Source organism: Enterococcus sp. RIT-PI-f, assembly GCF_001297065.1.
Lineage (GTDB): Bacteria > Bacillota > Bacilli > Lactobacillales > Enterococcaceae > Enterococcus_D.
Window position 1 is genome coordinate 1 of record NZ_LHOX01000005.1, and the last position, 115,343, is coordinate 115,343.

Consider the following 115,343-nt stretch of genomic DNA (forward strand, 5'->3'; position numbering starts at 1 on the left):
AAGAAAAAAATAAAAGGCAATATGCCCTAATTGTCGGTTTTCGAGCTACCAACGGTAACCATCATACCGAACGGCATTCATCACCCACCTATAGAGGATGGGCGACTTCTGCCTGTGTTGAGTTAAAAGACTTTCAAAAGACTGAATGTATAGATAAAAGAAACCACCAACTAGCAGCATCTCTGACGATAGTTGGCAGTTTTTATTGCTATCTTCCAGCGACGATCCTAGGCCGGTTCAATATGCACATCCGTATCAAATACTTGGAATCGTTCGGCTAGCATGCATTCTATTTCATCCGCCACTCGATGGCTTTCTTCGACGGTCAAGGTTTTCTCCATCGCGATCACCACATCTACAAAGACATTGGCGCCATACATCCGTCCACGAATCGATTTGACCGACAAGACCTCCGGTAATCTCGCAATGGCTTGCTCATACTGCAGGACCAAAGCGTCATCGAATCCATCAGATAATGAAAAAGCACTTTCGCGAAAAATATCGATGGCTGTTTTTAAGATCAAAATTGCCACCACGATTGCTGTCAGACTATCTAGCCAACCTAACCCAAATGAAGCAGCGAAAATAGCGATTGCCGTGCCTATACTGGTCCAAGCATCACTGCGATTGTCCTTGGCAGCTGCTAAAAGTGCCGAGCTTTTGACTGCAGCAGCCAAATTTTTATTATAAAAGTAGACACCATACATCAGGATTGCCGAGACGATTCCGACGACCGCCGCCACCATATCTGGACTTTCTGTTTCACCAGCAATGATCGTTTGAATCGATGAAATCAAGACTTGTGCACCCACGGCGAGCATAATCAAAGATGTCACAAGACTAGCAACATTTTCAGCTTTCCAATGGCCGTATTTGTGTTCTTTATCCGCTGGCTTCTGTGCGACCCGTAAGCCAATCAACACAGCGATGGACGCGATAATGTCTGTTGCATTATTCAATCCATCCGCCCAGAGTGCTTCAGAATTGGCAAAACGTCCTATCAGCAATTTAGCAGCTGATACCACTATATAAGCGGCTATGCTGATCAAGGCGCCTTTTTCAGCCTTCTTTAATTCTTCATACCTTGCTTGATTCATCTTATCCCTCCATTAGTCAATTTGAAAATAATAACTGAAAATTTCAACCGTTGCATCATTTATTTGAGAGAATTAATCATTTAGGAATGGCAAACATTCACTTCTCGTTGCACGAATTTACAGCATCGCTACTACCAAAAAAAGTGATATGGCAGGGCTGCCTTTGTTTTCCTGTAAAAACAAGGCGCTGTCATATCACTTTTTTTACCTAATAAATACGATTCAATTGACCTATTCGTTGACCAGCAATTGGTGGTTCATCTCGCTGAATTTCTCATTATGAGAAGAGACCATCGCTTGCGGTACACTTGCTGGATCAAGATAATGTTTGATTTGATTAATTGCTTGTGCGGCATCTTGAAACGCACCTGCCAACAAATTGACTTTACCAGCAAAATAATGGATATCCCCTGCTGCAAAGACACCTGGATGACTGGTTTTCGTCGGAATGTCACAGTTTAAATAAAAATCTTCATGTTTTGCCAGATCAAAGGATACTCGATCAAGCAATGCACTGTCGCGATCATAACCATGCTGGATCAACAGATGATCACAAAGATAATCAATGCGTTCTTGCGTTTGACTATTTTTCAGAGTCAAGATCATATTGAAAGTATCGGCCTGATTGACACCATCGATGGTATGATTCATGATCACATGGATACCTTCCGTGTTTAACTTCTTGACCTGTGCTTCATGGGCTTTCAGGTGTTCACCACGATAACATAAAGTAACCTTCGCACCATAAGAAGCAGCTTCGATCGCGTAATCGACAGCCGCATCGCCACCACCAGAAATCACCAAATGTTTGCCATTGATGGCTTGCTGATCAGGAAATTGATAATGAATAAAATCATCGACATTATTATGGATGAAACAAGGTAATTTTTGTGGGGAAACCACACCACCGCCAATACAGACCAGTACGGTGCGGCCGACATGTGTTCTGCCTAAATCATCTTCTGCATAGAACAAATCATTTTCTTTCGTTAAGGCAACGATTTTGGTTTTCGTATAGACAGTTGGATTGAATAATTTCGCTTGTTCAATCAACTGTTCTTTGACTTTCTTCCCTTTGGTTGGGGGCAGAGCACCCACATCCCAGACCATCTTCTCAGGGTAAAAATTGATTTTACCGCCTAATTCTGCTTGTGCTTCAAAGATCGCAACAGATAGGTCGCGTAACCCTGCATAAAAACTAGCATATAAGCCAGTCGGTCCACCGCCGATAATTAAGACATCCATGATTGTTGACATCGCTGTTTACCTCCCTAAATGAAAATCATTCTCAATTGATTACTTGAAATTATAGACAACTTACTTACATTTGTAAAGAATTTTCTGAATATATTTTCAAATAATGATGGTTTGTTTAACGTTGTGCTGATTGAAAAAAACCAGATATTTTTCTAAGAATATGCTGATATTCATTTGTGATAGCGACTGGATTCAAGGTATACTCATATAAAGTAGGTGAAATAATGGAAGTAGAAAAATGCTATGCTTCTTTGCAAGACGGCTCTGTTCTTTATTATGAAAAAATTGGTCATGGAGACCCACTCTTTTTGTTGCACGGCAACGGTGGCAGCAGTGCCTATTTCTCACATCAGATTGCTGCACTCAGTGCCCAACATCAATTATTTTTGATCGATAGCCGCGGACACGGCAAGTCCACCAATCACCAAAAGAAAATGGACTTCTTTATCATGGCAGATGACTTGATGGCCATTATAAAACAAGAAAAATTGACGAAAATCTCTCTACTAGGCTTTAGTGATGGTGCCAATTTAGCGATGGTCTTTTGTCATCGCTATCCTGAATTTGTCCACTGCTTGATTTTGAATTCAGGCAATACCGAACCACAAGGGGTTCGGCTGCTTTCACGAATTGGCAGTTTGATCCAATATCTAATCGTTTGGTTATGTGCGCCATTTTCTAAAGGGATGAAAGGTTTTTTGCCGATCTTAGGCTTGCTCTTTCGGCCAATTGGTTTGACGACGACAGATTTGAATCACATCACTGTACCAACATTGATCTTAGTTGGCAAGCGTGATTCAATCAAATTATCCCATTCATTCTATATCGCCAATAGTATATCGAGCGCAAATTTCATGGTCGTCAAGGGCCAAGGTCATAGCTTTGCCCGAAAAAATCCGCAAGTATTCAATACAAAAGTATTGTCTTTTCTGGAAAAAGTTGGAGGTTGACATGAACGTCTTACAATGGATCAAAAAGAAACAAAAAATAGTAAAAACATTATTCTTGATCACAGTTGGTGTGATCGTCCTATTTGAAATCCTTTCTTTAAGTAAAACAATCTCTATCGATCAACTGCAATCGATTTTTGCTACCTTATCGATCGGTCAGTTATTCCTGATGGCTGTGATTGGATTGCTCTGTGTGCTGCCAATGATTGGTTATGATATCGTCCTCAATCGTATATTAGAACAGCATCTGCCAAAACCGTATCTATTAGAAACCAGCTGGATGATCAATTCTTTGAATAACCTTGCTGGGTTTGGTGGGTTGATCAGTGTTGGGTTGCGTTCGCAATTTTACGGAAAAGAAAAAAAAGGCGCCGATGTGGCAAAAGCACTCTCGAAAATTTTCATATACTTGATGTTCGGTTTATCAATGCTCTCATTGATTGGCTTGCTTCTCCTGCTTTTTTATCCGGTATCTCCTTTTATTCATCAATACTGGATTTGGCTTTTGGGGGGCAGTCTATACTTCCCAATCGTTTATCTTCTTAGTTTGTCGCAAAAAAACAGCTACTTAGGTAAAATGAAGCAACAGGATCGCTTGCTGTTAATTGCTACCTCTTTATTTGAGTGGACTGGTGTTTTTGTTTCATTTATTGCGATTGGCTGGTTGATGGGCATACATGTTGATGTCTGGCAATTATTGCCTTTATTTATCGCTGCCTCGCTGATTGGGATCGTTTCAATGATTCCCGGGGAATTAGGTAGCTTTGATATCATGATGATCATGGGGATGAGCACCTTTCAAATTCCTAAAGAAACTGTCATCGCATGGCTGTTGTTATTCCGCTTGTTCTACTATGTGATTCCATTCTTGATCGGTATCGTTTTTTTCACAAAAACACTTGGTACATCTTTTAATACCCGATTTGCTGGATTACCCAAAGAGTTAGGTTTGGAGATTGTCCACAAAATTGATGTATTTCTGTTGTATCTAACAGGAACGATGTTGGTTTTATCTGCCACGATTCCTGATGCCTTTGAGCACATCAAATGGCTGGCACATCTCAACCCAATACGACTCAACTTTATTTTGCAATATCCGAGCATCATACTAGGATATCTGTTCATTGTGGCTGGCAGAGGCATCTCTGCTCGAGTTAAAAGAGCTTACTTCCCGACACTTACGTTGATAGGTGCAACGATCATTTACGCATTTATCGGCGGCTTTCGCTTGTCGACTATGCTGTATTTGATCCTTCTATTGGCCATGATCATTCTATCTAAAACGGAATTATTCCGTCAGCAAATCGTTTACTCATGGGAAGCATTAACGATCGACGGTTTGCTGATGGGCTCATTGACGATCATGTATGTCGTGATAGGGATCTATAACATGCCTCGCCTTTATGGTCATCCCCATCATCACAACATTGATTTTCTCTTGTTCCCCTCGGAAAAACTGTGGCTGCAAGGCTTCGTTGCGATCCTGATCGTTGCGCTCGCCGTGATGTTTTTCGCACGCTACCTGATGGGACGCAAACATCAAATTGGCGTTGCACCGCAAACAGAAACCATTCACTCAGTATTAGAGACCTATGGCGGAAACAGTGATAGTCATCTCGTCTTTTTGCAAGATAAACAAGTTTTTTACTATCCAAACGAAACAGAACCAGAAGTCTTTTTCCAATTTGCGACGTGCAACAATAAGTGTTTGGTCATGGGTGATCCTTCAGGCAACAGGGCACATTTTCCTGAAGCCATTCAAGCATTTATTGAAGAAATGGATCAATGGCACTATCTCCCCGTTTTTTATGAAACAAGCGAAGAGATCGTCCTACTGCTGCATGAATTTGGCTATGACTTTATCAAGTTTGGTGAGAAAGCATTGGTCGATCTTTCAACCTTCACTTTATCGGGCAAGCGAATGAAGGGGCAGCGTGCCCTCAACAATAAAATTACCAAAGAAGGCTTCTCCTTCGATATCTTGCAGCCGCCTTTTTCGCAAGAAGTCTTTGGCGAATTAGAAGCTGTGTCCGATAAATGGTTAGATGGACGCAAAGAAAAAGGCTTTTCCTTAGGTTTTTATTCAGAGTCATACCTCAATCAGGCGCCTGTAGCTGTTGCCCGTAATCAAGCAGGGAAAGTGGTCGCATTTGCTTCTTTCATGCCAACGTATCAAGAATCAACTGCCTCCATTGATTTGATGCGCTATGATCCGGAGCTGGCGCCAAGCGGCACCATGGATTACTTATTTATCCAACTCTTCGGCTATTTCCAAGAAGCTGGAAAACAGACCTTTGATTTGGGTATGGCGCCCCTTGCCAATGTGGGTACTTTCCGGTCGAGTTTTATTCAAGAGCGCATCGCCTATTTGATTTATAACTTTGGCTCACGCTTCTATTCATTTGAAGGCTTGCGTGAGTACAAGCAAAAATATGCCGCTGTATGGCAACCGCGCTACACACTTTATTCTAGAGATAGTTGGCTAGGATATGTCATGATCGCTCTCTTGATTGTGGATAATAAACCGATCAACCGTCCATAGTTCCATCTTGACTGATGAATCGAACAAGAAAGGATCTTAGCTCGCTAAGGTTCTTTTTTTGTTATAGTCTTTTCACGCATCACCTGAGCACTTCATTTGCAAGAAGGAATTAAATTGCGTACAATTAAATTGTAAAAAATAAACTTTTGGAGTGATTATCTGATGAAAAAAATGTATTCTACAAAAATGATCAATACTGGTGGCCGTTCTGGTGAAGTGCATAGCCCTGATCACTCACTTGAATTAAATATCGCAGCACCCGGCAAACGTGTTGAAAATGCCACAAACCCTGAACAATTATTTGCTGCTGGTTTCGCTGCATGCTTTAACAGTGCCTTAGACTTAGTCAAATCAAGCAAAGGCATCAAAGGTGCTTCAACTGTGGCTGCACAAGTTTCTCTTTATGCAGAAAGTGAATCAAGTTTTGTTTTAGGTGTTGAACTTGAAGGTTCGATTGAAGGATTGTCTTTAGAAGAAACACAAGAATTGTTAGAAGTTGCCCACACAGTCTGTCCCTATTCAAAAGCAACTGCTGGCAATATCGATGTGACAGTGAAAGCTGTCGAAGCGTAGTCTCTCATGTCTGAAGACAGACACACGGCATTGAATGACACAACACCCTTCAATGCACTCGCATTAGAAAATCAGCTCTGCTTCTCGCTTTATGCTGCATCTAAGGAAATCATCAAGCAGTATAAACCCTTATTGGCCCCATTACACATCACCTATACTCAATATCTTGTGATGTTGGTTTTATGGGAACATGACGACTTGTCTGTCAAAGAACTAGGCAGCCATTTATGCTTAGATTCAGGGACATTGACACCCGTACTCAAAAAATTGCAAGATAAACAATTGCTTGATCGCATACGGGATCAACGAGATGAACGCAGTGTCGTCATCTCATTGACAGATGAAGGGCGTGCACTACAGAGTAAAGCTGCAGACATTCCCAAAAAATTACTTGCCCTCTTTCCATTGACCGCAACGGAAGCAGCCACATTACAGATGTTGGCAGGCAAACTAGTTCAGGGCAGCAGTGATATATAACGAAAAACTATACCTTTCGATTCTCTATCAGAGAAAAGAAAGGTATAGTTTTTTTATGATTTAACCAAACACGCCACTGTACGATAGATCATAGAAAATAGGTTTATGAAGCTTTGTCACATTTGGCCTCATCAATCATGACTAAAAGTTTCTGACAAATTTCAGGAGAATCGATTGACTGAATAACATTTTTAATCAAAGCCTGATGCTGATCGCCAGTCAGCAATTGTTGAAAGACATCATGTTCAGTCACCGCGGGTTGGAACCTTCTAGCCAAAACTGATCCGCTCATCTTGATGCTTTCAATCTCTAAAATGCCATGATTCAATAATTTCCGGATGACCGCCAGGACAGTATTGCGATTCATCCCAAATCGTTCACTAAATTCCGCACAACATAGTGGTTCAGAGGTTGACCAAAAGCGAACCAGAACCTCCCACTCTTTCTTTGAAAAATCTAAATAATCCATAAAATCCTCCTCCAAATTCCCTTCTTCCTCATTCAAGAATAAATGACCATCTTTATGATAGACATTCTAAGTACCGTTTTAGGCACATCTTTTTTAACTACACTTATAATAACTTATTTTTAACCTATATTCAAAAGTATTTTTCATCATTTTGAATAATATTAAAGTTATTTTAAGTATTGACGTTTGATTACGCTTAAATAATCGTAAAAATCAAGCTTTCATGGGGTGTTTCATTCATCGCATACCCACAAAGTTCTTTGTTGATGGTGAGATAGTCTTTTTCAACCATTTGGATGAGTTCTTCTTCAGCCAAATCTAGATCAGCGATTGACAATAAAGAGTCCAACAAAACAAAGCGCGCATCCAATCCCATTAATATTGGATACACAGACCAAAAATTTTTTCCATTGATTTCCGATAAGGTTTGTTCGAACTTTTTCTTCAACTCTACGATGTATTGTCCTATTAGGGAGTCAACTTGCAGCTCATTCACATGCAATTGTCGTGAGATCATCTGTTCAAAATAGTGATTTGTATTCATAAATAACTTCATTTTATCCATCAATTTTTACATCCTTTGGCTTATATCGACAGCAATCTCGATATATTTTTTTCGTATTGATCAATAAACGGCATTTTCCGTTAATCATTAGGAATAGATCGTTCTTCATTATTTATATCATGTTGCTGGCCGTTTTTTTTATCAATTAATGCGTAAGTTCAATAAAAAAATGAGAATATTGTTTTGTTCATGCGAAGCAAATTGGCTCCTTCAGCATATTTTCAGACATTCTGACAGTTTGCCGGTATAATAAATTTATAGACAAAAAGAAGGAGCGGATAAAAAATGGGACATTTAACAAAACATACTACGACTGTTGGCACGACAAAAAAAGCACAAAAAGCACAGCGGATCGCTTCACTTGAAAAATTCGTCAAATATAGCGGCTTTGCGCTAGCAGCCTTCTCTTTGATTCTCAAAATCGCCAAAGAACGCCAAAATTGATTAAGGATTTCCTTTACTATTATGCCCTCTCATGCGAGAGGGCTTTTTTACGCTACGGAAACAATACCTTCAAAAGAATAGTTTTGGCCACCAAAGAGGCACTTTAATACTTCCATGTAAGTGGCAGCATGCGTCATTGGCCAACTGAATCACTTTTCTCTTGTTGGTCATCATCAAAAAAGGCGGTGATTGCTTCTTTATTTTTCTCTTTATCAATCGTCAATACACTCCCAACTGGTGTATCGTCAGCAAAATCCCATGAATGATCAACTGGAATCGACAATGCATCAATGTCCCCAGTATCCCCTTTTAGATAATCCATTAAGACATCGATCACCACTGAAACTGGCAAATTGGTATCGATTTGTCCGAAAATATTGCCTACAGCTTTAGGGATTCTGGTCACTACAGAAAGGCTTTTGGCTTGTTCAGCAATTGCTTCCATGACTTGATGCTGTCTGCGGACACGTCCAAAATCCCCTTCTTCATCTTTGCGAAAACGGGCATATTGCAAAACTTGATGACCATTCAGCTTCTGTTCACCTTTGGTTAGATGAATTTTGTCTACAGTCAAGTCTTTCTCCACATCGATGGTCAACCCTTTAGGAAAAAGCGTATCGATCGCTTCTTCAAATTCCTCAAACGTCAATACCATATAATAATCGGGGGTAAGATCAAATGTATCTTTCAGCGTTTGCGCAAGTAACTGTTCACCCCCAAAAGAATATGCTGCATTGATTTTTTCTTCACCATAACCTGGGATCGTGACATAGCAATCTCTCATGATCGACAACAGTTTCGCTTGTTTCTCCTTGGTGTCGTACTGTGCCACCATTAATGTATCCGAACGGCCATTTTCATCTGCACTGCGGGCATCGGAACCAATCAGAGTGACTTGGATCACATCCGGGATATCTTTTGCTGTTTCTTTAGTTGAAGCTGTTGTTTGCTGTGGTGTAGTGGTTTTGGTCGATGCTTTGCGATAAGCCAAACTGAATTCCGTAGTCACAAAGGTGACCAATACCAAAATAAAAGATAATACAATTAAAACAAAACTTTTAAAAAAACGACGTTTCATCTTCAGTTCCCCCTGCTTTTTACCAATCATCTTGAGTGGCTAGTATAAAGAGATCGTTGCTTATACTCTTTGCAGGCGAAACCCAACGCACGTTATTTTAAACAGGAAATAAAAACCAACTGATAAAAAAAGACAAACTTCTATTGTGAGTAAGAAGTTTGTCTCTATTTCCCCTCATCGTCCGAGTTTTGACACTATACAACGTAAAGACAAGTCTTAGCTATCTTATGAAAAGCCTTAATCCGACAATTCCTGTTTTACACATTGGCGTCTTTCGACGTTTCTGCGCAATAGCTTATGTTTGTATAGGAGCCTCACCTAACAAGTATTTAGTTATTTAATCTCTCGATGAAAGGATACATTTTTCACAGGTCAATGGCAATGAAAATATCTATATTGACAATAATTTAATCTTTTCTTTACTTTTTTTAGCGCATTTAAATATATAAGGATTAAAAATGAAGCCCTTTGTTGAAAAAACATTTCCAAACAAAGGACATAGATAGTTGATACTATTATGCAAAGAATGATCCGCCAGTAATACTATAAACTTGACCAGTCACATAACTTGCCTCATCAGAAGCTAAGAAAACGTAGACTGAAGCCAACTCGACAGGTTGACCAGCACGTTTCAATAATTCATTTTGACCAAATTCAGGAATGGCTGATTGTGGTTGTCCTCCTGAAATTTGTAATGGGGTCCAAATCGGTCCTGGTGCAACTGTATTGACCCGAATCCCTTTTTCACTTAATTGTGCTGCTAAGCCTTTACTAAACGACGTGATTGCGCCCTTCGTTGCTGCATAATCTAACAGTTGCGCACTAGGTTCTGCACTTTGGATCGATGTCGTAGTCAGTATACTCCCGCCGGCCGGTAAATAATCCAGTGCTTCTTGGACAGTCCAATACATCGAAATGATATTGATCGTAAAGGTATCGTTGATTTGCTCTGTGGTCAAATCTTTGATGTCTTGCACGGCTTGTTGTTTCCCTGCATTTAATACCAATATATCTAAACCGCCTAAAGCAGCTGCCGCATCATGCACGAGTTTGCGGGTAAAGGCTTCATCTCTTAAATCACCTGGTAAAAGCACAGCTTTTTGTCCGGCTGCTTCAATCACAGCTTTGACTTCCTGGGCATCATCTTCTTCAAAAGGCAGATAGTTGATCGCAACATCGGCACCTTCTTTGGCATAAGCAATCGCTGCTGCCCGTCCAATTCCGGAATCACCACCGGTAACTAAGGCTTTTCTGCCGGTTAATTTTCCTGAGCCAGTATAACTTTCTTCACCACAATCGGGAACTGGTTGCATTTTCCCTTGAATCGCGGGTGCTTCTTGGGGTTGTTTCTCAAACTTACCATTGTAATACTTGGTTAATGGGTTGCTGATTTTTTCTGACATTGTCCATTTCCTCCTAATGTTTTGTGTGTAGCAAGTAATTTTTATCCTTCTAATAAAAAGTGTAGAGGAAAAAAATAGAAAAAGGAAATAAAACGCACCTCTTCTCAAAGAATGCACAAAAAAAGCCGAATCAGATCGTTCGGCTTCGTCATCATTTAGACTCACAAAAGGGGTTCGGCAGAAATTGCGCCGATCGTATCATCTTCTGTCGAGATGGCCAATCCAAGATGGACCGCCAGCAAATGGAGCTCACTTTCTGGGATGACATCTAACACCGTGCCGATTTCTTTGGCTAAAGCCATGGCTTGTTCTGACACCGGCGGAAATTGGTCAATCAATGTTGCGATATCCCATTGATCATGGATCACCCGTTCAGCCAATTCCTTTAAATGAACCAAAAAAAATTGCCAATGCTGTGGATGAATCGTCAACTCATATTGATTCAAGACATCGATACACGTTTCTACTATTTTTTGAAATAACGGATCATTAGAGATCATGAGCATTTTACGCTCAACAACAGTCGGGATTCCCACGAATACGCCTCCATTCTTATCAAAACAGAAAAAGTCGATGACTGAGCATCTACTACAGGAGATCGACTTATACTCTCATAATAATGAAAGCGCTCTTTTATTTCAAGAGGAACGAGATAAAAATTGTAGGTATTCTTTTGACGAAAAACAACGAAATGATCAATTTGGATTGATCCCTAAGGTAATCCGTCCTATGCGGCTAATTCTGGTCAATTGCCATACGGGTGACCAAACAACCTGCACGTTGACCGCCTCGATGAATGGCAGTTCACCCAAACGAGCTTGCATTTCTGCTGGAACGGAATCAATACAACCGCAACCTGCACCTGTAAATGTCATCTCAATCGTGCAGATACCACGATCACTGACATCTATGCGGTAAATCAATCCTAAATTGTAGACATCTAATCCAATCTCTGGATCCATTACCAACTCCAATTTCTCAATGATCGCTGATTGATTTGCTTCAGCTAATGGGTTCATGATGATTTCATTTGACATGGCGAAGTCCTCTTTTCTCAAATAATTATCTTCTATTTGACCATGAACAAAGGGAAATAACAAGGATTTTTTTAGAATTTTCGCAATCTTTCGAAAATGATTGCGCTTTTCGCGAAAGTAAGGTTAAATAGAAGGAAAACACTTGAAGGGTCTTATCGAGAGGAGTGCTGTACGATGACAGAAGAAACAAGTAAAGATATCCGCATTCGCAGTCATGTCTATGACAATATGGTCAAATCACCGAACAGAGCGATGTTACGTGCCACAGGTATGGACGACGAAGAATTCAAAAAACCTATCATAGGCGTGATCAGTACTTGGGCTGAAAATACCCCCTGCAATATTCATCTCCACGACTTAGGAAGACTAGCCAAACAAGGTGTTGTGACCGCCGGTGGCTGGCCAGTTCAATTTGGGACAATCACAGTTGCCGACGGCATTGCCATGGGCACCCCGGGAATGCGTTATTCATTGCCTTCCCGCGATATCATTGCTGATTCCGTCGAAACTGCCGTCAGTGGTCACAACTGCGACGCATTTGTTGCTATTGGCGGGTGTGATAAAAACATGCCCGGTTGTATGATTGCGATCGCCAACACGGAAGTACCAGCTATCTTCGTATATGGCGGGACGATCGCCCCAGGAAACCTAGATGGGAAAGATATTGATTTGGTTTCTGTTTTTGAAGCGATTGGCCAATGGAACAATCAAGATATCACGGAAGAAGAAGTACGGCGTATTGAATGTAATGCCTGCCCTGGCCCTGGCGGTTGTGGTGGGATGTATACAGCGAATACAATGGCAGCCGCCATCGAAGCCATGGGCATGAGTTTGCCCGGATCCTCTTCCCACCCAGCTATCACTGAAGAAAAATTAAAAGATGTTGAAGCAGCCGGTGAAGCGGTCTTGCAACTGTTGAAAAAACAAATCTTCCCTAAGGATATTATGACCCGCAAAGCCTTTGAAAATGCAATCACTGTGGTCATGGCTTTGGGTGGCTCAACAAATGCCATCTTGCATTTGATGGCGATGGCCCATGCAGCGAATGTTGATTTGACGTTGGATGATTTCAACGATTTCCAAGCGAAAGTTCCACATTTGGCGGATCTCAAGCCTAGCGGCCAATATGTTTTCCAAGACCTTTATGAAGTCGGTGGCGTGTCGGCGGTCATGAAATATCTTTACGAAAATGGCTTTATCCATGGTGACTGTTTGACCGTAACGGGCAAAACGATTGCTGAAAATCTAGCAGAAGTCCCTTCCCTAAAAGCTGGTCAAAAGGTCATCATGCCATTAGAACATCCAAAACGCAAAGATGGGCCTTTGATTGTTTTACATGGCAACTTAGCACCAGACGGCGCAGTAGCCAAAGTCTCTGGCGTGAAAGTCCGACGACATGTCGGACCTGCCAAAGTCTTTAATACAGAAGAAGAAGCCATCGATGCGGTGCTGACAGATGAGATCGTTGATGGAGATGTGGTCGTTGTCCGTTATGTCGGACCTAAAGGTGGACCTGGTATGCCGGAAATGCTTTCCCTATCCAGTATGATCGTTGGGAAAGGTCAAGGTGAAACTGTGGCATTACTGACTGACGGTCGTTTTTCCGGTGGTACGTATGGTCTGGTCGTGGGGCATATCGCGCCTGAGGCCCAAGATGGCGGACCTATCGCACTCCTCAAGACAGGGGATACCGTGATCGTCGATCAAGATACCAAGGAATTGACTATGGATGTATCGGCAGAAGAATTGGCTCGCCGTCAAAGCGAATTAGTGATTCCGCCCCTGCATTCTCGTGGTGCATTAGGCAAGTATGCCCATATTGTGTCGAGTGCTGCCAAAGGCGCAATCACGGATTTTTGGCAAGGAAATAATTGACCCCCACATAAAAAGGTGCTGCATCCTCAATGGAAAGGATGCAGCACCTTTTTGATTGTTTCACGCATTAGCTTTTTCGTTTCTTATTGAAGTAGAAACCTGCGGTACTTGTTAATACCACGATACTTCCCCCAATCAACGCAAACCAACGATTGCTGGTATCATTTGTTTTGGGTAATTTCCCTGATGGTTTCTCAGGCGTATTTGGTGTATTCGGTGTATTTGGCATCAGATGATTGATCAGTTGACCTGCATCCACTTCAGTTGGTTGACCCGCTGCATGTGAAGCTATCACAAATTTGATTGCTTCATCTGAGATTTGATAACCCTTCGGTGCTTGGGTTTCCACAAATGAATACTGCCCTGGCGCTAAGCCATCCACTGTAACAATTCCCTCTTCACTCGAGGCCAGATTTTCTGCTACAGTTGCGCCTGTTTCATCTACCACTTTGAAGATGGTGCCTGCTAAAGGTGTATCGTCTTCATCGGTTTTCAATAATGTGGCACTGCCTTGATAATCGATCATTGTTCCGGCATCCACGACTGCTGGTGCTCCAATTGCGGATGTGGCGATCTCAAAGGAGATGGCTTGGTCATTGATCAGATACCCCGTCGGTGCTTGGGTTTCTACAAATGAATACTGTCCTGGTGCTAAGCCATCAACTGCAACAATTCCCTCTTCGTTCGATGCCAGATTTTCTGCTACAGTTGCACCTGTTTCATCTATGACTTTGAAGATGGCCCCTGCTAGTGGCGTTTTATCTTCATCGGTTTTCAATAATGTGGCACTGCCTTGATAATCGATCATTGTGCCTGTGAATACCGCTTCTGGTTCGCCAGACGCACTTTCATTAATGGTAAATGGCACTGCTTGTTCATTGACTAAATGACCGCTTGGCGCAGAAATTTCAACAAATGTATAATCCCCCGGTGCTAGCTGCCCAATAGAGATCAGACCATCCGTATCTGTGATCAAATCATCGACATTGATTCTTTTTCCATCTGCATCGAATACCGCAAAGGCAGCACCTTGTAATGGTTGTCCTTCTTCATTTGTCTTTTTCAGTACCGCGCTGCCTTGATAGTTAATGAACGTGCCAGCAAATAACACAGGTTTTCTAGCCGCATGGTTTGGAATCGTAAAGGCGATTGAGTCAGTATTTAGAATATAACCTTGCACTGTGTCATGCTCAACAAATCGATAGTTCCCCGGCGCCAAGTCATCCACTTCAATTTCCCCCTGGGCGTTTGTGCTTAAAGGTTCGTTATTGATTTGGTTGTCTTGGTCATCTAACACATCAAACGTGACATTGGCCAGCGGGGTTCCATCTTCTGCTGTTTTGACCAATTTCTCTGAACCTTTGAAATTGACAAAGTTTCCTAAATGCAGTATTTCTGGTGCGCCAGTTGATACTGGATCAATCGTAAAGGAGACGCGTTGGTCATTGATCACATAGCTTTCCGGTGCTTTGGTTTCTTTAAACTGATAGTTACCTGGTGCCAATCCAGCTATTTGTACATGACCGTCTTTACCCGATGCGGTTGTTGCGACTTCATTTCCGTCTTGGTCGAGTACCGCAAACGTTGCACCTTGCAGACCGTTTCCTGCTTCATCGGTTTTGATCCATTCAGCACGTCCTTGATAATTGACCAAGGTACCTGCTTCTATGGTCTGAGGTTGGCCTTCGGCTGCATCATCGATCGTAAATGTCACCGGCGTATCATTCAAAATGTACCCTGCTGGTGCTTGGGTTTCGACAAAGCGATAATCCCCTGGTGCAAGGTCTTCCATTTGTACACGACCATTTTGATTGGTGATCAAAGGCTCCGTGTTCACCACGTTGTCTTGACTGTCAAGGACATCAAAGACTGCCCCCGCCAATCCATTGCCCCGGCTATCGGTTTTTATCAATGAAGCTGAGCCTTGATAATCAATAAAGTCTGCAAGTGCAATTTGAGCTGGTTTGCCAGGTTGACTTGCTTCGATAGTAAAAGTTGTAGAAGCTGTGTTGATGAGATAGCCATCTGGTGCTTGGGTTTCTTTAAAATGATACGTACCAGGCGCCAATCCATCAACAGAAATCAGGCCTGATTCATCCGTGATCAGCGCTGATTCATTTACCACTTGGTCATTGTCATCCAATAGATCAAATGATCCCCAAGACAACGGGCTGTGATCTGCATTTGTTTTTCTTAGTTGAACACTTCCCTGGTAATTGACTAAATCACCTAGATCAACTGGTGTTGGTTTTCCCAATTGGTCTTTGATTGTAAATGGATGCTGTGTTTCATCTAATATATAACCTGAAGGCGCGTTGGTTTCCACCAATACATAGCTGCCAGCCTCAAGTCCTTTGGCATAGATTTCTCCTGCTTGATTGGTCACGATCGTATCCGTATCCGTTGCATCTTTCGTGGCAAAGTGGACTGGCGTGCCTGTCACTTGTACATCTTTGTCGGTTTTATAGATTTGATAGCTGGCATTTGCAAGACCTTCACCAGCTTGATTGACTTTATGACCAATCAGTTCACTTTGATAATTTGAGAAATCTAGATTATCGATGACTTCATTTTCATCATCTTGTGAATCTATCGCAAAATAGATGGGTTGTGTATTGATCACATAACCAGAAGCAGCATCAACTTCAACTAATTTATACGAACCTACGCCCAAATCAGCTAGGTCCAACACACCATCTTCTCCAACGGTGATTTTCCTCGCCAGTGTTTGCTCACCATTTGTGATTCGATAAAGGTCAAAGGTCGCGCCGGCGATCGAACCGCCATCCCCTTTTTTGGTCACTTCGGTTTTGCCGCGGAAATTTTGAAAATCGCCTTGATCAAATACGCCAGGATCACCTTGATACTCGGTTGGAATATCTACACGGATCAACGCAGGATTAATAATATAATCCGTACCATCTTCAGCGGATGGTGCTTTGATTTCTTGGTAATAATAGGTGCCTGGTGCTAAATCAGAAAAGACAATTCGTCCATCTTTGTCGGTTGTCATTGTGACATCCATTTTTTCTTTGTCGCTATTATAAAGAGTAAAATCAGCGCCTGCTAATCCGGTGCCAGCAGTATCCGTTTTACGGATCGAGAAGCTAGCTTGATAATTTTTCAGAGATCCAGCATCAACACTGGCAGGCGCACCTTTAGCTTCATTTCCTATCGTGAAAGCAACTGCCTCTGTATTAAGCAAATAGCCATCTGGTGCTTTGGTTTCAACAAATCGATAATTTCCTGGCGCCAAATGATCGATAGTTACTGTACCATCTTCTTTGGCGATAATCGGGCTGCTATTGACGACTTGATCCGCTTCGTTTATCACATTAAAAGCAGCACCTGCTAATGGGTTCCCTGCTTCATCCGTCTTCTTGAGGCTTGCTGATCCTTGATAATCAACCAAGGCGATTGGGGTGGTACCATCCGGTTGGACAGTCACTACGTCTGGCTCTCCTGCTTGACTGTCTGTGATGTCAAATGGAATCAACGTTGTATTGATCAAGTAACCCGTTGGTGCCTTGGTTTCTTTGAAAGAATACGATCCTGGTGCTAAATCTGTTGCACGAACGAGGCCATCTTCATCTGACACTAGTGGTTGATCATTTACGGGATTCCCTTTTTGATCAAGCACATCAAACGTTGCTCCAGCTAATGGTTCTCCAGTATCCGAGGTTTTGGTCAACGCAGCAGTCCCTTGGGCATTCGTCACTGTCACTTCGACAGTAGGTATTTGCTGCTTGTCTGTTTTAGCTACGATAAAACTGTGTGGTGTCGGATCGAGAATATACCCTGTCGGCGCTGCGATTTCTGTTGCCCGATAGATGCCGACTGGCAAGCTTTCGATGACCAGATCTCCATTTTGATCGGTGGTGTTAGGATCGATTGCCACTTCATCCCAATTATTTCCAGAGACAGAAAGACGGTTGAGACGCTCGATTTTGAACTGTGCCCCCGTTTGATTGCTTTGCCCACTAGTAATTGGATTCCCTGCCGTATCTACTTTATGCAAGATCACTTTGCTGCGTTCATTCTCTAACACAAGAGGTGCCACTTGATCGCCTGTATTCGCGGCAGTAATGGTGACACGCTTTCCTTTGGCCAAATCATTAGATACTGTATACCCATCAGGCGCAGTGGTTTCAAACAATAAATAGTCGCCGAATGGCAATGCACCAAAGGTGATTTGTCCTAATTTACTGACATCCCCTTCTCGCAATAGTTGCGATTTGGTTGTATCCCACAATTCGAAATGCGCACCAGTCAATGGCGTCGTCCCATCACTGTCCGTTTTTTGTAAAATCAAACGACCCTTTTCTCCAGACGCATTTCCTGAACTATGATCGATTTGCACGGTCACATCATGGGCATTGTCGCCTGACACTTCTTCTGTGTTGTCCCCGGTGACCTTCACATTGTTGCTGACTTTATCTGTATTGCCTGCCGCAGAAGAAGTGATAAAACTACGATAGGTCATATAATAAGCCGTCGTGATTTTGTTTGCTAATGTGACGATCATTTCTTGTTGGCCAGTGGCATTATTTGTCGTAACAACTACTGTAAAGTCTTTATCAACTGTTAATGGTGCCTCCATATTGGGTGTGATAGTTCCATCTGCAGCAACTTCTGTTTGAAACAATTGAACGGAAGACTGATCGATCACTTGGTTTGTCGATGGCGTATCTGTGATCTTCACATTGCTCAAAGTAGACTGGGAAGGATTGACCAACATTTGCCAGTTGACGTAGTCTGGATTTGCTGCATCTTGTGCGCCAGTTTTTTCAACAAGTTCGCCACCATATTTAACAGAAACTTCTCCAGTGACTTTCCGAACTTCCCCATTGTTTGCATATTTGGCAACATTGGTATAATCGCCTTGTTTGCCTATCACTTTAGCGGCAACGGATGTTTGAAATTCAATCAGATAGGTTTGTGCAATATCATTGGGAAAATCAACTTCGATGGTCTGTTCATTCAGCACATTCGGTTCTGTTACTTTACGCATCTGCGCATTGACAGCTTGTTCAAATCGCTTCGTGACGGAGCCATCTGGATTGGTCTGAGCATTGAAGACTTTCAAGCTACCTGAGAGATAGGATTGATTGTTTAATACCGGGTCGATCAATGTGGCATTTTCTAACTGATTGCCACTGAGATTGACAGCAACCGTCCATGTGATCGTTTTTGTCACAGCATTGTAGACGCCACTTTTTTGGGCATTCAATGCATAGGGATAATTGGGTTTAAAATCTTTATGATCATTTGAATGATGTTCGTCTCCATTTTGATCATACCAATTAGCATTGATCCCGTTGGTGAAGTGATTTAAGCTCGATTGATCTGGATCTAAGTTGGATACATCAAAATTTGTTCGATAATTGATCGTCAATTCATGATCGGTCGACGCATAATCACCAATCAAATGAACAACAAATCCTGTTTGATAACCGTCATTATCTGTTGTCAAAACTATCGTGTAGTCTTTATTTGGCTGCAATGTCACGTTCGCTGTTTTGTCGCGAATATCCAGATTATATTGCGCACCTTGTCTCAAAGCCATGCTCAATCCACGAGCAGGGGCATAGGTGTCTGTCAGAACCAGATTTGTCATAGCATAGTGGTTCTTGTTGACACTGATCGACCAATCGACTGTACGATTGGCATAATCGATTGTGCCAATATTTTTGATCACGTTTTGTTGTTGTGCTTGTCCATTAGAAGAAGCATGTTCTTCATCATTCACAGAAACTTGATTGCTGACATCAGTCGTTCCATCTACGATCTGATTGACGTCAGTTTTATAATCAATTTGATAGGCTTGATCCACATCTTTTAGAAATTGTAAGGTGAAGCCATGGCCATCGCTTGCCGGCACAACTTGATAGTCTTTGCCAGCTTCTAACGATTGACCTACAGTTTCCTTGCCATTTGTGTCAAAGCTTATGGGTCGAACAACAATAGACGAAGACACAAATTCAAGATTATTACTAGTAGTATCTGTCAAATGTGCTTGAGATTGCTCTATTTTCTTCTCGCCATAATTGTACTTGATACGCCATGAGAATTGTTGCTTGCCAGAATCGTATCCTATGTTTTGTTTTGTTAACAGTTTGCCATAATTCGCAGTGACCGTTGCTTTGGCATCAATACCGTCCGGGTCATTGTCATCGGTCAACATCGCCTGATTGACAAAAGGCACTTGTCCACCTTTATCCGGTATGATCGACTGATTGATGGCTGTTTGGTAAATCAAGCGATAGGCATTTTGCGTGCTGCCGTTGACAGTTACGTTGCCTTTTTGATTCACAGTGTATTCGGATGGATCGAGCAAACGGCCTTGCGCTTTGATCGTTCCATCTAAGTTCATAACCAATTCATAGACTTTCACCGATTGATAATCGATACCCTTCGGCCAACTTTCAGTGATCGTCGGGTTGGTCAATGCATGCATAGCATGGTTAAAATCAATGGTCCATGTCACTGCCGAAGGATTCGGTGTCCGATCAAAATGGCCCTGTTTGTCGATTTCTTTTTCGGTATCTGGACGTATAAAGACATCGACTGGTGGCAGTTGATCTTCTGCAGGGAAAGTAATCGTTGTATTCCCCGGTCCATCTAAATGGGCCGTATCGAAATGGGTGTCAAATGTATAGTCCCCTTTGATATCCGATTCTGTCGTTACATTCTCAGTAAATGTAAAAACAACATGGCCATCGGTATCAACGGTATAGGTGGCATAGACCTCATCACTACCATCTGTTTTCAACTCCCCAGATAATGTACGATTCGGTTTTAATTGATCAGGTAATTGAAAGTCAAAATAATCCCCAGCGACTATTTGTTTTCTGACGTCTTCCGGAATTTGCCACATATAATAGAGCAAGACACTCATTTTATCGGTCAGCGGTGGTTGGACTTCTTCACCAGCTTCGTTTTTGTAGCTGATTTTGGTGTCCGTCAAAATCGTACCGGTGCCATTTGGGAAATACGTACGAATATCGGTTGCTTCATGGCTGACCTACTCGGAAGAATCCGTTGTTTGATCATCCCCAGAAGTAGAATCTGAGGAGACAGCTGCTCTATCTGACCGATTGGACTCTTCACTAGAAGGCGTTGTCGTTTCGGATTCAGAGGTAGTGGTACTTGTTGAACCTGTCGCTTCACTGCTCGTTGTGGTTGTCTGATCTGCGGCCACATACTGATCAGGCAATTGATAAGAGATTGTCTGATCTTGGTATGTAAAATCGACTGTGCCATTCTTCAGAGAAGTGCCGTCTTTGATCGTCAATAAGATTGTTTTACTTACGCTCTCTTCTGCTGGCTGTACGGATAATTGAATGTTGTCTTGTGTGTCATGAAGAGAAACTGTATCTGTCATCGACGTATCAGCAAAAGCCACACTGGAGAAAATCTTTTCTGAGGATTGAATCTCCAGACTTTCTTCTGTTTCCCCAGCTTCTAGGTCGACAGACAAGGCAATTTGATTGTCTGCTTCCCCTTTCTTTGCTTCGACAAGTGTCATTTGTGCATTTTTTTGCATCAGCACTTGCGCCACTGCTGCCACAGGTGCTACGTATTGAAACAAAAGCAAACCCAGCATCATCAAGAAAATTGGTTTACGTGCTTTATATAAACGCCCCACATTTTTCCACTCCTTCAATAGATTCATACGTGCCAATCATACTCTTTTCTATCCATTAATCGAGGAAAAAAATCATTTTTTCACATTCTTCTCACTTGAAAGCGGATCATGTGAAAAAGATTCACATGATTCTATTACTTAAGTTATTAAACAAGCGACAGTTGCATTACACGATTCAACATCAATCTGTTTAATCTGTCACAATTGAAAGTAAAAACCAATTTATCTGCACAAAAAAAGCCGAATCTAAGATTCGGCTTTCTCATCAATTATTCATCAAATAAGCTGCTGCCATTTGAGGCAATCACATCTTTATACCAGAAGAAACTATCTTTACGGGAACGGTCGAATGAACCATTGCCTTCGTCATCGGCATCGACATATACAAACCCATACCGTTTAGACATTTCTGAAGTGGACGCGGATACTAAATCTGTACAACCCCATGGTGTATACCCCATTAATTCGACTCCATCTTCGATTGCTTCATACATTTGTTCAATATGGGCTTTTAGGTATTCGATCCGATAAGAATCATGGATCGAGCCATCTTCCTCAACTGTGTCTAATGCCCCTAAGCCGTTTTCCACAATAAACAAAGGCACTTCGTAACGATCGTATAAGTTGTTCAACGTCACCCGCAAGCCGATTGGATCGATTTGCCAACCCCAGTCTGATGCATCCAAATACGGATTGGATTCACCTAATGAGAAGTTTCCGGCTGCTGAATCACCGCCTGCTTCCGGATTATGGCGTGCGATCGAACTCATGTAATATGAGAAGGACATGAAGTCAACTGGATGTTGTGCCAAGATATCTAGATCGCCGTCTTCAAATGTCACTTCGATGTTGTTTTCTTTGAAGAACCGTTTGGTATAAGCTGGATATTTCCCACGTACTTGTACGTCCGAGAAGAATAAGTTCTCATGGTCTTTTTTGATTTCTTCCATAACATCCGCTGGATTTGGTGTCGCTGGGTAAGATTGCATCCGCGCCAACATCATCCCTACTTTGATTTCAGGATTGATCTCATGGGCAAATTTTGTTGCTAAACTTGAGGCAACAAATTGGTGATGCACTGCTTGATACATATCCGATAGGTTTTGAGTGCCATCTTCAGACACCAAGGCACCGCCAACATAGCCGGAAATCCCCATGATATTGATTTCGTTAAATGTCAGCCAGTATTTGACTTTGTCTTTATAACGCGTCAAGACAGTTTCTGCGTATTTCACGAACAAGTCAATGACTTTACGATTTTTCCAGCCACCGTAGTTCAGCGCGATGCCGATTGGTGTTTCGTAATGGGACAAAGTCACCAATGGTTCGATCCCATATTTTGCACACTCATCAAAGACATTGTCATAAAATTTCAGGCCTTCTTCATTTGGTTGTGCATCATCGCCATTTGGAAAAATTCGTGACCAAGCGATCGATAAACGGAAGGTTTTGAAACCCATTTCCGCATATAGCGCAATGTCTTCTTTATAACGGTGATAAAAATCTGAGCCCCAGCGCTTAGGATATAAGCCATCTTGATCGTTCAAGGCAAATTCGATTTTTTCTTTCGTCATCGGCGCCGCAAAGTCTTCGATATTTTTGCGGTCTTCGGGTTTCACAGCTACGGCTGTATCAGATGTTGCCGGTCCACGGCCGCCTTCATTCCATGCCCCTTCGAATTGATTGGCTGCTGTTGCCCCACCCCATAGAAATCCTTTTGGAAACTGTTTGTCTGTCATTACATGGCCTCTTTTCTATTAATCGGTCGTGGGCCATCCTGTCATAGAACTTTGTCTGAAAAGGGATGGCCTCGTACCGTTGTTCATTTATTTTACAACTTCGATCAAATTGTCATTGGCTGAAACATCTGCGGCATCAGTCGCTAGTACGTTTGAATAATCATTTGAATTGGTCACGATCACTGGTGTTAAAAGAGAATACCCTGCAGAACGAATCGCCTCTGCATCAAATGAAATCAATTTTTGTCCAGCTTTGACCTTATCCCCTTGATTGATGTAAGACGTGAAATGATTGCCTTCCAATTCAACGGTATTCATGCCAATATGGATCAACAATTCCGTCCCGTCTTCTGTCACTAAACCAATCGCATGTTTCGTTGGAAACAAGATTTTTACTTCTGCATCTGCAGGCGCCGTGATTTCGCCAGTAGCTGGCTCAACTGCAACGCCTTTGCCCATTGCACCAGATGAAAATACTTTGTCTTCAACATCTGCTAAAGCGACAACATGGCCTGAAACTGGGCTTTTGATGGTTTCGTCTTTGACGATAGCTGATACAGTGCGTGTAGGTGCAGCTGGTGTCACTGGTACATCAACAGGTGCATCAAGATCTGCATATAATGTAGGAACTTTCAACAACATCATGATGACAAATGAAGCGACAATCGCTAAGACTGTACCGATGGCTAAGTGGATCACACTGTGGAAGCTGCCTGTTGCAGGATCGATATATGCAGGGTACAAGAAGATACCCATACCACCCATTGCATACCCAGTTACATTGAAAATTGATAAGTAGACGCCGACAAAACCAGATACAAGACAAGATACGATAAATGGTGTTTTCATTGGTAGCGTATAGCCATAAATAGCAGGTTCAGTCACACCGAAGATCGAAGAGATCAAGGCTGGCATTGCCCCTTGTTTGACTTTAGGTTCTTTGGTTTTCAACCAAATAGCAGCTAACACACCTGTTTGTGTGAAACATGGCAATACTGCGGCTGTCAAGATGATTGAATGGCCATTTTGCGCCATATCCATGATTGCCAAAGGTACAAGCCCCCAGTGCAAACCGAACATTACCAATACTTGCCACAACGCACCTAAAGCAAAACCATAGACGATTGGACTAAAGTCATAGACTGCTTGGAACGCAATACCGATCCAGCTAGACGCTGTGTTGGCTACTGGTCCAACAACGAAGAAAGTCAATGGAACGGTGATCAAAATCGTTACGAAAGGTACAACAAACATTTTCACCACATCTGGTGTGATTTTACGCATATACTGTTCGATTTTAGAAGCAACAAAAATAGCTAAGATTACTGGCAAGACGCTATTGTAGTAGCCGCCTGCTGGTAAGGTCAAAGTCAAACCAAAGACTTTGCTGGCTGCTGCAACACTGTCTGACAACCCTGGATAAACCATCGCGCCAGCGATCGCCAATGCTGTATAGACATTCATCTTGAATTTACGCGCCGCTGTCACTGCAAGGATCATTGGCAAGTATTGGAACAAGCCATCGCCTAATGTGTTCATCACGACATAAATGCCGTTGCTTGCGTCCATGCCTGTTGCAGCGAGTAACGCAGTGATCCCTTTTAAGATACCGGCTGCTGCCAAAGGACCTAAGAAAGGTTGGAATAAACTTGAGATGACATCAATAAAGCGATCGAACAAGCTGCCTTTCGGCCCATCTCCTTCATCTACATCAACTGTACCACCGTCCGCTAACCCGCCGACTTTCAAAACTTCTTCATAGACATCTGGCACATGGTTCCCAATAACCACTTGATATTGGCCGCCAGCTTTGACCACAGTCACGACACCATCGCGTTTTTGCAAATAGTTGGTGTCTGCTTTGCTTTCATCTTTCAAGTGAAAACGCAGTCTTGTCACACAATGTTTAACAGATGAAACATTTTCTTTGCCACCGACGTGGTCTAAGATATCTTGTGCTAACTCAGTATATTTTGCCATTTTAATTGCTCCTTTTGTGTGTTATTTCGATAATAAAAAGACCAGCAGCAAATTACAATCTAGCCTTGGTGCCAGACGCTCCAAAAAAGAGTCTGCCCCTAGACGTATTGTAAGAAAGTGCAGGTCTTGCCAGCCGAACTGTAACGAATCCATTTATTTTCTTATGATATTTTTGAATGGGCTGCTAGATTGCCGATATGAAGAATCAAATACATCAATTCCATATCGTTGACTAGCCAACCTTTTTGTTCATATAAATAGTCTTTGATTGAATCTGCGGTTTCTTTTTCTTTAGGATAACTGCTGAAAGCCAATGCAATCATTGGATTGGTCATCACTGGTTCTTCCGTCCCCTGACTTTGGCGAATCAAATAATAGCGTATGTGGGTCACAAATCGTTGGAAGTAAGATGAATTTTCATCATATTCGATATTCATGCTGTACTTCACGATCCTTAAAATATTGTTTGTCAGTTCTGTGTGCTCAAAGGCACTCTGATTGGCACTTTTTTCTATTTCTGCATTCACAAAATGCAGCGTAATAAAAGCAGCTTCCTCTTGTGAAAAATCAGGATACAGTTCCCGGCGAATCAAGTCCACCGCTTGCACACTGACCGCGTATTCTTTGGCATAGATTTTTTTGATTTCCCAATGCATGGGATTGGTCAAGACAATGTCTTGCTTTTGTCTGCTGATGGCAAACAAGATATGATCCATCAATGTGAAATACACGTTAGGATTGAAATCGGTTTCAATACTATCCCGAAAGATACGAACGATTTCATAAATCACGGCCATTTGTTTTTCATTGGCTTTTGTCATGACTTTCGACATATGCTCTACAGTCAAGTCATCTTCAGGATAATACTTTTTTTCAATTGATTCTGGCGGGATCAAATCACCGGGTTTTGTTTGAAAACCGATACCTTTCCCCATGAGGATCACTTCGACTTCCTCTTCTTTCGAGAGTACAACATTGTTGTTGATCCTTTTGACTATTTTCACGAACAATCCTCCTTAATCAGCAATTCTCGCAGGATAAACACATTCATTCATAGCAGGCGAGTTGTTTATGCCGAAGGTTCCTGTCCTATGCCGTTCATGATGCACTTTGGCATCTATTTGACAACAGTGTAACCAGCATTGTTGCCTGGGTGATCTCTATTTGAATCTGTCTAAGCAATTTTTAACGTTGTACAGATGATTCAAAAGATCGACGAACGGGTCCAACCTTTTATTGAAAACACTCCCTTTTTGTCTTCTCCCCTTTCAAGCTGCACAGCTGCAGCGACGACTAAGATCCATTGACTTTGGAACCGGTCCTTTTTATATTCAACAAAAAAATTGAGTAAAAAAAGAAGACCAAAGCAAAAAAGTGTACAACCCCGAGAAAGATTCTCATGGGTAATCAACGCACTTTTTTCCTCTGGTCTTGCCTGCCGAACAGTAACGAATCCAGTTATCAGAACACTCTCGCGCTCTGTTGTGATTATCTTACTCAATCTGCAAAGGAATGTCAACAGTTTTTTGCAAACGTTTTTAAATTTATTTTTCAAGGTAGACCAATTCCATGTATTCCCTATCAAAGTGTGATTGCCGATTCAAATTTAACAAGCGTAAGCTCAAAAACTTACGCTTGTTCGTCATGTCTATCTTGTTTCTGCTGTCACAGCGATGGTTCCCCATGGATTATGATCCACTTCATATGCCCAAGTAAAGTTTGTCACCCGATTCGAAATTGGTAATACTTCATTTCTATAAAGAGTCGGAATGGCAAATGCTTCTTCAGCTGCATAAACTTGCCATGCATCAAATGCCTCTTTACGTTTTTCTTCATTAAACGAATCGTTTGAATCGATAGCAGCCAATAAACGGGTATTTTCTTCTGATGCATAACGTGTGTAGTTAAAGGCAGAATTCGGTCCCCACAAACTAGTAGGTGATGGATCATTTCCTGTAGACCACGCCGCTTGGAACACATCAATATCTGGATCATCATTTTTCAACTTGTCATAAAATGCTTGAAAGTCGATTAAACGTCCTGTTGAATATTCAACATTTAGCCCAATTTCCTGCCATTGCTGGATGTAATAATCAGCTAATGGTTGTGCGGTTTCGCCCCCTGACATGGATGCAAAGTTGATCACAAGTGGATTTCCATCTGGATCTTCTCTATATCCATCGCCATCCACATCAATAAATCCTGCATCATCTAGAAGTTGATTTGCTTTTTCCATATTGTAGTCATAGCCAGCGATGCTTGGATCATGCAAGGTACCGTATACTGGTGAAATCAATGTAGTGGCACGCGTTCGTAACCCATAATAGAAGCGCTCACCGATCGCATTGTTATCCATTGCATAGCCCATCGCTTGACGCAAGCTTTTATTGGCCATTTTGGCATTTGGATCATATTCTACTGATCCGTCCTCTCCTAAGACGCCTAAATTGAAACCGATATAGGTGTATGCTCTTTGCATCCGACCGAGCATCTCATACCCTTCAGTATCACTATAAGAGTCATACGTATCTGTTGGCATCTGATAAACTAAGTCAAACTGTCTGGCATTCAAAGCTTCATTGATCGATGCTGAAGGAACAGCACGAAAGACAACTTTTTCCAATGATGGTTTGCCGCCATAGTAATGTTCATTTGGCAAATACTCGACACTCTCACCTGCAACAATATTACTCATCACATACGGGCCAAAGCCAATCGGATTTTTCCGAACTGGATCACTACTTTGCATATCTGCGACTTCAATGCCTTCAAAGGTATGTTTTGGCAAGGCTGATCCGTACACACCCCCACCAGATTGCATCATCCCTGGATGCATTTCTTTGTATTCGATTTCGATTACTTTCTCACTGATTGCTGTGATTCCAGAAATCGTTTCTGCTTCACCAGCATGATATTCTTCCATGCCAATGATATTGGTAAAGTTATTGTCATAGCGAATACCAGTATAATCTTGATGCCCAATCACTTCATATGAAAAAATAAGGTCCTCTGCGGTAACATCTTCACCATCAGCCCACTTCAATTCATCTCTAAGGGTAATCGTTGCTTTGTTGTTATCAAGATCTAATACTAAATCAGCTGGACCGCCATCAACGATTTTAAAATCGCTGTCATAATAGAATAATGGTTCATGGGTAGGTGACATAAAGTGATCATCATACGCATCTTGATAAAATTCGGTATGGAACAACCCTTGGAATTGGGTATCCATTACAACTGCGACTTCAAGAACACCGCCGTCAATTGGTTCATCATCATTAGATGTACTGATCGGAAACACGAGTCCTTCGCTTTCCTCAGCTGCGTTGCTTGTACTTGTCGAATCTGTTCCAGCCTCATTCCCTGACCCGCAAGCACCTAAAATCAATGTTGCGCATAATGTAACGACACCAAAAATTTTTTTCTTCATTGCGTTCCTCCTTATTTGATCCCCTCAGCATTCCCCAATCCTGCACAAAACCGAAACAATGATGATATGATTAGAAAAAGCTAGAGATACTTAATGAATTATAACAATTATCTGCAAATGCCTTTATTCAATATTTTCAGCGAAGGGTGAAATTATTGACAAAAAAGCCTATTACAGTTCATCTATCCGTATCGGAAGCTGAACCATAATAGACTATTTTCTTAAGAAATTTCTTTTTGTGCGGCAAATGCTTTGATTGCTTGGTTGGTTCGGTCTCGGCGGATTTGACGGATTTGCGCCTTCAAACTAGCCCAATCTGACTGCTTAGGTGATGTCGACCAATGCATTACGACTGGACAGTTCGTATCTTTGTTCAAGATATCTGAAAGAATGATCTCAGTATCCACACACACACTTCGTTGCAGTTGAACAGGGGTATCGATCGCGTGCCTCATATGCTGTGCAATGATGCGGTTATATTTCTCCCCGTATGAAAAATCAAGACAGATTTTGATCGGTGCAACGATTTCTTCAAGTGTCACAACTGAAACAAGCAGTGACAAGTAATGATGAAATAAGTACTGGCTGCTGGGACAAACCATATCGAGATGCAGATTCAATGTGATGTAAGCTTTGCAAAAAGCATCGAATTCCGGATAATCCTCAATCAAATAATCAATCGCGGCTTCACTGTAATGCCAATGTGCTGAAGGTTGAAAACTGATAAATATATAATGGATGTGGTACAATTCTTGCTCGATTTTGGCTAAGTCTTCCGTGCCAATCGAAAAACAATCAAGCAAATGATCAAAAAAATGTTGATTCATTTCTGCGATTTCCGGACGTCCAGCAGCAGCAAAGTATGCCCCGTCGATCAATCCTTCTGCTATCATGAACTGGGCGATACCTTCTGCTTCGATTTGACATAGATGGATTTCTTGCAGCGGATTGATCGAATGGACCCACTGCGTGATTTTGTTGAGCAAAGCGGGAGATACTGGAACCATGCGTCCCTTTGGTCGTGCACTGGCTAAATGATGCCCGTTTTTAAATCGTGTCGTAATGATATGCAAGATCAGCGACAACTTGACCGTCATTCGTGCATCTGGTGCACAGTGTACAGCAGGATCATCAAAGAGGGAGCCAAAGCTTTTGACTTTCTCTCGAGTAGCTGCAGGAAAAAGGGTAGGTATTTTCTCCTTACTGCTCAAAAAGAAGATAAACAGAAATTCTCTAATGGCCCATTCATCGCCAACCAATTGAAAATCTTTGGTGATTTTGATGCCATATTGTAATAAAATTTTCTTCAGCAGTTTAAACTCTTTGTATACTGGATTGTGGCTGAAATAATGCCGCTCCGCAAAATCATAAATAGACACCAACTGTTCAAAAAAGCATTCCTTGAAGATACAATACTTTAATGATTGTTCAAAGTAGTATGTAAAAAGTATTTCAGCATGTGTCATCCCTTTGTATATCAATTGAACGATTGGACCCTCTACTTGGATTTCCATATCCTCTTGCAGACCAAATGCGATAAAATCGGCATTCAGTTCGTCAATGGTTTTGTAAAAGAGGAAACTCGACAAGCCTAGAGTGTGCATCATTGCTTCTTTATCATCATTCAATAAAGGTTGGTTTTCTAAATGTTGGACAAATAGAAATTTACGCTTTTCAGGTTTGTTTAGAAAATCGGGAAACATCGTATATTCTCCTTTATAGTTGCAAGTTTTCTGATTACGCTCATTCTTCTTTTATGTCGGATTGTTACTGACACTAAAAAGTATAATGTTTTCAGGAACCCATTTTGTAATCTTTATTTTGCTTTTCACTAAAGATTTGTGAAAAATCAATTTTTATTGAATGGTGAAATTTCTAAGATCGTTGCTATCATTCTCTATCACCAAATCCGTATTATAACATTATATCGATTTTATTTTGGCTTTCATAACAAAAATCACGTTATTTAATCGCAAAAGAAATATAGATATTTTTGTTCTATCGGCTATTCTCGTTTCCGCTAGTGTGATACCATGAATTGAAGGAGGTATTTATGGCAGAAAAAAAAGTGATTCTTCAAACGACTTCGAAAGCTTTTGCACCACGCAGCCAATTACTGACACAGCGTATTTTATTGGTTTACAGCGGTATTCTGATTCTCCTTGGCTGTCTATCCTCACCGCGGGACCTTTTGATCGGTTCCTTCAATATTTTGACGTCGCCAAGCAATCTGATCTCTGATTATTTTGCAGTTGGCAATCTCGGCAGTGCCTTCTTGAACAGCGGTCTCTTGCTGCTTTTGACCGTATTGATCGCGAAGAAGCAAGGAACTGTTATCACCGGCCCGATGATTGCGGCGTTTTTGACACTTTCCGGATTTTCCTTTTTTGGCAAAAATCTCTTTAATTCGATTCCCATCCCTCTAGGGGTTTACTTATATGCATATATTCATCGGAAACCTGTCAATCAGTTTTCTTTGGTTGCTTTATTCGGTAGTGCAGCCTCCCCAGTAATTAGTTATCTCGCTTTTGGCTTAGGACTGCCGGCGCCAGTAGGTATACTGCTAGGCTATGTAACAGGAATCGGCTTAGGCTTGATCTTACCTCCTTTGGCGGCACAGTTCTTGCAATTTCATCAAGGTTTTTCTTTGTATAACATTGGCTTTGCGACCGGGATCGTCACGATGTTTTTTACTAGTTTTTTGCGCCTCTTCGGCCAAGAAGTCCATCCACAAAGCGCGTTGACCACCGAGTATCACCTCTTTTTAGCTATTTTTATTGCAGTGATATGCTGCTTGCTGTTTGTCACTGGGTACGTCTTGAACGAAAGATCACTGACAGGTTTTCCAGACTTACTGCACACCTCAGGCAAATTGATGACTGACTTTGTCACGATATACGGGCTTGGGTTGACCCTGATCAATATGGCCAGTATGGGGTTTTTGATGCTTGCTTTTGTCTTTCTCATGCAAGGCCAACTATCTGGGCCGTTGCTTGGTGCTGTATTGACGGTCATCGGCTTTGGTGCCTTCGGGAATCATCTGAAAAACAGCATCCCTATCTTGATTGGCGTGGTGCTGGCTTCTAAGTTTGGTTTAACAGCAGAAGTGTCGACCTTCAATCTGCTTTTGACTGCTATTTTCGGCACCAGCTTAGCCCCTATCAGCGGCTATTACGGGCCAATCGCGGGCATCATTGCAGGCATCACGCATGCTGCATTGGTCACCAATATCACCTATCTTCACGGTGGCTTGAATCTGTACAATAATGGTTTTTCTAGTGGATTTGTGGCAGCGGCTATGGTACCTTTACTAGATGATATCAAACAACTAAAAAGGCGGAAAAAAAATGATTGAAAAAGAACGCGCACGGCGCATCGCAGATGAGGTCGTCACGTATTTCCTCTCTCATGACTGTACGGACATCACCAGTCAAATGACCTTCAAAGAAGTCGGTTTTACAGCGAAAGTTTGCGGACCGTGTCCTGAAAGGCCAGCAGATCTGGAACACTTTATCGATATGCTGAACACCCCGCGAGATATTACTTTGGAAAACTATTATGTAGAATTACTGGGTGGCCATCAAACGATCCACGAAGAAAAAGATTACTATTTGTTAGGCTTGATGATCGATGAAGCCACGATCGTCTTCGAAGATGATTTCTTGACTGTTCACCTGTTTCGCAAAACATACGGTCAAGGCAATTGATTTCACCTACACACGAACTGATAGGACATGCGCGACTCGCAACGAGGATCACGCATGTCCTATCAGTTTCTTTCATTTATCTGCTAATGTGCAGATTCAGCTGATAGCGTTTCTGCTATCCACTGATTGCGCCTTGTGACAAAAGTGAAAGTTGTTTGATAGATTTTTCCCACTCTTTTTCTGAAAAACAGCGTTATACTTTCACCATAATCTAAATAGAGGTGTATAAATCATGAAAAAAGTATTGATTGGCTTAGCAGTTGTCGTCCTTGTTGTATTCGGCGGCTTACAACTTGCACAAAAAATCGTGATGGGTGGAGATAGTTACTATGTCCAAGTCACCACCAATGGAGAAAAAAGCACATCACAAGATAGCAATGGCACGATCGTGAATGAATATGCCTATGCGTTGACCGGCTATGATGAAGACGGCCAAAGCAAGGCATTGTCATTTACAGCCTATCAAGATCGCCCCTTGCGCAAAGAAGCTTATCTGAAAATCACTTGGAACGAAAAAAAGGGTGTCACTAGCTATGAAGAAGTGCAAGCATCAGACATCCCATCAAAAGCATTGGATCAATTAAAAGGAGCGTAATCAGCACATGGACACAATCATTCAAGCACATGAATTAACCAAGACATACGGCAAAAGCAATGAAAAACAGACCCAAGCCTTAAAAGGGATCACATTCGAAGTTGAAAAAGGCGAATTTATCGGCATCATGGGGGCTTCAGGTTCAGGAAAATCGACCCTATTGAACATCCTTTCGACACTAGATCGTCCCAGCACTGGCTCAATCGAAATCAATCATAGTGACATCACAACATTAAAAGGCAATGCCCTTGCCGATTTTCGCAGCCGCGAGATTGGGTTTATCTTCCAAGATTTCAACCTTCTGGAAAACTTGACCGCGTCAGAAAACATCGCAGTCCCCTTATCATTACAAGGGGTCAAACCTAAAGTGATCAAACAACGCATCGCACAAGTTGCGCAACGACTATCCATCAGCCAAATTCTCGATAAATACCCTTCAGAGATTTCTGGCGGTCAGAAACAACGGGTCGCAGCTGCACGCGCCTTGATCACAGAACCAACGATTTTATTCGCTGATGAACCAACAGGTGCCTTGGACTCTAAAAGCGCCAAAGACTTGCTGGATATGATGGATGATCTGAATACCAACGATCAAGTATCGATTTTATTGGTGACCCATGATCCTCTTTCCGCAAGTTATTGCCAGAAAATCCTGTTTATCAAAGATGGCATGATCCATCAAGAAGTCAAACGACATGACCAAAGCCGAGAAGATTTTTACCGACAAATCCTTGTCATCCTTGGCAACTTGGAACAGTAAGGAGGAAACACTATGCTTTGGAAATTATCACTTACTGGTATCAAAGGTCGTTTGAAAGATTATATCGTGTTGTTCTCGGGATTGGTCATGGCTTCTGCGATTTTTTATATGTTTGAATCAATGGCCAGCAATGAAGCATTTTTGACTAGCAACTCGATTTTAGGTACGATTGTTTTCATTTTTCGCTTTGGTTCCGTGTTGCTTGGCATTATCACCTTTGCCTATATTCTCTACGCCAATTCGTTTCTGATGGCGATGCGCCAAAGAGATTATGCCATGTTTATGATGCTCGGCGCCAAAGGACGCAAAATCGCCCAAATGATTTTTATCGAAACCTTTCTGGTAGGCTTCGCAGCCACACTCCTTGGTTCGATCGTAGGCATGGGCCTTGCCCATGGCGTCAATGCGCTGCTTGTCAGCCGTCTGAATCTGCAGATTACTCATTATGCAGCTTTTAGCAGCAAAGCCTTGTTGGTGACATTGATTTTCTTCGCCTTGCTATTCTTTGTGGCAGCTATTTTCAATGCTGCTGCGATCACCAAAAAAGCGATTTTAGACTTATTGCGAGAAACGAGTACGCCAGCGCGGTTGAAACAACGGCCCATTTGGCTTTTCTTACAAGCGATTCTTGGTATCGGTTCATTGGCGTTTGGTTATTACATGATGAGTGATTTGATGAAATTTCAATTGATTGGCATTGGTGCCGCCTTAGTGACGATCGTTCTAGGCACGTACTTGGTCTTCAAATCGGTCTTGATCGCGGTCTTGTCGGCCCTGAAAGCATCAGATACGATCGCCATGAAAAAATTGAACAACTTTACCTTTTCCCAATTGAGTTTCCGTATCCGCGATTATACACAAATGCTTTCCATGGCAGCCATGTTGTTTGCTTTGGCCTTAGGGGCATTGACTGTTGGCTTAGGATTCAAAAATGAAATTCCTTTGATGGCCAAATCCGTTGCGCCTTACGATCTGATTTTGAACAATGCCCAAAAAGCGGATGCCCAATCCGTCACGGACTTACACCCTACCCTTGATACTATCTATAGTCAAAAAGAAACAGACGATGCGGTCTATTACGTCAAAGAACAGTTCAACGAACACCCATTGCTGGCACCAAAATATGACGAAAATGGTGTGGATAGTCAATATAGACAATTATCTGGTGACGTGATCGCCAAAGATTTAACTGCACAAGATGCCTTGCGGGAATATGAAGTTGCGGAACAACGAAGCAAAGAAATCCGCCTTGTATCCCTCAGTGATTTTGCAGCAATTGAAGCAACAGAAACCAGTTTGCGCTTGATTCAAGTCGCCGATTTTGAAACGAGTTATGCTGCGCTGCACACCTTAGCAGAAGCCAATCAATCAGAAAATACAGCTGAACCCATCGAAGCCAACTTCAGCCAACGGGTCTTTGTATATGACACTTACAACGGCATGTTCTCTGGTTTCGAATTCATGGGCTTTTTCTTAGGCATCGCCTTCTTGACGATGTTAGCCAGCTGTCTAATGTTCAAAATCTTATCTGGTGCCAACAACGACATCATTCGCTACAATATGCTGCGCAAAATCGGTACGCGAACTTCTTTATTGAAACAATCGATCAGAAAAGAAATCGGCGTGTTGTTTTTAGTCCCTGGTATCTTGGGAATGATCCATGTCTTGTTTGGACTGAAGATGTTCACCACATTGATGCGGGATCCTTATGACAAATTATGGGTGCCATTCAGTATCTTTATTGCGTTGTATGCTATTTACTATAGCTTAACTGTCTGGTTGTATACCAATATCGTCTTGAGAGAAGACAAATAAACAAAGAACCGTATGCCTGCAAAACGAAGCCGTCTTGCTGGTCATACGGTTTTTGATTTCTCTAGTCAGGTCCAGTCATGCCAATCATTCGGGCATGTCGAAGCAGAGAAACCCGCGAATTGACGACGCAGTCCTTTAATGCTATTCTATTCTGAATACGTTCTGAAAATAATAAAACATACTATCACCAAATAAATATTATTTAGATAGCAAGAAAGGTGGCTTTGTTTGACAAATATCCTAGGTTTTATTTCATATATCATCGTGGCCAGCTTCTCCCCAGGCCCCAATGCACTCTTATCGATGGCCCATGGCGGTAAATATGGCCTGCGCAAAAGTCTTTTGTTTAATTGGGGGATCTTTGTCGGTGTCTTGATCGTGATGAATATCTGTGCTTTTTTCAGCCGTTTGCTGCTGACCGTCTTTCCCGGCTTTCAATCCGTCATGGTTTGGATCGGCGCTGTCTATATTCTTTTTCTAGCGTGGCAGACCATCAAAAGTAAGGCCGAATCAGAAACCACTACTGATGAAGAGGAACATATCTTTTTTCAAGGCATGCTGCTGCAATTTGTCAGCCCAAATACATTGCTCTATGGAATCACCGTGTACGCATCCTTCATCTTGCCAAATTACGAAACACCGACAGCACTCCTTTCATTTTCGCTGCTGTTGGCGCTGGTTGCATTCATTTTCACAGCCTGCTGGACTATTTTCGGGGCATTATTCCAACATATCTTACGAAAATATACCTACTGGGTCAACTTAGTATTGGCATTGCTTTTGGTATACAGCGCATTGGCACTGATATGGCGCAGTCTATAAAATAAAAAAACAGCATGGATGATCCAGGCAGCTTTACACGCCTGATACATCCATGCTTATTTTTTTAGTCATGTGTTTTTTCCTCGGGTTTCCAAAAGAGCAAGAAGGCGATCCTGACTGCGATCAAGCCCAAAACCACTGCAAAGATCAGCGGATTTTGCATCCAAATCATCAAATGCCCTAAATAAGGGATATGCAAGGCCAAACGACCAACATATTTGTCCTCAGTCACCTGTTTCATATCATTGACTGTATTGTGGTCGCCTCTCGTTTGGATGCCTTCATCAGTGATGGAAATAATCCGATGGGTCACCATCGTGCCCTCATTCTCGAAAGTAATGATTTCGCCTACTTCCAGCTGGTCAAAATCTTCCGCCTGCACAACGACATAATCTCCCACCCGCAAGGTGGGTTCCATACTGCCGCTGATCACGGTATACCCTTTATACCCAAACAACCCATCGCCTTCTGGTTTTGAAAGAAAGTTCAGCACCGCCAGCAACAAGACCGCTGCTACTACAAGCGTACCGCAAAGGGACCAAAGGATACGCAACACCATGTTTATTCTATTCAAGATATCTCCTCAACTTTGATCAATTGATTTTGTTTGGTTGAATTATACAAATAACGCCCCCATTTGCTAGTCACAAAAACCCGACTTTCATAGGTTTCCAAACCATTCTCCAGTTGAACTTTTTCAACGAAAGCCGGCAATGAAGACAAAAACTCTTCAGGACGCTGATCATTGAGAACTGTCATGTCATAACGAATGGTTTTTGAAGCTAACCCCACCTGCCCTGTGCCATCGATTTGAAAGACATCAGAAGCAGTGTCCGGCTGCAGTACTAACAAAAGATATTGCTCCTTTAACAGCAAATACATTCTTTTTTTGATGATGGCGATCGATACACTCTCTAACTCAGCCTGCGCATTTTGATCCTTAGTTTCAAAAGCCGTCAGATTGGTCAATTGCAGCATTTGCGGCGAACGCGTTGTCTTTGCGACACTCTTTGCCTCATCCACAAAATCCTCTTTGGTCATCGGTTCGGTATATGTAGACCTTTCAAAAAAATCGGTCCGAAAAATATCCTCTTTGATTTCATCGTTCAACACAGCGGTAGACAACAAATGTTGATTATCGGCATTTCTTTCGTTCATTTGCACTTTAAGCAAATAAAAGAAACCTGTAACAGCAGCAAATAACAAGATACTCACAACGATTTTATACTCTCTTTTCACCCAACACTTCGCTACTTTCTACAAGTCGTGTCAATCTCGTTTAAAAAATGACCAAACAAAGAATAGCGCAATTAGACCACAGAGTAAAGCAAAAATTAAGGGATTTTGCATTTTCATCATAAATGTGCCTAAAAAAGGGATGACCATGATTTTTTTGCCAATATAATTGCTTTTCGTGACCGCTTCTTGATCAGGGGTCTCATTTTGGTCTCCTTGGACTGTCGCAGATTCTGCTGTTTTTTCAATGACACGATGGGTCACGATCGTTTGGTCTTCTGCCTGATAGGAGATGATGTCCCCTTCTTGGATACTGTCAAAATCATCCATCCGATCAATCACATAATCCCCCGCGCGAAATGTCGGTGTCATGCTGTTGCTCAAGACAGTGTAGCCTTTAAAGCCCAAAAGCCCCTTGCCTTGCGGCGCAGATAAGACATTTAATAGAACAAATAATAAAACGATGACGGTTAAGATAGTCAGTAGACTATTGGTGATTGTTCTCAGTTTCATTCTGGCTCCTGACTTGGTTCGGTTTGGTTGGTGGTTGATTCGGTTGATTCGGTTGATTCAGTTATTGAAGCATCTGGTTGATCTTCAGTCATCCTATCGGACACGCCTAAATCCGTATCATTTTCTGAATCGACTTTCTTCTCATCGCTTTCTTGCGTAGAGTTCTGTTGAGATTCATTTGTATTCTCTATATCTTCGGAGAAACCAGAAGCGGATTTTGCATGACTATTTTGTTGCATTTGAGTAGAATCAGTTGAATAGCTAGCAGAAGAACTTGCGTAATCTGTCCGCTTATATAATGTATAACTTTTCTCTGAAGTTGTAGAGCCAAATCCAAATTGATAACCTAGAAATACAATCATCTGTTCGATGGTATCGGGTTGATTCGAAAAAGAATAATCAAAAGAAATTTTCACATAATCCATTTTTTGGCTATATGAAACGCTAAATCCACTCATAGAACTGTTGCTGAATGGTTGCAAATAATAATGGCTTAGAAAATTCTCAGGGATTTTCATATAAAAATCTGTCGATACTTTAAATGAATTTGCTTGTCGTTTCGCAGTCTTGTTAACAACAGTCGTTTGAAAATCAGAGATCAAGTTGGACAGATCAATGTCAGAAAATTCTTCTTGATCCACTGAAATAACTTCCCTTGAAAAAACTATCTGTTTAGTCATCTTATCCTTAAATATCAGCTGGGCCTTCTTACCACCTTCTGTATCTAATTGTTTCAGATGGATTATACTATTTTTCAAAAAAGATACTTCAAATTCCTTAGCATCAGTACCTGTAAATTCAACATCGAAATTTTCCCTCACATAGTTGCCAATCTCAGCAGAGGTCAAGCCATAAGAAAATGTATTCGTCTGTTCGTTACTAAACATTTGGTAGTTTGTCCCTATAGTACTTGAATAAAGAGGATTATTCGTATAAGTATTCGTCCGATTCACGTCTGATTCTAATATTAAAGGTTTACAAAAATCATTAAATTGATTGTAAGTTAAATGATTATCGATATAATCGAATTTAATACCTGCGACCGTAAACTTAGCATCAACCACACTATTTTCTATACCCAATTGAAGTTTAAACCCTTCTTGGGCAACATATTCAATGGATTTGAGAACATAGTTGAAATTTCCCGACTGTACTGAGTGTATAGCATGTTTGAGTTTAGTTTCTGTATCATCTTGTTCTTTCAAACTGATCATCTGATTGTTCTTATATTTAATAAAAATGATTCCTGGAACAACTGTTGTATACTTATTATCAAGGGTACTATAATACAACTGCTGACCTACAGCATATCCCGCTTGGTTAAATGTCAGACTTTCAGGCCATGCCGAAATTGGGACTGCTTCACTTGCACTTTTGAATGAAAATTGTAGGCTATCCGAATCAAAAAAGCCTATCGTGTCTGAATCAGTATTGGCTTGACTGATCGTCACTTTGACCTCAACAATCAAAGCTTGGGTGCTGTCCCATTGTTTCATTTGTTTAATGGAAAATTGGAGGGTCCTTTCCTCTCCCGATTCGATTGATTCCTTTTGGGTTGGAGAATTGATTGCTAAATATTGCCCAATTTGCGCCTCACTTAAGACTTGATCCCCGAGTTTTGCAGAGACGATCGAATACGTCAATTTTCCATCTAAAGTTCCGGTGTTCTTCACCTTTACATTGTGAACCTGATTCTCTCCTATATGCGCAAAAGATTGGCTCGTTGTAGATTGATTTTCAAGCGTCATCGACAACGTCCCTAGTTGCAACGACAAATCAGCAGAAAAAATTTTCTCATCCATAAAGACAGCCTGTACTTCTTTTGGAAACGTACATAGAATACAAAAGAAAGCGGCCAAAATGACCGCTGACAAATGAAATTGCCTCCGCATATTTTGCCCGCCTTTTAAAATTAATTATTTGTGTTTTGTTCCACAGTTATATTAATGGCTTCAGAAGCTTTAGATAAATCAAAAGTTTGGGAATCCTTATTTCTACCTGTCGAATCATTATATTTTTCAGCGTCCTTAGGATCGATTGTAATGATTATTTTTACAAAGATTTTATCATTCGGAGAAATATCAAATTTATTTCCAGATATATCTTGTGCTGTAGATCGATCATCTCCACTTAATACTACAATGTTCAATCTCATTCCACTTGAATCTAATTGGTCTTCAAAACCCTTGCTAACTGTATAAAAGACTTTTGCATCTAAGCTACCTGTATATTGTACAGTTTTGGTTAACGTAAACGTATCACCGGGTTGAGCATTGGCAAAAGAATTTCCAACTTTATTAGAAATTTTTGCATTTTCACTGTAATTGTCCATATAACCATATTGCCACTCGTCATTTGAAGTATCATTAGCCAAACTAACTGTACCAGTGGATAATTTGATTTCAGAACCCACACTCGTACTATCTGTAAAATAAGCATATGTGCCGTAAGTAGCAAACCCGATAAAAATAAGTGCCAGCATCAGAATTGAATAACGGTTGCTCTTGCGCTTTGTATTTCCTTCGCCCTTTTGTTGTTTGTGATTAAACATTTTTACTCTCCTTATTATGTGTCTTCTAAGCTCAACGTTCTAAAGTATAGCAAAGGAAAAACCTTATGACAACAAGGAAAAACAGCATTTTTAATTTTATAACGCTAGACAAAATATTCACAATAAAGGTTTTATACAAGACGAAGATTTTACCGGGATATATAATTATTAAAATTCAATCATTTAGAAAAATACTTTATAACTATTTTGCGATCGATATGTTTTTTAAAATTTATTTCGCTGTCAAATAAACTGTGCATAGACCTTTAAATTCAACAAGTGAGAACGGAATCATAAAAATACACTGTTTTCTCGAAAATATTGCTGTGATTTATTCGGTTAAAATAACGTTAAATAAAAACGAAATTCAGTGATGGATTCATTCCGGAAAAATATACAATAAAGCATTAAATATTCATCTTTTATAACATTAGAATTTGATTAAAAAACTTACGTTTATTTAGTAAACTAGTTTAAATTTTAACCGTTTTCGAAATAAATGTGTAAAAATCTAGGACTTAGGATCATCTTTATGCTTGACGATCTGCAATTACTGAATAACAACCAATAGCTATCCAACCTATCTAACTACTGATATAAAAGCATTTATCTATCTTTGACACAATGACCCATCATTCGAAATATCTTACCAATTAAAAACCAAACGACACAAATAAGCTATCGGCTAAAAAAAAAGACATTTAAGTCTAAATGAAGATTATTTTTTTCTCATATAATCATTTGGGTGCACAATGTATTTTTACTTTGTATAGTGTCAAAATTCGACAATCAAAATATTCATTTTTGAACATTTTTTCGTTGTCTTTATATGCAAATAGCAGGAGTTATAATAACTCCAAAAAATAGAGCAGTTAAAAAGGCGTCTTTTTAACTGCTCTATATTATAGCCATGAACAACATTACTGATTATCTGGTACGCCTTCAATCGTCAATGATTCGATACTTGCCGCGGTCATATCGGCTGTCACATTGGCTTGGAATGTCACTTGATCGCCGACTTGCAAGAATTGTGCGTAGGGTGAATTATTGATATTGACACTATAGATGGTGGGATCATCTTCTAATAGGAAGGAGATCACTGTTTGGCTGGTGCCAGTCAATAATTGGACCCGTTGTACGATGCCCTGTTTTTCAGCCATGTTGGCTGGATCACTGCTTTGATTATTGCTGCCGCTAGTGGCTAGCTCAATGCGATAGGCGTCGAGGGCAGTCTGCGCCGTATCCGCATCAATGACGATATCATTGTCAACAGCGTTGATGTAGACGTATTTCTTGAAGATTCCTTTTGAATCCATCAATGAAACGATCCAGGTCTGGACACCGTCGATATTATACAGAACAGGCATTTCCGCTTTCCATTTTTTCTCAGGGTATATTTTAGACGCGATCGAGATGGCGCCATCACTATCCATGATGCCTACATCAGTATCGCGATAATAGGTCAGTTGTCCTGTGCGTGCATTGATCAAAGAGTAGCCTAATGCAGAATCTTGGTTGCTGTCATCACTGGTGAAATCAGTGAAATACATCAATTCACTGTCTTTGTTCAACATCGGGGTGATTTGACCAGACGCATAAATGCCATTTTCTGTTGGAATTTTGACATCTTTCTTCGCACCGAAAATAAATTGGTTCCACCAGCCTTGGCTATACCGGCCATAATACTCATTCAAGCGATTGGCTGCCGCAGAAGTAATCGGCGCATCAATAAAGCTTGGGGCTTTTTCACTATCATAAAGGTTGACCTCACCGGTTTCAGCATTTAAGACCGCTGTTTTGAAATGATCAAAATGCATCAAACCTGTGACCCCATATTCCTTGTACAATGTTTGTACATAAAATGGATTCCCTGCTTCATCGATTTCCAAATTAATCGTGCCTAATGCGCCATAACCTGGAAACGCGGCATAGATTTTTCGTCCAGCATCTTCATTGAAATAAGCTGAAGGTGTATAATGCAACGGTTTGTTAACGAACTCAGGCTGGGCATTGATATCTGTGGCACTGATTTTAAAATAGCCGGGAATTTCTTTGAGTTTGAACCATTTCCAAAACCCATTGTATTCCAGCGTGGCCACATAGACATACTCGCCATTGATGGTTTGTGCTGTGATTCCGTCCAACGTGAACATATTGGAGTTGGGGATCACTGAAAATTTTTGCAGCATTTTTCGTTTTGCGGTATCAGGCGCGATCGCTATCGGCGTTTCTTTCGTCGACGTCAGCGTTTCTGCCTGCTCTTCGGTTTTTGCTGGAATCGTAGCATAGATTGAATCCGTAGATACAATGCGTGTGATTCCACTGATTCCCCCTAATAACAATGCTGCAACAATAGCCAGCCAAAATAATTGCGGTGCCAAAGTCATTGATTTTTTCGGCGGATTGACTACTTTCTTTTGTTTGGCATTTTTGATTTCAGTTGCAAGCTGACCGGATTGAATGTATCCCAACAACCATAAAAGCATGCTTGCCATTAAGACACCGATCAAATTGATCCATAAGATCGAAGACAGTGTTTTGCTAGGCAGCACTACGTAAATAATCCCCGCTAAAATCAGCAGCTCGCCAATCGTCAAGATCATGATGGGTTTCTTCTTGCCTTTTTGCAGGATCGCCAACAATACGTTGGTGCCCAAGATCCCTAATCCAAATAAGATGGTTAATTGCATAAAGTCAATAAACATCACTTTTCTCCTTTCATTTCCCTATAGTTCATTATTGAGCAAAACAACTATTTTGTCTATCCATCTTTAGAAGGATAAATAAAAACCACCGAAGCCCGCGCGCAGCGACTTCAATGGTTGATTGATGGTTATCCTTTGGAATTTCACTTGGTACCCATATGCATAGCAGTGACGCCTCCTGCATAGCTTTTGATGCGCACATCCCGAAAACCCGCCGCCTCAAAATCAGCCCGCAACTGCTCTTTGGCGGGAAATGATTGGGCAGATTCTTGCAGCCAAGCATACTCTTGAAAGCTCTTTGCGAAAATCTTGCCAAAGAAAGGCATAATATAATGAAAGTAAAAACGAAACAGTTGTTTCCACCCCATCATTTCAGGCTGTGATGTTTCCAGACAAACCACTTTACCGCCAGGCTTCACCACGCGGTAAAGTTCCTGTAAGACTTGCTGATGATCTGCGACATTCCGTAAACCAAATCCGATCGTCACATAATCAAATTGATCAGCGAGAAAAGACAGCTGCATTGCATTGCCTAATTGCCAGTCGATGGCAGCCGCATCCTCTGCGCTAGTTTTTTCTTTTGCAATCAGCAGCATTTGTTCACTAAAGTCGACCCCCGTCACGTGACCAGAAGGCCCCACAGCATTTGCCAAGGCCAAACTCCAATCTCCAGTGCCGCAGCAAACATCCAAGACATCGCTGCCTTTCTTTACAGACATACGCTTCATCACATCTTTTCGCCAATGCTTATGCAGACGAAAAGAAATCAGGCTATTCATTGGATCATATTGCGGTGCAATTCGTTCGAACACTTGATGCACTTTAAGTTCCTTGCTGGGAAGTGCCATTGTAGTTCCTCCTCGCTTCAATAAAGGCGTTTTCATGATTTTTTAAGTCTATCATGAACAAGAGGAATGAACAAAGATTCGAACTTTGCTGCTTAAGCAAGGTTCATTTGACTATTTTTTTGTGCATATACAGTGTGGCCAACCGATAGTCGTAGTAGATTTTTGAGAATGCCAGCAATTCTCCATTTTTGAGGTAACTATCATCCCGCACGATCAATGTGGGCATACCCGCTTCTAAGTGAAAGAATGCTGCTTGTGGTGCAGTTAGTGCGCCACTTTCGATAAATTTATCAATGAAACCGACTTCCAACTGTTTCTCTTTGGTCAGTGCTTCAAAGATCGACCCTTGTACCATCTCATCTGACATCTGCCCGACCCTGTCAGCAAGATAATAAGAATGATCGATCAAGTAAGGTTGACCATCCAATGTGCGGTAGCGTTGCACTTCAATAAAACGCTGATCATGGGCAAATTGTATTTGGCTTGGCAAGAACAGCGCTTCTGAACTGGTGACCTCGCGCTTAAGAAACTGAACAGTCTGGATGTTCTTCTCCCCTCGAGTCAAATCTTCATTGGAGCCTAGCTCACCTTGTTTCAAAGCAGCAGGATCCGTTTGCGCTCTGACAAATGAACCCCGTCCTTGCATTTGATAGATCCGGCCCATTTTGCTCAATTTATTCAGCGCTTGTCGCAATGTATACCGGGAAACCGCATAGCGCGCCAACAATTCACGCTCACTGGGCAACTTCCCTGCATCATTTGCTAGATCATGACTATCTATTCCTCGAATCAATTCTGCCACCAATTGATCGATCGTTGGTTTTTCCATTTTCCTCGCTCCCTTATTTCTACTACTCAATATGTACACGATTTCCAGATAAAAAGCCAGCTATTTTTTTGATAGCCGGCTTTCGGATGGAATTGTTCAAATTAGACATTTGTCGCTTTGCTTTGTTCTTCGTTGTATAATTTGCCATCATACATTTTGATGAATGGGAACCAAATCAAGAAGGCCACCGCTGCACAGATCAAAGCTAATACGAAAGCTCGCCAGTCACCACCAGAACCGATAAAACCGGAAATCCCAACCGGAATGGGCCATGCCACTTGCGCCAGCGGTGGATTGACAAATCCCCACGAAATAGCAAAATAAGCTATTGTCATAGAAGCCATCGGTGCTAAGAAGAATGGAATTGCAGTAAATGGATTGTACACCACAGGCATACCAAACAGAATTGGTTCATTTATATTGAAGATTGAAGGCACAATAGCTGCTTTTCCTAATGCACTTAGTTGTGCTGATTTGGCAAAAAAGGCAATGAATATAACCATGCCAAGTGTTGCACCTGATCCGCCGATCGTTACAAAACTATTGTTGAATTCACCCGCAAAAGCAATATTGGCACCGTTTTGATTTTCTACCATATTCGACAACACGATTGGTGTTAAAAATGAGGTAACAATTGTTGCACCGTGTATCCCAACGATCCATAGTGCATGCATGAAGAAATAGATAACTAGCAAACCAATCCAGCTACTACTGATTTGTGAAACAAAGCTAAATGGAATAGCAATCACTTTAAAAATATCTGTACCTAAAGCAACTAATGAACCGTTGATCACAATAACAACCAAAACAATCAATGCTGTTGGTATCAACGCAGTAAATGAGTTAGATACCCCAGTTGGTACTGTATCAGGCATTTTGATCACAATATTGCGTTTTACACAAAAAGCATAAATTTTAACAGCAATGATCGACATAATTATTGCTGTAAAAATACCTGTAGTGCCAAGTCGCGTCACACCGCCAGCCATTTCCCAACCATCGATGATTTTTTGATCGTCCGTAATAACATTGACTAAAGTAGCCATGCCTCCTTCGAATACCAATTGCGGCAAACAAATGAAGTAAGCCATCATCGACAACAATGCTCCATTTAATGGATTCAAAAGAATCTTTTCCTCTTGTGCTTGGATTTTCGTATATTCGTAACCAAACACTAAACAGAAATATAATGCTAAAATCCCCATTGTAGCAGTATTACCAAGCATATAAAGACTTTGTACTTTGTCAAAAGACGCACTCCAAATTCCTTGTAGAGCAGGAAAACTTTGCGGCAAGACACTAATAACTAAGAACATTGATCCCACAATCGTAAAAGGGATCGATGCCATACCAGCAGCCATCACGCCTCGTACAATTCTCAATTGCGAGATTTTACCCATTGGTCCCATTAAGTAGCGATCTAAAAAACTAAAAACTTTACTATTTTCTGTATCCATCTTATTTTCCTCCCGTTCCTTCAAACGCTTTCAAATATGCTAAATATTTATCTTGATCATGCTCGATCAACCAGATCTTGCGTTGTGCATATAAACAAATCAGCAGACCTAGCGTAAACAGACCAAGCAAGAGCCAACGCCCTGTCTGATTCATAAATGGGACAATATACTGTGTTTGTCCTATCAATGCGAAAATAATCCCTATGAGATTAATCGCCATTTGTATCCATAGACCACATTTGGTCACCTTCAAACGATTCGATTGCTGCCAATATTTTTGTGTTTGCTCCACCAAAATACAGCCGTCCATGACCATTAGCAGGATTGGAATCATACCAGCAACTGTCCAATGGGCGATACTCAAGATTGTCCAATAAAGATTAACGAAGAAAAAAAGTGCGGTTACATAACGTAAGAACATAAATCGATTAAAGCGCATACTATTTTGGGCAACTTGTTGTTTGCTCAGACTATAAACAGGTTTGCTGTTTTTCATTTCATTTCCTCCTTTCAATTTGTTTGCAGATGTTCGCCCAACAACTTGTTCGAACAAGTTCTATTTTAGCATATTATTTTTCAATTGCAACCGATTACTTTAAACTGTTTTCATTGTTTATCTGGATGAGATTGATTATTTGGTAGATTTTGCTATGCTAATAATAAGGGAACGAAATTCTGATCTATTCACCAAATAGACTGTAGAAAGAAGGTTTATTAAATGGCTGAGCCATTTGCATTTGTCAATGATCAACACAAATTAGTCGAGTGTTACACAGCGGACATAGATGCGATCGAAGATCCTTATTTTTCAGTCGGCTTTATCATTCAACCACTTGACCAAGGCTATTTTATCTTCAATTCCATCAATTTGACCGGTTCTTTAGAAAGTATCCAGCTGCGAAAAGTCGAGGACATTACCTTGCTAAAGGACAATACTGCCTATCTTGACGCGTTTACCTACTATATTAACTATAATAAGCAGCATCAATTATTCGATCCTTATCAGCTTGAGGCCCAATTGAATGAGCAACGCTTTGACACGATTTTTGCGCTGTTCAATCAACTATTACAAAAAAAACAGATCATCAACATCCTCACCTATGAAGATCAAGTATTCACAGGGACAATCGCACTCTTAGACCAAGAAAATATTGTTTTGAATTTGTTGGACTTTGAAGACTACACGTTCCATACAAAACAAACGATTCCTTTCAAACACATTCAAACCATTGATCTCTATCATCGTGAAAACTTCTTGATCAAAGTCTATCTTGCCAGCAAAAGCTGACAAATCCCTTGCAATCAATCGATAACATGCGTTCTAATTGCCTTTTGATCGCTCACCACTTACACTTCAACTAAAAGGATAGTTAATCGAAGGAGTGTATACAATGGATGATTTAGAAGCATTTCTTGCTAAAATCACAGATCATGATAAACAAGATAAACTGCGGACTTTATTTTCAGATATTTTGGATGAATTTCCTGATCTGCAGCCTGTTATCAAATGGGGACAACCAATGTTTACAAGTCATCAAACATTTATATTAGGCATCAGTGTATCAAAACCACATTTTTCAGTGTCTCCAGAAACGGCTTGTTTGAATCAATTCATCCCTGAAATCGAGGCAGCGGGATATAGTCATACCGACAATATTTTTCGTATCAAATGGACACAACCAATTGATGAAGCGTTGATTTTTAAGATGATTGCCTTTAATTTGGAAGAAAAAGCAGACATGACGACTTTTTGGCGATAATCGAATAACTCTGAACGATCAATATTTTATTGGTCGTTTTTTATTGTCTTGATAAATAATACATGATATTATGCAAGTAAAACTATTTGTAGGAAGTGAACCCATGTTAGGAAATCTTCGATTGATTCCCCAAAACTATCGCCTTGCGTATAGTGCATACCTTTGTGCACTGATTGGCAATGTCATTTACATCATCTGGCAACAGCCTTCTTTGACATACGCTTTACCCACTTTGATCTTACTATTTGCAATTGACTGTTTTCTTTTTTCAAAATCGACTGAGAAAGTCCTATGGCCATTTCTCGGAGATTGCCTCATCTACCTATTGATATTGCTGTTCATTTTTACATAGCCTGCTGACAACAGATATGAATCAACTATAATCTATTGGCCCAGCCTTGATTTTGGCTTTTTTCGTGTACAATACGCAAACAAAAAAAACGCTCCTGCAAGAATAGGGGCGTTTTTTTCTATATGCTAAAGACCTAATTCACTCGCCGGATCAAAGAAACCTGACCATAGCCCAGTCGCCATACCTAAGTGCAAATGAACACCAGTCGAATTGCCTGTTGTCCCCATGCCACCAATATACTGGCGCGCTGACACGCTTTGACCGACAGAAACTGCAGGCAATTGATTGAAATGCATGTAATAACTGTAAATGCCATTGTCATGTTTGATGACGACGTAGTTTCCAGTTGAGGGACCATAACCAGCTTCAACGACCGTACCTGCTTGTATCGCATAAATCGGTGTGCCGCTGGCACCAGTAAAATCGATCCCGTTATGCTGATTGCCCGATGAGCCCGTTGGATCAGAGCGATAACCAAAACGACTGGAAATGTGGACAGCATCCACAGGCATCGACCAGCCACTCGCAGCCGTTGGTGTTTCAGTTTCAGTTTCAGTTGAATCGTTTTCAACTGATTCCTTCACTGGTACTGTCGAGACAACTGCTTTTTCTGTTTTTGCTGCCGTGGTCGTTGATTGCTTTTGTGACTGTCTGGCTTGACTTATTTCAGCTTCAGCCTGCAAGGCAGCCTGTTTTTCTGCTTCAGCTTTGGCTGCGGCTTCAGCTTCTTTAGCTAGCGCTTCTTCTGCCGCCTTTTGTTTCAAAGCAGCTTCCCGTTTACGTTCAGCTTCAGCTTTTTCTTTTTCTAAATCAGCTTTCTTTCCCTCTTCTTCATTCAATGAAATGGCTAATGTTGCCAACTCAACTTCTTGATTCATATGGATATCTGCCAATTCGGTTTGTTTCTTTTCAACAGTTTGCGTATTGTTGTCGATTTCTGTTAATTTTGCAGTTAATTCTTCTTCCAATGCTTGACTGGTTTCAATATCTTTTTGTTGTTGTTCCACTATACTATTGCTGGCATTCATGATCGTGACAGAGGCAATGGCTCGTTGAATCACTTCGCCAAAAGATTCTGCCGTCAATAGTGAATCCATCATATTGCTAGATGGTTCTGACACTTGGATATCCCGCGCTTGATTGGCCAACGTTTCGGTACGCTTAGCAATTTTTTCCTCTAATGTTTGGATCTCTAGCACGATTTGATTGACTTGCTGCTCAGTTGTTGACTTTTCGTCAAATAATGCAGCGATTTCAGCTTCTATTTGTTGGATTTCTTTTTCTGTTGCTTGCTTGTAGGCTTCGACAGAGGCAGATTTTCCTTTGATATCATTGATACGATCTGTTTGCTGTTGGATTTTTTGATCCACTGTTTCTTCTGCTTGCCCAACCAATGGCAAAGCAAACAAGATCAAGGAACCCGCAAATGCTAATGTCTTTTTCATATGTTCTCCTTTTTCCTTTTACTCACTCTCCACAGGATAAAGGAAATTAGCTGATTTGTGGGCAGAATCTAAAGAAAAACATCTGATTGCAAACAGATGTTATCTTGTTGTAAACAAATTGTTATACAGTTATTGGAATGTAAGTTGCATTTATGGGAAATTTGGCATTATTTTACAGTATCTAGCATATGATTCAATGGTTAGATATTTTGTCCATTCGTGTCAATCACATGTTTATACCATGTGAAAGATTGCTTGCGATACCTTTTCAGTGTTCCGTGACCTTCATCATCGCGGTCGACATAAATAAACCCATACCTCTTTTTCATTTCAGCAGTGGAAGCACTGACCAGATCGATACATCCCCACATGGTATAACCTAGTACATTAACGCCATCTTCGATTGCCGCAGCAATTGCCTCTAAATGCGTCTGTAAATAGGCAATACGATACGTATCTAGAACTGTTTTCTTCCCATCCACTTCAATCAATTCGTCGATTGCCCCCAAGCCATTTTCCACAACAAAAATAGGCAGTTCATATAAGTGAGCAAATCGATTTAGTAGGATACGCAACCCGATAGGATCAATTTCCCATCCCCATTGTGTTTCTTCGAGATACGGGTTCTTTAAAACATTGGTCATATTCCCTTTTCCTTGTTGATACTTTTCAGGTGTAGCAGAGACACACCTAGACATATAATAGCTAAATGAAACAAAGTCAACCGTATGCGTCAATATATCTAGATCACCTTCTTCAATGTCAATAGATATATCATATTTTTGCCATTCCTTTTTGATCCATTCAGGATAATACCCGCGTGCCTGTACATCCATAAAGTAATTTAAGTTTTTATCTGCTTCGAGAACTGCCAAGGTATCTTTAGGATTTGAAGTCATTGGATAATTATAAATACCCAACACCATATTGCCCACTTGCATGCTGGGATCAATCTCATGTGCTATTTTTACGGCTAAAGCACTTGCGACTAATTCATGATGGGCGATTTGAAATAAATCTTGTTTAGTCAACTTTTCTTTATCTGTCATGACCCCTGCACCCATCAAAGGAAAATTCCATAAGGCATTCACTTCATTAAATGTCAGCCAATACTTTACTTTGCCTCGATAACGAGTGAAGACGGTCCGACAGTATCTTTCAAAGAAATCGACCAAAGAGCGACTCCGCCAACCATCATATACTTTTGAGAGAAAATAGGGTGTTTCATAATGCGATAGCGTAATCAAGGGTTCGATACCATATGATAAGCAGCAATCGATCACTTTATCGTAAAATTGCAGCCCTGCTTCATTCGGGCTTTCTTCATTTCCATTCGGGAAGATGCGCGACCAAGCAATAGAGAAACGCAGTACTTTAAATCCCATTTCCGCGAATAATTGTATATCCTCTGCATATCTATGATAAAAATCTATCCCATCTAGTTTTAAGTTTTGCGGTATGATCGTAGAATCAAGAGGTTTCGTCACCCCATTTGAAAGAAAATCCTGGATCGAAAGACCTTTACCATCTTGATCAAAAGCACCTTCAGATTGATTGGCGGCGATAGCACCACCCCATAAAAATGATTCTGGAAATCTCGTCATAATTAGCTCCTTTGTTTATTGAAAAATCGAAAGCAACAAATCGCCCTGTTGAATATCCTTATTCTCTTCATGCACGATAACATCTGTAAAATCAGCAGTATTGGTCACGACGATTGGCGTGATCGTTGAATAACCTTTATCTTGAATAAATGTTTGGTCAAACTGTACCAATACATCCCCTTGCTTAAAGGCATCACCTGCTTGGACGAATGCTGTATATCCTTTACCTTCTAATTCCACCGTATCGATGCCGATATGAATAAGCAACTCTACACCTTGCGCATTTTTTATTCCAATTGCGTGGCTTGTTGGAAAAATGGTGACAACTTCTCCATCAAAAGGTGCAATCACTTGACCCGCATTGGGATTGATTGCAATGGTTCGGCCCATGATTTCGTTCGCAAAAACACTATCTGGAATATCACTTACAGCTACGCGCTGTCCGGCTAACGGACTGATCACTTCTAAAGGTGTGCGCAAAGGTTGGACCGCTTGCGTATCTGAAAAAGGGACCGTTGGTTCATTTGCCTCAACCGTACTTTTCTTTTCTTTCCCCTCTGCATTTACAAAGAACATTGTTAGAACAAAAGACATGACAAAGGCAATCACAATACAAATAACTGCATTAATAATATTTGATATATCATCAGTCAGGTAAACAGGGAGCGCTAATATTCCTGCAGTAGCTGAAGCATACGTACGCATATTTGTTAACCCTGCCCACAGACCTGCTATACCACCGGAGGCAACGACAACCCATAACGGTGTTCTTAGTTTCATCGTCACACCGTACAATGCAGGTTCTGTGATACCAAAAAGTGCAGTCGTGCTAGCTGAAAAAGCCGTTTGTTTCATTGTCTTATCTTTTGTTTTCATTGCAACGGCCAATGAAGCACCTGATTGCGCGATATTAGAAGCCAACATCCCTGGTCCAAGTAATGTCCCGTACCCTAGCGTAGCATATTGCGCTAATTGAACAGGCATAAAGCTGTAATGCATTCCTGTCATGACAAAAAACGGCGTAAAGGCCCCCATCAATACCGGCAATACCCAACGTGCCTGATTATTGAAAAATTCAAAAACAACGAGCAAGCCATCTCCAACCAATGCACCCAATGGTCCAATGATGATCCAAGCAAGTGGTGCTGTTACAAGAAAAACGAGTAAAGGTACGAGGAAAATCTTCACTGGATCGGGTGAGATTTTCTTTGCCAAACGTTCGATATGCGCCATAGCCCAGACAATCAAAATTGGCGGCACAACTGCTGAACCGTATGACACGGCACGGACAGAAATACCTGCAAAAGAAATTGGCTCACCAGACGCTACCATTGCAGCAAATGTTGGATGAATCAACATTGCACCTAAAACTGCTGCATAAAATGGATTTGCTTTGAAATATTGCGCGCTCGTTACGGCCAACATCACAGGCAAGAAGTAAAATGCTGAATCGGCCAACAATGCCAACAACTGGTATGTTTGTGTTTCTACATTTAATACATTTAAAAAAACAAGTAATGCTAAGACAGCTTTCAGCATCCCTGCACCGCAAATCGCCGGTATGATTGGTTGGAAAATAGATGTGATCGCACCTAAAACGCGATTAATGATTTTTTCCTCTTTCAGATCCGCTGATGGCTGATCTGAAGGTGTAAACTTGCCCATCTTGTTGATTTCATCTGTGACATGCGCAACATCTGTTCCAATGATGACTTGATATTGACCGCCTTTAAATGCCGTACCTTGTACACCAGGTGTTGCTTTTAAATGATCTTCTTGAACTTTTTTGTTGTCTTTCAATACAAATCTCAGTCGTGTCATACAGTTTGTGACTGACTCAATGTTATCCAGCCCTCCGATATTTCCGACGATATTTTCTGCTAATTCTTGATATTTTGTCATGATGATCCTCCTTAATATAAAAAAACAGACCAAACAAAAATTGCGGCCATTTGCCGTCAATTTTATTTGGTCTTGCCCATGCGGTAACAAAACATTTATGCTAATTCTCTAGTCGTGACGCGATTGATGTGAATGACAAAGTACAGTAATTCCGAATCCGTAATTGTCACTTTATATTGTCCTGCTATATGTTTCTTGATCTTCAAACCTGTTTGATAGGCTTTTGGATATAATAGTTTTACGTGCTGCAGTAAATCTGACTCATCTTTGACCTCTTTGCTTTTCGAAAAAATTCGACTCACAAAGTACCGTATATGGGTTAAAAAACGATCATAGTTCATAGAAGTGTCATCTAGCTTCATCCCGAAATCATATTCAACGATTTGAACGATTTCCCCAATCACTTTGGTCGTAAAGATCGTTTCATTTTTGTAACGGGAACCCGAGCTAGCGTTTACAAAATGTAAAGCTATAAACCCAGCTTCATCTTCCATGAATCTGATTTTTTCTGCGCGTTCGATAAACTGAAGGGATCGTTTCGCCGCCGCAAATTCGCGAGGATAATACTTTTTTATTTCCCACATAAGGTCGTTCGTGATTGATTCGCCTTTATGATTTCTCTCGATTGCATAATTGATATGATCACCTAAAAAAAGATAAATGCTTGAATCGAATGTACGAGAGAGATCTTTTTCAGCTTCTTCAATTATTTTTGCAGTGAGTATGACATGTCTTTCAGCCATACCTGCCATTAGACTGCCAAATTTGTTTTGTGTAAATTCACCATCAAGTATATATTTTTTATCGATTTTGCTTACATCGATCACACCACTAGCCTTTACCCCAAAGCCAACACCATTGCCAATCACTACACATTCCGTGCCATTGTCATCGACTAATATAGCATTATTGTTGTAGATCGTGATTGGTTTCATTGATACACCCTCCTTTCATAAAGACAAAAAAACCGACAGAAATATACAATTCAAGCATAAATAAGCCAGTGTATATTTCGTCGGTGTCGCCTTTTCAGTAGCAATCCTAAATCCGATTATAGCTTTGCACATTTTAATTGTCAACAAGATATCAAAAAAAATGAAGCGTTTTATATTTACAGCTTGCGATTGACTAGATAAATATGGTGAAGAGATATAAGACCGGTTGAGAACAATCATCTGAATGAACGTTGGAACATCGTCTCACTGATTGCTTCGATTATTTTCCTGCCCAATCTCTTCTGCTTGATGTTTACGAAAAGCGATATTATCTATTTTCCCAGTACTTGCCGTGTCATTTTTATTCAATCCGCCGAAGCCTGAATCCACCATTTTACCCCAGCCTTTCAAAGGTTCCTTGCCTTGCGCGCGTAAAGCAGCATTTTTATGGCGCAATCGCTCTTTCTTGGCTGTGCTTCGGTCGTCAATCATCTTTTTTAGTTTTCGCCACATCGTGCGCCTTCTTTCTGCCATATCGTAGACCGTGTTGCATCAAGTCCGCCTAATTTTTTCGAATCCGTTTGGCTTCTTCGATGAAAAATTGTTTGTTGTCGATTTCTTTACTCAAAAAATTTTGTGCTTGATTGTCCCGATTCATATTGTTCAAGCCGCCAGATCCAGTATCGACCATCGTTCCCCAACCTTTATGAGGATTGATCCCTTGTTGCGTCAAATCCCAATTCTTTTTACGCATCTGGTCAAGTTTGGCTTTTTTTCGTTTGGCAAAATAACCGGTAAACTTGTTGTCCATATCCAACACCTCAGTCTTTTTTTACCATTATACTATATTACCCAAACAAATAAAACGTTCTCATCTTATCGATCATTGTCCATTCGTCGTTGCAGCCAATTGGCACATAGCGTTGTCCACTCCGCCACAGCAGGTTCGATGTCGTCTTGATGCAAGGCTGTCACTTCGTTTGCGAGGGCTAAACCATGGATTCCTTTCTCAAAAATATGGACTTCGATGGGCACATTGTGTTTATGCGCAGCACTTGCTAAATCGAGGGTTTGCTGCACATTTACAACTTCGTCTGCCGCTGTATGCCAGAGAAATAATGGTGGTGTTACTTCAGATAAATATCGAATTGGGTCAGCAGCGGCAATCGCTTCTTCACTTGGCACTTCACTACCAAAATAACGCCGGTTTAATGTCGTCAGGGATTTTTCTTCAAATCTTGATTGGTTATCGATCAATGTCTGGGTATAATAAACCAACGGATACCCGCAAATAGCAAAATCGACTTTAAAATCATCAGCAGCACCTGCAATCAACTGAGATTCTGCCAATGCACGATTCTTCGTTGCCAATTGCAATGCAATGTGTCCACCCGCAGAGAAGCCACATATGCCAATGCATTGCGCATCAAGGGACCACGCTTGGACGTGCTGGCGTATAAAACGAATTGCTTCAGCGGCTTCTAGCAGTGCATGTTGAACGATATTTTGGATATCTGGATCTGTTCGATAGCGCAAAACCGCACTATTCAAACCAAAACTATTGAACCATAATGCAATCGACTCTGCTTCACGATCACTCGTGAAGCGATAACCACCCCCTGGTATCACCATGACCAGTCCGCGTTTTTTTAATGGATAATGGTGATTCAGCTCTGCTAATAAGAATAAATCTAGGCGTCCTCCTGTAGACAAATCAATATGTTTTTGCATCCAATATATCCTCCTCTATATAACGACCTTTTCTTTCGCTGTATTCCTTTTTATCGTATCATGTCTATCTTTTTGCTACGAGGGAACATGAAAAAAAAGCAATTCGCTCTTGACGGCTTTTTGCATTTTCAATGATTTTCTATAACCTTCTATTTACTTGGATCGTTTGCGAACCATCTATTGTATGGTTATCCTTTCTGGCTTCCTCCAACCATTTTAGTTTATACACATAAACAAAAGGACCTGAAATACGGGCTCTATAATTTATGGGACTGATGAATCAGAAAATTGATTCTTCAGCCCCATTTTCATTTTAGGTATTAAAAAACATATCGTTCTCTAGTATGATTAAATCACGACAAAATAAAAAACTGAGAGGACGATATGCTATATGAATGATTCTATCAAAAAATTGTTGAGGATTACAGATAAAAATTTAGAAATTACAGATGTCTCTTACGAGACAGTGAACAAAAAACAGCGCTTAGTGATCAACGCAACGCTATCTCCTTGCCCGCAAGCTTGTAAATCATGTGGATCCACAGCGAAAGACGGTGATGGTAAAACGATAATTGTAAGAAATGGGAAGAAAAAAACTACCATACGTTTTGATCAATATAATCATATGCCGATGGTTATGCAATTAAAAAAGCAGCGCTACAAATGTAAAAATTGTGAAACCTATTGGACTGCACAATCTTACTTTGTTCTTCCAAAACATTCTATTGCCAATCATTTAAGATACAAAATCATTTCTTTACTAACAGATAAAGTTTCGTTGAGTTTTATTGCTGAGCTTTGCACAGTATCTCTAACTACAGTGATTCGAATACTAAAAGAACTCAAAAGCTAGCTTCCAGGAAACACTAAAAAGGTTCTTCCCAAAGTATTGATGGTGGATGAGTTTCGATCACATGCTTCACTTGAAGACAAAATGAGCTTTATTTGTGCAGATGGAGAGAGTGGAGAGTTGATTGATATTTTGCCAACACATAAGCTATCGCGCCTAACCAACTACTTTCAGAGCTGTTCTAATAATGATCAAGTAAAATATTTAGTCACTGATATGGACGCTGCTTATTTTCAATTAACCAAAACGGTATTTCCAAATGCCAATCTCATTATTGATCGATTTCATATCGTTAAACATATGAATCAAGCATTTCAAGACCTACGTGTGAGAACAATGAAATCCTTACAAATAAAAGGTTTCAAAAAGGAAGCACAGAAACTTAAAGTAAATTGGCGTTTTCTAACAAAAAATAGACAGATTATAAATCATTCGGAATATAAGTCTTGGCGTAGTTTCCTTACACCTAAGTATCCTCTTCTTACAGAAGCTATGATGATTGATAGACTACTTACATTCTTCCCCTTCACTTAGGGAAGCTTATGAGGCATTCCATGACTTGGCCGATGCATTTAGAGATAAGGACCATATTTTATTTTTTGACTTGCTCAAACATCTTCCAGAAAGTTTAAATGAGGAATTTAGAAAGAAATTACAGAACTTGCTTAAGTATGAAGAAGGCATAAGGAATGCAATGATTTATCCTTATTCAAACGGTAGAATTGAGGCAAAAAACACACATATCAAAACACTAAAAAGAGTATCCTACGGATTCAAATCATTTGAGAACATGAAAATACGCATTTATATGATTAATCATTTAATTGAAGTGAAATAACATAAAAAACCAAAACAGATTTGATATCATCTGTTTTGGTTTCACTTAAATCTTTTACATCAGTCCTGATTGACAAAGAGCCTCTTTTGTTTAATTGATATTTTCTTAACTCATTTATCTTTGAAAAAAAGTTTAATCCCTATTGCAGACAATATTAAAGATAATCCAGTAAAGCGTATAGCATTCACTATTCCTGTAGAATCAACAGTATCAGATTCAGGAAAAATTATTTTTGGTAAAATAATTAAAAGCAAAAGTGAAAAAAGAACTAAAACAATACCAATCTTTTTCATAATACCACCATAAATTAGAAGATTTACTTCTGCCAAAACCGTTCACAAATGAATCATGCGAATTGAAAGTTTTGTACTTTGTTCCAGAAGCATTCTCAACCATTACCTTTCCATCTTTTCTTGTATACGCATTCTGAGAATAACCTTGTGTATTAATCCGAATAAAACCATTTTGTTTTACAGTCTTAATTTTCTTACCACTACCATTATCATAGACATCATAAGTATACTCGTTCACATATACCCATATAATAGCAATGAAGTATGCGTGACTGGCTTTTGTTTGAGTCCAACTATCTTCTCATTAGAAGGTCCACTACGTGTTATAGATGTACTATAACTAAAAGAAGTACTTAATTTTACACCTTTAATCTCAGCATTTATTCCAAATGAAAAAGAAACAGATTTAGGCTTAGAAGTTTTAGCATCCAATTTTTATACATATTGGGTTGCAACAACTTGATCCGTAGTTAATTTTCTTGTTTTTACTAATTTCCAAGTCTGTCCGGTTGCGCTTCTCAACATTGGGTTTGAACTATTATTCGAAGCAATTTGTTCATTAATACCTCACCTTACATTTTATTAAATTTATATTAACTGTATAATAAAAACACCTATAAAGCAAGCGGTTTCTTGATGGGTTTTAAACGGTTACCTTTCATCTAAAAGATCAAAGTTAGGGGGTATTTCTGTTCTTGCTCGTTAGTTATAGCTATGAACTGTCAATTTCACGTTGTTCCCTTATAGCTTTGGATTCTAAAAAATGAATTCAAACTATCTCTCTTTAATTATAATCTATTATTTTCTATAAAACATAAACGTGTTGTATGTTTAAAGCGTATCTTAAATAGAGAAAATTATAAGATTAAAAAATAAGATTTTTAACTGTATGATTAGGGTGTGTTTTAAATAGTTCGAGAGAGTAGGTAAAACTTTTGAAAATTGCATATATCCGAGTTTCATCAATCGATCAAAATGAACAATGTCAAGGTGAAGAAATGAGAAAGTTCGGCGCTGAAAATTTTTCATCGAAAAACAATCAGAAGCGACGATTACTCATCGACCAATTTTTCAAGAGGCTTTAGATTTTGTCAGAGACCAAAGATATTTTTATTGTAGAAGCCATCGATCGACTTGGAAGCAATTATGACGAGATTATCGATTCAGTTAATTATCTAAAGATGAAAAATGTGCGACTCATTATCACTAGTTTACCGATCATGGCTGAAGCAATCGGAAATTCTCTCTTGGATAAATTCATCAAAGACTTAATCATTCAGATCTTTGCCATGATTGCCGAACAAGAACGTACTGAATCGAAACGACGCCAGGCACAAAAGATCCACAACGTTGTCTTGCTTATAAAATCATCGTTAAGGATCTTGAGAATAGTCATCTGCATAAAGTTAAACATTTAATCTTATTTCTAAGGTCATTTCACTAATAATTTTTCATATTAATTTACTTTTGAATTTATAAGTAAATGTTCGGATATTTGAAAGTTTTTTAAAGTTCGTTTTAAAACTTGGTGCATCGACTAATCGAAGCCCGTCATTAAAGTCCTTCTTGTACCTAAAAATTCCATAAGCGGCCATATCAACTAAATGAATCTGATTCCATGATTTAAAAGTAGAATCATGATATAGGATATTCTTCGTTTCAAGAGCGATAAACTCATTACACCAACCTTTTTCTTCAATAATATATTTCATAGCAGGTGTATTATTATTAATCATAATATTTTGGAAATCAATCAGATATTCTTCTTGTACATTAACATGCTCAATAATTGTCATACCTGTTTTATGTAGTACTTTTTTTAGAAAACTACCTGGTGTTAGTTCCATCAATTCTGTACGAATTACATATTCTCTTAAATCAGAAGTCATACTTGTGATTGATTTTAAAGCATCAATCTTACTGTTATCTGACAATTCGCAAATAAAAAAATAAGCCCATTTCTTTGATTCTTCCCCCTCAAACTTAATTTGTGATTTATAAATTCTTGAAAATTCACTCTCGAATGAAGAAAATAACTGCTTAAACTGTTTAATCATCTTTTTATCCATATTCTTTAAAGTTATACTTAAATATTCCATTTTCGATCTCCTAACAAAATTTAGAATGAGACAGAAATTGTCATCATACCACTAGTAGTAGTACTTTCACTGATACATTTATATTTCTAATAGCTTACTTATCAGCTGCGTAACTCAATACCAAATAGGATATAGAAGTTAAAGCTATTACAAACCAAACATTTTTCTTAACTGTCAGTATCTTTAACAATAATTATATTTCCTAAAATATCACTTTATCTATTGATTTAGAATATACTACAATTAAAGATAACAATCAATTTTTTATAGGTATACCTAATTTTATCGTGTCTAAACTTAGATATTAAAATATTTAAAAGTATTTTAGTTAGCATATTATAGTTTGCGACTCCGTTTTATATAAATAAATATATTACTGAACCCAATTTAATGAGCTGCTGAGGAAACCATGAAGTTACCACTGAAAAAAGGATCAAAAAATTTTAAGTTTCTGCCCCCAATGAAAAGATATAAATGATGAATTTCTGCGATTATAAACATATCGTTCTCTAGTATGATTAAATCACCGCAAAATAAACAGTGGATCCACAGTGAAAGACTGTTATGGTAAAACAATAATTGTAAGAAATGGGAAGAAAAAAACTACTGTACGTTTTGATGAATATATCCATATGCCGATGGTTATACAATTAAAAAAAGCAGCACTACAAATGTAAAAATTGTGAAACCTATTGGACTACACAATCTTACTTTGTTCTTCCAAAGCATTCTATTGTACATCTTTTAATTGAAGCGAAATAACATAAAAACCAAAACAGATTTGTTCTCATCTGTTTTGGTTTCACTTAAATCTATTCCATCAGTCCTGATTGACAAAGAGCCCTTTTTTCCTAATTAAACAAACCGCTTGGTCAACAAGACCAAGCGGTTTAGGCTTATACTAGAGCGGTGATCAAATCATCTGAACATACGACTTCTTTTTTGTCAGATTCGATAATATCTAAATAATCACCTGTATTTGTTACGAGAACAGGCGTTTCGATCGTGTAACCGGCTTGAACAAGTGCATCTTTATCGAATGAGAGCAATTTCTGTCCCCGTACAACCTTTTCGCCTTGTTTGACATGGGCTTCAAAATATTCACCATTCAACTGCACGGTATCTAGACCGACATGAATCAATAATTCCAATCCATTTTCCGAAATCAAGCCAATAGCATGCTTTGAGGGAAACAACGTCATCACTGTTCCATCAAATGGTGCGACAACTTCGCCTTTGGTAGGATGGATCAAGATCCCTTTACCTAATATTCCTTGCGCAAAAGCTTCATCTTGCGCACTGCTCAACGGTGCGATGGTGCCTTCAATTGGTGAAGTGATCACTTCTTTGCGAACTGTCATTGCAGGTTGTCCTTCGACAGCTTCTTCAACAGTATCGTCTTTCCAAAAGGCCATCGTCAAGCCAAAGCCAATGGCAGCCGCCAATAAAATAGCCATGACAGAAATCCACATGCCCCCTGCATCACCTTCTGGCGTAATATAGTTGAATATACCAAAGACACCCAACCCTCCTGATGTATAAGCTGTTGCGCCATTGATCATCAAGAATGCACCTGAAATTCCGCCGCCGATCATGGAGAAAACAAATGGTGTTTTTTTCGGCAAGGTGATGCCGTAGATGGCAGGTTCTGTCACACCGAAGATGCCGGAAATGATTGCTGGCGGACACAATGATTTCATTTTTTTGTCCTTCAATTTAAAGTACATAGCCAATACAACAGCGGTTTGGGCAAAACTAGCCCCAAAAGTTCCGGCCAATATTTGACTAAATCCAAACTGGGTGATTTGCATAATATGCAATGGAACGACTGACCAATGCAAACCAAAGATAACCAATACCTGCCAGAAGAAACCGAGGAGCAATCCATAAACGACTGGTGAAAAGTCCATCAATCCTTGGAATCCTGCACTTAACAAATCTGTCAGCATACTAATAACCGGGCCAATCACCAAAAAACCGACCGGCAACGAAATCAACAAAACCATAAATGGCACGACAAACGTTTGAATAACCGGTGGAATGATTTTTTTAGCCAAACGTTGAATTTGCGCAGCAAAGGCAACAATAAAGATAATTGGTACTACACTACTTGTATACGTTGCGCCTACCCAAGGGATACCCAAGAAAGTTTCATATGCAGGCAAACCGAGTAAACTATATGGTGCGGCTGCACCTTCCGCAGCCGTTGCAGTAAATGCTGCTTGCAAAGCACTACCTTGAATCGTTGGATAACATAATGCTGAACCTATGACAATGCCCACCATTGGATTTAAGCGGAATTTCTTCGCAGAGGTATACCCCAAAATGACCGGCATAAACATGAAGATCGAATCACCGATCGCGTTCAACATGACATAAGTTCCTGAAGTTGTTGTGTAATCAAGGACACCCATTGTGCCGATAAAGATCAATAACGCATTGAGCCCTTTGATCATCCCCGCCGCACACAAGGCACCTAAAAAGGGTTGGAAACAACCACTTAGAATATCGATCAATCGGTTGAATAAGTTCCCGCCGGAAGCTGTTTCCTCACTATCCCCACTAATACCTGCTACATCGATCACTTCTGCATAGACGTCTGGTACATGATTGCCGATCACGACTTGATACTGGCCGCCACTTTTCATAACCGTTACCACGCCGTCCATATTTTTCAAGACTTCATCTTGTGCTATACTTTCGTCCTTCAATTTGAAACGCAACCGTGTGATACAATGGGTCAAACTATTGATATTGTCTTTCCCGCCGACATTTTTTACGATTTTTTCTGCTAACTCTTGATATTTTCCCATTTTGATTTCCTCCAATTGATTTGATTGAAGGTTTAGCCAACTGAATGTCACTATCCAAGGGGTTTACACAATATTCAATTTGCGCTCACTGGATGAACGCACTTCTCCTTTCTACTTTATTTCAGCGATTCTTTTGCACCAAACGGGCAATATGAATCGTTAAATACATTTGTTCATCGCTAGACATTTGATATACATACTTTTTTAGCAAAAAGGTATTGATTTTTTGTACGCACTGAAACGCATTATGGTATTTTTGTCTGACCATCGCCAATAATTCTTCATCTGTTTCATCTCGATGTTGTGTCTGATTTAACATTCTGGATACAAAAAAACGTAAATGTGTCGTAAAACGATAAAAGTAAACGGAATCTTCATCAAATGTCGTTTTGAAAAAATATTTGACGATGTTGATGATTTCTTGCATCGTTTGCGTTAGTGCGGCAACATTTCCTTGATCCTCATTCTCCGTCTGGGCGTTGACCAGATGCAATGCAACAAAGCCAGCTTCATCATCAGGCAAGTCTACACCATACATGTCGCCAATTTTTTCGATCGTTTTTTGTCCTACACGATATTCGTCAGGAAAGAACCGCTTGATATCCCATAACAGAACATTTTTGACCGTGACCCCTTTCTTCGCTCTTTCGATCGCACTGTGCATATGATCCGTCAAGGAAATGTAGATGGTGTCATTGATGGGTGAGGTCAGTTCTCCTCGTGCATACTCGATGATTTGATTTGACAACTCCAGGTATTCAACAGGTAGGTCGGCTACCAACTCTTGGAATTGATTCAAAACGATGGGGTTATCTAAGCGGTATACTTTGTCCACTGTCTCTTCGGGAATCCGGTCACCCACTTTCTTCTTGAAAGCAATGCCACGCCCCATCACAATTATTTCATTTTCGTCAGCATCACTAGTGATCACAACATTATTGTTTAACACTTTATTGATGATCATGGCGTTCCTCCACTCTATCACTTCGCTCAAACTTGAATATACACATAAAAAAAACCCATGAAAGCAACACAAACAATGCCGCTTCATCAGGTTTAGCTTGCTTCTTTCAGCAATCACTATCCATTAGAACCATCTCTCAACTTCATGATAGCAAATAAAGAAAACGCTGTCAATCGTGATTCTGATGTTTTATTCTTTGATATTTTTCAAAAAAAAAGAGCGTGATATCAGGTAGTTACGTACCTTTTGCTATTGTTTTGTTTAACATTATTTAGATTATTTCAAAGGTTTCAATTGGAACTATTTACTCTAATTTCTTTTTTGTCAGTTCCACTAATATCATAGTTTACACTAATTTTTGTAGTTACGCCGCCATTTTTATTTTCACCAGAACTATCAGTTGTAGTAATGGTTCCATCTGGTATTTCAATAAATACTTAATAGGTTTAGTTAGATTGGTTTCATCACTAAAACTACTCAGCTGGAATTATTTCAATAAATATTTTGTTGGAGATACATCCCTGACATTTAACTGTATTTTCTCTCCAGTTTGATCATTAATCAACTAAGCAACTGCTTCAGGAGGTCTATTTCACTGAAACCTTGGTAAACTTACGATGTAAAGAGGAGTTTCGCTAACAGCTTCCTATAGCACCGTTTAATACGGAGGACAGTTTTTTTAATTAATAGTTAAAAAATAATCGTCCATCGATTAAAGTTGACGGTTATTTCTTTGAATTCTTTTTTCGTTTCTTTTTGCTTTTATGCATAGAAGAACGAGTGTTTATAATCGTATATGCTAGTTTCACGCATGTTTCGATTAAACCAATGAAGGCTAATAAAACAGGCGCTATTGCTAACAAAATGCCAATTATATCCACATTTTATAAAAGGCTACTCCTTTCTTCAGATATAGATAGTACATTCATAATGCACCACCTCACTTTCAAAAACAAACCACCGTCACAAACTTTACTGTACACATATTATGCATAGCCCATGCTAAAAACCTAGAATTATAAAGGTTTTTATCACTTTTCTTATATCCAAATTCAAGCTAAATATTTGTTACTTCAGTCGCTCCAGACACCACCAATCTTCAGAAACCATTTTGCTGTCACATCCCGAAATGATCGATAGACTGTTCGCTTTCTGATATATCTTGATCTATGAGAGTATACATAGAATGGATTTCATTGTAATCTCTTTCACAAATTTAATTCTAGAGTTATAATATAAAAAAGGAGATTAAACTATGACGAAAATATGTTTTATGCTAACTTCAAATTCTGGTATAGGAACAACTACAATATTCGCTACTCATGCTAGACGTAATATAGATGATTTATTAGCTTATTTTTCTGAATATTATAATGTAACAGCTAATTACCCAGAAGATACAGATACTGTCGATATACTTGTTATCCCAGATTCCTTTGGCGCATTCATTAATGAACGCAATCTACCTGTTATTAAGGTACCTACAATTTTATTTTTAGAGAGAGACTTTGCGAAAATCAAGGTTTATATTGATAACTATTTTTTGGAAATTTCAAAAAATAAAATTCAGATAGACAAAATATAATGCATTATTTAACAGTAACTCTATTCAATGTCTCAGAATTTTCCATTGTTCACTCAGTTTCTTCATGCGCATGAAAGGTATTTCAAGCACCTGATGGATTAAGAATACCGAGATAATGGTTGGTTAAATTTCGGAACAATGGTGGTACTTAGAGCTTTTTTAAGAATGAAAAGCTATCCTTTTTTCCCTCCACGTTCCAGCCGCCTCCACCACTTAGGAGGGCAATAAAAATAGACGTGCAAGGCACGTCTATAGAGCGAAAGCTTGATATTCCACTGGAATCTTGCTATACTAACTATGTAAAGAGGAGTTGCGCTAACAACTCCCCTACAGCACCGTTTAAGACGGTGACGGGTTTTTATTACTATTTAAAAAATAATCGTTGCCCGCTAAAGCTGACGGTTATTTTTTTTTGTCATTTTTCACTGCTGTTAGGATGCCAAAGATAATCGTCACGATTAATGAACCGAAACTTATCATTAGCCCTAATGCTTCAGCTACAGACAAAAGGCTTCTCCTTTCTAAAGAGTCAGCACTTACTTTCATAAGCACCACCACCTTTCAAAAGATAGCCACCGTCACAAACTTTACTGTACTAAAATCATACCATAACACACGCTAAATGCCTAGATTTATCAAGGTTTTTGGCGTTTTTCCGTGTCTAAATCTAAGCGAAGATCCTGTTCTTTCAGTCGCGCCAACTACCACCAATTAAATCGGCAAATAAAATAGACGTGCAAGGCACGTCTGTAGAGCGAAAGGTTGATATTCCACTGGAATCTTGCTATACTAACTATGTAAAGAGGAGTTGCGCTAACAACTCCCCTACAGCACCGTTTAAGACGGTAGCAGTTTTAATAGTTAAAAAATAACCGCAAACCTGCTAAAGTAGACGGTTATTTTTTTTTGTCATTTTTCACTGCTGTTAGGATGCCAAAGATGATCGTCGCGATTAAAGAACCGAAACTTATCATTAGCCCTAATGCTTCAGCTACAGACAAAAGGCTTCTCCTTTCTAAAGAGTGGACACTTACTTTCATAAGCATCACCACCTTTCAAAAGATAGCCACCGTCACAAACTTTACTGTACTAAAATTATACCATAACACACGCTAAAAACCTAAATTTATCAAGGTTTTTAGCGTTTTTTTATCAGTATTAATTAAGAACAAATCTTGTTCCTTCAGTTGCTCCAGTCACCGCCAATGCTCTTTTAAAAGCCGTGTTGTTGACTCACTCCGAAACGATTGATAGAAAAAATCAGCAGAGTTGCGCAGAGATATATTGTTATTTAAATGACGAGCCGTCCTTACACTTCACTCGCTTGCAACCGATACATATCTGCATACAAACCTTCTTGCTGCAGCAATGCATCATGATTGCCCCGCTCCACGATCGTGCCTTTATCTAGCACCAGAATCAGTTCAGCATCCTTGATCGTTGATAAACGATGGGCAATGGCGATCGTGGTTCGTCCTTGGCGCATATTAGCCAAGCCTTCTTGGATCAAGCCTTCTGTTTCTGTGTCGATATTGGCAGTAGCTTCATCTAGGACCAACACTTTTGGTTCAGTCACCATGGTGCGGGCAAAGGAGATCAACTGTCGTTGTCCGCTTGAATAGCTGGCACCACGTTCAATGACTTTGGCATGATATTTGCCAGGCAGTTTTTGAATGAAAGGATCTGCTTGAACAAATTTGGCTGCTGCTTCGATTTGTTCATCTGAGATAGCCGTATTCAACAGCCGTATATTATCTGCAATATCCCCGTAAAACATAAAGGCATCTTGCAGCACCAATCCGACTTTCTGACGCAATTCTTCCATGCTAAAGGCACGGATATCGTGATCATCGATCAAGATTTGGCCTTCACCAAACTCATAAAAGCGCATCAAGACATTGATGATCGAGCTTTTCCCACTGCCAGTATGGCCTACTAATGCAACGGTTTGTCCTGGATAGGCAATGAATGAGATATGGTTCAAGACATTGTGTTTGCCATCATAAGAAAAACTGACATCCCGAAATTCGATTTTACCATTGCTGATCGTTTGATGGGCATTTGGTAGTTGTTCCGGCGCAAATTCTTCATTGTCCATGATTTTCAAAATCCGACTGCCTGCGACCATGCCGTCAGTAAAGACACTCAAGAAATCCATCATTTGCGTCATCGGATTAAAGAACCCTTGGATATAAGTCGTAAATGCAAAGATCAAGCCGACTTCTACAGGGGACTCAAGGGCATCAAAGCCAAAAACAGATAACGATAATGCGATCGCTAATGCATACAATAAACTGATGATTGGTGACAACAGCAAGGCATTGGTACGGATCATTGCAAATCTGGTTTTTAAATAATCATCATTGGTGGCTTCAAATTCCTCAATCAAACGCGCTTCCTGACGAAATTGCTGAATGATCTGCATCCCTGAGATCGATTCATTCAATTTGGTGTTCAACTGGCTCAGTTTCTCCCGCATTTGGCGATAAATCCGCGAACTAAATTTTTGATAGTACCAAATCACGATCATTAAAATCGGCAAGAAGAGCAAATTCAGCAAAGCGATTTTCCCATTGATTTTGAACATCGCGGCAAAGGATGAAAGGACAGCAAAAATGCCCGTCAATACCATTAAAAAAACATACCAAAATTCATACAGGGTTTCCGTGTCATTGCTGACCCGTGACACGATTGATCCGGCAGGTGTCTGATCAAAGTAGCGCATCCCTAATGTGTGTAATTTCTCAAATAATTTGGTGCGGACATATTGATAAGTCTTCAATGACCCCATTGAATAGAGGAACCATTGAAAGAACCAAATCAACGCTTTGATCACCACGCCAAAGAAATACAAGCCCGCAAAGAAATAAATGACTTGCTGTGTCGCAGTTTGATTGGTGAGGTAATCATCCATAAACGTTTGAATGATCAAAGGCAGCAAAATATTGACAACAGACAGCAGCAAGGCAAAAAAGATGGCCGCATAAAACGTTTTGCGGAAGGGTTTCGCAAAAACGAACATCCGCTTGATGATCGTCTTTTGTTCTTTGAAAGGAATCGATTTACTCCATTCTGATTCTTGCATTATGCTTCACTCCCTTCAATTTTGGCTTCTAATTGCTGTTTGTCCCACATTTTTTTGTACCAGCCATTTGCTGCCAACAAAGATGCATGCGTCCCTCTTTCGCTGATTCGACCTTGATCGATGACCAATATTTCCTGTGCATGTTTGACACTGCTGAGGCGATGGGCAGCAATGATCGTTGTTTTATCTTGACGATACGTTTTGAGTTGTTCGAGGATCGCTTCTTCTGTTTTGGCGTCCACTGCTGAGAGTGCATCATCCAGAATCAACAATTCCGGATCCGTGATCAACGCTCGGGCGATCGACAGCCGTTGTTTTTGTCCGCCTGATAAGGAAACCCCTCGCTCGCCGACCATGGTGTCATAGCCTTCAGGAAATTGCTGGATATCCTCATGTACGGCTGCCAAAGTTGCGGCCTGATCGACTTGTTCTTGGCTGGCACGAGGTACCGCAAAACGGATATTGTCGCGAATCGTCATTGAAAAGAGGAAGTGATCTTGTGGTACATAGCCGATCGAACCCAATAGGGCATTCAATGAATAGTCTTTGGTACTGATGCCGCCAAAAGTAATGCTGCCTTGATAGGAATCATACTCTCGCAACAGTAATTTCATCAAGGTAGTCTTCCCAGCACCAGTTTTGCCGACGATGCCTAATGTATCACCTTGGGCCAATTGAAACTGGATATTGGTCAAAGCGAAATCATCTTCAGCATAGTGAAAATCCTGAAGTGCAACTTCGATGGTCCCTTTCGCCGGTGCAGTGATAGCATGCTCGGCCTCTATGATATGACTTTTCGCAGCCAATAGTTCCGCCACACGATCATAGCTGGCATTCCCGCGCTCTAAGACATTGAATAAACGGCCAATCGCAAACATCGGCCAAACCAGCATGCCAATATAGCTGATGAATGAAACCAACTGACCGATCGTAATTGTGCCATCCATGACATAATGCCCACCAACAATAATCGTCAAGACATAGGAAATACCAATAATGACTGTAATGAAAGGATCAAAAAGGGCATCTAGTAAATTCACTTTGCGATTTTTTACGATTGCATGATCGATTTTATCTTGGAAATCAGCCAAATCTTCCGCCTCTTGTCCAAATGTTTTGATGACTTTCATGCCTGTGATACTCTCTTGGGCTTTGTCATTGATAGACGAAAAGGCTTCTTGTGAATCGCGAAATGCATCGTGCAGTTTACTTCCTAGTACCCGAGCCATCACTGCCAAAAATGGCAGTGGCAACAAAGCAATCAAGGTCAAGCGCCAATCAATGAAGAGCACCATCGCAATGATCGTTGCGCCACCAGAAATGAACGAATCGGCAAACGTCAAAATACCCGCACCTGCAACATTTTGGATTGCATTCAAATCATTGGTCGCATGGGCCATCAAATCCCCCGTCCGATGCTTTTGATAAAAAGTATGATCCATCTTGGTAAAATGTGTGAATAGCTGGCGACGCAAGCTTTTTTCTAAACGCGCAGCACTTCCCCAAATATGCGTCCGCCATATAAAGCGAAAGACATACTGGGCGATCGCAGAAAGAACTAAAATCATCACCCAAAAGAAAATCCGCTGCATTGAAATATCTTGATCAGCGATCTCATCGATAATGATCCCAATGACTTTTGGCGGTGCCAACTGAACGATGGCCACTAAAACCAACGCTGAGACCCCAAGCATATAATGTTTTTTTTCTTCTTTAAAGAACCACCCTAGTTTTCTAAATATTGACATAACACTCTCCATTTCTCCCGTTGCACGATGTTCAAAATCGTGCCATTTTTCCGAATATTCCCACACAAAACAGTTCAAATATTAGACCCAATGACTGGCGTGATCAACCTGAACACACGCAAAAACGAGCTGATAAAAAATCAGCCCGTTTTCGATAAAAACCTATTTTTGGTTTTTCATTTGCTGCATCATTTGACGAATCTTCTTCTCAGAAGGTTTTTGGCCCATTGACATCATCATTGAACGAAGCATATCCTCATTAACGGGAGGATTTTTCTTTAAATAATCTTGCATATATCTGCGCGCCAAAAAGAAGCCGCCTACAGCGCCCAATAAAAGTGCGACAACTGCGATCACAATCACGATTCCTACATTCATCTGAAATCTCTCCTTTCTCTTGTACTCTCAATGAATCATTTTACTAGAAAAAAATCTAAAAAGGAAGAGAGAAAGCAGGATTTATCCAAAAACTTTCTCTCCTGACATCAGCTTAATGCGACATCTCTCTTGTTAAACAACCAATTGGTTAAAAGGTAGATCAAACAACTATACACAAGCAAGCTGCCAGCCATTTCCCAGTAGCCCAATCCAGTGCTGATGTCCATTGACCATTGGGGGTTGCCTAAAAGTGTTGGGATCGCCCCGCGGATATTCATCATATTGAATGGATTCCATTTCAACCATGGATATTTTTCAAGGGCAAGCAACATCAATGAATTGATGATACTACTGCCAAATAGCACACCCACACCTAAACCGACAGCCAAGCTTTGCGAACGGATGACAGCAGAAATGAACATCGTCAACGCCGCATAAAATAATATCAGCAATAAATTGGTCCCGGCATAGACCAACGCCACAACGATTGCTGGTAACCCATTGAAGTCTGTCGCTGCCAATGGTGATTCCGCTCTAAGAAAAAGATTGCTGGCGGCCAAACTGCTAAGCAGTAAACAAACTGTACCTAAACTAGCAAATAAGATGATATTGATGGCTTTGGCCGCCAATATTTGTGTTCTCTTGTATGGACGGATCAATAAAAATTTGATCGTTCCTCTTGTAAATTCCTCTGCTACTGAAGAAGCAGCAACGATGACTACGATCAGATTCAAAAATGAAGTCATTTCACTTAATGAAACAAATAGGTCATTGGCCTTCATATCTCCACTGCCGATCCGCACAACATACGTCAGCGCAAACGTGAGCAGCACCAATAGACCCAGCATGATCCACGTTGATTTCTTTTTAGCCAATTTCAGCCATTCATTTTCAATCAATGTCAACATATCAAAGCCCCCCTTCTTCAGTCCACGCCAAGAAGGTATCTTCTAAGGAGGAATGCTGAAGTTTCATTTCTAATAAACCTATCTGGTGTTGGACGATCAATACCGCAATGTCTTTACGGATATCTTCTACTAACGACACACGTAAACCATCGACCTCCTGCGTGACTTCCAATTGCAGCTGTTCCCTGAGCAATGATTCGACCAACGCATCATTGTCGGTTTTGATCATTAATTGATTGTGGCTTTCTTTCAAATCTGTCATCGCCACTTGATGGGTGATTTTGCCTTTTTGAACAATGATCAAATGATCAGCAATTTGTTCAATGTCACTAAGTTGGTGACTAGAAACAAGCACTGATACACCTTGATCCCGCAACTGATGAAGCATCTCGCGAAATTCCCGCATCCCTTTCGGATCAAGCCCGTTCATCGGTTCATCTAAGACCAATAAGTCGGGTTGATGGATCAAAGCTTGCGCAACGCCTAAACGCTGGCGCATGCCAAGAGAATATGTTTTGACTTTTTGATGGATATGATTGTCTAAATGGACCTGAGCGATCAAGGCATCTAGTTCTGCTGTAGAGCCTCTCTTGATAGCCATCCGTTGGTATTGTTGTAAATTCTCATACCCGGTCATATAATTATAGAATTCTGGATTCTCCACGATCGCACCAACAGACGCAATCGCTTGTTTGAAATCGCCATCTAATGAATGACCCATGATTGTGATCATACCCGTATTATGCTTCATCAGGCCAACGATCATACGTATCAGTGTCGTTTTCCCCGCCCCGTTCGGTCCCAATAAGCCAACGATCTGGCCTGCTTCTACTGTAAAAGAGGCTTGATCAATAATCCGTTTCGTGCCAATCATTTTGGAAACATCTTGTAACATCAATACTTCAGTCATGTATACCCTCACTTTCTTCTGCCGTTTTTCAGACAGGATGGATGAAACTGTTCACGAGAAAATAATCTTTTAGTTATATCTACCATGACATTGTCAAAAAAGAAAGTCAAGCAGGAATTGAAGCACTCCAGCTTGACTTTGCTTATATGTCTGATGGATCCGCATATCGATCGATATCTTTTTGATAGCGCAGCAAACAAACGAGATAAAAGATGATTTGGAAAATGACGTACATGCCGCCAATCTTACTGTAAAACTGCCAGACTGGTAATTCAACCAATATGTTCAAGGCCGCCATGGCCACAACAAAATGCAGTAAAGCAATCAATGTCGGCAGAAAGTACATCACTTGCAGCTGCCGGCGAATCACGGTATGTCTTTCTTTTGGTGTCACGCCTAAGATGTGCAAGGAGCGATGATAGGCGCCGTCTTTGTCTAAATCAGCAAAGAGACGGAAATAGACGATCGATGCAGAAAAGATAAAGAAGACTGCGCCTAACAATATGGTGATCATCAAGATGATGCCATTGCCCTGCCGATTTTCTTGGAAGGTGCGATACTTTGATTCATACGTCACATAAGGTGAAATAGCAGCTGTAGCTTCAGCCCAGTCCTCGTCTGTCATCTCATCTACGCGGTCACCTAATGCATCATACAATGCGCCCATCTGTTCTTCTTGGTCAGCATTTTCTTGGTCCAACTGTGTGTTGATGCGCGATACCAATTCTGGATTATCCGCCCATTCGGGATAATCGATCCAAGTAAAGCCATAATTATCTGCATCGCCACTTTTGACCAACGTTGTTTGCCAGTCGTCAAAGGTTTGATCCGTCACCACAGCAAGTCCATAATAATTTAAAGAGAGCATTGAGGGACTATGTACAACAGTCATCTCACCTTTTTTGATACTATTGATGCCAATCTCCACTGGCAGGCGCGTTTCTCTTTCAGACTGCGGCACAGACAAAAGTTCTTTACGTCTTGAATAATTCGGACTTAATTCAAGAAGCTGATCTTGTTCGATTGGTTCCGCTTCTTCCCCGATTTGTGTCATCAATGTCTGATAATCACTTTCTTTCATGACAGAAAAACCATTGCTGCTAAAAAAAGCATCTTCCGCCAGTTCTGGGCTATCTGGTTGGATATAGACCGAGATAAGGTCCACTGTTGCAGTTTTCGTTTGATAGCCTTCTGCTTCGATCATATGATTGATCTCAGCGACTTTGTCTTCGATCACTGGCGCGTCTGCAGTTGAATGAGTGAAAAAATAAGCCACACTTATGCCTTGGATCGAAGAAAAACTGGTGCTGCCAATGGCCATCATCACCGCGATGCCAACAAAGGCCACCGATGTACTTAGGGTGATCAAGCTATACATGGCTGCATTGTCCCGCATTCGAAACAGCCATTCGCTAATGGTCAGCATCTTTGTACCTTGTAAGAAACTAGTGCGTTTCTTCAGCCGTTTTAAGATGAAGACACTGAACTGATGAAAACTCAACATCGTCCCTGCGACAGTCAGGACGACACCCAACAATAAGCTAAGCAATGTGGTTGACTGCACACTAAAGTAAAAAACAGATCCATAGCCTGCAAGCAGCAATAGAATACCTAGCAAGGCTAACACCCAATGACTTTTTGGCTCAGGACGTGGTTTTTCATTTTCTTTGATCAACGAAACAATTTGATCGCCTTGCAACGTGCTTGTTGCCATCAAGGAAATCACCAAAAAAATACCAACATACACGATTCCTGTCAAAAGGATAGCCAAAGGCGGCACAATAAAGTTCAATCCATGATCTAGATGCATGACGTTCTGGGCGATCAGCAGCAGTAATTTCGTGCTCAGAATGCCGAGTAAAATACCGCAGATCGTTGCAATCGTACCAAGCAAGGCATTTTCAACAAACAACAGACGGCGCAAGTCTTTTTCTTTGATGCCCAAAATCAAATAAATCGCGAGATCTCGCTTACGGCGTTTCAAAAATACGACAAAGGTATACCACAGAAACAATAACGACAATATAGCGATGACCACCAACGCCGTTGTTAAGCCCATTTTCGACAATGCGGAAATCGTCCCGCTGCTAGAGGATAAATCTTTCTTTAACTGTGGGTGAAATAGCAGCAAACTGAAAATATAGAAGACCGTTGCCGCAAAAGTACTGCTGATAAAATATGCCGCATAGGTCCTGAAATTGCCGCGAAGGTTACGAATGATCAACTGTCTGAAATTCATGACGACGCCCTCCTAAGTGTGCCAAAACATCAAGAATTTTTTGATAAAACTGTTGTTGATCACTGCCGCGATACAATTCGTTATATAGTTTGCCGTCTTTGATAAAAACGATCCGATCAGAAAAACTAGCCGAATACGGGTCATGGGTCACCATCATAGTCGTGACTTTTCGTTGCTGATTCATTTGACTCAAGATCTCCATCACATCTCTGGCCGCTTTGGAGTCCAAATTACCGGTTGGTTCATCCGCCAACAACAATTCAGGCTGATGAATCAACGCCCGAGCAATGGCTACACGTTGCTGTTCCCCGCCAGACAACTGATAGATGCGTTTCTCCGCTTTATCCGCAATGCCCAACTCATCTAATAGTGCGGCACAACGCTGTTGCATTTCCCCGACTGGCACACGATCTAGCGTTAAGGGCAGCATCACATTCTCAGCCACAGTTAAAGGTGCCAACAGATTGTAATTTTGAAAAACAAAACCCAATTGCTGCCGGCGAAAGCGTGCCAACTTCTCTTTTGATAACGTTAGCGGCTGCTCGCCTTTGATGATGACCGTGCCTGAAGTTGGTTGGTCTAACGTAGCCACTAAATTCAACATAGTGGTTTTACCGCTTCCGGAGGGGCCCATAATACTAATGAATTCTCCCTCCGGAACTTTTAGATCGATTTGTTGCAGCACATCAACTGACACTTCGCCAGTATACGTTTTGTGAATATTTTTTAATTCTAACAATGCCATCTTGACCACTCCTTTTGTACTCAGTGTATCAGGAAACGCCGCTCTCAGTTATCGATTCTCTGATAGAAAGCTTACACTTTTGTAAGGAATCCTCTTTTCACCCCTGTTCAAAAGTCAAGACCACCCGCGTCCCTATCCCTTGTGTGGATGTGATTGCGACTGAAATCGCCAATTGCTCGCTGATCATATCGACTAAATATAAGCCCATTCCGGTGGCCTCACCTAATGCGCGCCCGTTATCACCAGTAAAGAAAGGTCGGAATATCCGGGGCAAATCACTGTCAGGGATCCCGCAACCTGCATCAGAAATCGTTAGACGTTTATGTTCAGCATCCAACGCAAAGACAAGCTGACCTTCTGGATCTGAATATTTGATGCCATTGCTGATTAACTGATACAACATGATTTGGAGCCATTTTTTATCTGTTGTCACAAGAAAGTCAGTTTGATCAATAATTTTCGGGTATACACGATGTCGGATGAAACTACGTTTTTGTTCACCAATGCTTTCTTTGATGATTGCCGCCAATGACAATGTTTCTATCAAAAAGTCCTCTTTAAAATCTTCCAACCGGACAAAGTTCAGCGCAGTCGCTAATCCACTCTTTAGACGATCGGTTTCCGCCAATAGATCATCACTGTCTAACTGGTCGCTCTCTGCCATCAAAGCCAGCACAGCTACAGGTGTTTTCATTTGATGCACCCAAATATGCATAAATTTGATATGCGTCTGATAATGCTGATCTACAGCTGTTAACTGCTGCTGCATGTGCTGCTGTTCAACATGCAAATGTCTTTGTAAGGTACGACTGATGAAACCAGCACTTTTTTTTTGCATATGCCCAGTTTCCAGATAGCCATAAAAGCCTTGATTCTTATGATAATCGATGGTCAAAAAAACAATCGTCAAGCACAGAATCAAACTGACCCCGTAAATTAAAATGCCGAGATCACGGTACCCGTCCAACCAAATCAAAAGAATCAACAAACCAAGAGAAACAATTTCCAGCAGTAGCCAAGGCAGATGAACCTTTAAGAATAGCTTCATTGATCATGACCCGTCAATGACAGCGCATAGCCTTTCCCGCGAATCGTTTGAATCGGTTCATCAATGCCCAGATTGATCAACTTCTTGCGCAAACGGCCAATATTGACAGACAACGTATTGTCATCGACAAATCGCTCATCGTCCCATAATTTATTTAAGATTTTTTCTCGTTTGACCATTTCAGGATAGGCCTGGATCAGCAATGAAAGCAGTTCGCCTTCCCGGACGGTTAACAGTTCTTCATGCCCATGACAGAGCATTTTCAACGCTTCTGGATAATAAACTAGCGGGCCAGCTTTAAGCTGACGGGCCCGGTCAGTTTGGGCGTAGTCACCGTAAACACGCCGAATATGACTTTTGACTTTTGCCAGCAATAGTTCATAGGAAAAAGGTTTGACCAAAAAATCATCTGCACCATATTCCAATGCCATCACTTGATCCATATTGCCATCGCGTGCTGAAATAAATAAAATGGGAACCAACGAACGCTCGCGTATTTTTTGGCACCAATAGAAACCATCATAATAAGGCAAATTGACATCCATTAGTACCAAGTCAGGCTGAATCTCGTCGAATTCTGCTAAAATCGCATCAAAACGTTGCGGAACAAAAGTGGCATACGCATATCTTTGCAATTGATCCCCAATCATCTTGACCAGCGATTGATCATCTTCTACAATAAAAATCTTCATTCTACCCCTCCTCATTCCTATATTTTAGCAAATTTCATCCCAATAATCTGAAAAAAATCCTTCATCTTTTCACTTATTTATTGTAAGAGATTTTTATTTATAGTATACTATCATTTGTGACAATACTTACATTTAAACAAAGGTGGAAAATCATGAAAAATATTTTAGTTGTTAAAGCAAACAATCGCCCTGATGGCGTATCAGCGAAAATGTTCGATACATTCGTTGAAAACTTAGACACAAACAATGTAGAGGTTGTAACATTTGATGTCTATGCACAACCAATGCCTTATATTGGTCAAACGCTATTTGAAGCTTTTGGCAAATTAGCGCAAGAACAAGCGTTGAATCAAGAAGAACAAGAATTGATGACAGTTCGTCAAGATGTGATGAATAAATTTGCAGCAGCCGATACGATCGTCTTTGCTTTCCCAATGTGGAACTTAACGATCCCTGCAGCATTGCACACGTTCATCGACTACATCTTCCAAGCAGGATTCACTTTCTCTTATAATGAAGATGGTTCAATGAATCAACTATTGAAAGACAAAGAAATCGTCCTATTAAATGCCCGTGGTGGGGTTTATTCAGGCGAAATGAGTGTCATGGAAAATGCTGTAACCTTCATGGAAAAAGTATTCGGTGGCATGTTCGGTATGACGATCACTGAAGAAGTGATCATTGAAGGCCACAATGCTGATCCATCAAAAACTGCAGCGATCGTTGCTGAAGGTTTAGAACGTGTTGCAGCAGCAGCGAAGAAATTTTAATTGATCTGAAAAAAGAAACCTTGGACGCAGACGTCCAAGGTTTCTTTAGTTGTTCTTGAGACCGTATAACGTGTCAGTAATCGATCCTCTTTGCTTGATCGTAATCAGCAATTGCTGAGGATCCTTTATCACGATTTGTTTTCTTTTCAAAAACAGCAAAATACTGTAAAGCACCTCTCGTTCAGGTGAATCTGCCTGATAGTATGCTTGCAGATCTAGTTTATATTGGTTGCCACTTTTCGTAGAAAGAACGAGTTGAAACGGTTCATACATGATCGATAGCATTCGAGGTGTATAGGCATTAACTATCCCTGTCCCAATTGAGGGATCAACAGGGAACACCTCGGCTTCAATCGATATCTGCGTGATTTCATGATAAGGAATCAACTGATCTTTACGTTTGAATAAGCCTTTGATCGGCAACAGATATTTAAATTGATTCGTTTCTTGATAAATAGGACAACGAATCCCTGTTTTCGTCAATTGCCAATAGGTATACATGCGACTGAGTTGAAAAGGTTGTATGATCAAAAGTAGTGGATATAAGAAAAGTTGGATACCAATACCAGATAGAACTAGAACAAGGCTTTGGGCAGGATATTTGATAGCGACAGCAAAAAGTATCAACATAAGAAATGTTGGTACTAGTATGTATCCAGCAGCAACTTTTGAATGGCGCAATTTGCCAAACGTATAAGGAAAATGCAAATAGGCTTCTCCAGTAATCAACTCATCTAAGGATATCTCTAAAATACCGCTTAATACAATCAAGTTCTCAATACTAGGCAGACTTTCTTGATTTTCCCACTTTGATACTGATTGTCTAGAAATATACATTTGCTCCGCTAATGTTGCTTGTGACATACCTTGAGCTTTACGAAACTTACGAATGTTTTCTCCAATGTTCATCTTCTTCACTCCTCATTCCTGTTCAACTCATTATCACATATCTGAAGAAAAATCTCCCGCACTTATTGGTTGCATCCTTAAGCTATCGCTTTTTCTAGACTGACGATTACATGTTCATCATTTCTTGCTACTTAAAAAAGTCCCAAGCTGGTCAAACCAGTCTTGGGACTTTTGATTGATCGATTGGTCCGCCAACATGCATGTTTAAGCTTGCAGAATTTTGTCCAATAACGCTGGATCAAATGTTTGCTGCTTCAACATTGCAATCTCAAAACCGTAAGGGGGTTTTTTGTTCTTTTTATCTTCTCCGACATATGGTGTTTCAAGAATTTTTGGCAATTGTGCCAATTTCTCGTGGTGCACGATCTTGTTCAGTGCATCAAATCCAATCGTACCAAAACCAATATTTGCATGACGGTCTTTGTGGCTGCTTTGGGGATTTTTTGAATCATTGACATGCACGACTTTCAAGCGGTCTAAGCCGATGATTCGATCAAATTCATCTAATACGCCATCGAAATCTTCTTTCACATTGTAGCCCGCATCATTGGTATGGCAGGTATCAAAGGTCACGGATAATTTCTCGTTCAACGTCACCCCATCGATGATTGCCGCCAACTCCTCAAACGTTCGACCAATCTCTGTTCCTTTGCCAGCCATCGTTTCTAAGGCGATTTGAGCCGTTTGCTCTTTGTCCAGCACTTCATTCAAACCTTTGATGATTTGCTTGATACCAGCTTCCGGACCGGCTCCCACATGAGCCCCTGGATGCAACGTGATTTGTGTGGCCCCTAACGCTTGTGCACGTTGGATCTCTTCTCTCAAAAACGACACTGCAAAGCCGAAATTCTCAGGCTTGATGGTATTTCCCAGATTGATGATATAAGGTGCATGAACTACAATATTAGACATCCCATGCTCTGCCATAAAGGCTTGACCTTCATGGATCATCATCTCTTCCACTGGCTTACGTCGTGTGTTTTGCGGAGCTCCTGTATAAATCATAAAGGTTGAAGCATCATAACTGTCAGCTTCTTCTGCCGCGCCTAGTAACATTTTCTTTCCACTCATGGAAACATGTGAACCTATCAACATCTATATGTCCTCCTAAAATCAAATCTTCTTTATTATTACAGTTGTCTGCAAGTTTGGCGATTTTTCTGCTCATTGATGCCCATCTTTCAGGCCAACCCGAACAAGATCAGGACCATCGTCATCAATGGCATACTGATCAAGAAACTCGCTGAGGACACAAACCCCACGGCTTCTTCTTCCATTCCAGCCAAAACTGAGTTGATCACACCAAACAGTGGAATAGGGGCAAAAACCAGCAGGCAAAGAACTGGCTTAAGCAGTGTCGGCAGCGGCAGCAGATAAAATAAGCCAAACAACACAAATGCCGACCCATAGCGTAAGGCCAAAATATTGACCACAGTTTTGGTGGTGTGTTTTGGCAAACGAAAATCTAGAAACAACCCAATCATAAACATCGACAAAAACGTATTGGCTAAGCCAATCGGCTGTACGATGCTTATAAAGGCTGAGGGTAATTGCCAACGCACACTGCGAATCACCAACATCACTAAATAGACGGTAAATGTCGGCGAACGCAGCAGATTCAAGATGATTTTTCCAGGTTCAAATGTTGTCCGTTTCTTTAGTAAATATTCGATCAAAACTGTTGTTCCGCCAGCCAACATGATGCTATTGCCCATATCAAACAATGAGATCAATGGAATACCTAATGGATAGAAACTTTGTGCGAAAGGAATCGCAAAATTCCCTATATTGAAACCTGAACCACAATACATCGCAAATTGCTGCAACGCATTGCTGTCTTTTCGGGTCATCATGAAAGCAATACCGATTTGTCCAACCGTGATCGCTACAGCAATCACGATCAGGCTCAAAGCGCTGATTTGGACTTCCATCTGAGCCAAATTCAAGATAATCGCAGCAGGCAACGTCACATTAAGAATGATTTTTGAAAGGATCGATCCATCGGCTTTTGATAATATACCGATACGCTTCATGGCAAACCCCAACAAAATCATACTAAAAAGGCCTAATACATTGAGAATGATCTGCCCCATCTGCTTCCTGTCCTCCCTTTGTCCTATTGTGAAAAAAAGCGAACCAGAAACTTGGTTCGCTTTTTGATTAAAATGTTAATAAGAAATATTTTTTCTTGCCACGGCGAATCACGACATATTTGCCGCCAATACGGTCTGCTTCGGTTAATATATATGCTAGATCTTGTTGACGTTCACCATTGATATAGATTGCACCATTTTGGATATCTTCTCTGGCTTGCCGTTTCGATCCTTCGATTTTGGCTGTCGTCAATATTTCAACCAATGTCAAATCATCTGCCGAATCTACTTGATAAGCAGGTACCCCTTTGAACCCTTGCGCAATTTCCTCTGCGTTCAATTCTTTGATATCACCACTGAACAAACTAGAAGAAATATGGACCGCTTGCTCATAAGCTGCTTCACCATGAACCAAAGTCGTTACTTCTTTGGCTAAAGCTTTTTGCGCAGCCCGTGATTCAGGTGCTGCTAAGAAAGCTTCTTCGATTGAAGCGATCTCTTCTAATGATAAGAAAGTAAAGAACTTCAAGAATTTGACTGCGTCACGGTCATCCGTATTGATCCAAAATTGATAAAATTCATAAGGCGTCGTTTTTTCGGCGTCTAACCAAACGGCATTCCCTTCGGTTTTACCAAATTTTGTGCCATCCGCTTTGGTGATCAATGGCATCGTCAGGCCAAACCCTTGAACTTCCCGCTCACGGCGCAAGAGTTCGATCCCAGAGGTGATGTTGCCCCACTGGTCACTCCCGCCTAGTTGCAGCAGACAGCCATGCTCATCATATAAATTCAGAAAATCGTAGGCTTGCAATAATTGATACGCAAATTCAGTATAAGAGATCCCCGACTCAATCCGGCGTTTGACGCTTTCTTTGCTCATCATGTAATTGATCGTAAAATTTTTACCAATATCTCTTAAGAAGTCGATCAGTTTCAATTCACCTAACCACTCATAGTTGTTAGCGATGATAGCTGGATTGGTTGCATCATCAAAATCAATAAAACGTGATAACTGGCTCTTGATGCTTTGTGACCAGGCCAATACTGTATCTAATGTGTTCAGTTGACGTTCTTGGTCTTTGAATGAAGGGTCACCGATCATCCCAGTCCCGCCGCCCACGAGCGCAATCGGCACATGGCCATTCTGTTGAAAACGGCGCAACATTAAAATAGGCAATAAATGACCGATATGCAAACTATCGGCTGTGGGATCAAACCCAATATATAATTTCACAGACTCTTCATTCAATTGTTTGGTCAATGCTGCTTCGTCTGTTGTTTGATGAACCAAGCCGCGAAGCTTCAGTTCTTCAAAAAAGTCTGTACTCATGTATTCTCCTCCTAAATAATTGCTTCATTGTTCATATTAACTGAAAAATAAGTGAAAGAAAAGAGTTAACCGTAAATCCATCTTAAAAATCCATGACAGGAAGAAAATAGCCATCAGATAAAGAAAAAAGAACAATCAGCGCCCTTCCATCTACCGTATTTTGCTGTAGAAAAATTAGGGTGCTATTCAAGCAAGCCGATTTTTGCTATAATACAACGGAATATAAACTAAATTATATGAGGTGACTCTTTTGTCCCAGAAAAACAAACAAACCAGAACAACGAAGCAAAGAAATGGCGGTTGGTTCTATGTCAATATCAGCTTACGTGTACTTCATTCACTCTTTTTAGTTGCCATCTCCTTGCTGATTTTGGGCGGCTCTTTGGCATTGGGGATCGGCGCCGGCTACTTTGCTTATCTCGTAGAAGATACCGCTGCACCATCAAAAGATGAATTGGCCAAAGAATTAACGGATATTACCGAAACCTCGCAATTGGCTTATTCAGATGGCAGTAAAATCGCTACGATCCGCTCAGATTTGATGCGCACATCTGTCAATTCTGATGAGATCTCCGATTATTTGAAAAAAGCGATCATTGCAACAGAAGATGAATATTTTAATGTCCATAATGGCGTCGTGCCAAAAGCCGTCGTTCGCGCATTGCTTTCTGAAGCAACAGGTTTTGGCGGCAGTGGTGGTTCAACGCTGACGCAACAATTGGTCAAGCAACAGATCTTAACAAGTGAAACCACCTTTAAACGGAAAGCCAATGAGATTTTACTGGCAATGGAAGTTGAGAAATTTTTCAGTAAAGACGAAATCGTCACGATGTACTTGAATATCTCACCTTTTGGCCGTAACAATAAAGGACAAAACATTGCCGGCGTTCAAGAAGCTGCACAAGGGATCTTCGGCGTCAATGCGGCGGATCTATCATTGCCGCAAGCGGCTTTTATTGCAGGGCTGCCGCAAAGTCCAATCGTTTATAGTCCTTATACCAACACAGGCGAGATCAAAGAAAATCTCTCTGCTGGTTTAGAACGAAAGGACTATGTTCTCTTCAGTATGTATCGCAATCACGATATTACCAAAGAGGAATATGAAGAAGCCATCAATTATGATCTAAAGCAAGACTTTAAACAACAGCAAGCGATCGAGCAAACCGATCAAAGCTTCTTATATTATACCGTCCTAAATGAAGCCAAAGATATCATCGCGCAACAATTGGCGAAAGATGACGAAGTCAGTGATGAAGAATACGCCAAAGATGAAACCTACCAAAAATATTTAGAGTTGGCGCAGCAAAAGCTAGTCAATGGCGGTTATACTGTGACGTCTACCATCGATAAAGGCATCTACAATGCGATGCAAGACGCAGTTGATAAGTATGGCTATATGCTGGACAACTGGGGCGATGCGACCATCGAAGTCGGTAACGTCATGATGGACAATGCGACTGGGAAAATCTTAGGCTTTGTCGGTGGGCGTGATTATAGTGAAAATCAATTCAATCATGCCTTTGATGCGCAGCGTCAAGCCGGATCAAGTATCAAACCAATGCTCGTCTATGGACCAGCAATCGAACAAGGATTGATTGGCTCTGAATCAATGGTATCTGACTATGCCGCCAAATGGCGCACGGGAGAAAATGCCGGGGAAACGATCGCCAACGCCACCAATACCGGTACGAATACCTTTATGTCGATCCGAGAGTCATTAGAAGTATCCAGTAATATAGCGGCGACCAATATCTTCCAAGACCTGTGGGAAGCCGAAGGCGATCACTTCTATTCTTATTCCAACTACCTAAGCAAAATGAATTATCCCGAAGACAACAGTTGGGCGTATGAATCAGCGCCTCTGGGGGTAACTGATGTGACCGTTGCAACACAAACGAATGGTTTCCAGACGTTAGCCAATCATGGTGTCTACGAAGAAGGGTATATCATCGAATCCATTAAAGATAACGATGGTGAAGTTCTTTACCAACATGAATCAAATCCCGTGCAAGTCTATTCTGAAGCTACCGCTTCGATCATGAATGATATGATGCGCAGCGTGATCGATGAACAAAAGACAAGCTCCTTCAAATCGATCATCAGTGGGCTAGATTATAACTTAGGCAATGCAGATTGGGTCGGCAAAACCGGGTCCACCAATGATTATTCAGATTCTTGGCTCGTGGTTTCTACCCCATCGATCACCATCAGTAGTTGGGCTGGTCGCGATGACAATAAAGGAACCGATAATACAGCCGGTACCAGAACTGCCAACTATATGGCTTATCTGATCAATCGGATCTATCAAACCAACCAAGACGTGTTCGGTGTCGACCAGACATTCAAACTTTCAAGCGATGTCAAAAAAGTCGAAGTATCCAAAGCAACTGGCACATTGCCAGGAGGAAGTGTGACAGTTGATAGGACCAGTATTAGCAACCCATCTTCCAAAGTGACCTCTTATTGGGCAACAGGTGGGCCAAGTACAGTCAGCTTTGATTTTGGTATCGGCGGTTCAGATGCCAATTACAGCAATTACTGGAAAAAAATCGCACCGAAGACCACGAAAACGACGACGACAACAAATACCAACAGCAATTCATCGACCACTGAGAAAAAAGAGGACGACGAAGATGCAGATAAAGAAGAAACGAATGATAACGAAAATAACAATGACTGATCAGCAGATGCTGGTCAGTTTTTTTTGCAAAAAAAAGCTTCATCTCAACCGCTGCAAGTGATCATTGACCACTTGCAGCCCACTGAGACGAAGCGAGAATCTATTTAAAATGAAGCTACTTATTTTGTTGAGCTTTTTTCTGAGATACCGTAAGGCAAGATAATGGTTTTTTGTTCCACTTCTTCTTTGTTCATCATTTTTGTCAACAAACGCATCGCCACTGCACCCATATCATATAATGGTTGTGTCACGCTTGAAAGACGTGGACGTGCTGCTTCTGCCAATAATGAATTGTTGCTTGTGATGATTTCAAAATCTTCAGGTACTTTGATCCCTTTGTCTAAAAGACCATCCAAAATACCGATCGCCAATTCATCGTCTGTGACATAGGCTGCAGTTGCCCCGCTGTTGATGATTCGATCAACGATAGCTAAGCCTTCTTTAAAGCTATATGGTGCTTCGAAGATCAAGCCTTCAGAATAGTCAAGACCATTTTCTTTCAAGGCATCTTTGTAACCTTTCAAACGGTTTTGGCCATTGATTGGATCAATCAATGCACCACTGACAAACGCAACTTTTTGGTTGTTTTTTGCCAACAATGAAACAGCATCTTTGGTTGCCGCTGTGTAATCGATATTGACACTGCCAACTTGTTCATCAGGATCGATAGAGCCAGCCAAAACAACAGGTGTTTTCGAACGTGAAAATTCGCCGCGGATCTCATCCGTGATACGGTGACCCATGAAAATCACACCGTCTACTTGTTTTGCCAACAAGTTGTTCAATACATTGACTTCTTTCATTGTATCGCCATCAGAGTTTGCCAAAATGATATTATATTTATACATGGTCGCTACATCATCGATCCCACGCGCAAGAGAAGAAAAGAACATATTGCTGACATCCGGAATGATGACACCGACAGTTGTTGTCTTCTTGCTTGCCAAGCCACGAGCAACAGCATTTGGACGATAATCCAAGCGATCGATCACTTCTAGCACTTTCTTACGAGTTGCTGGTTTTACATTGGGATTGCCGTTAACGACCCGTGACACAGTTGCCATTGACACATTTGCTTCCCTTGCAACATCGTAAATTGTAATTGTTTGTTTTTCCATGATATATCTCCCTTATTCTGTTTTCAGAAAATCTTATTTACATTTCTTTGATAGAATAGCAAACTTTTATCAGATTTGCAACCGTTTTAATTTTGTTTTCATGAAAACTTAGCTAATTTCCCAGAGTTCTTAGTCCATTCTTTTACAAAGCGTGTTAAAATAATATATATTACGTGAAAGAAGGAATTCTCTATGAATAAAAAGAAAATTACAGAGCTGAATCAATGGCTGAAAGAAAATGGTGCTGATGCAGGCTATATCTCCAATCCTGCCACGATTGCGTATTTTTCAGGTTTCAAGAGCGATCCTCATGAACGGGTATTGGCTTTATTTCTTTCTCCCGATAAAGACCCATTCTTATTTGCCCCTGCACTTGAGGTCGAAGAAGCCAAAAATAGTGGTTGGCCATTTGATGTGGTTGGCTATTTAGACAGCGAAAACCCTTGGGATAAAATTTGCCGAGAGCTTTCTTCCCGCTATCCATTGACCCGTTTGGCCCTTGAAAAAAATGACTTGTCGGTTGAACGGTATGAAGCGCTGCATGCACGTTTGCCGCAAACTGATTTCAGTTTAGATGTGACACCAGAGATCCAAAGAATGCAATTGACCAAAACGGCGAGCGAAATTGATACGTTGCTTGAAGCAGGTTCATGGGCTGATGTTGCTTTTGAGATTGGCTTTGCTGCTATCAAAGAAGGCGTCAGTGAAGCTGCGATTGTCGCAGAAATCGAGTATGAATTGAAAAAACGTGGTGTCTCCCACATGTCTTTTGATACAACCGTCTTAGCTGGCGATAATGCAGCTAGTCCCCACGGTGTACCTGGTGATCGCCGCATCACTGCCAATGAATTGGTCTTGTTTGATCTAGGGGTTATTTGGAAAGGATACTGCAGTGATGCAACCCGTACTGTCGCTTACCAAACACCCACAGATCTGCAACGAAAAATCTATGATATCGTATTAGAAGCCGAGCAAACTGCGCAAGCGGCTGTTAAACCAGGTATCACTGCTGGTGAACTAGATACGATCGCCCGCGATGTCATCACCGGATATGGCTATGGAGAATACTTCAATCATCGTTTAGGACATGGCATCGGAACAACTGTCCATGAATTCCCTTCACTGATCACTGGCAATGATTTGGTGATTCAAGAAGGAATGTGCTTCTCGATCGAACCAGGTATTTATATACCAAATCAAGTCGGTGTGCGGATCGAAGATTGTGTATACGTGACAGCAGACGGCTGTGTGCCTTTCACCAAGACAACAAAAGAATTACAAGTTTTATCTTAATAAAATAAATTGATCAGGAGGTTTCTATGACGAAGAAAGCATTGGTTCTAGGCGGTACACGTTTTTTTGGGAAACAATTGGTTTATACTTTACTTGAACAAGGAATCGCAGTAACCATCGCGACCAGAGGAAAGACAGCTGATCCATTTGGGGAGCAAGTCAAGCGCTTGGTCTTCGACCGGACCAGTGAATCTAGTATCAAAGAAGTTTTGACGAAAGAAACCTATGATATTGTATTTGACAATATTGCTTACAGCGCACAAGATGTCGCCCATTTACTACAACATGTCACACCAAAACGCTATGTCGTGACCAGCTCTATGTCGGTATATCCCGTACTACAGCCGAATTTGCAGGAAAGTGATTTTAAACCAGAGGCATATGACATCCGCTTAGCTGAATCAAATCAGTTGCCCTATGGCGAGGGCAAGCAGACCGTCGAATCGATTCTGACTAAAACATACCCTGATCTATCAGCAGTATTTGTTCGCTTCCCCTATGTTGTCGGGCAAGAAGATTATACCCAGCGTTTTGCCTTCTATCTTGACAAACTCGTACAGCAAGAACCAATGGCCATCGACAATTTAACGCATCAAATGGCCTTCGTTGACGCGGAGGAAGCTGGACGTTTCTTGGCATTTCTAGGAACTAGTGACTTTACAGGACCAATCAATGGTGCGTCTAAAGGAACGATCTCCATAGAAGAAATCTTTGCGTACGCTACCGCTAAAACTGGCAAAGTACCAGTATTTGCAGAGAATGGCGTGAAGGGACCTTATAACGGGACACCTGATTACTCGATCAACACCACGCAAGCAGATGCCATCGGCTTTGTCTTTTCAGACCTAAAAGAATGGATCTACCAGCTTTGTGATTGGGAAATCGATCGCGCCGCACAAAAATAACAAAAAACAGATCAACGTGGCAATCACGTTGATCTGTCTTTTTATCCTGAGCAAAAATAAATTATGCGTCAGGATTATTTTTTTCTAGGGTATCTTTTAATTCTTCTTTTGCATCTTTGAGGTCAGCTTTAGCATCTTTTGCTTCTGCTTTCGCTGTTTGTTTTGCATCATTCGCGGTCTTATCTGCTTCATTCTTCAAATCAGCAGCGGCAGCTTTGCCTTCTTTCTTCGCATCGTCAACGATTGGTTTCGCTGCATCCGCACCATCTTTCACTGTGTCTTTCATGTCAGCAGCTGTTGATTTGGCATCTATGATGATATCTTGCAGCGTGTCATCCGCATCTTCTTTATCCGAAGCAGCAGCGGCTTTGACATCTTTCGCAGATTTTTTGAAACGCTCTGATAAGTCACCCGCTTGTTTTTTCAATTCTTCCACCGTATCACTGGATGTGTCAACTGATGCATCTTTCAAATCTTCGACTTTTCCTGTGAGTGAACCGGTAAAATCTGATGCTTGCTCGCTTAATTTACCAGCTGTGTCTTTCGCAATATCAACCAGATCAGCACTTTTTTCTTTCGCCAGATCACCATAATCTGATGCTTTATCTAAAAGATCGTCTGCCTGTTTGGCAAGTTTATTGCGTAACGTTTTACCTGACTCTGGCGCCAGCAAAAGTGCCGCAGCTGCAGCTGCTGTTCCGCCAATGATCGCTCCTAATAAAAATCCACCTTTTTTGCTCATGTAAAGTCCTCCTTTTATTTTTGGGTATTTTTGTCTTTAAAGAATTTCATCGCTGTTTGACCCACTTTGCCAGCCACAGTGGCTTTCGCTGTCGTACGGCCTAGGCTGCCCACCCGTGTGATCAAGTTTTTACCCGACACATTCAATTCGGATACACTGGTACTTAAATCTGCCACTGCGGTGAATAATGGATCGATGGTTGCGACTTTCCCGTTGACATCTTGCAAAAGCGCATTCGTTTTTACGAGTAGTCCTTCGACTTCCTTTGAAAGAATATCGACATCTTTGGTAATGACACGAATCGTGGTATTGGCTTCTTCCACCGTTTTGTCCACTTTGGTCATTGTTTTGCTTACTTGCATCAATAATCGTACAACAAAGACGACAAGTACGACAAATGCGATCGCTGCGATCAGTGCAGCAATTTCTCCTCCTGTCATAGAATGGCTCCTTCCCAATTTACTTATACTAAGAATAGCATTTTGAACCCTTTTCGACAAATAAAAGACAGTAATCAATCGAAATAATCCGCTTTCATTTCGTTTATATAAAACAGGGCTGTATCAGCCCTGTTTTGTATCTATGTTATTCTTTGGTTTTTGGCTTGTCTTGTTTTGCAGGTTGCGCTTTGACTTCTGAAGTTTCAGCAGCCAATTCTTTTCCTAAATCGATCAAATATTTTTTCAAATTGTCTTTGACCTCAGGATGTGTCAAACCGTATTCAATGCTGGTTTTCATAAAGCCGAACTTATCACCCACATCAAAACGTTTGCCTGTAAATTGACGGGCAAAGACACGTTGTGTTTTGTTGAGTGTATCAATGGCATCCGTCAATTGGATCTCATCGCCCGCACCCGGTGCTTGATTCGCTAAAATATCAAAAATTTCGGGCGTCAAAAGATAACGACCAATGATTGCTAAATCACTTGGTGCTTTATCTGGCGCAGGTTTTTCAACAAAATTCTTCACATTGTACAAACCTTTTCCTACTTGCATCCCAGGATCGATGATCCCATATTTAGAGGTATCTTCGTGGGGGACGTCCATCACAGCAATCGTTGATGCATGGGTCGTTTCATAATCATCGATCAATTGTTTGGTCAATGGGATGTCATCTTCCATCAAGTCATCCCCTAACATCACAACAAAGGGTTCATTGCCAACAAACGCACGGGCTTGCAGTACCGCATGTCCTAAGCCTTTGGGATGTGATTGACGAATAAAGTGTAAATTGACATCTGTGGTTTCTTCCACAAGTTTCAACAAGTCCGTCTTGCCTTTTTCTTTTAAATTCATTTCCAATTCTAAATTGGCATCGAAATGATCTTCGATTGGTCGTTTGGCTTTCCCAGTAACGATCAAAATATCTTCGATTCCAGATTGTAACGCTTCCTCTACAATAAATTGGATGGTCGGCTTATCAACGATCGGCAACATTTCTTTGGCCATCGCTTTGGTCGCTGGCAGGAAACGGGTCCCTAATCCGGCTGCTGGAATCACTGCTTTTTTTACTTTCATGTCATTCGCTCCTTTGTCCCATCAATAATGTCTTTACATTGTAAATTCGTTTTCTACTTTTCCATCTCGCAACATGATATCTTTGGCTGCTTGATGAATGTCTTTGCCTTCATAAAGAACGGAATAAATCGTTTCGGTGATTGGCATATCCACAGACAAAGCCTCTGCAAGTTCGCGGGCAGCTTTGGTGGTAGATACACCCTCGACGATCATGCCCATATTGTCTAACACTTCGTCTAAACTATGGCCTTTGCCAAGTAAATTGCCGGCACGCCAATTCCGTGAATGGACACTGGTACAAGTCACGATCAAATCGCCCACACCACTTAAACCGATGAACGTAAGCGGGTTGGCTCCCATCGCAACACCCAGTCGACTGATTTCAGCCAACCCGCGGGTCATGATCGCAGCTTTGGCATCATCACCAAAGCCAAGACCCGCAATCGCACCGGCACCGATCGCAATAATATTTTTTAAAGCCGCACCTGTTTCAACGCCGATCACATCATTGTTGGTATAAATACGGAAATAATCATTCATAAATAAATCTTGTACATATTTTGCTGATGCAGCAACTTCGCAAGCAGCAGTGATCGTTGTAATATCACGGACCGCCACTTCTTCTGCATGAGAAGGGCCTGAAAGCACGACAATGTCTTTCCGCTTATCGGTACTGATTTCTTCTGCCAAGACTTCTGAGATCCGTTTGTGGCTGCCTTGCTCCAATCCTTTGGATGCATGAATGATCATTGGTTGATTTTTGACAGTTGCAGTGAATTCTTGTGCCACTGCGCGAATCGCTTTTGTCGGTACCACAAACAAGACGGCGTCTGCATCTGTGATTGCTTCTGACATTTCTTTACAACCGACAATATTTTGCGGAAGCTTCAAATCAGGCAAATAATGACGATTTGTATGATAGTTGTTGATCTCATCGATTTGGGCTGGATTGTTGCCCCAAATCGTTACTTGATGTCCATTTTCAGAAAGGACCTTTGCCAGAGCAGTTCCCCATGAACCGGGGCCTAAAACGGCTATTTTTTGTTTCACTATGGAAACCTCCTCATAAAATTACTACAATTGATGCCACTCATTATTTTAGCATATTTCAACCAAAATAACTCTTAGATTAGAAATTGATTGTTTCCATAACCACGATTATAGTCTTTCAATGCTTGTTTTTTACGCCGCCAGATCAGCACAGCGATTGCCCCAATAAATAACAAAGCAGACAAAGCTTGCGACACGCGGATGTCACCAAACAAGTACAAGCTATCTGTTCGCATTCCTTCGATAAAGAAACGGCCAAAACCGTACCAAATCAAGTAGCCTAAAAAGACTTCTCCTTCTTTCAACAACCCTGTTTTTTTACGCAAAATGATCAATACAATAAACCCAAGTGTATTCCAGACCGATTCATATAAAAAAGTGGGTTGGCGATAGGCTTCATCGATATACATATTGTCAATGATAAACTTTGGCAAATGCAATCTTTCTAAGAAGGCGCGGCTGACTTCCTCACCATGGGCTTCATGGTTCATGAAGTTCCCCCAACGACCAATTCCTTGCGCCAACAATACGCTAGGTGCGGCAATATCCAAAAAAGTCCATGTCGAGATGAAATTGCGTCGGCAGAAAAAGTATAACCAGATCCCTCCCGCAATCAATGCACCGTAGATAGCGATCCCCCCGGAACGAATATTGAATATCTGTCCTGGATCATTCAAATAATAGGGAAGATCAAACATAATATAATACAAACGCGCACCAATGATCGACACCGGCAGCCCGATCAACATGAAATCTGTCACATCATCTGGTTTTAATCCTACTCGTACAGCCTCACGGGTGCTCAGCCACATCGCAATAATGACACCAGAAACGATGATGATGGCATACCAATAGATTGGCAAACCAAATAATTCAAAAGCCACACGATTTACTAAAGCTAACATCTACTTAACCCCTTTTAATTCCCAGAATTTTCTTCGATCAATTGTGTCAACCGATTCTCAAATGTTTTGGTTGCATCATAGCCCATTGTTTTAGCCCGGAAATTCATCGCCGCCACTTCAATGATGATGGCTACATTTCGCCCAGTCTTCACAGGGATCTTGATCTGCGGTACATCTACGCCGCCAATCTCTACGGTTGTATCATCCGTACCTAAACGATCATACTTTTTGTCTTTGGCCCATGCTTCTAAATAAACCGCAACTTGCACTTGCATGTAGCCTCGCACAGCACTAGCACCAAAAAGATTCATCACATCAATAATCCCGATCCCTCTGATCTCGATCAAATGCTGCAGGATCTTCGGTGGTTCACCAACTAATGTCAATTCATCCTGTTTATATACGTCCACTCGATCATCAGCAATCAAACGATGTCCACGCTTGATCAGTTCTAAGGCCGTTTCACTTTTACCAATACCGCTATCGCCTTGGATCAGCACGCCTAAGCCATATACATCCACTAAAACACCATGGACACTCGTTCTAGAGGCCAATCGCCCGTCTAAGAAACTAGAGAGTTCCCCTTGTAAGCGTGAAGTGGAGATGGGTGAACGCAGTAAGGCAATATTATTTTCCCGGCAAGCTTGGATCATTTCTGCTTGCACTTCCAAGCCTCTGGAAACAATAAATCCTGGTGTATCCTCTGCACACATTTTCCGCATGACCATCAGACGTTCTTCTGGCATCATCCGTTCAGCAAAGGTGATTTCTTTACTGCCAAATAACTGCAAACGATCGTGTGAATAATAATTAAAATAACCCGTCAATTCTAAACCAGGACGTGAGATATCACCGGTAAAAATCTCTCGCTCTAAACTGGTTTCATTGCCTTCGATGATTTCTAATTTTAACGCCTCAGCCAATGCACTGACTTTGACTGTTTCTGCCATTTGATTCCCTCTTTTCCAAACTGTTGTCTTTGTTCGCGTATGTAGATCACGCTATTCTTGTTCTATTTTATCATTGTATCAGAAAAGATACTACCTTCGCCTTCAACTGACCCTCATTCTTTTTTTTGATTTATGGTATGATTGTTCCAAGGAGGGGAAATAAATGAAATTTGCAGACTATAGCTATCAAAGACCAGATTTTCAGACTTACCAAGATACTTACACCCAAGCACTTCATGCCTTAAAGGAAGCGTCCTCTTTATCTTCAGCAAAAGAGGCCGTTGATACACTCAATCAATTAAGAGGGACCATCGATACGGCAGCGAATTTGGCATCGATTCGTTATTCGATCGATACCGATGATCACTTCTACGAAGCAGAAGATGACTTCTGGAATGACTATCAACCCCATTTCGAAGCACTAGATTTTCAATTTTATCAAGCGTTGTTGTCTTCACCTTTATTGAATGAATTAAAAGAACTATATCCAGAAACCTTGTTTCTTTTCGCAGAGAGTCGCGTCAAATTATTCGATGAATCATTGATCAGCCTTTTCCAAAAAGAAAACCAACTCGTCTCAGATTACGGAAAACTCATCGCTTCTGCTCAGATCGACTTCCAAGGCCAGACATATACACTGGCACAACTGCGCCCATTCACAGAAAACAAAGACCGTCAGATTCGTCTTGCTGCTTTCGAAAAGCAAACAGCTTTTTTTGCTGATCATGAAAGCCAATTCGATCAAATATACGACGACATGGTCAAAGTCAGAACTGAGATTGCGCAAAAATTAGGATTTAAAAATTACGTTGAATTTGCGGATACCCAAATGAATCGCTGGGATTATGACCGCAAGATGATTGAAACCTATCGACAAGAAATTCTAGAAAAAGTGGTCCCAATCACGCAAAAACTTTATCAAAGACAAGCAGAACGCAATCAACTTGAACATGCAACGTATGTCGATTTACCATTGGTATATCCAACAGGAAATGCTACACCAAAAGGTACCCCTGAAGAATTGGTCGAAAAGGCACGGATCATGTATCAAGAATTGTCGCCAGAAACTGGTGAATTCTTTGATTTTATGGTGACACATGATTTATTGGACCTGCTTAGCAAAACAGGCAAACAATCTGGCGGATACTGCACCTTCATCCAAGAGTATCAATCTCCTTTTATCTTCGCCAATTTTAATGGCACTTCAGGAGATGTCGATGTCTTGACGCATGAAGCCGGTCATGCCTTCCAAGCCTTTTCTTCCCGTTGGATCAAGGAGCCGGAAATATTATTTCCGAACTTTGAATCTTGCGAGATTCATTCTATGTCGATGGAGTTTATTGCCTGGCCATGGATGGAAAGCTTTTTTGAAGAAGAAACCGACAAATATAAGTTTGCCCACTTAGCGAGCAGTTTGCAATTCTTGCCTTACGGTGTCTTGGTGGATCATTTCCAACAAGAAGTCTATACGCACCCTGAATGGACAGCGGCGCAGCGAAAACAGTGTTGGCGTACTTTAGAAAAACAATACTGCCCTGAGCGGGACTACGCGGAAATGCCTGATTTAGAACGCGGCCTATACTGGTTCCGCCAAGGACATATTTTCCAATCACCATTCTATTATATCGACTACACACTGGCACAAGTCTGCGCTTTTCAATTCTGGTATCGATTTATTGTTGCTAAAGACGAAACGGCTTGGCAAGATTATCTAGCTATCTGTCAAGTGGGCGGTACGAAAACATTTCTTGAAATCTTATCGTTGGCACATTTACGTTCACCTTTTGAAAAAGGTGCTTTGGATGATACATTATCCGCAGTTGACCAATTTTTGGCCAATATTCCTGAATCACAATTAGCATAAAAAAAAGACGTTTTTGGCTTTCACATCGATACGATCGATGTGAGAAGTCAACACGTCTTTTAATTTGAGTATTTTTCAATATGATGTTCAGTGACTATCATATTAATGACTGACATAATCAAAGCAACCAAGATTGCTGCGCCAAATGAAGAGAAACCAAAACTTGCAGCGCCGACAAAATAAGAAGTCAGATTCAACATCAGTGCATTGATCACAAAGCTGAACAAACCAAATGTCAGGAGTGTCAATGGAAATGAGATCACCGTCAATATCGGCTTGATCAGTCCATTGAGGATCGATAGCACAAAACTAGCGATCACTGCAGTCAGAATACTTTGCACATGAACCATATTGGGCAATAGCACTGCCAATGCCACAAATGTCAAAGTATTCATGATCAATCGTTGAAAATAAGACACTAGAAGTCACTCCAGTCCTCATCCTCTACCTTTTCCGCTTGTTTGCGGGGACGACTTTTTTCTTTGTCATTGTTCTTTTGGTAATATTGGTTGTCATGGCCATAGCCATTCGTACTTTTACGTCCTGAAGGGATCAAGATTGCCAAAATGACATATAGCGTGATGCCAGGAAATGCTGCAGTCACTAAAGATAGAAAGACATAGATCACGCGAACGATGGTTGGATCGATGCCCAAGTATTCTGCTAGTCCACCTAAAGTACCTGTTATCACAACATTGTTGGTTGATTTTGTTAATTTTTTGTTCATTTATCTACACCTTCCTTCTTCGTTTCGATGATCGACTAGAGAGCTGTTTTTATTTGTCCGTGTCTTTGATGAACACGTTACCAGTCGTTGTGGATAGATCGATTTGTGCGACTTTGTCAGCAACCCGACGAAATTGCAGCAATTGATTCAAGCGTTCTTTCTTTTCACGAACGATTTCTGCATCCATCAAACGGTTGTTGATACTGCCTAAGCTTGTCTTGGCAAGTCCTTCAAAACCGATACCATCTGGTAAAGCGACTTTGACATTGCCATTGACTGAACTGGCATTTAATTTTTGCAGTGTGTTGTCTTTAAAAGTTACACGAATATTCCCGTTGACCAATGAGATGCCCGTATTTTGCGGTGTCGCCGTTAACGTCACATCTCCGTTGACCGTTTCGATGATCGCATCTAAAATATCGCCTTCGCGCACTGTGATCGTGCCATTGACACCTTCGATCTCCAGCATTGATGCATTGACTTGACGAAAATCGATATTGCCATTTGTTGATTTCGTATATACATCTTTTGCATCTAAATCATTGAAGGTCACATTGCCGTTCAATAGTTTGACTGCGACATGATCATACGTCCGTTTTGGCAAGTAAAAGTCTAGGTCTGCTCTGATCCGTTTGTTAGGGATTTGGAACGAAATACGTTCGTCATCCACATCGATTTGACTTCTTGCTTCAAAAGCATCAAAGGGTTCTGCAGCTTCCATTTTACCATATAGTTTGATTTTCGCATCCACTTTTACGCCTGGACCTTCCCAAGTTGCAAAAGTGACGTTCCCATTGGCCAACTTGACATCGATCAAAGTGGCGTCTGTTTCTTCATACGTAAATGTATGTTCGAATTTTGTTGCTGCGACGCCTGGGACTTTCAAATTGATATCTTTCCATTCCATGTTTTCATTGACAGATTCAGTGACCGTCCGCATGGTTTTTTTCAAAAATTTTCCAAAGTGACTACCTGCGTCAACCATTTTTTCACTCACTTGATTAATGGTATCGGTCGCTTGTTCTTTCCAGTCTTCTGGGATATCTAATTTTTGCGTGATTTTTTCTTTTGTTTGTGACCATTGGTCTTTGCGTATATTTTTCAGTTTTGCATCTAAGGCCGCTTTTTCTTCAGTCAATGCATCTAAAGACTCTTCCAGTCCTGCGATCGTTGCTTCAGCTTCTTGTCTTGATGCCAATTCATCTTCAGATAATTGATCCAATTCTTCTTTGGTATTCAATTGCATCAATGTTTCTTGTGCTTCTTTCAACGCTTCTTTCAAGCCTGCGATTTCAACATTGATCTCATCTAATTCAGCGGATGCTTGATTGGCATCAGTGGCTAAACTGTCTAAGATTTTTTCTAGATTTTCTTTGTCTTGCGCTTCGTTTTGACGTAGTTTTTCTTCGCCATCAAAGTCCTCGGTATCTATCGTTGTTGGTTCAACTTCCTCAAAAATATCAGTTGTCTTATCAGCGGTCACTTCAGCTGCAGCTTTATTGATTTGCTTTTCATCTTTGTCTTTTGCCATACTTTCCAGTAAATCTAAGGCTTCTTCTGTAGAAAGCACACCTTTTTTTACTAGATCCAAAATACGTTCTCTTTCGTTCATGGAAATTGCCTCCTTCAGCAAATGTGTGATTGCATGTTTAGCTTACGAACCTATTATGCCTTTTTTGCGGATACATGTCATAGGTCTTAAGTACCAACTTTCGCTCAATCTGCGGTATGGGTCGGTTTAGAAGGGACAAGATCTTCCTTGATCCCAAATGTTCGCTATCTTTACATTACCAAAAAAAAGAAACACTGTCATCGACAATGTTCCTTCTGAACGCTTATATGCGCAATCAAATCATTTCTGTTCGATTGGTATTCAATTCACTGATTTTTCCTGTGGCTAAGTAAACGATCCATTCACAAATATTGGTCACATAATCACCGATTCGTTCTAAATATTGCGCCACTGAGAGGTAGTCCGTTCCGCTCACCACGGTTTCCGGATTGGCTTTCATGCTCTCGATCGTTTGGTAATAAATATCACGATAGTATTCGTTTACCCGCTCGTCCATTTGGGCGATCATCCGGGCATCATCTTGGTCCGTTTTGACATAAGCAACCAAAACGTTATCCACCATTTTTTTGACATAATCAGACATATCGGAAATTTCTTTCTCGATTTCTGCGATTCTAGTTTCCCCTTTGACACGAATCGTTGATTTGGCAATGGAAACTGCATGGTCACCCATTCGCTCTAAGTCGGAGCTGGCTTTCATGACTGTGATGATCATCCGCAGATCTGTTGTGACCGGCTGTTGCAAGGCGATCATCTCAAAACTTTTCTTTTCTAAACGGATCTCCATATTGTTGATTGCCTCATCATTTTCAATCACTTCACGGGCAATCTCTTTATCATGTTTGACATACGCCCGGACTGATTTATGGATCGCGTTGCTGACCAACATCCCCATTTCATAAAACTGATTATGCAGATTCAGTAATTCTTCTTCAAATTGTGTACGCAACATCCCTTTTCCTCCTATCCGAATCTTCCTGAGATATAATCTTCTGTTTCTTTTTTGCTTGGACTTAAGAAAACTTTTTTGGTGTCATTAAATTCAATCAAATTACCGTCTAAAAAGAAGGCTGTTTTGTCAGAGATTCTAGAAGCTTGCGACATGTTGTGGGTGACGATGATCATTGTATAACGATCTTTTAACGCCAATAAGGTATTCTCGATTTTACCTGAAGAGATTGGATCTAATGCACTTGTCGGCTCATCCAACAAAATAATCTCAGGATCCACGGCAAGCACCCGGGCAATACATACCCGCTGTTGCTGCCCACCAGAGAGGGACAACGCACTTTGATGGAGTTTGTCTTTGACATCTTCCCACACTGACGCTGCTTTCAAGCTTTCTTCCACAGTTTTGTCCAATAGCTCTTTATCTTTGACACCTTTTAATTTTAACCCATAAATGACGTTTTCGTAAATCGAAAAAGGAAATGGATTTGGCTGCTGGAAGACCATGCCGATTTCTTTTCTTAAATCAACGATGTCTTGCTTTGGACTATAGATATCTTTGCCTTTATAGACGACACTTCCTGTGATGGTGACACCAGGAATCAAATCGTTCATCCGATTCAATGAGCGCAGGTAAGTCGACTTACCGCAACCAGACGGCCCAATCATCGCAGTGATCTCTCCTTTATTGATTGAAAGATCGATCCCTTTCAAGGCCTCTTTTTTTCCATAATATAAATGCAGATCTTTTGATGTAATGATTTCTTCTGCCATTGCTTTGCCTCCGTTTACTGATCGGATCTGATTAGCCAAAGTGACCTGATACATAATCTTCTGTTGCTTTGATTTTAGGACGAGTAAAGACTTTTCTCGTTTCATCGTATTCGATGGCATTCCCTAAGTAAAAGAATGCTGTATAATCACTGATCCGTGCTGCTTGCTGCATGTTATGGGTCACGATGATGATCGAATAATCGTTCTTCAAATTGACCAGCGTTTCTTCCACAGTACCTGTAGAAATCGGATCTAATGCGCTGGCAGGTTCATCCAGCAATAGGATATCTGGTTTCATCGCAATTGCGCGGGCGATACATAAGCGTTGTTGTTGTCCCCCAGATAGTGCCAACGCACTTTTATCTAAACTGTCTTTGACTTGATCCCACAATGCTGCTTGTTTCAAGCTTGTTTCCACTGCTTCATCTAATTTCTTTTTGTTGCGTTCTCCATGCCGTTTCAAAGCAAAGGTGATATTGTCGTAGATCGATTTGCTGAAAGGATTCGGACGTTGGAAGACCATACCGATCCGCTTGCGCATTTCGTAGACATCCACTTCTTTGGTATTGACGTCGACTTCTTTATACATGATCTTGCCAGTAACTTTCGTGTTGGCAATGCCATCATTCATTCGGTTCAAGGAACGCAGATAGGTAGATTTACCACATCCTGAAGGCCCAATCAATGCAGTGATTTTGTTTTTTTCAAATTGCAGATCGATCCCTTTGATGGCTTCATTGGTGCCATACCAAACATGTAGATCTTCAGTATACAATGCGATATCTTCAGGTCGATCAAATGTGATGATATTGCGCTCATCCCAATTATAATCATTCATACTGTTATGCTCCTTATGCCGACGTCATTTTGCGATACAATCGTTTGCCAATTGCACGAGCGCCAAAGTTGAATAGTAATACTGCGATAATCAACACAGCTGAAGCCCCTGCTGAGACTTGAACGCCATCTGGCATCGTACCTTCTGTATTGATTTTCCAAATGTGAACAGCCAATGTTTCTGCTTGTCGAAAAATACTGATTGGACTGGATACACTCAAAGGGTTCCAGTTGGTGAAATCTAATGCTGGCGCGCTTTGGCCAGCGGTATAAATCAAGGCAGCTGCTTCCCCAAAGATCCGTCCGGAACTCAATATCACACCTGTTAAAATTCCTGGTGTCGCTTCGGGCACAACGATACGGGTCACTGTTTCCCAGCGAGAAAGTCCCAAGGACAATCCTGCTTCACGTTGTGTATAGTGGATGGCTTGTAAGGATTCTTCTACATTTCTCGTCAGAAGAGGCAAATTGAAGAACGTAAGTGCCAACGCACCAGAAATGATCGAAAAGCCATAGCCAAATTGGATGACAAAAATCAAGAAACCAAACAAACCGACAACGACTGAAGGCAACGAACTTAGAATCTCAATGGATGTCCGGATAACATCCGTCACCCAATTCTTCTTTGCATATTCTGATAAGTAGATACCCGCGCCCAAAGAAATAGGAAAACTGATCACCATTGTCACAAACAATAAATAAATGGAGTTAAAAAGCTGAATCCCAATACCGCCGCCTTCTTGATAGGCTTTAGAAGGAGAAGTCAGAAACTCCCAGCTGATATGCGGCAACCCTCTGACCAGGATATAAAGCAAAAGCGAAGCCAAAATCAATACAATGATTCCTGCAACTGCATACAAGACGCCTGTTGCAATTTTATCTGAACGTTTTGCATTCATTATTTCAAGGCTCCTTTCTTACCAATCAACCGAATCACAACGTTAAATAGCAAGGACATCAACAATAGAATCAATGCCAACGACCATAGCACGTTGTTTTGGACAGTGCCCATAATTGTATTCCCAATCCCCATTGTTAAGATCGAAGTCAATGTGGACGCCGGCGTAACCAAACTTGTCGGCAGCAAGGCAGCATTCCCGATGACCATTTGGATCGCCAAAGCTTCCCCGAAAGCCCGCGCCATGCCGAAGACGACAGCAGTCAAAATACCAGGTACAGCCGCACGAAGGACGACTTTGTATATCGTTTGCCAGCGTGTGGCGCCCAACGCTAAGGATGCTTCACGATAGTGCCGTGGCACCGAACGTAAGGCATCAACAGTCATCGTAGTCACCGTTGGCAAAATCATGATGAATAGCACGAATGTCCCAGCCAAAATACCAAATCCGGTACCGCCAAAAACAGAACGTACTGCAGGTACCACCACAGATAAACCTATAAACCCATACACAACAGATGGAATACCGACTAACAGCTCGATCACCGGTTGTAAAATCTTCTCCCCATTTTTAGGTGAGATTTCTACCATAAAGACTGCAGCACCAATTGCAAATGGTGTCGCAACGATGGCTGAAAGGAATGTGACAACAAATGATCCGACGATCATTGGCAAAGCCCCAACGAGCGGCTGGCCATCTGCACCTACAGCACTTGGATTCCATTCTGTCCCAAATAAAAAGTCAAAGACATTGACTTTATCAACGAAGAAGGTTGCCAAACCACGGCTAGCTACAAAGTAAAAAATCGATATGACGACCAAAACAATCAATGCAATACATAAAAAGCTGATGATTTTGCCCCGTTGTTCCATTTTGGCACGTTTCGATTTTTTGGTTAACACTTCTTTTACATTTTCCACGAGGGATTCCTCCTCAAAAATCAAACTGAATTCACAACCATTAGTTTATCGCTTGAACATCAATTTCACATAAAGCTTCTGTAAATTTTGTGTAAAGATTAGTTGACAATATTTCCTTCCCAATCTCGTTCCACTTGCATCGCCGAAATAGAAATGTAGCCTAAATCACCAACAATATTTTCTTGCACTTCATCAGACAGCATAAATGCCAAAAACTCTGCTGTTAATTCAGTTGGCTCGCCTTTTGTATACATATGCTCATAGGCCCATACTTTCCATTCATTGGTTGTAACATTTTCATCTGTTGGCGCTACCCCGTCGATTGATAAAACGTTGACTTCATCTGTCACATAAGAAAATGCGACATAACTAATGGCACCTGGTGTATCCGAGACAATGGAGCGAACCATCCCGCTTGAATCTTGTTCTTGAGAAGCAATCGCTGTCTCTCCATCCATAATCCATTTTTCAAAGGTACTTCTTGTGCCGCTCCCAGAGGCGCGGTTCAGGATCACGATCGGCACATCATTGCCGCCTAGTTCTTGCCAATTGGTGATTTTTCCGAGAAAAATATTCTTTAGGTCTTCGGTTGAGATATCGGTAATACCGACCCCTTTATTGACGATTGGCGTGATCCCAACTACTGCTACACGATGATCGACCAATGCATCTGCATCGATACCATCTTTTTCTTCTGCAAATAGATCAGAATTGCCGATTTCGACAGCACCCGCTTGCACTTGACTCAATCCTGTCCCACTTCCGCCCCCTTGGACATTGATAAACTTGCCAGGATTTTCATTCTGGAATTCCTCTGCGACCGTTTCCACCAAAGGTTGTAAAGCCGAAGAACCGACAGCTGTGATGGATTCACCACGATCAGCCCAACTCGCACAACCTGATAATAGAATAACTAGCCCGATGACAGGACCTAATAATTTACTTTTTTTCATCATAACGCTCCTTGTTCTCTGTGAGAATAAATAATTATCAAACCAATTATTTCCATTTTACCATTTCTTCAATTTAATGAGAATTATTATTTGCTATTTTTTCGACACCATCGGTTTTCAGTTTTTTTAATCCAATTTCACTTCAATATAAAAATAACGAAATAAATTAATAATCTACATTTATTTCGAAAGGTAAATACGTGCATGATAGTTCTAATATATGCTATACTATCTTAGAAAACGATTGTAAAAGAACACTACATTTATTTTTGCTTCCCCAATATCAAGCATTTTTATGTTATGTTCAATGTTTTCGTCCATTCACCGACATTTCCCCAAAATGTGTGTTGAGTGAAAACAGCAGAAGAAGCATTCATGCTTCCTCTGCTGTCTTTTTTTATTCTTCTAAAGACGACAACCACGCTGCCATCTTGTCAACGATGATTTGCTGCTGTTCTTCGTTGGTTAAACTTGTTTGTTCTTCGCCTCTTTGTTCTCCATAGGTACCGAACCCTGCATGAGTCCCTAAATCAATTTCTTGATAAAGCGTCGTTTCAGGCAAATAAGTTTTTGCGGATTGCCAATTCTCATGGTTAACGATTTGATCCTGACTGCCAATCAATGACAGAACAGGCAGATCACTTTTAGCAAGGGAGCCTTTTTCATCAGGGTAGCTGGCGAAGAAAAACACACCGGCTAAGGTTTGCTCAGATCCGTCCCCCTCATTGGCCGCGAATCGACTAGCCATGACCCCGCCCAATGAATGTCCTCCTATCACATAGGAGGTTTGCGCCACCTCATCTAAGACATTTGCGGCACGATTGCCGCCCAGCACTGCCAAATCAAAGGGCATCTTGACGATTGCCACAGCATAACCTTGTGCTGCTACACCAGAAGCCCAGACACTATAACTTTCAGCATCGACCAATGCGCCGGGATAAAAAATGACGAGCGGCTTTGCCTCATCTCCGGCAAAATAAAGAAAATCTCCTTTGTCTTCTGCTTTTTCTACAGCTTGTATTGCTTCGTCAACTGGTGGGTAATGAATATTTTGCCAACCAAACCATCCGCCGATCCCTATAATGATGCACGCGGTTATCACACCAATCAAGATTTTATTTCTTTTTTTCACAATTGTCCTCCTTATAAAAAAAGAACCTGGCTACATCAGTTTTTTTAGTTGAATCGAACCAACCGATGTGTCCATGTCCTACTATTTTTTGTTGATTATTGATGTGCTTGCGACAATAACTCTCTCGCATGTTCTACAGTCAAATCTGTGATTTCCGCCCCAGATAACATCCGAGCAATCTCAGTTACGCGTTCTTGCTGCGCCAATTTACGGACATGGGTTTCTGTTCGTCCGTCTTGAATGGCTTTTTCGATGAAGTATTGGTTATCAGCTACTGCAGCGACTTGAGGTAGATGGGTGATACATAAGACTTGCGAATGAGCCGCTATCTTGGCAATTTTCTCTGCGATTGCTTGAGCAACTCGACCACTGACGCCAGTATCCACTTCATCGAATACAATACTCGTAATGCCTTGTTTGCGAGAAAAGATCGATTTCAAGGCGAGCAGGATGCGCGAGAGTTCGCCGCCTGAGGCTACGCGAACCAAAGGCTTCAACCCTTCCCCTGGATTGGTCGTCAAATAAAACTCAACCACATCAAATCCATTGGCTGTTAGTTGTTTGCTGTTATTGGCAAATCGCACGTCAAACTGGGCATGTTCCATATAAAGTTCTTTTAATTCTTGAACGATTTCTTTTTCTAAGCGATGCGCAGCTTCTCTGCGTTTCACATGAAGTTCTTCTGCCAGTTGCCACACTTCGTCTGCTTTTTGCGCCAATTCTGCCTCTAATTGCTCTAATTGACCTTCAGTATAAGCAGACTCACTGATTTCTTTGCTGATACTGTCATAATAAGCCAGAATGACTGGGATCGATTCACCATATTTGCGTTTTAATTGACGAATCGTTTCAAGGCGAGAGAGCACTTCTTCCAAACGTCCTTCATCTAGCTCAAGATTGTCGGCTTGCCGTGAAATATCGGCCGCTGCATCTTGCAGCAAGTAGTAGGCGCTTTGGATCGTTTCGCTGATTTTTTCATAAGCAGGATCTAAATGGGCGATCCCTTGGACTTCTGTCAGTGCCAGGCTCACTCCATCCACACTATTGGCTTCTTCGGCGGACAAGGCAGCATAACTCTGACTTAATGCATCAACGATTTTTTGATAGTTGATCAATTTTTCCCGCTCATCCACCAGTTGCGCTTCCTCATCTTCTACCAGCGCTGCTTGTGCGATTTCTTCTTGTTGAAATTGCAGCATATCCATCCGCTGCACATATAATTGTTCATTTTCTTGGATCGTACGCACTTGATTTTCTAATGCGCGATAAGATTGATAGGCCTCTCTATACATTGCCAATTCAGTTTTGAACTGCTCATCTCCAAAACCATCTAATAAAGACAAATGTTTTTCAGGCTGCAGCAATTCTTGGTGTTCATTTTGTCCTTGGATATCGACCAAAAAAAGCCCAATCTGTCTAAGTACGGATAAGGTGACCGTCCGTCCATTGACACGACAAAGATTCTTGCCAGACTGTGTAAAATCCCGCTGCACGATCAACACTTCTTCTTCATCGATACCGAGTTCTTCTGCCAACAAATGAAATTCAGGTTGCAATGGCCATTCAAAAATACCTTCTAAGCGACATTTATCTGCGCCTTGACGCAAATAATCACTCGACCCGCGGCCGCCTGCCAATAAGCCCATGGCATCGATAATGATCGATTTCCCGGCACCTGTTTCCCCGGTAAGTGCTGTCATCCCTTCATGAAACGAAAGGTGCAGATTTGAAATGATCGCAAAATTTTGGATTGAAAGTTCTAATAACATTTCTGCCACTCCCCTGTGCTTCAGATATATCTTTGAAAATCTTTGAACAAACGATCCGTATCTTCTTCGGTTCTGGTGATCATCAGGACATTGTCATCATCATTTAGTGTAGCAAACAATTCTTTGACATATTGTTTCTCTATCAAATTAGCCAGCGCCGAAGCATTACCTGGCAATGTTTTGAGGATAACAAATTTATCCATTCGATCGATTGAAACAAAAGCAGTTTTTAATATTTTGTCTAATTTGCCATATACATCTTCCGTTGTTTCTTGGGGAATGCTGTATCGATAGCCGCCACTTTGCGCAGGTACTTTCACGAGTTTTAATTCTTTGATATCTCGTGATATGGTTGCTTGTGTCACTGAAACGCCGCGTTCTTGCAATAATCCAACAAAGTCTTCCTGTTTTTGAACATCTTGTTCGTTAAGCAGTCTGGTAATCAGGCGATGCCGTTCTCTTTTTCTCATCTTTTGTTCCTCCTGAATGAATTCCTATTAATTTTATCCTATTTTGGCTCAGAAAGAAAGAGAGCTGACACCTTAAATGTCCACTCTCTTGGATTGATTATTTCGAATGATGGAATGTTTCGTGGGCTTGTGCGACAACGCCCGGTATATCGATCCCATCAGTCTTGCCCATCGTATCCGATTTACGCAAATGCACGATAAATTCAATGTTGCCTTCACCGCCAGTGATTGGCGAAAAGCTTAGATCTAGCACATCAAATTTCGTTTCGGCCGCAAATGAGATAATTTCCTCTACTACGCGCTGATGCGTTGCGGGATCTCGTACGATCCCATTCTTACCAACTGACTCTTTACCTGCTTCAAATTGCGGTTTGATCAATGCCATCACATCACCGCCAGTCACCAAAATCTCATAAAGCGGCGGCAAGATAAGTTTTAAGGAAATAAATGAAACATCGATCGTCGCCACTTCTGGCAATCCTTCAAGGAAATCCGTCGATTTTGCATAGCGGAAGTTGACCCGTTCCATCACGATCACCCGCTCATCTTGCCGCAGCTTCCATGCCAGCTGATTGTACCCGACATCTAGTGCATAACTCTTGGCTGCGCCATTTTGCAAGGCAGCATCTGTAAACCCACCGGTAGAAGCACCGATATCTAAAAGGATTTTGTCTTGCACATTCAAGTCAAAAATCTTGAGGGCTTTTTCCAATTTGAGGCCCCCTCTAGATACATAAGGGAGTTTTTTCCCTTTGATCTGCAATAAGGTATCGGCGGCGATCTTTTCTCCTGGCTTATCTAAGCGCTCATTATTGCTTTCTTTATAAACCAAACCAGCCATCACACCACGTTTTGCTTGCTCTCTTGTTTCAAACAGACCTTGTTGGACTGCTAATACATCTACTCGTTCTTTTTTCATTGGTTTTCTTCAACCTCAAATCGTTCAATAAAAGCGGAAAGTACAGTCGGATCAAATTGCCCATATGCGCTTAGATGCGCCAAAATTTGCTGAGCCAGTGCCAATTCTTTTGTTAACTCAGCTTTGGCTCCTTCCAGACCCAACAGTGCTGGATAGGTGCTTTTCGCTAATGCATCATCACGATGGACAACTTTCCCAAGCGCCTCTGTCGTACTGATGACATCTAAAAGATCATCACGTATCTGGAAAGCCAAGCCGATATGCTGTGCGAACTGATCCAATTCCTGAAGTACGGTTTCTGATTGATTGGCTAAAACGCCCCCCGCCACTACGGCAAAACGAATCAGTTCTCCCGTCTTCCGAGCATGGATTGCCATCAATTCATCTAATGTCAGTGTTTGGTTTTCGCCTTGGATGTCCGCTGCTTGTCCCGCAACCATGCCTTTGGTACCAGCCGATTGACTCAACTGTTGCAACAAAAGGATTTTTTTGTCGGCTTCGATATCTGCCATCGACAATAGTTGAAATGCCGCGGTCAATAAACCGTCACCAGCCAAAATCGCCAATGCTTCGCCATATACGACATGATTGGTCGGTTTGCCTCTGCGGAGATCATCATCGTCCATAGCGGGAAGATCATCGTGGATCAGGGAATACGTATGGATCATTTCCAAAGCTGCCGCACATTGATACACTGGTAAATCAATTGGCTTGTCAAAGGCGGCTACTGTCGCAACCAGCAGCAAAGGCCTGATTCGCTTGCCGCCAGCATGGATCGAGTATAGCATACTCTCAGCAAGGCGAGGATCACTGGTCTGTTCGGTGACGAAACGCACCATGACCTCTTCGATATGTGGGGCTTGTTCATTGGTGAATCTTGTTAACTTGCTCATTGACCCGCCTCATCAAAAACGACTTCCTCATTTGCATCAGTCATCATTTTTGTTAATGCCTTCTCTGCATTGCTCAAGGTATCTTTACATTGCTTGCTCAAGATCATCCCTTGTTGAAAAGCGGTCAGCGCTTCTTCCAGAGGGACATCCCCTTGTTCCAAACGAGTAACGATTTGTTCTAATTCTTGTAATGATTCTTCAAATGTTGGATTTGCCATTTTCTTCTCCTTCAATCGTAATTACTTCAACTTCTGCTCGACCGTCTTGATAATGGATCTGTAATCGATCGCCCGTTGTCAGGTCCGCAGCCGATCGTACCACTTGCGCTTGTTTGGTCGTATAGGTATAACCTCGACCCATGATTTTTAGTGGGCTCAATAAATCCAGGGATTGGATGGCTTGCAACAACCGATTTTCTTTCGCCGCATAGGTATCCTGCATACTTTTACTCAAACGTTGTGAGAGATAGGCAACTTCTTGTTGTGCAGACTTGATGCGGTTTTGCAGTTGTTGCTGCTCTAAACGGTGAATGACTTGCCTTGCTTGTTTGTCTTTGTCGAAAAGCATCGATTGCAGCCCTTGATTCATACGTTGCTGCAATTGATCCAGCTTGATCGATTGGGCTTCATATAGGCGTTCCGGCTGTCGAAAGACGTAAGAACCGATGGCTCGTTGATACCGTTCTTGTTTGCGCTGGATCTGATGCATAAAAGCTTGCGATAAGCGTGCTTGCTTTTCTTCGATCCGCAAGATTTCTTCTGCCAATACCGGCACCGCCAATTCAGCTGCTGCTGTCGGTGTTGCTGCCCGAACATCTGCCACCAAGTCAGCGATCGTCGTGTCTGTTTCATGACCAACTGATGAGATGATCGGTGTTTTTGCGGCAAAGATAGCCCGCGCTACCCGTTCTTCATTGAAAGGCCATAAGTCTTCGATCGACCCGCCGCCGCGCCCGATGATCATCGTATCAAATTGTCCATCTGCTTCCACACGGGCAATATTTTTAACCACATCATCTGCTGCTTTGCTGCCTTGTACAACAGTTGGAAACAAAACGATTTCTGCGATTGGATAACGCCTTTGGGTGGTTGTGATAATGTCGCGGATCACTGCACCGCTGGGACTTGTTAAGACAGCGATTCGCTTTGGATAGCGCGGTAATTGCTGCTTCGGCGCAGTGAACAACCCTTCGATTGACAGTTTTTGCTTTAATTGTTCATAAGCTTGATACAATGCGCCTACACCGTCGGGTTCCATGTGTTCGATCATCATCTGATAGTTGCCGCTGGCCTCATATAAGGTGATGCGGCCGACAGCCATGACTTTCATGCCTTCTTCAGGTTGGAACTTTAATTTATCAAAGGCACCTTTGAACATGACCACCGATATTTTGGCTCCGTCATCTTTTAAACTGAAATATTGATGATTGGGTCGCCGACGGAAATTAGAGATCTCCCCCGTCAAATAGACCCGCTCTAAATAGGGATCTGCATCAAATTTGCGTTTTAAATATTTGGTCAAGGCCGTGACTGTGAGATATTCTTGTGCCATTTAAATTTTTCATTGCTCCTTTGCTGCTTCAATGGTTTGTGCCATCAGCATCGTGATCGTCATAGGTCCTACACCCCGAGGAACAGGCGTGATATAACTGGCGATTGGCTCTACTTCGTCAAATTTCACATCACCGATCAGTTTGCCTTGGTCATCACGATTCATGCCGACATCAATCACGACCGCACCCTCTTTGACAAATTCTTTCGTGACAAAATGACCGCGCCCGATAGCGACAACCAAAATATCGGCTTGTTTTGCCAATGCTGGCAAATCCTTTGTGCGAGAATGGGCGATCGTGACTGTGGCATTCTCAGCCAACAGCAGATGCGCCATCGGTTTACCGACGATATTACTGCGGCCGATCACTAAGGCATTTTTGCCTTCAAGTTCAATGCCATAAGCGGCGAACATCTTCATGATACCATAAGGCGTACACGGAATTCGATCAGGTACACCAGCAAATAGTTTCCCGAGGTTCATCGGATGGAATCCATCGACATCTTTTTCTGGTTTGATTGCTAAAAGGACTTTTTCTTCATTGATATGTTTAGGTAAAGGCAGTTGGACTAATATTCCGTGAAAAGCCTCATCAAGATTATATTTTTCTATTTCACGCAATAATTCTTCTTCACTGATTGTTTCAGAATAACGGGCTACCTGAGAGTGGATGCCAATTTTTGTTGCAGCCAGTTCTTTGTTTTTGACATAGGTTTGACTGGCTTTGTCTTCGCCTACGAGCAATACGACTAACCCTGGTGTAATGCCTTGTTCTTTCAACCCAGCTGTTTCTGTTTTCAATTCACTTTGCATCTTATCTGCTAATTCTTTTCCATTGATCAATGTAGCCATTCTGACAATTCCTCCAACCTGATAAACCATCATTTTATTTGAATTCATCAAAAGACTGCAGCCTGATGGACTGAAGACTTTATGCTATCTATCATAGCATTTTCTGAAAAGAAAAACATCGTTAAATGTTTGATAATTGAATAAAGAACCTCTCAAATCGACAGGCTCTCTAGACAAGACATTTATTTTACAAAAAGCGCATTTATTCTAAATCATTCGTGACGTTTCTCAACGACATCGGCGCTGCAAATGTATGGTAATTCAATCCGCTGATTGTCAACTTTTGAAGGACTGAGTTTTGATTTTGACTAAGTACGATCATTCCAGCCGTATTTTCCATCAATTCTTTTTCAGCCGCAATCATTGATTGCCAGCGTTTTTCTGGTTCTAAAGCATAAGTGAATCGAGCTTCATCGAGTAAGCGATCGTATTCAGGGTTTGAATAATGCCGATTGTTGCCACTATACATCATTTTCAACGTCGAATAGGGGTCCTGATAATCTGGCGTCCAATAAATCAAAAACAGATCATAATCACTTTCACTAGCTGTATTTAAAGCAACTTCTGCTGGCATTGAACGCATCGTGACCGTCAAACCATCAAAAAGATCCTCCAATGCCCATTGTAAACTTTCACCCATTTTTTTATATCCACTGTCGTCTGTTGTCAGCAAATCGAGGGTAATTGACTCTCCTAGCTCTTCTTGTGCCCGTTGCCAAAAAGATAATGCCTGCTCAGGATCATATTGCATCAGAGATCCCGCTTCCGAGCGAAAATCTTCCCCAGATTTAGGATTACGCACAAATCCTTCTGTGATGGCACCATCTAATGGCTTAGAACCATCGGCCATAATATTAGTGATCAAATTATCTTTATCAATACCTAATGCCAATGCTTTTCGGAGGTTCTCATTTGCTAAGGGTGTTGCTTGTCCTCTTCTTTGTTGATTTAGACGGATATAATCCATTGTTGCTGCGGGATAGCTTTGGAACGTCTCACTGTTATGCATCTGCTTAGCGATCTCACCTGTTACTATTGCCACATCCAATTGATCATCCTCAAAAAGATTCAACGCAGTCGATGTTTCTTTAATAACCTGAAAATGGATCTCTTCGGTTGGAATTGTTGAATGGTTCCAATAAGCAGGATTCTTTTTCAAACGCCAGTCCATTTGCGATTGCTGCCAATCTTCTACAATGAAAGGACCATTGAATACAATACTTTCACTGTTGGTACCATAGTCAGATCCGAAAGTTTCAACCACTTCTCTGTTTTGAGGAAAGAAAATTGGGAATACCATTAAAGACGTAAAATACTGTGCTGGATTGGTCAACTTGACTTCCAAGAGGTTAGTATCGATGGCGCGAACACCCAATGTCTCTGGATCCATTTCACCAGTTGCGATCTCCGAAGCATTTTCAATTAAGTCGTGCATCAAAAAATTGTACAAAAATCCATTTTCGGGATCAATCATTCTTTTCCAAGCATATTCAAAATCAGCTGCTGTTACCGCATCACCATTGCTCCATTTGGCGTTTTCTCTGAGGGTGAATGTGTAGGTTTTACCATCAGCCGAAATATCAGGTAAATCACTGGCAACGCCTGGTTGGACCTCATCATTTTCATCTAGAAAATACAAACCTTCAAAGGATGCATTCTGAATGATCGCATCAGGAAAATCTAACATTGCCGCTGGATCCAACGAAGTCAACTCGCTTAAAGACATCATGCGAATGATGTGCTCCCCATTTACATCGTTTGAATTTTCTGGATTTTCTCCTCCGCATGCAGAAAGTATGGTAACAATACATATAATCAGCAAAGCAACATACCTATTTTTACTTTTCATGGTGATCACCTTCCTTCACCTCATTTGTGTAGGTCGAATCAACAAGTATCCAGATGAGTTCTGCGGTCTCTTGGCTATCATTATAATTTTTGTGCCCTTCCCCAGCCGCTATTAACTGGAAATCTCCTTCTTTACCAACAATATCTTGCCCATCTTCTAGTACTGTATGCGCCTGACCTTTGATGACATAAGAATATTCATCTTGATCGTGTCTGGAGAAGCCGTGTTCCGGAATATGTTCTCCTGGCAATAAAGTAATATAACCCATTGTTACAGTTGTGTTCGGTTGATTCTTTGTTGTAAAAATTGTTTGCAACCCAGTTTGTTCACTTTTCCCTTTGATAATCATTTATCCACTTCCTTTTTTTGTTCTTATCCAATTAAAACTTTAAGAACACAAAAAGTCAACTTTTTGTTCAATTTTAATAAAATAATATACCATATAAGATAAATAATAGCGAAAATTACATTTCTTAATTAAATTGTATTCATAAAAAAACACCTTGATATCTCTATCAAGGTGTTTCATCATTATTCTTTCGTTTTATCTTCAGCAGACAATTCTTGATTGACTGTCGACAAAATACCATTGACAAATTTCCGTGATTGATCGTCACTGAAGGTTTTGGCAAGTTCGATGGCTTCATTAAGAGCCACTCGATTAGGTACGTTGTCCACATAGGTCATTTCATACAATGCAATACGTAAGATCGTCACATCCATTTTGGATAGACGTTGGATCTTCCAGCCGGTTTTCAAATGGCTTTGGATCACTTGATCCAATTCTTCCTTATAATGACATACACCAACCACCAATTGATCCAAATAGGCAGGAACAAAATGTTCTTGTTCTTCATCGATCAATTCATGATGTTCTAACTCAATGGCGTGTCTGATTGCATCTTGTTTGGTTAAATCTTTGTTGAAGTCTAGTGGGAATAATGCTTGTAACGCCATTTTCCGAATGTCATGTCTTGATAATTCTTTACTCATTTTCTTCCTCATCGTTTCCGAATAATTCTTCGATATCTGGTAAATCCACTTTTTCTGGTACGACAGCGACAACATGGACATTGACCTCAGTTAACTGTACATCTGTCATAAATAAGACTTGCTGTTTCACGCGCTCTTGAATCTCCATCGCCACTTTAGGAACAGAAACACCATAAGTCATGTAGCTGTAAAGATCGACTTTGATCCCTGTTTCATCGATTGTCAGGTAAACACCTTTACCATGGGCTGCACGGCCCAAAAGCTCAGTCACGCTGTTGGCGAATGTACCACGCATGCCATAGACACCGTCTACTTTAGAAGCTGCGATACCAATAATGATCTCGATGACTTCAGGCGCGATCACGATTTCACCCAATTCAGGACTAGCGTCTAAGACTAGATTTTTATCTTCGTTCATCTGTTTTGCCTCCATTTTTGAACATCTGCTGAAATGAGCAACGCAACTTCACGCTTCATTTGTTGACGAAACATGCTTGATTGCCATTTGCGCTTTGCAGAGAGGTTTATTCTCGTTTTTAGTTTATCATTTTCTCAGCGGATAATCTATAATAACCCACTTTTCTCAATGAATTTCCTGTTCACAAGCGAGTCAGATTATAAGATGATCAATTCTTTTGGCGCGTGGGTCAATACTTTATTGCCTGTTTCAGTGATCAGTAAGTCATCTTCGATTCGGACACCGCCAATTCCTGGCAAGTAAATACCCGGTTCGTCCGTGATCACATTACCGACGACAAACGGTTTATCTGCTCTGAATGACACATTTGGCCCTTCGTGGATCTCTAAACCAATGCCATGACCAGTTGAATGACCAAAGGCTTCCCCGTAGCCATAAGAAGCGATATGATCCCGGGCAACACCATCTAATTCGATACCTGTCATCCCAGGTTTCGCTGCAGCCAACACTTTTTCTTGTGCTTCTAATACGATTTTATAGATATCCTTTAATTGATCGCCAGGATCGCCTACGGCAAAAGTTCTAGTCATGTCCGATACATATCCTTGATAGTAACAGCCAAAATCAAGGGTAATCAAATCACCTTGTTCAATGACTTTTTCACTAGCTACGCCATGAGGCATTGCTGAGCGTAATCCGCTGGCAACGATCGTATCAAAGGATACACTTGTCGCACCTAATGAACGCATGAAGAAATCTAATTGATTGGCCACTTCGATCTCTGTCATTCCTGGGCGAACCATTTTAAGAATATGCTCAAATCCTTGATCAGCAATATGGCAAGCTTGTTGAATCAACGCAATCTCTGATTCATCTTTGACTTCCCGTAAATTTTCGATCATGCCTGAAATTGGGGCCAATGAAGATTCTTCAACCAAGTCTTCCAACACTGAATAATCAGAGAAACTGACGTAACTTTCTTCAAAGGCCAGAACATTGATTTCTTCATTTTTGCAGATAGTTGCTACTTCATCGAAGATTGGCCCACTATTTTTCACGATCTCAAAGCCCACAGCTTGTGTCGCTGCTTGTTCTGTATAACGGAAGTCCGTCACAAAAAATGCTTTGTTCAAGGTAATGACTGCCAGACCAGTGGTCCCAGTAAAATTCGTCAAGTACCGCAGATTATATGGACTTGTGATCAAAAAGCCATCGATAGACTCTTTGCGCATTGCTTCTCTTAACTTCTCAACTCTTAACATATATTTTCCAACCTTTCTTTTACACTTCTTGTTTATTATAGCAAACTTCAAGAAAAAGCGGAAAGAATGGAAACATTTTCTGAAAAAAGAACCTGTCCGACTTCACTCATCGAATTAAATTAAATAAAGTCGTTTCCGTTACATTGACCGC

Annotated in this window: 101 protein-coding genes, 2 pseudogenes and 1 riboswitch (1 of these 104 running past the window's edge); of the genes and pseudogenes, 22 read left to right on the forward strand and 81 right to left on the reverse strand. The window is 41.0% G+C overall.

Annotated features, from left to right (window positions below; genetic code table 11):
* Nucleotides 1–227: 227 nt before the first annotated feature.
* The gene (locus AEQ18_RS01540; protein WP_054114613.1) at nucleotides 228–1,097 is read right to left on the reverse strand and encodes a cation diffusion facilitator family transporter; all 870 of its coding nucleotides are present in this window, start codon (nucleotides 1,095–1,097) and stop codon (nucleotides 228–230) included.
* A 231-nt stretch (nucleotides 1,098–1,328) separates the two neighbouring features.
* The gene (locus AEQ18_RS01545; RefSeq protein WP_054114614.1) at nucleotides 1,329–2,354 is read right to left on the reverse strand and encodes an NAD(P)/FAD-dependent oxidoreductase; all 1,026 of its coding nucleotides are present in this window, start codon (nucleotides 2,352–2,354) and stop codon (nucleotides 1,329–1,331) included.
* Between the two features lie 224 nt (nucleotides 2,355–2,578).
* Between AEQ18_RS01545 and AEQ18_RS01550 the strand changes: the two genes are divergently transcribed.
* The 4 genes from AEQ18_RS01550 to AEQ18_RS01565 all read left to right on the forward strand — a co-directional run bounded on the left by AEQ18_RS01550 (nucleotide 2,579) and on the right by AEQ18_RS01565 (nucleotide 6,896).
* The gene (locus AEQ18_RS01550) at nucleotides 2,579–3,304 is read left to right on the forward strand and encodes an alpha/beta fold hydrolase (protein WP_054114615.1); all 726 of its coding nucleotides are present in this window, start codon (nucleotides 2,579–2,581) and stop codon (nucleotides 3,302–3,304) included.
* Between the two features lies 1 nt (nucleotide 3,305).
* Nucleotides 3,306–5,846, forward strand: coding sequence for a bifunctional lysylphosphatidylglycerol flippase/synthetase MprF (gene mprF, locus AEQ18_RS01555; RefSeq protein ID WP_054114616.1), 2,541 nt, complete (start codon nucleotides 3,306–3,308; stop codon nucleotides 5,844–5,846).
* A 162-nt stretch (nucleotides 5,847–6,008) separates the two neighbouring features.
* The gene (locus AEQ18_RS01560) at nucleotides 6,009–6,419 is read left to right on the forward strand and encodes an organic hydroperoxide resistance protein (RefSeq protein WP_054114617.1); all 411 of its coding nucleotides are present in this window, start codon (nucleotides 6,009–6,011) and stop codon (nucleotides 6,417–6,419) included.
* 6 nt (nucleotides 6,420–6,425) lie between these two features.
* Complete coding sequence (locus tag AEQ18_RS01565) at nucleotides 6,426–6,896, forward strand: MarR family winged helix-turn-helix transcriptional regulator (RefSeq protein WP_054114618.1); 471 nt, start codon at nucleotides 6,426–6,428, stop codon at nucleotides 6,894–6,896.
* A 103-nt stretch (nucleotides 6,897–6,999) separates the two neighbouring features.
* On the opposite strand, the gene AEQ18_RS01570 is transcribed toward AEQ18_RS01565, so the two are convergent.
* Together AEQ18_RS01570 and AEQ18_RS01575 are read right to left on the reverse strand one after the other, a co-directional pair.
* A complete protein-coding gene (locus tag AEQ18_RS01570; RefSeq protein WP_054114619.1) occupies nucleotides 7,000–7,365 on the reverse strand; it encodes a transcriptional regulator in 366 nt (121 codons plus the stop codon).
* Between the two features lie 196 nt (nucleotides 7,366–7,561).
* The gene (locus AEQ18_RS01575) at nucleotides 7,562–7,930 is read right to left on the reverse strand and encodes a DUF7006 family protein (protein WP_054114620.1); all 369 of its coding nucleotides are present in this window, start codon (nucleotides 7,928–7,930) and stop codon (nucleotides 7,562–7,564) included.
* A 285-nt stretch (nucleotides 7,931–8,215) separates the two neighbouring features.
* Between AEQ18_RS01575 and AEQ18_RS15665 the strand changes: the two genes are divergently transcribed.
* Nucleotides 8,216–8,374, forward strand: a complete 159-nt coding sequence (locus AEQ18_RS15665) for a hypothetical protein (RefSeq protein ID WP_160316043.1) — start codon at nucleotides 8,216–8,218, stop codon at nucleotides 8,372–8,374.
* A gap of 133 nt (nucleotides 8,375–8,507) precedes the next feature.
* On the opposite strand, the gene AEQ18_RS01580 is transcribed toward AEQ18_RS15665, so the two are convergent.
* The 4 genes from AEQ18_RS01580 to AEQ18_RS01595 form a co-directional block, all read right to left on the reverse strand.
* Nucleotides 8,508–9,452, reverse strand: coding sequence for an LCP family protein (locus tag AEQ18_RS01580; protein ID WP_054114621.1), 945 nt, complete (start codon nucleotides 9,450–9,452; stop codon nucleotides 8,508–8,510).
* A gap of 165 nt (nucleotides 9,453–9,617) precedes the next feature.
* Nucleotides 9,618–9,785: riboswitch (M-box (ykoK) riboswitch) on the reverse strand.
* 182 nt (nucleotides 9,786–9,967) lie between these two features.
* Nucleotides 9,968–10,855, reverse strand: a complete 888-nt coding sequence (locus AEQ18_RS01585) for an SDR family oxidoreductase (protein WP_054114622.1) — start codon at nucleotides 10,853–10,855, stop codon at nucleotides 9,968–9,970.
* A 161-nt stretch (nucleotides 10,856–11,016) separates the two neighbouring features.
* Nucleotides 11,017–11,391 (reverse strand): PRD domain-containing protein, encoded by a 375-nt coding sequence (locus AEQ18_RS01590; protein ID WP_054114623.1) that lies wholly within the window; start codon nucleotides 11,389–11,391, stop codon nucleotides 11,017–11,019.
* A 159-nt stretch (nucleotides 11,392–11,550) separates the two neighbouring features.
* Entirely contained in the window at nucleotides 11,551–11,892 is a 342-nt protein-coding gene (locus AEQ18_RS01595) for a metal-sulfur cluster assembly factor (RefSeq protein ID WP_054114624.1), read from the reverse strand.
* A gap of 174 nt (nucleotides 11,893–12,066) precedes the next feature.
* On the opposite strand from AEQ18_RS01595, the gene ilvD reads away from it, so the two are divergent.
* Nucleotides 12,067–13,767: a dihydroxy-acid dehydratase gene (gene ilvD / locus AEQ18_RS01600; protein ID WP_054114625.1), complete on the forward strand. Its 1,701-nt coding sequence runs from the start codon at nucleotides 12,067–12,069 to the stop codon at nucleotides 13,765–13,767.
* A 67-nt stretch (nucleotides 13,768–13,834) separates the two neighbouring features.
* On the opposite strand, the gene AEQ18_RS01605 is transcribed toward ilvD, so the two are convergent.
* The 7 genes from AEQ18_RS01605 to AEQ18_RS01640 form a co-directional block, all read right to left on the reverse strand.
* Nucleotides 13,835–20,734, reverse strand: a complete 6,900-nt coding sequence (locus tag AEQ18_RS01605; RefSeq protein ID WP_054114626.1) for a SpaA isopeptide-forming pilin-related protein — start codon at nucleotides 20,732–20,734, stop codon at nucleotides 13,835–13,837.
* Between the two features lie 57 nt (nucleotides 20,735–20,791).
* Nucleotides 20,792–21,442, reverse strand: coding sequence for a hypothetical protein (locus tag AEQ18_RS01610; RefSeq protein WP_235505464.1), 651 nt, complete (start codon nucleotides 21,440–21,442; stop codon nucleotides 20,792–20,794).
* Between the two features lie 242 nt (nucleotides 21,443–21,684).
* Nucleotides 21,685–23,154, reverse strand: a complete 1,470-nt coding sequence (locus AEQ18_RS01615) for a glycoside hydrolase family 1 protein (RefSeq protein ID WP_054114628.1) — start codon at nucleotides 23,152–23,154, stop codon at nucleotides 21,685–21,687.
* Nucleotides 23,155–23,241: 87 nt separating this feature from the next.
* A complete protein-coding gene (locus AEQ18_RS01620) occupies nucleotides 23,242–25,134 on the reverse strand; it encodes a beta-glucoside-specific PTS transporter subunit IIABC (RefSeq protein ID WP_054114629.1) in 1,893 nt (630 codons plus the stop codon).
* Between the two features lie 161 nt (nucleotides 25,135–25,295).
* Nucleotides 25,296–26,138, reverse strand: coding sequence for a PRD domain-containing protein (locus tag AEQ18_RS01625; protein ID WP_054114630.1), 843 nt, complete (start codon nucleotides 26,136–26,138; stop codon nucleotides 25,296–25,298).
* Between the two features lie 644 nt (nucleotides 26,139–26,782).
* Nucleotides 26,783–28,564 carry an oligopeptide ABC transporter substrate-binding protein gene (locus tag AEQ18_RS01635; protein ID WP_054114631.1) on the reverse strand — a complete coding sequence of 594 codons (1,782 nt, stop codon included), beginning with the start codon at nucleotides 28,562–28,564 and terminating at the stop codon, nucleotides 26,783–26,785.
* Nucleotides 28,565–28,785: 221 nt separating this feature from the next.
* Entirely contained in the window at nucleotides 28,786–30,267 is a 1,482-nt protein-coding gene (locus AEQ18_RS01640) for a helix-turn-helix domain-containing protein (RefSeq protein ID WP_054114632.1), read from the reverse strand.
* Nucleotides 30,268–30,617: 350 nt separating this feature from the next.
* Here AEQ18_RS01640 and AEQ18_RS01645 point away from each other — a divergent pair, with 350 nt between their 5' ends.
* The 6 genes from AEQ18_RS01645 (at nucleotide 30,618) to AEQ18_RS01670 (ending at nucleotide 36,263) form a co-directional block, all read left to right on the forward strand.
* A complete protein-coding gene (locus AEQ18_RS01645; protein ID WP_054114633.1) occupies nucleotides 30,618–31,919 on the forward strand; it encodes a DUF1576 domain-containing protein in 1,302 nt (433 codons plus the stop codon).
* Nucleotides 31,912–32,271 carry a hypothetical protein gene (locus AEQ18_RS01650; RefSeq protein ID WP_054114634.1) on the forward strand — a complete coding sequence of 120 codons (360 nt, stop codon included), beginning with the start codon at nucleotides 31,912–31,914 and terminating at the stop codon, nucleotides 32,269–32,271. Before AEQ18_RS01645 ends, AEQ18_RS01650 begins: the two co-directional genes overlap by 8 nt.
* 232 nt (nucleotides 32,272–32,503) lie before the next feature.
* Nucleotides 32,504–32,866 carry a YxeA family protein gene (locus AEQ18_RS01655; RefSeq protein WP_054114635.1) on the forward strand — a complete coding sequence of 121 codons (363 nt, stop codon included), beginning with the start codon at nucleotides 32,504–32,506 and terminating at the stop codon, nucleotides 32,864–32,866.
* Between the two features lie 7 nt (nucleotides 32,867–32,873).
* On the forward strand, nucleotides 32,874–33,626 hold the full coding sequence (locus AEQ18_RS01660) for an ABC transporter ATP-binding protein (protein WP_054114636.1): 753 nt from the start codon (nucleotides 32,874–32,876) through the stop codon (nucleotides 33,624–33,626).
* Nucleotides 33,627–33,638: 12 nt separating this feature from the next.
* Nucleotides 33,639–35,441, forward strand: a complete 1,803-nt coding sequence (locus AEQ18_RS01665) for an FtsX-like permease family protein (protein WP_054114637.1) — start codon at nucleotides 33,639–33,641, stop codon at nucleotides 35,439–35,441.
* A 228-nt stretch (nucleotides 35,442–35,669) separates the two neighbouring features.
* Nucleotides 35,670–36,263 (forward strand): LysE family transporter, encoded by a 594-nt coding sequence (locus tag AEQ18_RS01670; protein ID WP_054114638.1) that lies wholly within the window; start codon nucleotides 35,670–35,672, stop codon nucleotides 36,261–36,263.
* Nucleotides 36,264–36,327: 64 nt separating this feature from the next.
* Here the strand turns inward: AEQ18_RS01670 and AEQ18_RS01675 are convergent, their stop codons facing one another.
* The 10 genes from AEQ18_RS01675 to AEQ18_RS01725 form a co-directional block, all read right to left on the reverse strand.
* Complete coding sequence (locus tag AEQ18_RS01675) at nucleotides 36,328–36,837, reverse strand: signal peptidase I (RefSeq protein ID WP_082348570.1); 510 nt, start codon at nucleotides 36,835–36,837, stop codon at nucleotides 36,328–36,330.
* Nucleotides 36,834–37,502, reverse strand: coding sequence for a hypothetical protein (locus tag AEQ18_RS01680; protein WP_152911860.1), 669 nt, complete (start codon nucleotides 37,500–37,502; stop codon nucleotides 36,834–36,836). Before AEQ18_RS01680 ends, AEQ18_RS01675 begins: the two co-directional genes overlap by 4 nt.
* Nucleotides 37,503–37,532: 30 nt before the next feature.
* Entirely contained in the window at nucleotides 37,533–38,012 is a 480-nt protein-coding gene (locus AEQ18_RS01685; protein ID WP_054114641.1) for a signal peptidase I, read from the reverse strand.
* Entirely contained in the window at nucleotides 38,009–39,814 is a 1,806-nt protein-coding gene (locus AEQ18_RS01690) for a hypothetical protein (protein ID WP_160316044.1), read from the reverse strand. The genes AEQ18_RS01685 and AEQ18_RS01690 overlap by 4 nt, the downstream gene beginning before the upstream one ends.
* Nucleotides 39,815–39,924: 110 nt before the next feature.
* Complete coding sequence (locus AEQ18_RS01695) at nucleotides 39,925–40,563, reverse strand: hypothetical protein (protein ID WP_054114643.1); 639 nt, start codon at nucleotides 40,561–40,563, stop codon at nucleotides 39,925–39,927.
* A gap of 920 nt (nucleotides 40,564–41,483) precedes the next feature.
* Nucleotides 41,484–43,268 (reverse strand): hypothetical protein, encoded by a 1,785-nt coding sequence (locus tag AEQ18_RS01705; RefSeq protein ID WP_054114645.1) that lies wholly within the window; start codon nucleotides 43,266–43,268, stop codon nucleotides 41,484–41,486.
* A gap of 143 nt (nucleotides 43,269–43,411) precedes the next feature.
* The gene (locus tag AEQ18_RS01710) at nucleotides 43,412–44,116 is read right to left on the reverse strand and encodes a demethylmenaquinone methyltransferase (RefSeq protein ID WP_054114646.1); all 705 of its coding nucleotides are present in this window, start codon (nucleotides 44,114–44,116) and stop codon (nucleotides 43,412–43,414) included.
* Between the two features lie 103 nt (nucleotides 44,117–44,219).
* Entirely contained in the window at nucleotides 44,220–44,945 is a 726-nt protein-coding gene (locus AEQ18_RS01715) for a GntR family transcriptional regulator (protein ID WP_054114647.1), read from the reverse strand.
* Nucleotides 44,946–45,046: 101 nt separating this feature from the next.
* The gene (gene celB, locus AEQ18_RS01720) at nucleotides 45,047–46,402 is read right to left on the reverse strand and encodes a PTS cellobiose transporter subunit IIC (RefSeq protein ID WP_054114648.1); all 1,356 of its coding nucleotides are present in this window, start codon (nucleotides 46,400–46,402) and stop codon (nucleotides 45,047–45,049) included.
* Nucleotide 46,403: 1 nt separating this feature from the next.
* Nucleotides 46,404–46,898 carry a hypothetical protein gene (locus AEQ18_RS01725; protein ID WP_054114649.1) on the reverse strand — a complete coding sequence of 165 codons (495 nt, stop codon included), beginning with the start codon at nucleotides 46,896–46,898 and terminating at the stop codon, nucleotides 46,404–46,406.
* Nucleotides 46,899–47,120: 222 nt separating this feature from the next.
* Here AEQ18_RS01725 and AEQ18_RS01730 point away from each other — a divergent pair, with 222 nt between their 5' ends.
* Both AEQ18_RS01730 and AEQ18_RS01735 read left to right on the forward strand, forming a co-directional pair.
* Nucleotides 47,121–47,690: a hypothetical protein gene (locus AEQ18_RS01730; protein WP_054114650.1), complete on the forward strand. Its 570-nt coding sequence runs from the start codon at nucleotides 47,121–47,123 to the stop codon at nucleotides 47,688–47,690.
* 103 nt (nucleotides 47,691–47,793) lie between these two features.
* A complete protein-coding gene (locus tag AEQ18_RS01735) occupies nucleotides 47,794–48,162 on the forward strand; it encodes an iron chaperone (protein ID WP_054114651.1) in 369 nt (122 codons plus the stop codon).
* 477 nt (nucleotides 48,163–48,639) lie between these two features.
* Here AEQ18_RS01735 and AEQ18_RS01745 read toward each other — a convergent pair whose 3' ends face one another.
* The 7 genes from AEQ18_RS01745 to AEQ18_RS01775 form a co-directional block, all read right to left on the reverse strand.
* Nucleotides 48,640–49,959 (reverse strand): peptidoglycan DD-metalloendopeptidase family protein, encoded by a 1,320-nt coding sequence (locus AEQ18_RS01745; protein ID WP_054114653.1) that lies wholly within the window; start codon nucleotides 49,957–49,959, stop codon nucleotides 48,640–48,642.
* Nucleotides 49,960–50,159: 200 nt separating this feature from the next.
* A complete protein-coding gene (locus AEQ18_RS01750) occupies nucleotides 50,160–51,563 on the reverse strand; it encodes a glycoside hydrolase family 1 protein (RefSeq protein WP_054114654.1) in 1,404 nt (467 codons plus the stop codon).
* A 15-nt stretch (nucleotides 51,564–51,578) separates the two neighbouring features.
* A complete protein-coding gene (locus tag AEQ18_RS01755) occupies nucleotides 51,579–53,465 on the reverse strand; it encodes a beta-glucoside-specific PTS transporter subunit IIABC (protein ID WP_054114655.1) in 1,887 nt (628 codons plus the stop codon).
* Nucleotides 53,466–53,560: 95 nt separating this feature from the next.
* The gene (locus tag AEQ18_RS01760; RefSeq protein WP_054114656.1) at nucleotides 53,561–54,400 is read right to left on the reverse strand and encodes a PRD domain-containing protein; all 840 of its coding nucleotides are present in this window, start codon (nucleotides 54,398–54,400) and stop codon (nucleotides 53,561–53,563) included.
* A gap of 264 nt (nucleotides 54,401–54,664) precedes the next feature.
* Nucleotides 54,665–54,934, reverse strand: a complete 270-nt coding sequence (locus AEQ18_RS01765) for a hypothetical protein (protein WP_442855683.1) — start codon at nucleotides 54,932–54,934, stop codon at nucleotides 54,665–54,667.
* A gap of 28 nt (nucleotides 54,935–54,962) precedes the next feature.
* Nucleotides 54,963–55,211, reverse strand: coding sequence for a hypothetical protein (locus tag AEQ18_RS01770; RefSeq protein WP_082348572.1), 249 nt, complete (start codon nucleotides 55,209–55,211; stop codon nucleotides 54,963–54,965).
* 65 nt (nucleotides 55,212–55,276) lie between these two features.
* A complete protein-coding gene (locus tag AEQ18_RS01775; protein WP_054114657.1) occupies nucleotides 55,277–56,131 on the reverse strand; it encodes an alpha/beta hydrolase in 855 nt (284 codons plus the stop codon).
* Between the two features lie 391 nt (nucleotides 56,132–56,522).
* On the opposite strand from AEQ18_RS01775, the pseudogene AEQ18_RS15990 reads away from it, so the two are divergent.
* Nucleotides 56,523–57,819: pseudogene (locus tag AEQ18_RS15990) on the forward strand (ISL3 family transposase).
* Nucleotides 57,820–57,929: 110 nt separating this feature from the next.
* On the opposite strand, the gene AEQ18_RS01785 reads toward AEQ18_RS15990, so the two are convergent.
* On the reverse strand, nucleotides 57,930–58,112 hold the full coding sequence (locus AEQ18_RS01785; protein ID WP_054114658.1) for a hypothetical protein: 183 nt from the start codon (nucleotides 58,110–58,112) through the stop codon (nucleotides 57,930–57,932).
* Between the two features lie 935 nt (nucleotides 58,113–59,047).
* Here AEQ18_RS01785 and AEQ18_RS01790 point away from each other — a divergent pair.
* Nucleotides 59,048–59,556, forward strand: a pseudogene (locus AEQ18_RS01790) (recombinase family protein).
* 7 nt (nucleotides 59,557–59,563) lie between these two features.
* Here AEQ18_RS01790 and AEQ18_RS01795 read toward each other — a convergent pair.
* The 3 genes from AEQ18_RS01795 to licT form a co-directional block, all read right to left on the reverse strand.
* The gene (locus AEQ18_RS01795; RefSeq protein ID WP_054114659.1) at nucleotides 59,564–60,211 is read right to left on the reverse strand and encodes a hypothetical protein; all 648 of its coding nucleotides are present in this window, start codon (nucleotides 60,209–60,211) and stop codon (nucleotides 59,564–59,566) included.
* An 896-nt stretch (nucleotides 60,212–61,107) separates the two neighbouring features.
* Nucleotides 61,108–63,024 carry a beta-glucoside-specific PTS transporter subunit IIABC gene (locus tag AEQ18_RS01800; RefSeq protein ID WP_054114660.1) on the reverse strand — a complete coding sequence of 639 codons (1,917 nt, stop codon included), beginning with the start codon at nucleotides 63,022–63,024 and terminating at the stop codon, nucleotides 61,108–61,110.
* A 121-nt stretch (nucleotides 63,025–63,145) separates the two neighbouring features.
* Nucleotides 63,146–63,988, reverse strand: a complete 843-nt coding sequence (licT, locus tag AEQ18_RS01805) for a BglG family transcription antiterminator LicT (protein ID WP_054114661.1) — start codon at nucleotides 63,986–63,988, stop codon at nucleotides 63,146–63,148.
* A gap of 1,255 nt (nucleotides 63,989–65,243) precedes the next feature.
* On the opposite strand from licT, the gene AEQ18_RS01810 reads away from it, so the two are divergent.
* The gene (locus AEQ18_RS01810) at nucleotides 65,244–65,573 is read left to right on the forward strand and encodes a hypothetical protein (RefSeq protein ID WP_054114662.1); all 330 of its coding nucleotides are present in this window, start codon (nucleotides 65,244–65,246) and stop codon (nucleotides 65,571–65,573) included.
* Between the two features lie 402 nt (nucleotides 65,574–65,975).
* Here the strand turns inward: AEQ18_RS01810 and AEQ18_RS15315 are convergent, their stop codons facing one another.
* The 11 genes from AEQ18_RS15315 to AEQ18_RS01855 all read right to left on the reverse strand — a co-directional run bounded on the left by AEQ18_RS15315 (nucleotide 65,976) and on the right by AEQ18_RS01855 (nucleotide 77,326).
* Nucleotides 65,976–66,119 (reverse strand): putative holin-like toxin, encoded by a 144-nt coding sequence (locus AEQ18_RS15315; RefSeq protein ID WP_082348573.1) that lies wholly within the window; start codon nucleotides 66,117–66,119, stop codon nucleotides 65,976–65,978.
* A gap of 350 nt (nucleotides 66,120–66,469) precedes the next feature.
* Nucleotides 66,470–66,613, reverse strand: coding sequence for a putative holin-like toxin (locus AEQ18_RS15320; RefSeq protein WP_080542687.1), 144 nt, complete (start codon nucleotides 66,611–66,613; stop codon nucleotides 66,470–66,472).
* A gap of 269 nt (nucleotides 66,614–66,882) precedes the next feature.
* On the reverse strand, nucleotides 66,883–68,658 hold the full coding sequence (locus tag AEQ18_RS01815) for an ABC transporter ATP-binding protein (protein WP_054114663.1): 1,776 nt from the start codon (nucleotides 68,656–68,658) through the stop codon (nucleotides 66,883–66,885).
* Complete coding sequence (locus AEQ18_RS01820; protein WP_054114664.1) at nucleotides 68,658–70,406, reverse strand: ABC transporter ATP-binding protein; 1,749 nt, start codon at nucleotides 70,404–70,406, stop codon at nucleotides 68,658–68,660. The genes AEQ18_RS01815 and AEQ18_RS01820 overlap by 1 nt, the downstream gene beginning before the upstream one ends.
* Nucleotides 70,407–70,568: 162 nt before the next feature.
* Nucleotides 70,569–70,784: a YneF family protein gene (locus AEQ18_RS01825; RefSeq protein WP_054114665.1), complete on the reverse strand. Its 216-nt coding sequence runs from the start codon at nucleotides 70,782–70,784 to the stop codon at nucleotides 70,569–70,571.
* A gap of 107 nt (nucleotides 70,785–70,891) precedes the next feature.
* Nucleotides 70,892–71,692: an ABC transporter permease gene (locus tag AEQ18_RS01830; RefSeq protein ID WP_054114666.1), complete on the reverse strand. Its 801-nt coding sequence runs from the start codon at nucleotides 71,690–71,692 to the stop codon at nucleotides 70,892–70,894.
* A 1-nt stretch (nucleotide 71,693) separates the two neighbouring features.
* Nucleotides 71,694–72,602: an ABC transporter ATP-binding protein gene (locus AEQ18_RS01835; RefSeq protein ID WP_054114667.1), complete on the reverse strand. Its 909-nt coding sequence runs from the start codon at nucleotides 72,600–72,602 to the stop codon at nucleotides 71,694–71,696.
* A gap of 142 nt (nucleotides 72,603–72,744) precedes the next feature.
* Nucleotides 72,745–74,841 (reverse strand): ABC transporter permease, encoded by a 2,097-nt coding sequence (locus AEQ18_RS01840; RefSeq protein WP_054114668.1) that lies wholly within the window; start codon nucleotides 74,839–74,841, stop codon nucleotides 72,745–72,747.
* The gene (locus tag AEQ18_RS01845; protein WP_054114669.1) at nucleotides 74,813–75,586 is read right to left on the reverse strand and encodes an ABC transporter ATP-binding protein; all 774 of its coding nucleotides are present in this window, start codon (nucleotides 75,584–75,586) and stop codon (nucleotides 74,813–74,815) included. Before AEQ18_RS01845 ends, AEQ18_RS01840 begins: the two co-directional genes overlap by 29 nt.
* Before the next feature lie 97 nt (nucleotides 75,587–75,683).
* The gene (locus AEQ18_RS01850) at nucleotides 75,684–76,634 is read right to left on the reverse strand and encodes a sensor histidine kinase (protein WP_054114670.1); all 951 of its coding nucleotides are present in this window, start codon (nucleotides 76,632–76,634) and stop codon (nucleotides 75,684–75,686) included.
* The gene (locus AEQ18_RS01855; RefSeq protein WP_054114671.1) at nucleotides 76,631–77,326 is read right to left on the reverse strand and encodes a response regulator transcription factor; all 696 of its coding nucleotides are present in this window, start codon (nucleotides 77,324–77,326) and stop codon (nucleotides 76,631–76,633) included. Before AEQ18_RS01855 ends, AEQ18_RS01850 begins: the two co-directional genes overlap by 4 nt.
* Before the next feature lie 152 nt (nucleotides 77,327–77,478).
* On the opposite strand from AEQ18_RS01855, the gene AEQ18_RS01860 reads away from it, so the two are divergent.
* Nucleotides 77,479–78,096, forward strand: a complete 618-nt coding sequence (locus AEQ18_RS01860) for an FMN-dependent NADH-azoreductase (RefSeq protein WP_054114672.1) — start codon at nucleotides 77,479–77,481, stop codon at nucleotides 78,094–78,096.
* Nucleotides 78,097–78,141: 45 nt separating this feature from the next.
* Here AEQ18_RS01860 and AEQ18_RS01865 read toward each other — a convergent pair whose 3' ends face one another.
* The 4 genes from AEQ18_RS01865 to tyrS form a co-directional block, all read right to left on the reverse strand.
* Nucleotides 78,142–79,005, reverse strand: coding sequence for a helix-turn-helix domain-containing protein (locus AEQ18_RS01865; RefSeq protein ID WP_054114673.1), 864 nt, complete (start codon nucleotides 79,003–79,005; stop codon nucleotides 78,142–78,144).
* Nucleotides 79,006–79,209: 204 nt separating this feature from the next.
* Complete coding sequence (locus AEQ18_RS01870) at nucleotides 79,210–80,100, reverse strand: deoxyribonuclease IV (RefSeq protein ID WP_054114674.1); 891 nt, start codon at nucleotides 80,098–80,100, stop codon at nucleotides 79,210–79,212.
* 86 nt (nucleotides 80,101–80,186) lie between these two features.
* A complete protein-coding gene (locus AEQ18_RS01875) occupies nucleotides 80,187–81,098 on the reverse strand; it encodes an AEC family transporter (RefSeq protein ID WP_054114675.1) in 912 nt (303 codons plus the stop codon).
* A gap of 67 nt (nucleotides 81,099–81,165) precedes the next feature.
* Nucleotides 81,166–82,428 carry a tyrosine--tRNA ligase gene (gene tyrS / locus AEQ18_RS01880; RefSeq protein WP_054114676.1) on the reverse strand — a complete coding sequence of 421 codons (1,263 nt, stop codon included), beginning with the start codon at nucleotides 82,426–82,428 and terminating at the stop codon, nucleotides 81,166–81,168.
* A gap of 250 nt (nucleotides 82,429–82,678) precedes the next feature.
* Here tyrS and AEQ18_RS01885 point away from each other — a divergent pair, with 250 nt between their 5' ends.
* A complete protein-coding gene (locus AEQ18_RS01885; RefSeq protein WP_082348574.1) occupies nucleotides 82,679–85,108 on the forward strand; it encodes a transglycosylase domain-containing protein in 2,430 nt (809 codons plus the stop codon).
* Nucleotides 85,109–85,227: 119 nt separating this feature from the next.
* Here AEQ18_RS01885 and ccpA read toward each other — a convergent pair whose 3' ends face one another.
* On the reverse strand, nucleotides 85,228–86,226 hold the full coding sequence (gene ccpA, locus AEQ18_RS01890) for a catabolite control protein A (protein WP_054114678.1): 999 nt from the start codon (nucleotides 86,224–86,226) through the stop codon (nucleotides 85,228–85,230).
* 192 nt (nucleotides 86,227–86,418) lie between these two features.
* Between ccpA and AEQ18_RS01895 the strand changes: the two genes are divergently transcribed.
* Nucleotides 86,419–87,519 carry an aminopeptidase P family protein gene (locus AEQ18_RS01895; protein WP_054114679.1) on the forward strand — a complete coding sequence of 367 codons (1,101 nt, stop codon included), beginning with the start codon at nucleotides 86,419–86,421 and terminating at the stop codon, nucleotides 87,517–87,519.
* A 26-nt stretch (nucleotides 87,520–87,545) separates the two neighbouring features.
* On the forward strand, nucleotides 87,546–88,424 hold the full coding sequence (locus AEQ18_RS01900; protein WP_054114680.1) for an NAD-dependent epimerase/dehydratase family protein: 879 nt from the start codon (nucleotides 87,546–87,548) through the stop codon (nucleotides 88,422–88,424).
* Nucleotides 88,425–88,485: 61 nt separating this feature from the next.
* Here AEQ18_RS01900 and AEQ18_RS01905 read toward each other — a convergent pair whose 3' ends face one another.
* From AEQ18_RS01905 to hprK, 6 genes are all read right to left on the reverse strand, one after another.
* Nucleotides 88,486–89,166: a YtxH domain-containing protein gene (locus tag AEQ18_RS01905; RefSeq protein WP_054114681.1), complete on the reverse strand. Its 681-nt coding sequence runs from the start codon at nucleotides 89,164–89,166 to the stop codon at nucleotides 88,486–88,488.
* 14 nt (nucleotides 89,167–89,180) lie between these two features.
* Nucleotides 89,181–89,606 carry a DUF948 domain-containing protein gene (locus AEQ18_RS01910; RefSeq protein WP_054114682.1) on the reverse strand — a complete coding sequence of 142 codons (426 nt, stop codon included), beginning with the start codon at nucleotides 89,604–89,606 and terminating at the stop codon, nucleotides 89,181–89,183.
* A 145-nt stretch (nucleotides 89,607–89,751) separates the two neighbouring features.
* Nucleotides 89,752–90,684: a UTP--glucose-1-phosphate uridylyltransferase GalU gene (gene galU / locus AEQ18_RS01915; RefSeq protein ID WP_054114683.1), complete on the reverse strand. Its 933-nt coding sequence runs from the start codon at nucleotides 90,682–90,684 to the stop codon at nucleotides 89,752–89,754.
* A 33-nt stretch (nucleotides 90,685–90,717) separates the two neighbouring features.
* Nucleotides 90,718–91,734 (reverse strand): NAD(P)H-dependent glycerol-3-phosphate dehydrogenase, encoded by a 1,017-nt coding sequence (locus AEQ18_RS01920; RefSeq protein WP_054114684.1) that lies wholly within the window; start codon nucleotides 91,732–91,734, stop codon nucleotides 90,718–90,720.
* Between the two features lie 74 nt (nucleotides 91,735–91,808).
* A complete protein-coding gene (gene lgt, locus AEQ18_RS01925; protein ID WP_054114685.1) occupies nucleotides 91,809–92,639 on the reverse strand; it encodes a prolipoprotein diacylglyceryl transferase in 831 nt (276 codons plus the stop codon).
* A 14-nt stretch (nucleotides 92,640–92,653) separates the two neighbouring features.
* Nucleotides 92,654–93,589, reverse strand: a complete 936-nt coding sequence (gene hprK, locus AEQ18_RS01930; protein WP_054114686.1) for an HPr(Ser) kinase/phosphatase — start codon at nucleotides 93,587–93,589, stop codon at nucleotides 92,654–92,656.
* Between the two features lie 163 nt (nucleotides 93,590–93,752).
* On the opposite strand from hprK, the gene AEQ18_RS01935 reads away from it, so the two are divergent.
* Nucleotides 93,753–95,453, forward strand: coding sequence for a M3 family oligoendopeptidase (locus AEQ18_RS01935; RefSeq protein ID WP_054114687.1), 1,701 nt, complete (start codon nucleotides 93,753–93,755; stop codon nucleotides 95,451–95,453).
* Nucleotides 95,454–95,512: 59 nt separating this feature from the next.
* Here AEQ18_RS01935 and AEQ18_RS01940 read toward each other — a convergent pair whose 3' ends face one another.
* The 23 genes from AEQ18_RS01940 to AEQ18_RS02050 form a co-directional block, all read right to left on the reverse strand.
* Complete coding sequence (locus AEQ18_RS01940) at nucleotides 95,513–95,872, reverse strand: phage holin family protein (RefSeq protein WP_054114688.1); 360 nt, start codon at nucleotides 95,870–95,872, stop codon at nucleotides 95,513–95,515.
* A complete protein-coding gene (locus tag AEQ18_RS01945; RefSeq protein ID WP_054114689.1) occupies nucleotides 95,872–96,180 on the reverse strand; it encodes a PspC domain-containing protein in 309 nt (102 codons plus the stop codon). The genes AEQ18_RS01940 and AEQ18_RS01945 overlap by 1 nt, the downstream gene beginning before the upstream one ends.
* A gap of 49 nt (nucleotides 96,181–96,229) precedes the next feature.
* The gene (liaX, locus tag AEQ18_RS01950; protein ID WP_054114690.1) at nucleotides 96,230–97,792 is read right to left on the reverse strand and encodes a daptomycin-sensing surface protein LiaX; all 1,563 of its coding nucleotides are present in this window, start codon (nucleotides 97,790–97,792) and stop codon (nucleotides 96,230–96,232) included.
* A 235-nt stretch (nucleotides 97,793–98,027) separates the two neighbouring features.
* Entirely contained in the window at nucleotides 98,028–98,705 is a 678-nt protein-coding gene (phoU, locus tag AEQ18_RS01955; RefSeq protein WP_054114691.1) for a phosphate signaling complex protein PhoU, read from the reverse strand.
* A gap of 11 nt (nucleotides 98,706–98,716) precedes the next feature.
* Entirely contained in the window at nucleotides 98,717–99,475 is a 759-nt protein-coding gene (gene pstB / locus AEQ18_RS01960) for a phosphate ABC transporter ATP-binding protein PstB (protein WP_054114692.1), read from the reverse strand.
* A 31-nt stretch (nucleotides 99,476–99,506) separates the two neighbouring features.
* Complete coding sequence (pstB, locus tag AEQ18_RS01965; RefSeq protein WP_054114693.1) at nucleotides 99,507–100,313, reverse strand: phosphate ABC transporter ATP-binding protein PstB; 807 nt, start codon at nucleotides 100,311–100,313, stop codon at nucleotides 99,507–99,509.
* Nucleotides 100,314–100,326: 13 nt separating this feature from the next.
* On the reverse strand, nucleotides 100,327–101,211 hold the full coding sequence (gene pstA, locus AEQ18_RS01970) for a phosphate ABC transporter permease PstA (RefSeq protein ID WP_054114694.1): 885 nt from the start codon (nucleotides 101,209–101,211) through the stop codon (nucleotides 100,327–100,329).
* Complete coding sequence (gene pstC, locus AEQ18_RS01975; RefSeq protein ID WP_054114695.1) at nucleotides 101,211–102,131, reverse strand: phosphate ABC transporter permease subunit PstC; 921 nt, start codon at nucleotides 102,129–102,131, stop codon at nucleotides 101,211–101,213. The genes pstA and pstC overlap by 1 nt, the downstream gene beginning before the upstream one ends.
* A gap of 98 nt (nucleotides 102,132–102,229) precedes the next feature.
* The gene (locus AEQ18_RS01980) at nucleotides 102,230–103,084 is read right to left on the reverse strand and encodes a phosphate ABC transporter substrate-binding protein PstS family protein (RefSeq protein ID WP_054114696.1); all 855 of its coding nucleotides are present in this window, start codon (nucleotides 103,082–103,084) and stop codon (nucleotides 102,230–102,232) included.
* Between the two features lie 397 nt (nucleotides 103,085–103,481).
* Nucleotides 103,482–104,216: an alpha/beta hydrolase gene (locus tag AEQ18_RS01985; protein WP_054114697.1), complete on the reverse strand. Its 735-nt coding sequence runs from the start codon at nucleotides 104,214–104,216 to the stop codon at nucleotides 103,482–103,484.
* A gap of 95 nt (nucleotides 104,217–104,311) precedes the next feature.
* Nucleotides 104,312–105,985 (reverse strand): DNA repair protein RecN, encoded by a 1,674-nt coding sequence (gene recN / locus AEQ18_RS01990; RefSeq protein ID WP_054114698.1) that lies wholly within the window; start codon nucleotides 105,983–105,985, stop codon nucleotides 104,312–104,314.
* A gap of 20 nt (nucleotides 105,986–106,005) precedes the next feature.
* On the reverse strand, nucleotides 106,006–106,455 hold the full coding sequence (locus AEQ18_RS01995) for an arginine repressor (protein ID WP_054114699.1): 450 nt from the start codon (nucleotides 106,453–106,455) through the stop codon (nucleotides 106,006–106,008).
* Between the two features lie 97 nt (nucleotides 106,456–106,552).
* A complete protein-coding gene (locus AEQ18_RS02000; protein ID WP_054114700.1) occupies nucleotides 106,553–107,374 on the reverse strand; it encodes a TlyA family RNA methyltransferase in 822 nt (273 codons plus the stop codon).
* Entirely contained in the window at nucleotides 107,371–108,267 is an 897-nt protein-coding gene (locus AEQ18_RS02005; RefSeq protein ID WP_054114701.1) for a polyprenyl synthetase family protein, read from the reverse strand. Before AEQ18_RS02005 ends, AEQ18_RS02000 begins: the two co-directional genes overlap by 4 nt.
* A complete protein-coding gene (locus tag AEQ18_RS02010; protein ID WP_054114702.1) occupies nucleotides 108,264–108,485 on the reverse strand; it encodes an exodeoxyribonuclease VII small subunit in 222 nt (73 codons plus the stop codon). The genes AEQ18_RS02005 and AEQ18_RS02010 overlap by 4 nt, the downstream gene beginning before the upstream one ends.
* A complete protein-coding gene (gene xseA, locus AEQ18_RS02015; RefSeq protein WP_054114703.1) occupies nucleotides 108,466–109,818 on the reverse strand; it encodes an exodeoxyribonuclease VII large subunit in 1,353 nt (450 codons plus the stop codon). Before xseA ends, AEQ18_RS02010 begins: the two co-directional genes overlap by 20 nt.
* Before the next feature lie 9 nt (nucleotides 109,819–109,827).
* Nucleotides 109,828–110,670, reverse strand: coding sequence for a bifunctional methylenetetrahydrofolate dehydrogenase/methenyltetrahydrofolate cyclohydrolase (locus AEQ18_RS02020; protein ID WP_054114704.1), 843 nt, complete (start codon nucleotides 110,668–110,670; stop codon nucleotides 109,828–109,830).
* 202 nt (nucleotides 110,671–110,872) lie between these two features.
* Nucleotides 110,873–112,519 carry a peptide ABC transporter substrate-binding protein gene (locus AEQ18_RS02025; RefSeq protein ID WP_054114705.1) on the reverse strand — a complete coding sequence of 549 codons (1,647 nt, stop codon included), beginning with the start codon at nucleotides 112,517–112,519 and terminating at the stop codon, nucleotides 110,873–110,875.
* Complete coding sequence (locus tag AEQ18_RS02030; RefSeq protein WP_054114706.1) at nucleotides 112,509–112,868, reverse strand: cupin domain-containing protein; 360 nt, start codon at nucleotides 112,866–112,868, stop codon at nucleotides 112,509–112,511. The genes AEQ18_RS02025 and AEQ18_RS02030 overlap by 11 nt, the downstream gene beginning before the upstream one ends.
* 182 nt (nucleotides 112,869–113,050) lie before the next feature.
* Nucleotides 113,051–113,512 carry a transcription antitermination factor NusB gene (gene nusB, locus AEQ18_RS02035; protein ID WP_054114707.1) on the reverse strand — a complete coding sequence of 154 codons (462 nt, stop codon included), beginning with the start codon at nucleotides 113,510–113,512 and terminating at the stop codon, nucleotides 113,051–113,053.
* Nucleotides 113,505–113,930 carry an Asp23/Gls24 family envelope stress response protein gene (locus tag AEQ18_RS02040; RefSeq protein WP_054114708.1) on the reverse strand — a complete coding sequence of 142 codons (426 nt, stop codon included), beginning with the start codon at nucleotides 113,928–113,930 and terminating at the stop codon, nucleotides 113,505–113,507. The genes nusB and AEQ18_RS02040 overlap by 8 nt, the downstream gene beginning before the upstream one ends.
* 197 nt (nucleotides 113,931–114,127) lie before the next feature.
* A complete protein-coding gene (locus tag AEQ18_RS02045) occupies nucleotides 114,128–115,192 on the reverse strand; it encodes a M24 family metallopeptidase (RefSeq protein WP_054114709.1) in 1,065 nt (354 codons plus the stop codon).
* A 106-nt stretch (nucleotides 115,193–115,298) separates the two neighbouring features.
* Nucleotides 115,299–115,343, reverse strand: partial view of an anti sigma factor C-terminal domain-containing protein gene (locus tag AEQ18_RS02050; RefSeq protein WP_054114710.1) — the end only. It continues 999 nt past the right edge of the window; the window shows 45 of its 1,044 coding nt (coding positions 1,000–1,044); its start codon lies beyond the right edge, outside the window; the stop codon is at nucleotides 115,299–115,301.

What these genes read in the sequence shown, in the direction of transcription:
- AEQ18_RS01855 (WP_054114671.1), bottom strand. Translation starts at nt 77,326, where the DNA reads ATGAAGATTTTTATTGTAGAAGATGATCAATCGCTGGTCAAGATGATT.
- AEQ18_RS01765 (WP_442855683.1), bottom strand. Translation starts at nt 54,934, where the DNA reads ATGGCAGAAAGAAGGCGCACGATGTGGCGAAAACTAAAAAAGATGATT.
- AEQ18_RS01595 (WP_054114624.1), bottom strand. Translation starts at nt 11,892, where the DNA reads ATGTCAAATGAAATCATCATGAACCCATTAGCTGAAGCAAATCAATCA.
- AEQ18_RS01840 (WP_054114668.1), bottom strand. Translation starts at nt 74,841, where the DNA reads ATGAATTTCAGACAGTTGATCATTCGTAACCTTCGCGGCAATTTCAGG.
- AEQ18_RS01690 (WP_160316044.1), bottom strand. Translation starts at nt 39,814, where the DNA reads ATGGATGAGAAAATTTTTTCTGCTGATTTGTCGTTGCAACTAGGGACG.
- AEQ18_RS01945 (WP_054114689.1), bottom strand. Translation starts at nt 96,180, where the DNA reads ATGAACAAAAAATTAACAAAATCAACCAACAATGTTGTGATAACAGGT.
- mprF (WP_054114616.1), top strand. Translation starts at nt 3,306, where the DNA reads ATGAACGTCTTACAATGGATCAAAAAGAAACAAAAAATAGTAAAAACA.
- AEQ18_RS01660 (WP_054114636.1), top strand. Translation starts at nt 32,874, where the DNA reads ATGGACACAATCATTCAAGCACATGAATTAACCAAGACATACGGCAAA.
- AEQ18_RS01705 (WP_054114645.1), bottom strand. Translation starts at nt 43,268, where the DNA reads ATGTTTATTGACTTTATGCAATTAACCATCTTATTTGGATTAGGGATC.
- ccpA (WP_054114678.1), bottom strand. Translation starts at nt 86,226, where the DNA reads ATGGAAAAACAAACAATTACAATTTACGATGTTGCAAGGGAAGCAAAT.
- AEQ18_RS01800 (WP_054114660.1), bottom strand. Translation starts at nt 63,024, where the DNA reads ATGGGAAAATATCAAGAGTTAGCAGAAAAAATCGTAAAAAATGTCGGC.
- AEQ18_RS01755 (WP_054114655.1), bottom strand. Translation starts at nt 53,465, where the DNA reads ATGACAAAATATCAAGAATTAGCAGAAAATATCGTCGGAAATATCGGA.
- pstB (WP_054114692.1), bottom strand. Translation starts at nt 99,475, where the DNA reads ATGGCAGAAGAAATCATTACATCAAAAGATCTGCATTTATATTATGGA.
- AEQ18_RS01545 (WP_054114614.1), bottom strand. Translation starts at nt 2,354, where the DNA reads ATGTCAACAATCATGGATGTCTTAATTATCGGCGGTGGACCGACTGGC.
- AEQ18_RS01655 (WP_054114635.1), top strand. Translation starts at nt 32,504, where the DNA reads ATGAAAAAAGTATTGATTGGCTTAGCAGTTGTCGTCCTTGTTGTATTC.
- AEQ18_RS01845 (WP_054114669.1), bottom strand. Translation starts at nt 75,586, where the DNA reads ATGGCATTGTTAGAATTAAAAAATATTCACAAAACGTATACTGGCGAA.
- AEQ18_RS01550 (WP_054114615.1), top strand. Translation starts at nt 2,579, where the DNA reads ATGGAAGTAGAAAAATGCTATGCTTCTTTGCAAGACGGCTCTGTTCTT.
- AEQ18_RS02020 (WP_054114704.1), bottom strand. Translation starts at nt 110,670, where the DNA reads ATGGCTACATTGATCAATGGAAAAGAATTAGCAGATAAGATGCAAAGT.
- AEQ18_RS01580 (WP_054114621.1), bottom strand. Translation starts at nt 9,452, where the DNA reads ATGAAACGTCGTTTTTTTAAAAGTTTTGTTTTAATTGTATTATCTTTT.
- licT (WP_054114661.1), bottom strand. Translation starts at nt 63,988, where the DNA reads ATGATCATCAATAAAGTGTTAAACAATAATGTTGTGATCACTAGTGAT.
- AEQ18_RS01895 (WP_054114679.1), top strand. Translation starts at nt 86,419, where the DNA reads ATGAATAAAAAGAAAATTACAGAGCTGAATCAATGGCTGAAAGAAAAT.
- AEQ18_RS01900 (WP_054114680.1), top strand. Translation starts at nt 87,546, where the DNA reads ATGACGAAGAAAGCATTGGTTCTAGGCGGTACACGTTTTTTTGGGAAA.
- AEQ18_RS15665 (WP_160316043.1), top strand. Translation starts at nt 8,216, where the DNA reads ATGGGACATTTAACAAAACATACTACGACTGTTGGCACGACAAAAAAA.
- AEQ18_RS01825 (WP_054114665.1), bottom strand. Translation starts at nt 70,784, where the DNA reads ATGAATGTAGGAATCGTGATTGTGATCGCAGTTGTCGCACTTTTATTG.
- AEQ18_RS01645 (WP_054114633.1), top strand. Translation starts at nt 30,618, where the DNA reads ATGGCAGAAAAAAAAGTGATTCTTCAAACGACTTCGAAAGCTTTTGCA.
- AEQ18_RS01775 (WP_054114657.1), bottom strand. Translation starts at nt 56,131, where the DNA reads ATGCAAAAACATATTGATTTGTCTACAGGAGGACGCCTAGATTTATTC.
- AEQ18_RS01860 (WP_054114672.1), top strand. Translation starts at nt 77,479, where the DNA reads ATGAAAAATATTTTAGTTGTTAAAGCAAACAATCGCCCTGATGGCGTA.
- pstB (WP_054114693.1), bottom strand. Translation starts at nt 100,313, where the DNA reads ATGAATGATTATAATTGGGATGAGCGCAATATCATCACATTTGATCGA.
- AEQ18_RS01650 (WP_054114634.1), top strand. Translation starts at nt 31,912, where the DNA reads ATGATTGAAAAAGAACGCGCACGGCGCATCGCAGATGAGGTCGTCACG.
- AEQ18_RS01905 (WP_054114681.1), bottom strand. Translation starts at nt 89,166, where the DNA reads ATGAGCAAAAAAGGTGGATTTTTATTAGGAGCGATCATTGGCGGAACA.
- AEQ18_RS01980 (WP_054114696.1), bottom strand. Translation starts at nt 103,084, where the DNA reads ATGAAAAAAAGTAAATTATTAGGTCCTGTCATCGGGCTAGTTATTCTA.
- AEQ18_RS01540 (WP_054114613.1), bottom strand. Translation starts at nt 1,097, where the DNA reads ATGAATCAAGCAAGGTATGAAGAATTAAAGAAGGCTGAAAAAGGCGCC.
- AEQ18_RS01820 (WP_054114664.1), bottom strand. Translation starts at nt 70,406, where the DNA reads ATGTCAATATTTAGAAAACTAGGGTGGTTCTTTAAAGAAGAAAAAAAA.
- AEQ18_RS01565 (WP_054114618.1), top strand. Translation starts at nt 6,426, where the DNA reads ATGTCTGAAGACAGACACACGGCATTGAATGACACAACACCCTTCAAT.
- AEQ18_RS01875 (WP_054114675.1), bottom strand. Translation starts at nt 81,098, where the DNA reads ATGGGGCAGATCATTCTCAATGTATTAGGCCTTTTTAGTATGATTTTG.
- AEQ18_RS01640 (WP_054114632.1), bottom strand. Translation starts at nt 30,267, where the DNA reads ATGTTTCCCGATTTTCTAAACAAACCTGAAAAGCGTAAATTTCTATTT.
- AEQ18_RS01695 (WP_054114643.1), bottom strand. Translation starts at nt 40,563, where the DNA reads ATGTTTAATCACAAACAACAAAAGGGCGAAGGAAATACAAAGCGCAAG.
- AEQ18_RS01795 (WP_054114659.1), bottom strand. Translation starts at nt 60,211, where the DNA reads ATGGAATATTTAAGTATAACTTTAAAGAATATGGATAAAAAGATGATT.
- AEQ18_RS02025 (WP_054114705.1), bottom strand. Translation starts at nt 112,519, where the DNA reads ATGAAAAGTAAAAATAGGTATGTTGCTTTGCTGATTATATGTATTGTT.
- AEQ18_RS15315 (WP_082348573.1), bottom strand. Translation starts at nt 66,119, where the DNA reads ATGAAAGTAAGTGCTGACTCTTTAGAAAGGAGAAGCCTTTTGTCTGTA.
- AEQ18_RS01935 (WP_054114687.1), top strand. Translation starts at nt 93,753, where the DNA reads ATGAAATTTGCAGACTATAGCTATCAAAGACCAGATTTTCAGACTTAC.
- AEQ18_RS01730 (WP_054114650.1), top strand. Translation starts at nt 47,121, where the DNA reads ATGGCTGAGCCATTTGCATTTGTCAATGATCAACACAAATTAGTCGAG.
- AEQ18_RS01570 (WP_054114619.1), bottom strand. Translation starts at nt 7,365, where the DNA reads ATGGATTATTTAGATTTTTCAAAGAAAGAGTGGGAGGTTCTGGTTCGC.
- AEQ18_RS02045 (WP_054114709.1), bottom strand. Translation starts at nt 115,192, where the DNA reads ATGTTAAGAGTTGAGAAGTTAAGAGAAGCAATGCGCAAAGAGTCTATC.
- AEQ18_RS01830 (WP_054114666.1), bottom strand. Translation starts at nt 71,692, where the DNA reads ATGTTGACATTGATTGAAAATGAATGGCTGAAATTGGCTAAAAAGAAA.
- liaX (WP_054114690.1), bottom strand. Translation starts at nt 97,792, where the DNA reads ATGAACGAAAGAGAACGTATTTTGGATCTAGTAAAAAAAGGTGTGCTT.
- AEQ18_RS01615 (WP_054114628.1), bottom strand. Translation starts at nt 23,154, where the DNA reads ATGACAGACAAACAGTTTCCAAAAGGATTTCTATGGGGTGGGGCAACA.
- AEQ18_RS01715 (WP_054114647.1), bottom strand. Translation starts at nt 44,945, where the DNA reads ATGGAAAAACCAACGATCGATCAATTGGTGGCAGAATTGATTCGAGGA.
- AEQ18_RS01560 (WP_054114617.1), top strand. Translation starts at nt 6,009, where the DNA reads ATGAAAAAAATGTATTCTACAAAAATGATCAATACTGGTGGCCGTTCT.
- AEQ18_RS01685 (WP_054114641.1), bottom strand. Translation starts at nt 38,012, where the DNA reads ATGAAACTGAGAACAATCACCAATAGTCTACTGACTATCTTAACCGTC.
- AEQ18_RS01710 (WP_054114646.1), bottom strand. Translation starts at nt 44,116, where the DNA reads ATGGCACTTCCCAGCAAGGAACTTAAAGTGCATCAAGTGTTCGAACGA.
- AEQ18_RS02040 (WP_054114708.1), bottom strand. Translation starts at nt 113,930, where the DNA reads ATGAACGAAGATAAAAATCTAGTCTTAGACGCTAGTCCTGAATTGGGT.
- AEQ18_RS01785 (WP_054114658.1), bottom strand. Translation starts at nt 58,112, where the DNA reads ATGAAAAAGATTGGTATTGTTTTAGTTCTTTTTTCACTTTTGCTTTTA.
- AEQ18_RS01620 (WP_054114629.1), bottom strand. Translation starts at nt 25,134, where the DNA reads ATGGCAAAATATACTGAGTTAGCACAAGATATCTTAGACCACGTCGGT.
- AEQ18_RS01870 (WP_054114674.1), bottom strand. Translation starts at nt 80,100, where the DNA reads ATGTTGATAGGTTCACATGTTTCCATGAGTGGAAAGAAAATGTTACTA.
- xseA (WP_054114703.1), bottom strand. Translation starts at nt 109,818, where the DNA reads ATGGCACAAGAATATCTCACAGTCACGGCCTTGACCAAATATTTAAAA.
- AEQ18_RS01750 (WP_054114654.1), bottom strand. Translation starts at nt 51,563, where the DNA reads ATGACGAGATTTCCAGAATCATTTTTATGGGGTGGTGCTATCGCCGCC.
- pstA (WP_054114694.1), bottom strand. Translation starts at nt 101,211, where the DNA reads ATGAATGCAAAACGTTCAGATAAAATTGCAACAGGCGTCTTGTATGCA.
- AEQ18_RS01815 (WP_054114663.1), bottom strand. Translation starts at nt 68,658, where the DNA reads ATGCAAGAATCAGAATGGAGTAAATCGATTCCTTTCAAAGAACAAAAG.
- AEQ18_RS02005 (WP_054114701.1), bottom strand. Translation starts at nt 108,267, where the DNA reads ATGAGCAAGTTAACAAGATTCACCAATGAACAAGCCCCACATATCGAA.
- AEQ18_RS01810 (WP_054114662.1), top strand. Translation starts at nt 65,244, where the DNA reads ATGACGAAAATATGTTTTATGCTAACTTCAAATTCTGGTATAGGAACA.
- AEQ18_RS01735 (WP_054114651.1), top strand. Translation starts at nt 47,794, where the DNA reads ATGGATGATTTAGAAGCATTTCTTGCTAAAATCACAGATCATGATAAA.
- AEQ18_RS02010 (WP_054114702.1), bottom strand. Translation starts at nt 108,485, where the DNA reads ATGGCAAATCCAACATTTGAAGAATCATTACAAGAATTAGAACAAATC.
- AEQ18_RS01770 (WP_082348572.1), bottom strand. Translation starts at nt 55,211, where the DNA reads ATGGACAACAAGTTTACCGGTTATTTTGCCAAACGAAAAAAAGCCAAA.
- AEQ18_RS01760 (WP_054114656.1), bottom strand. Translation starts at nt 54,400, where the DNA reads ATGAAACCAATCACGATCTACAACAATAATGCTATATTAGTCGATGAC.
- AEQ18_RS01635 (WP_054114631.1), bottom strand. Translation starts at nt 28,564, where the DNA reads ATGAAGAAAAAAATTTTTGGTGTCGTTACATTATGCGCAACATTGATT.
- tyrS (WP_054114676.1), bottom strand. Translation starts at nt 82,428, where the DNA reads ATGAGTACAGACTTTTTTGAAGAACTGAAGCTTCGCGGCTTGGTTCAT.
- celB (WP_054114648.1), bottom strand. Translation starts at nt 46,402, where the DNA reads ATGGATACAGAAAATAGTAAAGTTTTTAGTTTTTTAGATCGCTACTTA.
- AEQ18_RS01910 (WP_054114682.1), bottom strand. Translation starts at nt 89,606, where the DNA reads ATGACAGGAGGAGAAATTGCTGCACTGATCGCAGCGATCGCATTTGTC.
- nusB (WP_054114707.1), bottom strand. Translation starts at nt 113,512, where the DNA reads ATGAGTAAAGAATTATCAAGACATGACATTCGGAAAATGGCGTTACAA.
- AEQ18_RS01835 (WP_054114667.1), bottom strand. Translation starts at nt 72,602, where the DNA reads ATGACTGAAGTATTGATGTTACAAGATGTTTCCAAAATGATTGGCACG.
- AEQ18_RS01850 (WP_054114670.1), bottom strand. Translation starts at nt 76,634, where the DNA reads ATGAAGCTATTCTTAAAGGTTCATCTGCCTTGGCTACTGCTGGAAATT.
- AEQ18_RS15320 (WP_080542687.1), bottom strand. Translation starts at nt 66,613, where the DNA reads ATGAAAGTAAGTGTCCACTCTTTAGAAAGGAGAAGCCTTTTGTCTGTA.
- hprK (WP_054114686.1), bottom strand. Translation starts at nt 93,589, where the DNA reads ATGGCAGAAACAGTCAAAGTCAGTGCATTGGCTGAGGCGTTAAAATTA.
- galU (WP_054114683.1), bottom strand. Translation starts at nt 90,684, where the DNA reads ATGAAAGTAAAAAAAGCAGTGATTCCAGCAGCCGGATTAGGGACCCGT.
- AEQ18_RS01865 (WP_054114673.1), bottom strand. Translation starts at nt 79,005, where the DNA reads ATGAACATTGGAGAAAACATTCGTAAGTTTCGTAAAGCTCAAGGTATG.
- AEQ18_RS01610 (WP_235505464.1), bottom strand. Translation starts at nt 21,442, where the DNA reads ATGAATCTATTGAAGGAGTGGAAAAATGTGGGGCGTTTATATAAAGCA.
- ilvD (WP_054114625.1), top strand. Translation starts at nt 12,067, where the DNA reads ATGACAGAAGAAACAAGTAAAGATATCCGCATTCGCAGTCATGTCTAT.
- AEQ18_RS01665 (WP_054114637.1), top strand. Translation starts at nt 33,639, where the DNA reads ATGCTTTGGAAATTATCACTTACTGGTATCAAAGGTCGTTTGAAAGAT.
- recN (WP_054114698.1), bottom strand. Translation starts at nt 105,985, where the DNA reads ATGTTATTAGAACTTTCAATCCAAAATTTTGCGATCATTTCAAATCTG.
- AEQ18_RS01745 (WP_054114653.1), bottom strand. Translation starts at nt 49,959, where the DNA reads ATGAAAAAGACATTAGCATTTGCGGGTTCCTTGATCTTGTTTGCTTTG.
- AEQ18_RS01575 (WP_054114620.1), bottom strand. Translation starts at nt 7,930, where the DNA reads ATGGATAAAATGAAGTTATTTATGAATACAAATCACTATTTTGAACAG.
- AEQ18_RS01585 (WP_054114622.1), bottom strand. Translation starts at nt 10,855, where the DNA reads ATGTCAGAAAAAATCAGCAACCCATTAACCAAGTATTACAATGGTAAG.
- AEQ18_RS01725 (WP_054114649.1), bottom strand. Translation starts at nt 46,898, where the DNA reads ATGAAAAACAGCAAACCTGTTTATAGTCTGAGCAAACAACAAGTTGCC.
- lgt (WP_054114685.1), bottom strand. Translation starts at nt 92,639, where the DNA reads ATGTTAGCTTTAGTAAATCGTGTGGCTTTTGAATTATTTGGTTTGCCA.
- phoU (WP_054114691.1), bottom strand. Translation starts at nt 98,705, where the DNA reads ATGTTGCGTACACAATTTGAAGAAGAATTACTGAATCTGCATAATCAG.
- AEQ18_RS02000 (WP_054114700.1), bottom strand. Translation starts at nt 107,374, where the DNA reads ATGAAAAAAGAACGAGTAGATGTATTAGCAGTCCAACAAGGTCTGTTT.
- AEQ18_RS02030 (WP_054114706.1), bottom strand. Translation starts at nt 112,868, where the DNA reads ATGATTATCAAAGGGAAAAGTGAACAAACTGGGTTGCAAACAATTTTT.
- AEQ18_RS01995 (WP_054114699.1), bottom strand. Translation starts at nt 106,455, where the DNA reads ATGAGAAAAAGAGAACGGCATCGCCTGATTACCAGACTGCTTAACGAA.